The sequence below is a fragment of the Streptomyces sp. NPDC021096 genome (assembly GCF_040641275.1).
Classification (GTDB): domain Bacteria; phylum Actinomycetota; class Actinomycetes; order Streptomycetales; family Streptomycetaceae; genus Streptomyces.
In genome coordinates, this window is record NZ_JBFADG010000020.1 from 1 (window position 1) to 111,568 (window position 111,568).

Annotated in this window: 107 protein-coding genes, 1 tRNA gene, 1 other RNA gene and 1 pseudogene (1 of these 110 cut by a window edge); 54 read left to right on the forward strand and 56 right to left on the reverse strand. The window is 72.4% G+C overall.

Annotated elements, in window-relative coordinates; translation table 11 throughout:
- Positions 1-76: 76 nt before the first annotated feature.
- From AB0G59_RS22210 to AB0G59_RS22230, 5 genes are all read right to left on the reverse strand, one after another.
- Complete coding sequence (locus tag AB0G59_RS22210; RefSeq protein WP_360914159.1) at positions 77-751, reverse strand: response regulator transcription factor; 675 nt, start codon at positions 749-751, stop codon at positions 77-79.
- A complete protein-coding gene (locus AB0G59_RS22215) occupies positions 748-2,067 on the reverse strand; it encodes a histidine kinase (RefSeq protein WP_360914162.1) in 1,320 nt (439 codons plus the stop codon). Before AB0G59_RS22215 ends, AB0G59_RS22210 begins: the two co-directional genes overlap by 4 nt.
- Positions 2,068-2,151: 84 nt before the next feature.
- A complete protein-coding gene (locus AB0G59_RS22220) occupies positions 2,152-3,024 on the reverse strand; it encodes a DUF4429 domain-containing protein (RefSeq protein ID WP_360914166.1) in 873 nt (290 codons plus the stop codon).
- Positions 3,025-3,080: 56 nt separating this feature from the next.
- A complete protein-coding gene (locus AB0G59_RS22225; RefSeq protein WP_360914169.1) occupies positions 3,081-4,328 on the reverse strand; it encodes an alpha/beta hydrolase in 1,248 nt (415 codons plus the stop codon).
- Between the two features lie 99 nt (positions 4,329-4,427).
- Complete coding sequence (locus AB0G59_RS22230; RefSeq protein WP_360914172.1) at positions 4,428-5,069, reverse strand: TetR family transcriptional regulator; 642 nt, start codon at positions 5,067-5,069, stop codon at positions 4,428-4,430.
- Between the two features lie 114 nt (positions 5,070-5,183).
- Here AB0G59_RS22230 and AB0G59_RS22235 point away from each other — a divergent pair, with 114 nt between their 5' ends.
- Together AB0G59_RS22235 and AB0G59_RS22240 are read left to right on the forward strand one after the other, a co-directional pair.
- Positions 5,184-6,773, forward strand: coding sequence for an MFS transporter (locus tag AB0G59_RS22235; protein WP_360914175.1), 1,590 nt, complete (start codon positions 5,184-5,186; stop codon positions 6,771-6,773).
- 155 nt (positions 6,774-6,928) lie between these two features.
- The gene (locus AB0G59_RS22240) at positions 6,929-7,288 is read left to right on the forward strand and encodes a peptidase inhibitor family I36 protein (protein ID WP_360914414.1); all 360 of its coding nucleotides are present in this window, start codon (positions 6,929-6,931) and stop codon (positions 7,286-7,288) included.
- 121 nt (positions 7,289-7,409) lie between these two features.
- On the opposite strand, the gene aceE is transcribed toward AB0G59_RS22240, so the two are convergent.
- Positions 7,410-10,151, reverse strand: coding sequence for a pyruvate dehydrogenase (acetyl-transferring), homodimeric type (gene aceE / locus AB0G59_RS22245; RefSeq protein WP_360914178.1), 2,742 nt, complete (start codon positions 10,149-10,151; stop codon positions 7,410-7,412).
- Positions 10,152-10,611: 460 nt separating this feature from the next.
- Between aceE and AB0G59_RS22250 the strand changes: the two genes are divergently transcribed.
- From AB0G59_RS22250 to AB0G59_RS22275, 6 genes are all read left to right on the forward strand, one after another.
- Positions 10,612-11,034 (forward strand): DUF3052 domain-containing protein, encoded by a 423-nt coding sequence (locus AB0G59_RS22250; protein WP_116211480.1) that lies wholly within the window; start codon positions 10,612-10,614, stop codon positions 11,032-11,034.
- Positions 11,035-11,221: 187 nt separating this feature from the next.
- The gene (locus tag AB0G59_RS22255) at positions 11,222-11,680 is read left to right on the forward strand and encodes a peroxiredoxin (RefSeq protein WP_071966651.1); all 459 of its coding nucleotides are present in this window, start codon (positions 11,222-11,224) and stop codon (positions 11,678-11,680) included.
- A gap of 168 nt (positions 11,681-11,848) precedes the next feature.
- Positions 11,849-12,424 carry a TerD family protein gene (locus tag AB0G59_RS22260; RefSeq protein ID WP_071966652.1) on the forward strand — a complete coding sequence of 192 codons (576 nt, stop codon included), beginning with the start codon at positions 11,849-11,851 and terminating at the stop codon, positions 12,422-12,424.
- Between the two features lie 105 nt (positions 12,425-12,529).
- Complete coding sequence (locus AB0G59_RS22265) at positions 12,530-13,105, forward strand: TerD family protein (RefSeq protein ID WP_071966653.1); 576 nt, start codon at positions 12,530-12,532, stop codon at positions 13,103-13,105.
- Between the two features lie 47 nt (positions 13,106-13,152).
- Positions 13,153-14,283 carry a DUF475 domain-containing protein gene (locus AB0G59_RS22270; RefSeq protein ID WP_360914183.1) on the forward strand — a complete coding sequence of 377 codons (1,131 nt, stop codon included), beginning with the start codon at positions 13,153-13,155 and terminating at the stop codon, positions 14,281-14,283.
- A 100-nt stretch (positions 14,284-14,383) separates the two neighbouring features.
- Positions 14,384-15,127, forward strand: a complete 744-nt coding sequence (locus AB0G59_RS22275; RefSeq protein WP_071966655.1) for a Tellurium resistance — start codon at positions 14,384-14,386, stop codon at positions 15,125-15,127.
- Positions 15,128-15,162: 35 nt separating this feature from the next.
- Here the strand turns inward: AB0G59_RS22275 and AB0G59_RS22280 are convergent, their stop codons facing one another.
- Entirely contained in the window at positions 15,163-16,161 is a 999-nt protein-coding gene (locus AB0G59_RS22280) for a TerD family protein (protein WP_360914186.1), read from the reverse strand.
- A gap of 231 nt (positions 16,162-16,392) precedes the next feature.
- Here AB0G59_RS22280 and AB0G59_RS22285 point away from each other — a divergent pair, with 231 nt between their 5' ends.
- From AB0G59_RS22285 to AB0G59_RS22300, 4 genes are read left to right on the forward strand one after another with little or no spacing between them, the layout of a single operon-like run.
- Complete coding sequence (locus AB0G59_RS22285; RefSeq protein WP_360914189.1) at positions 16,393-17,568, forward strand: HpcH/HpaI aldolase/citrate lyase family protein; 1,176 nt, start codon at positions 16,393-16,395, stop codon at positions 17,566-17,568.
- Positions 17,565-20,036, forward strand: coding sequence for a phosphoribosyltransferase (locus AB0G59_RS22290; RefSeq protein ID WP_360914192.1), 2,472 nt, complete (start codon positions 17,565-17,567; stop codon positions 20,034-20,036). Before AB0G59_RS22285 ends, AB0G59_RS22290 begins: the two co-directional genes overlap by 4 nt.
- Positions 20,033-20,830: an HAD family hydrolase gene (locus tag AB0G59_RS22295; protein WP_360914195.1), complete on the forward strand. Its 798-nt coding sequence runs from the start codon at positions 20,033-20,035 to the stop codon at positions 20,828-20,830. Before AB0G59_RS22290 ends, AB0G59_RS22295 begins: the two co-directional genes overlap by 4 nt.
- Before the next feature lie 53 nt (positions 20,831-20,883).
- A complete protein-coding gene (locus AB0G59_RS22300; RefSeq protein WP_071966658.1) occupies positions 20,884-21,549 on the forward strand; it encodes an O-methyltransferase in 666 nt (221 codons plus the stop codon).
- A 19-nt stretch (positions 21,550-21,568) separates the two neighbouring features.
- Here AB0G59_RS22300 and AB0G59_RS22305 read toward each other — a convergent pair whose 3' ends face one another.
- From AB0G59_RS22305 to AB0G59_RS22315, 3 genes are all read right to left on the reverse strand, one after another.
- Entirely contained in the window at positions 21,569-21,781 is a 213-nt protein-coding gene (locus tag AB0G59_RS22305; protein ID WP_360914198.1) for a zinc ribbon domain-containing protein, read from the reverse strand.
- Between the two features lie 58 nt (positions 21,782-21,839).
- Entirely contained in the window at positions 21,840-23,207 is a 1,368-nt protein-coding gene (locus AB0G59_RS22310; protein ID WP_360914201.1) for a hypothetical protein, read from the reverse strand.
- Between the two features lie 74 nt (positions 23,208-23,281).
- Complete coding sequence (locus AB0G59_RS22315; protein ID WP_360914204.1) at positions 23,282-24,055, reverse strand: DUF4097 family beta strand repeat-containing protein; 774 nt, start codon at positions 24,053-24,055, stop codon at positions 23,282-23,284.
- A gap of 187 nt (positions 24,056-24,242) precedes the next feature.
- On the opposite strand from AB0G59_RS22315, the gene AB0G59_RS22320 reads away from it, so the two are divergent.
- Positions 24,243-24,317, forward strand: a tRNA-Val gene (locus tag AB0G59_RS22320).
- 387 nt (positions 24,318-24,704) lie between these two features.
- On the opposite strand, the gene AB0G59_RS22325 is transcribed toward AB0G59_RS22320, so the two are convergent.
- The 3 genes from AB0G59_RS22325 to AB0G59_RS22335 all read right to left on the reverse strand — a co-directional run bounded on the left by AB0G59_RS22325 (position 24,705) and on the right by AB0G59_RS22335 (position 28,054).
- Entirely contained in the window at positions 24,705-25,700 is a 996-nt protein-coding gene (locus tag AB0G59_RS22325) for a methyltransferase domain-containing protein (protein ID WP_360914207.1), read from the reverse strand.
- A 148-nt stretch (positions 25,701-25,848) separates the two neighbouring features.
- Positions 25,849-26,796: a radical SAM/SPASM domain-containing protein gene (locus AB0G59_RS22330; protein WP_360914210.1), complete on the reverse strand. Its 948-nt coding sequence runs from the start codon at positions 26,794-26,796 to the stop codon at positions 25,849-25,851.
- Between the two features lie 286 nt (positions 26,797-27,082).
- Complete coding sequence (locus AB0G59_RS22335) at positions 27,083-28,054, reverse strand: LysR family transcriptional regulator (RefSeq protein ID WP_360914212.1); 972 nt, start codon at positions 28,052-28,054, stop codon at positions 27,083-27,085.
- Between the two features lie 232 nt (positions 28,055-28,286).
- On the opposite strand from AB0G59_RS22335, the gene snpA reads away from it, so the two are divergent.
- Positions 28,287-28,958, forward strand: coding sequence for a snapalysin (gene snpA / locus AB0G59_RS22340; RefSeq protein ID WP_360914215.1), 672 nt, complete (start codon positions 28,287-28,289; stop codon positions 28,956-28,958).
- Between the two features lie 74 nt (positions 28,959-29,032).
- Here snpA and AB0G59_RS22345 read toward each other — a convergent pair whose 3' ends face one another.
- The 3 genes from AB0G59_RS22345 to AB0G59_RS22355 form a co-directional block, all read right to left on the reverse strand.
- Positions 29,033-29,671 carry a VTT domain-containing protein gene (locus tag AB0G59_RS22345; protein ID WP_071966665.1) on the reverse strand — a complete coding sequence of 213 codons (639 nt, stop codon included), beginning with the start codon at positions 29,669-29,671 and terminating at the stop codon, positions 29,033-29,035.
- Between the two features lie 283 nt (positions 29,672-29,954).
- Positions 29,955-30,437, reverse strand: a complete 483-nt coding sequence (locus AB0G59_RS22350) for a DoxX family protein (protein WP_360914219.1) — start codon at positions 30,435-30,437, stop codon at positions 29,955-29,957.
- Between the two features lie 199 nt (positions 30,438-30,636).
- Complete coding sequence (locus AB0G59_RS22355) at positions 30,637-31,278, reverse strand: HNH endonuclease family protein (RefSeq protein WP_360914417.1); 642 nt, start codon at positions 31,276-31,278, stop codon at positions 30,637-30,639.
- A gap of 338 nt (positions 31,279-31,616) precedes the next feature.
- On the opposite strand from AB0G59_RS22355, the gene AB0G59_RS22360 reads away from it, so the two are divergent.
- Both AB0G59_RS22360 and AB0G59_RS22365 read left to right on the forward strand, forming a co-directional pair.
- Positions 31,617-32,351: an ABC transporter permease gene (locus AB0G59_RS22360; protein WP_360914420.1), complete on the forward strand. Its 735-nt coding sequence runs from the start codon at positions 31,617-31,619 to the stop codon at positions 32,349-32,351.
- A gap of 211 nt (positions 32,352-32,562) precedes the next feature.
- Positions 32,563-33,144 carry a TMEM165/GDT1 family protein gene (locus AB0G59_RS22365; RefSeq protein ID WP_071966667.1) on the forward strand — a complete coding sequence of 194 codons (582 nt, stop codon included), beginning with the start codon at positions 32,563-32,565 and terminating at the stop codon, positions 33,142-33,144.
- Here the strand turns inward: AB0G59_RS22365 and AB0G59_RS22370 are convergent.
- From AB0G59_RS22370 to AB0G59_RS22380, 3 genes are all read right to left on the reverse strand, one after another.
- Complete coding sequence (locus tag AB0G59_RS22370) at positions 33,116-33,793, reverse strand: hypothetical protein (RefSeq protein ID WP_360914223.1); 678 nt, start codon at positions 33,791-33,793, stop codon at positions 33,116-33,118. The two genes, AB0G59_RS22365 and AB0G59_RS22370, sit on opposite strands and share 29 nt — an antisense overlap.
- Before the next feature lie 159 nt (positions 33,794-33,952).
- Positions 33,953-34,237: a hypothetical protein gene (locus tag AB0G59_RS22375; protein WP_360914226.1), complete on the reverse strand. Its 285-nt coding sequence runs from the start codon at positions 34,235-34,237 to the stop codon at positions 33,953-33,955.
- Between the two features lie 342 nt (positions 34,238-34,579).
- Positions 34,580-35,359: a GntR family transcriptional regulator gene (locus AB0G59_RS22380; protein ID WP_360914229.1), complete on the reverse strand. Its 780-nt coding sequence runs from the start codon at positions 35,357-35,359 to the stop codon at positions 34,580-34,582.
- 18 nt (positions 35,360-35,377) lie between these two features.
- Between AB0G59_RS22380 and AB0G59_RS22385 the strand changes: the two genes are divergently transcribed.
- From AB0G59_RS22385 to AB0G59_RS22410, 6 genes are all read left to right on the forward strand, one after another.
- Positions 35,378-35,845: an NUDIX domain-containing protein gene (locus AB0G59_RS22385; protein ID WP_360914232.1), complete on the forward strand. Its 468-nt coding sequence runs from the start codon at positions 35,378-35,380 to the stop codon at positions 35,843-35,845.
- Between the two features lie 105 nt (positions 35,846-35,950).
- A complete protein-coding gene (locus tag AB0G59_RS22390) occupies positions 35,951-36,253 on the forward strand; it encodes a winged helix-turn-helix domain-containing protein (protein WP_360914235.1) in 303 nt (100 codons plus the stop codon).
- A complete protein-coding gene (locus AB0G59_RS22395; RefSeq protein ID WP_360914238.1) occupies positions 36,225-36,788 on the forward strand; it encodes a UTRA domain-containing protein in 564 nt (187 codons plus the stop codon). The genes AB0G59_RS22390 and AB0G59_RS22395 overlap by 29 nt, the downstream gene beginning before the upstream one ends.
- Before the next feature lie 253 nt (positions 36,789-37,041).
- Positions 37,042-37,575: a hypothetical protein gene (locus AB0G59_RS22400; RefSeq protein WP_360914241.1), complete on the forward strand. Its 534-nt coding sequence runs from the start codon at positions 37,042-37,044 to the stop codon at positions 37,573-37,575.
- Positions 37,572-37,943: a peptidase inhibitor family I36 protein gene (locus AB0G59_RS22405; protein ID WP_360914244.1), complete on the forward strand. Its 372-nt coding sequence runs from the start codon at positions 37,572-37,574 to the stop codon at positions 37,941-37,943. Before AB0G59_RS22400 ends, AB0G59_RS22405 begins: the two co-directional genes overlap by 4 nt.
- Positions 37,944-38,084: 141 nt before the next feature.
- Positions 38,085-38,450, forward strand: a complete 366-nt coding sequence (locus tag AB0G59_RS22410) for a hypothetical protein (RefSeq protein ID WP_360914247.1) — start codon at positions 38,085-38,087, stop codon at positions 38,448-38,450.
- Between the two features lie 15 nt (positions 38,451-38,465).
- On the opposite strand, the gene AB0G59_RS22415 is transcribed toward AB0G59_RS22410, so the two are convergent.
- Entirely contained in the window at positions 38,466-39,125 is a 660-nt protein-coding gene (locus AB0G59_RS22415; protein WP_360914250.1) for an HAD-IA family hydrolase, read from the reverse strand.
- A gap of 237 nt (positions 39,126-39,362) precedes the next feature.
- Between AB0G59_RS22415 and AB0G59_RS22420 the strand changes: the two genes are divergently transcribed.
- Entirely contained in the window at positions 39,363-41,453 is a 2,091-nt protein-coding gene (locus tag AB0G59_RS22420) for an MFS transporter (protein ID WP_360914253.1), read from the forward strand.
- Between the two features lie 107 nt (positions 41,454-41,560).
- Here AB0G59_RS22420 and AB0G59_RS22425 read toward each other — a convergent pair whose 3' ends face one another.
- Positions 41,561-41,887, reverse strand: coding sequence for an antibiotic biosynthesis monooxygenase (locus AB0G59_RS22425; RefSeq protein ID WP_360914257.1), 327 nt, complete (start codon positions 41,885-41,887; stop codon positions 41,561-41,563).
- A gap of 32 nt (positions 41,888-41,919) precedes the next feature.
- Positions 41,920-42,600 carry a TetR/AcrR family transcriptional regulator gene (locus AB0G59_RS22430; protein WP_071966678.1) on the reverse strand — a complete coding sequence of 227 codons (681 nt, stop codon included), beginning with the start codon at positions 42,598-42,600 and terminating at the stop codon, positions 41,920-41,922.
- A gap of 219 nt (positions 42,601-42,819) precedes the next feature.
- Between AB0G59_RS22430 and AB0G59_RS22435 the strand changes: the two genes are divergently transcribed.
- Entirely contained in the window at positions 42,820-44,802 is a 1,983-nt protein-coding gene (locus tag AB0G59_RS22435) for a bifunctional glycosyltransferase 87/phosphatase PAP2 family protein (protein ID WP_360914423.1), read from the forward strand.
- A gap of 53 nt (positions 44,803-44,855) precedes the next feature.
- Here AB0G59_RS22435 and AB0G59_RS22440 read toward each other — a convergent pair whose 3' ends face one another.
- The 4 genes from AB0G59_RS22440 to AB0G59_RS22455 all read right to left on the reverse strand — a co-directional run bounded on the left by AB0G59_RS22440 (position 44,856) and on the right by AB0G59_RS22455 (position 48,661).
- Positions 44,856-45,581, reverse strand: a complete 726-nt coding sequence (locus tag AB0G59_RS22440) for a hypothetical protein (protein WP_360914260.1) — start codon at positions 45,579-45,581, stop codon at positions 44,856-44,858.
- A gap of 486 nt (positions 45,582-46,067) precedes the next feature.
- Positions 46,068-46,592 (reverse strand): DUF6114 domain-containing protein, encoded by a 525-nt coding sequence (locus tag AB0G59_RS22445; protein ID WP_360914263.1) that lies wholly within the window; start codon positions 46,590-46,592, stop codon positions 46,068-46,070.
- Position 46,593: 1 nt separating this feature from the next.
- Positions 46,594-47,211 carry a DUF6230 family protein gene (locus AB0G59_RS22450; RefSeq protein WP_360914266.1) on the reverse strand — a complete coding sequence of 206 codons (618 nt, stop codon included), beginning with the start codon at positions 47,209-47,211 and terminating at the stop codon, positions 46,594-46,596.
- 214 nt (positions 47,212-47,425) lie between these two features.
- The gene (locus tag AB0G59_RS22455; protein WP_360914269.1) at positions 47,426-48,661 is read right to left on the reverse strand and encodes a cytochrome P450; all 1,236 of its coding nucleotides are present in this window, start codon (positions 48,659-48,661) and stop codon (positions 47,426-47,428) included.
- Positions 48,662-48,890: 229 nt separating this feature from the next.
- Between AB0G59_RS22455 and AB0G59_RS22460 the strand changes: the two genes are divergently transcribed.
- Entirely contained in the window at positions 48,891-50,060 is a 1,170-nt protein-coding gene (locus tag AB0G59_RS22460; RefSeq protein ID WP_360914272.1) for a steroid 3-ketoacyl-CoA thiolase, read from the forward strand.
- 108 nt (positions 50,061-50,168) lie between these two features.
- Here AB0G59_RS22460 and AB0G59_RS22465 read toward each other — a convergent pair whose 3' ends face one another.
- From AB0G59_RS22465 to AB0G59_RS22490, 6 genes are all read right to left on the reverse strand, one after another.
- Positions 50,169-50,585: a transglycosylase SLT domain-containing protein gene (locus tag AB0G59_RS22465; protein WP_071966685.1), complete on the reverse strand. Its 417-nt coding sequence runs from the start codon at positions 50,583-50,585 to the stop codon at positions 50,169-50,171.
- A 293-nt stretch (positions 50,586-50,878) separates the two neighbouring features.
- Positions 50,879-51,745 carry an ECF transporter S component gene (locus tag AB0G59_RS22470; RefSeq protein WP_360914275.1) on the reverse strand — a complete coding sequence of 289 codons (867 nt, stop codon included), beginning with the start codon at positions 51,743-51,745 and terminating at the stop codon, positions 50,879-50,881.
- The gene (locus AB0G59_RS22475) at positions 51,742-53,439 is read right to left on the reverse strand and encodes an ATP-binding cassette domain-containing protein (protein WP_360914278.1); all 1,698 of its coding nucleotides are present in this window, start codon (positions 53,437-53,439) and stop codon (positions 51,742-51,744) included. Before AB0G59_RS22475 ends, AB0G59_RS22470 begins: the two co-directional genes overlap by 4 nt.
- Positions 53,436-54,623, reverse strand: coding sequence for a CbiQ family ECF transporter T component (locus AB0G59_RS22480; RefSeq protein WP_360914426.1), 1,188 nt, complete (start codon positions 54,621-54,623; stop codon positions 53,436-53,438). The genes AB0G59_RS22475 and AB0G59_RS22480 overlap by 4 nt, the downstream gene beginning before the upstream one ends.
- Before the next feature lie 41 nt (positions 54,624-54,664).
- Complete coding sequence (locus AB0G59_RS22485; RefSeq protein WP_360914281.1) at positions 54,665-55,348, reverse strand: SCO2322 family protein; 684 nt, start codon at positions 55,346-55,348, stop codon at positions 54,665-54,667.
- Positions 55,345-56,619, reverse strand: coding sequence for a prenyltransferase/squalene oxidase repeat-containing protein (locus AB0G59_RS22490; RefSeq protein ID WP_360914284.1), 1,275 nt, complete (start codon positions 56,617-56,619; stop codon positions 55,345-55,347). Before AB0G59_RS22490 ends, AB0G59_RS22485 begins: the two co-directional genes overlap by 4 nt.
- Positions 56,620-56,868: 249 nt before the next feature.
- Between AB0G59_RS22490 and AB0G59_RS22495 the strand changes: the two genes are divergently transcribed.
- The 6 genes from AB0G59_RS22495 (at position 56,869) to AB0G59_RS22520 (ending at position 65,327) form a co-directional block, all read left to right on the forward strand.
- Positions 56,869-58,353: an aldehyde dehydrogenase gene (locus AB0G59_RS22495; RefSeq protein WP_360914287.1), complete on the forward strand. Its 1,485-nt coding sequence runs from the start codon at positions 56,869-56,871 to the stop codon at positions 58,351-58,353.
- Between the two features lie 56 nt (positions 58,354-58,409).
- Positions 58,410-58,589, forward strand: a complete 180-nt coding sequence (locus tag AB0G59_RS22500) for a ferredoxin (protein WP_360914429.1) — start codon at positions 58,410-58,412, stop codon at positions 58,587-58,589.
- A gap of 128 nt (positions 58,590-58,717) precedes the next feature.
- Positions 58,718-61,390 (forward strand): class III lanthionine synthetase LanKC, encoded by a 2,673-nt coding sequence (gene lanKC, locus AB0G59_RS22505; RefSeq protein WP_360914290.1) that lies wholly within the window; start codon positions 58,718-58,720, stop codon positions 61,388-61,390.
- A gap of 43 nt (positions 61,391-61,433) precedes the next feature.
- Positions 61,434-61,556 (forward strand): SapB/AmfS family lanthipeptide, encoded by a 123-nt coding sequence (locus tag AB0G59_RS22510; RefSeq protein WP_071966696.1) that lies wholly within the window; start codon positions 61,434-61,436, stop codon positions 61,554-61,556.
- A 100-nt stretch (positions 61,557-61,656) separates the two neighbouring features.
- On the forward strand, positions 61,657-63,384 hold the full coding sequence (locus AB0G59_RS22515) for an ABC transporter ATP-binding protein (protein WP_360914293.1): 1,728 nt from the start codon (positions 61,657-61,659) through the stop codon (positions 63,382-63,384).
- Positions 63,381-65,327: an ABC transporter ATP-binding protein gene (locus AB0G59_RS22520; protein ID WP_360914296.1), complete on the forward strand. Its 1,947-nt coding sequence runs from the start codon at positions 63,381-63,383 to the stop codon at positions 65,325-65,327. The genes AB0G59_RS22515 and AB0G59_RS22520 overlap by 4 nt, the downstream gene beginning before the upstream one ends.
- Here the strand turns inward: AB0G59_RS22520 and AB0G59_RS22525 are convergent.
- Both AB0G59_RS22525 and AB0G59_RS22530 read right to left on the reverse strand, forming a co-directional pair.
- Positions 65,253-65,810 (reverse strand): annotated as a pseudogene (locus AB0G59_RS22525) (response regulator transcription factor); the annotation flags it as partial. The gene AB0G59_RS22520 and the pseudogene AB0G59_RS22525 overlap by 75 nt on opposite strands.
- 136 nt (positions 65,811-65,946) lie before the next feature.
- Entirely contained in the window at positions 65,947-66,594 is a 648-nt protein-coding gene (locus AB0G59_RS22530; RefSeq protein ID WP_360914299.1) for a TetR family transcriptional regulator, read from the reverse strand.
- 325 nt (positions 66,595-66,919) lie between these two features.
- Here AB0G59_RS22530 and AB0G59_RS22535 point away from each other — a divergent pair, with 325 nt between their 5' ends.
- The 5 genes from AB0G59_RS22535 to AB0G59_RS22555 all read left to right on the forward strand — a co-directional run bounded on the left by AB0G59_RS22535 (position 66,920) and on the right by AB0G59_RS22555 (position 72,579).
- A complete protein-coding gene (locus tag AB0G59_RS22535; RefSeq protein ID WP_360914432.1) occupies positions 66,920-68,197 on the forward strand; it encodes a glycosyltransferase family 4 protein in 1,278 nt (425 codons plus the stop codon).
- 133 nt (positions 68,198-68,330) lie between these two features.
- A complete protein-coding gene (locus AB0G59_RS22540) occupies positions 68,331-69,065 on the forward strand; it encodes a class I SAM-dependent methyltransferase (protein WP_071966701.1) in 735 nt (244 codons plus the stop codon).
- Positions 69,062-70,159, forward strand: coding sequence for a prenyltransferase (locus AB0G59_RS22545; RefSeq protein WP_360914302.1), 1,098 nt, complete (start codon positions 69,062-69,064; stop codon positions 70,157-70,159). Before AB0G59_RS22540 ends, AB0G59_RS22545 begins: the two co-directional genes overlap by 4 nt.
- Positions 70,160-70,351: 192 nt before the next feature.
- Positions 70,352-71,143 carry a maleylpyruvate isomerase N-terminal domain-containing protein gene (locus tag AB0G59_RS22550; protein ID WP_360914305.1) on the forward strand — a complete coding sequence of 264 codons (792 nt, stop codon included), beginning with the start codon at positions 70,352-70,354 and terminating at the stop codon, positions 71,141-71,143.
- Positions 71,143-72,579 (forward strand): M1 family metallopeptidase, encoded by a 1,437-nt coding sequence (locus tag AB0G59_RS22555; protein WP_360914308.1) that lies wholly within the window; start codon positions 71,143-71,145, stop codon positions 72,577-72,579. Before AB0G59_RS22550 ends, AB0G59_RS22555 begins: the two co-directional genes overlap by 1 nt.
- Here the strand turns inward: AB0G59_RS22555 and AB0G59_RS22560 are convergent.
- From AB0G59_RS22560 to AB0G59_RS22585, 6 genes are all read right to left on the reverse strand, one after another.
- The gene (locus AB0G59_RS22560; protein ID WP_360914311.1) at positions 72,569-73,579 is read right to left on the reverse strand and encodes an LLM class F420-dependent oxidoreductase; all 1,011 of its coding nucleotides are present in this window, start codon (positions 73,577-73,579) and stop codon (positions 72,569-72,571) included. The two genes, AB0G59_RS22555 and AB0G59_RS22560, sit on opposite strands and share 11 nt — an antisense overlap.
- Positions 73,580-73,707: 128 nt before the next feature.
- A complete protein-coding gene (locus AB0G59_RS22565) occupies positions 73,708-74,577 on the reverse strand; it encodes a DUF5336 domain-containing protein (protein ID WP_071966704.1) in 870 nt (289 codons plus the stop codon).
- Positions 74,578-74,764: 187 nt separating this feature from the next.
- Positions 74,765-75,721 (reverse strand): N-acetylmuramoyl-L-alanine amidase, encoded by a 957-nt coding sequence (locus AB0G59_RS22570; RefSeq protein ID WP_360914315.1) that lies wholly within the window; start codon positions 75,719-75,721, stop codon positions 74,765-74,767.
- Between the two features lie 23 nt (positions 75,722-75,744).
- A complete protein-coding gene (locus AB0G59_RS22575; RefSeq protein ID WP_079274507.1) occupies positions 75,745-76,389 on the reverse strand; it encodes a class I SAM-dependent methyltransferase in 645 nt (214 codons plus the stop codon).
- Between the two features lie 92 nt (positions 76,390-76,481).
- Positions 76,482-77,087, reverse strand: a complete 606-nt coding sequence (locus AB0G59_RS22580) for a response regulator transcription factor (RefSeq protein WP_071966741.1) — start codon at positions 77,085-77,087, stop codon at positions 76,482-76,484.
- 8 nt (positions 77,088-77,095) lie between these two features.
- Positions 77,096-78,286 carry a histidine kinase gene (locus AB0G59_RS22585; protein WP_360914319.1) on the reverse strand — a complete coding sequence of 397 codons (1,191 nt, stop codon included), beginning with the start codon at positions 78,284-78,286 and terminating at the stop codon, positions 77,096-77,098.
- A 176-nt stretch (positions 78,287-78,462) separates the two neighbouring features.
- Between AB0G59_RS22585 and AB0G59_RS22590 the strand changes: the two genes are divergently transcribed.
- The 3 genes from AB0G59_RS22590 to AB0G59_RS22600 are packed head-to-tail and all read left to right on the forward strand — an operon-like array spanning position 78,463 to position 81,423.
- On the forward strand, positions 78,463-79,338 hold the full coding sequence (locus tag AB0G59_RS22590; protein WP_360914322.1) for a MaoC/PaaZ C-terminal domain-containing protein: 876 nt from the start codon (positions 78,463-78,465) through the stop codon (positions 79,336-79,338).
- A 46-nt stretch (positions 79,339-79,384) separates the two neighbouring features.
- Positions 79,385-80,461 carry a Zn-dependent alcohol dehydrogenase gene (locus AB0G59_RS22595; RefSeq protein WP_360914325.1) on the forward strand — a complete coding sequence of 359 codons (1,077 nt, stop codon included), beginning with the start codon at positions 79,385-79,387 and terminating at the stop codon, positions 80,459-80,461.
- A 23-nt stretch (positions 80,462-80,484) separates the two neighbouring features.
- Entirely contained in the window at positions 80,485-81,423 is a 939-nt protein-coding gene (locus tag AB0G59_RS22600; RefSeq protein ID WP_360914328.1) for a 3-oxoacyl-ACP reductase, read from the forward strand.
- A gap of 51 nt (positions 81,424-81,474) precedes the next feature.
- Here the strand turns inward: AB0G59_RS22600 and AB0G59_RS22605 are convergent, their stop codons facing one another.
- Both AB0G59_RS22605 and AB0G59_RS22610 read right to left on the reverse strand, forming a co-directional pair.
- Positions 81,475-81,630 (reverse strand): hypothetical protein, encoded by a 156-nt coding sequence (locus AB0G59_RS22605; RefSeq protein WP_360914331.1) that lies wholly within the window; start codon positions 81,628-81,630, stop codon positions 81,475-81,477.
- A 252-nt stretch (positions 81,631-81,882) separates the two neighbouring features.
- Positions 81,883-83,088, reverse strand: coding sequence for a hypothetical protein (locus AB0G59_RS22610; RefSeq protein ID WP_360914334.1), 1,206 nt, complete (start codon positions 83,086-83,088; stop codon positions 81,883-81,885).
- 204 nt (positions 83,089-83,292) lie between these two features.
- On the opposite strand from AB0G59_RS22610, the gene AB0G59_RS22615 reads away from it, so the two are divergent.
- The 4 genes from AB0G59_RS22615 (at position 83,293) to AB0G59_RS22630 (ending at position 87,153) form a co-directional block, all read left to right on the forward strand.
- Positions 83,293-84,330: an iron-siderophore ABC transporter substrate-binding protein gene (locus tag AB0G59_RS22615; RefSeq protein ID WP_360914337.1), complete on the forward strand. Its 1,038-nt coding sequence runs from the start codon at positions 83,293-83,295 to the stop codon at positions 84,328-84,330.
- Positions 84,331-84,405: 75 nt separating this feature from the next.
- Positions 84,406-85,245, forward strand: a complete 840-nt coding sequence (locus tag AB0G59_RS22620; protein ID WP_360914340.1) for a Nif3-like dinuclear metal center hexameric protein — start codon at positions 84,406-84,408, stop codon at positions 85,243-85,245.
- A gap of 13 nt (positions 85,246-85,258) precedes the next feature.
- Positions 85,259-86,002 carry a C4-type zinc ribbon domain-containing protein gene (locus tag AB0G59_RS22625; protein WP_360914436.1) on the forward strand — a complete coding sequence of 248 codons (744 nt, stop codon included), beginning with the start codon at positions 85,259-85,261 and terminating at the stop codon, positions 86,000-86,002.
- Positions 86,003-86,007: 5 nt separating this feature from the next.
- Entirely contained in the window at positions 86,008-87,153 is a 1,146-nt protein-coding gene (locus AB0G59_RS22630) for a bifunctional RNase H/acid phosphatase (protein ID WP_360914343.1), read from the forward strand.
- Positions 87,154-87,175: 22 nt separating this feature from the next.
- On the opposite strand, the gene AB0G59_RS22635 is transcribed toward AB0G59_RS22630, so the two are convergent.
- Both AB0G59_RS22635 and AB0G59_RS22640 read right to left on the reverse strand, forming a co-directional pair.
- Positions 87,176-87,544, reverse strand: coding sequence for a hypothetical protein (locus tag AB0G59_RS22635; protein WP_360914346.1), 369 nt, complete (start codon positions 87,542-87,544; stop codon positions 87,176-87,178).
- A 98-nt stretch (positions 87,545-87,642) separates the two neighbouring features.
- Positions 87,643-88,002, reverse strand: coding sequence for a hypothetical protein (locus AB0G59_RS22640; protein ID WP_360914349.1), 360 nt, complete (start codon positions 88,000-88,002; stop codon positions 87,643-87,645).
- Positions 88,003-88,136: 134 nt separating this feature from the next.
- On the opposite strand from AB0G59_RS22640, the gene AB0G59_RS22645 reads away from it, so the two are divergent.
- Both AB0G59_RS22645 and AB0G59_RS22650 read left to right on the forward strand, forming a co-directional pair.
- Positions 88,137-89,057, forward strand: a complete 921-nt coding sequence (locus AB0G59_RS22645; RefSeq protein ID WP_360914352.1) for a helix-turn-helix transcriptional regulator — start codon at positions 88,137-88,139, stop codon at positions 89,055-89,057.
- On the forward strand, positions 88,957-89,163 hold the full coding sequence (locus AB0G59_RS22650; RefSeq protein ID WP_360914355.1) for a DUF397 domain-containing protein: 207 nt from the start codon (positions 88,957-88,959) through the stop codon (positions 89,161-89,163). The genes AB0G59_RS22645 and AB0G59_RS22650 overlap by 101 nt, the downstream gene beginning before the upstream one ends.
- Here the strand turns inward: AB0G59_RS22650 and AB0G59_RS22655 are convergent.
- Positions 89,126-90,043: an alpha/beta hydrolase gene (locus AB0G59_RS22655; protein WP_360914439.1), complete on the reverse strand. Its 918-nt coding sequence runs from the start codon at positions 90,041-90,043 to the stop codon at positions 89,126-89,128. The genes AB0G59_RS22650 and AB0G59_RS22655 overlap by 38 nt on opposite strands.
- A gap of 251 nt (positions 90,044-90,294) precedes the next feature.
- On the opposite strand from AB0G59_RS22655, the gene AB0G59_RS22660 reads away from it, so the two are divergent.
- Positions 90,295-90,996, forward strand: coding sequence for a TetR/AcrR family transcriptional regulator (locus tag AB0G59_RS22660; RefSeq protein ID WP_360914358.1), 702 nt, complete (start codon positions 90,295-90,297; stop codon positions 90,994-90,996).
- A 19-nt stretch (positions 90,997-91,015) separates the two neighbouring features.
- On the opposite strand, the gene AB0G59_RS22665 is transcribed toward AB0G59_RS22660, so the two are convergent.
- From AB0G59_RS22665 to yaaA, 4 genes are read right to left on the reverse strand one after another with little or no spacing between them, the layout of a single operon-like run.
- Positions 91,016-91,414 (reverse strand): hypothetical protein, encoded by a 399-nt coding sequence (locus AB0G59_RS22665; protein ID WP_360914361.1) that lies wholly within the window; start codon positions 91,412-91,414, stop codon positions 91,016-91,018.
- Positions 91,411-91,695: a hypothetical protein gene (locus tag AB0G59_RS22670; protein ID WP_360914364.1), complete on the reverse strand. Its 285-nt coding sequence runs from the start codon at positions 91,693-91,695 to the stop codon at positions 91,411-91,413. Before AB0G59_RS22670 ends, AB0G59_RS22665 begins: the two co-directional genes overlap by 4 nt.
- Before the next feature lie 41 nt (positions 91,696-91,736).
- Entirely contained in the window at positions 91,737-92,372 is a 636-nt protein-coding gene (eda, locus tag AB0G59_RS22675; RefSeq protein ID WP_360914367.1) for a bifunctional 4-hydroxy-2-oxoglutarate aldolase/2-dehydro-3-deoxy-phosphogluconate aldolase, read from the reverse strand.
- Positions 92,373-92,425: 53 nt separating this feature from the next.
- Positions 92,426-93,223, reverse strand: coding sequence for a peroxide stress protein YaaA (yaaA, locus tag AB0G59_RS22680; RefSeq protein ID WP_360914369.1), 798 nt, complete (start codon positions 93,221-93,223; stop codon positions 92,426-92,428).
- A gap of 96 nt (positions 93,224-93,319) precedes the next feature.
- Here yaaA and AB0G59_RS22685 point away from each other — a divergent pair, with 96 nt between their 5' ends.
- From AB0G59_RS22685 to AB0G59_RS22695, 3 genes are all read left to right on the forward strand, one after another.
- Positions 93,320-94,783: an RNB domain-containing ribonuclease gene (locus AB0G59_RS22685; protein WP_360914372.1), complete on the forward strand. Its 1,464-nt coding sequence runs from the start codon at positions 93,320-93,322 to the stop codon at positions 94,781-94,783.
- Between the two features lie 29 nt (positions 94,784-94,812).
- Positions 94,813-95,222: RNase P RNA component class A (rnpB, locus tag AB0G59_RS22690), an RNA gene on the forward strand.
- Between the two features lie 208 nt (positions 95,223-95,430).
- Entirely contained in the window at positions 95,431-95,997 is a 567-nt protein-coding gene (locus AB0G59_RS22695) for a hypothetical protein (protein WP_360914375.1), read from the forward strand.
- Here AB0G59_RS22695 and AB0G59_RS22700 read toward each other — a convergent pair.
- Genes AB0G59_RS22700 through AB0G59_RS22710 form a run of 3 tightly spaced genes read right to left on the reverse strand, consistent with a single transcriptional unit; the run spans position 95,984 to position 97,587 of the window.
- The gene (locus AB0G59_RS22700) at positions 95,984-96,727 is read right to left on the reverse strand and encodes a TetR family transcriptional regulator (protein WP_360914378.1); all 744 of its coding nucleotides are present in this window, start codon (positions 96,725-96,727) and stop codon (positions 95,984-95,986) included. The two genes, AB0G59_RS22695 and AB0G59_RS22700, sit on opposite strands and share 14 nt — an antisense overlap.
- 9 nt (positions 96,728-96,736) lie before the next feature.
- Positions 96,737-97,180, reverse strand: a complete 444-nt coding sequence (locus tag AB0G59_RS22705; RefSeq protein WP_360914381.1) for a DCC1-like thiol-disulfide oxidoreductase family protein — start codon at positions 97,178-97,180, stop codon at positions 96,737-96,739.
- A complete protein-coding gene (locus AB0G59_RS22710; RefSeq protein ID WP_360914384.1) occupies positions 97,177-97,587 on the reverse strand; it encodes a hypothetical protein in 411 nt (136 codons plus the stop codon). The genes AB0G59_RS22705 and AB0G59_RS22710 overlap by 4 nt, the downstream gene beginning before the upstream one ends.
- A gap of 198 nt (positions 97,588-97,785) precedes the next feature.
- Between AB0G59_RS22710 and AB0G59_RS22715 the strand changes: the two genes are divergently transcribed.
- A complete protein-coding gene (locus tag AB0G59_RS22715) occupies positions 97,786-98,343 on the forward strand; it encodes a superoxide dismutase family protein (protein ID WP_360914387.1) in 558 nt (185 codons plus the stop codon).
- A 29-nt stretch (positions 98,344-98,372) separates the two neighbouring features.
- On the opposite strand, the gene AB0G59_RS22720 is transcribed toward AB0G59_RS22715, so the two are convergent.
- Entirely contained in the window at positions 98,373-100,289 is a 1,917-nt protein-coding gene (locus tag AB0G59_RS22720; protein WP_360914390.1) for a stealth family protein, read from the reverse strand.
- Between the two features lie 485 nt (positions 100,290-100,774).
- On the opposite strand from AB0G59_RS22720, the gene AB0G59_RS22725 reads away from it, so the two are divergent.
- The 3 genes from AB0G59_RS22725 (at position 100,775) to AB0G59_RS22735 (ending at position 107,011) form a co-directional block, all read left to right on the forward strand.
- Entirely contained in the window at positions 100,775-101,824 is a 1,050-nt protein-coding gene (locus AB0G59_RS22725; RefSeq protein WP_360914393.1) for a hypothetical protein, read from the forward strand.
- Positions 101,825-101,903: 79 nt separating this feature from the next.
- Complete coding sequence (locus AB0G59_RS22730) at positions 101,904-104,777, forward strand: stealth conserved region 3 domain-containing protein (protein ID WP_360914396.1); 2,874 nt, start codon at positions 101,904-101,906, stop codon at positions 104,775-104,777.
- Between the two features lie 5 nt (positions 104,778-104,782).
- The gene (locus tag AB0G59_RS22735; protein ID WP_360914399.1) at positions 104,783-107,011 is read left to right on the forward strand and encodes a PIG-L family deacetylase; all 2,229 of its coding nucleotides are present in this window, start codon (positions 104,783-104,785) and stop codon (positions 107,009-107,011) included.
- A gap of 72 nt (positions 107,012-107,083) precedes the next feature.
- On the opposite strand, the gene AB0G59_RS22740 is transcribed toward AB0G59_RS22735, so the two are convergent.
- From AB0G59_RS22740 to AB0G59_RS22750, 3 genes are read right to left on the reverse strand one after another with little or no spacing between them, the layout of a single operon-like run.
- Entirely contained in the window at positions 107,084-108,625 is a 1,542-nt protein-coding gene (locus AB0G59_RS22740; protein ID WP_360914402.1) for an FG-GAP-like repeat-containing protein, read from the reverse strand.
- A 38-nt stretch (positions 108,626-108,663) separates the two neighbouring features.
- A complete protein-coding gene (locus tag AB0G59_RS22745) occupies positions 108,664-110,262 on the reverse strand; it encodes a trypsin-like serine protease (protein WP_360914405.1) in 1,599 nt (532 codons plus the stop codon).
- A 54-nt stretch (positions 110,263-110,316) separates the two neighbouring features.
- Complete coding sequence (locus tag AB0G59_RS22750) at positions 110,317-110,817, reverse strand: hypothetical protein (protein WP_360914408.1); 501 nt, start codon at positions 110,815-110,817, stop codon at positions 110,317-110,319.
- A gap of 438 nt (positions 110,818-111,255) precedes the next feature.
- Here AB0G59_RS22750 and AB0G59_RS22755 point away from each other — a divergent pair.
- Positions 111,256-111,568 carry part of the coding region annotated (locus tag AB0G59_RS22755) for an ALF repeat-containing protein (protein ID WP_360914411.1) on the forward strand (this coding region is incomplete at its 3' end). Its footprint extends 773 nt past the window's final position, so 313 of the 1,086 annotated nt are shown.

Sequence of the window (111,568 nt, forward strand, 5' to 3'; positions counted from 1 at the left end):
AACGCCGGACGGGCTGAATATTCAGCCCGTCCGGCGTTTGAGGACAAGAAACGGTGAAAGGGCGGGGTAGGGGAAACTATCCCTCGCCCGGGGCCACCAGCCCCGATTCGTAGGCGAAGACCACCGCCTGCGCACGGTCCCGCAGGTTCAGTTTGGCGAGGACGCGGCCGATGTGGGTCTTCACCGTCTGCTCCGCCAGGACCAGCTTCGCCGCGATCTCCTGGTTCGACAGCCCCCGGGCGATCAGCTCCAGGACCTCCGTCTCACGCGGCGTCAGGCCGTTGAGCCGCAGCGACCGTTCCCGTCGGGGAGCGGGCCGCTTCGCGAAGTCGGCGATGAGGCGGCGGGTGACGGAGGGGGCGAGGAGGGCCTCGCCGGCTGCCACCACCCGTACGGCCGAGATCAGGTCGGCGGGAGGGGCGTCCTTGAGGAGGAAGCCGGACGCGCCGGCGCGCAGCGCCTCGTAGACGTAGTCGTCGACGTCGAAGGTCGTCAGCATCAGCACCTTCGGCAGGTGCGTGACCCCGCGCGGGGGGTCGAGGAGCCGGCGCGCGGCCTCCAGGCCGTCCATCTCCGGCATCCGGACGTCCATGAGCACCACGTCCGGGTGCGTGGACCGGCTCAGCTCCACGCCTTGGCGCCCGTCCGGCGCGTCGCCGACGACGTCGATGTCGGGCTGGGCGGCCAGCAGCGCGGCGAAGCCCGCCCGCACCATGGCCTGGTCGTCGACGATGATCACCCTGATGGTCATGCGGTGGGGGGTTCCTGTTCTGCTCGCGTCGCGTCGGAGAGGGGAAGGCGGGCCGCCACCCGGAAGCCGCCGTCCGGCAGGGGGCCGGTGTCGAGGGTGCCGCCGACCAGGCGGACCCGTTCGCGCATGCCCACCAGGCCGTGGCCGGTGCCGCTGGTCTCCAGGGGCCGCTGCGGTGCGTCGGAGGCGGCCGCGGCCGAGTTGACGACGAGCACGGTCAGGGCCGTACCGGCCGTACCGGTCCCGTTCACCGACACCGACACCCGGGTCGGCGCACCGGGCGCGTGCCGGACGACGTTGGACAGGGCCTCCTGGACGATCCGGTATGCCGACAGGTCCACCGTCTGCGGCAGCGCCGGCAGCACCGGCATCGTCAACTCCACCGGCAGCCCCGTGCGGACCGTGGCCTCGATCAGCTGCGGCAGGCGGTCGACGCCGGGCTGGGGTGTCCGTTCGGAGCCGTCGGCGCCCGGGGAGCCCTCGCTGCGCAGCACGCCCAGCAGCCGTCGCATCTCGGTCAGCGACTCCCGGGCGGTGGCGGCGATCGCGCCGAACTCCTCGCGGGCCGCGTCCGGCAGGCCGGCGACGCGGTACGGGGCGCTGTCGGCCTGGACGGTGATGACGGACATGTGGTGGGCGACGACGTCGTGCAGCTCGCGGGCGATGCGGGCGCGTTCTTCCAGCAGCGTGCGGCGGGCGCGTTCGGCCTCGCTGATCGTCTCCTGCTCGGCCAGCGCCCGGCGGGCGTCGCCCCGTTCGCGCAGGGCGCCGCCGACGAGGAGGATCACCCCGCCGATCGCGACCAGCGGCACCCAGGTGCCGGTGGCCTGCTCGGGGTCGAGGCTGCGGAAGACCAGGCTCGCCAGCGCCGTCAGCAGCCACACGGCCGTCAGCGTCAGCCGGCGCTCGCGCAGTGCGAGGGCGAGCATCAGCAGCAGCAGGCCGATGCTCTCCGTGGCCGGCCAGGGCCAGGGCCGGTCCGCCGGCATGTCCACCGTGAGCAGCAGGGCCGCGCCCACGACGTCGGCGACGAAGACGATGGCCCAGGCCAGCAGCGGCCGGCGGACCGCCATGAGCAGCGGTGCGTGCTGGGCGACCGCGAGCGCGAGGGCGACGTCGGAGTTCAGCCCGTAGTCGTGGGAGAGCACCATGGCCGTGGTCGGCAGCAGGATGATGGTGAACAGCCAGGCGACCAGGGTGGGCAGGCGCCGTACGAACGGGCGCCGGGCGTGCGCCAGGTACGGCGTCGGCGGCCCGGCGGGCGTGCAGATCTCGCGCAGGAACGCGCGGGGGAAGCGGGATGCGATCTTGGACATGGCCCGGTCAGCCTAGGCGGACCGGGCCGGCGGCGGCGTCACCCCCAGGTGCCGGACCGGATGTCATACCCCGGTATCAGTGCCCTACAGCTCGGCCAGCAGCTGTGCCTTCTTCACGGTGAACTCCTCGTCCGTCAGCAGGCCCGCGCCGTGCAGCTCGCCCAGGTGGCGGATGCGCTCCGCGATGCCGCCGGGGTCGGGGCGGGCGGCGGGGACGGTGTGGGAGCCGTGGGCCAGGTCCCCGGCCAGGGCGGGGGCCTTGGCCCGTACGGCCGCCAGGACCGCGGCCGCGAAGGGCAGCGACTCGTGGACCAGGCCGTAGCCCATGCCGAAGACGACGGCCGCCGGGTCCTGGTCGGCGGCGCCCGGGGCGGTCCCGCCGCGGCGCACGAGCCGCAGGTGTCCGCCGAGGGCCTCGGGGGAGCGCCAGTCCACGCCCGTCAGCTCCTCGACGCCGAAACGCTGGTCGCCCGCCTTCCACTTGGCGGAGGACGCTCCGGTCCAGAACCAGCGGAAGGAGACGGCCCGGCCGTCGAAGGACGCCTTGCCGTCGTAGGCCTTGAAGGACAGGGGCGGGACGGGCGCCGCCACCAGATGGCGCTCGGCCGGCTCCGTGGCATCGGGACCGAGCTCGGCCCGTATCCGCTCGGCGTAGTACTCGGCGAGCAGCTCGCGCTCCGCCGGCAGGACCAGCCGGTACGGGTCGCAGCCCTCCTTCAACTGCCCCTCCGCGGCGTCGATCAGCGGATCGGCGCCGGGTCTGGGCACGGCGCGCAGCACCACCGTCCCGTGCTTCCCCGGGGCCTGTTCGACGGCCGCGAGCGCCTCGTACGGGACGCGCCGCTCGCCGAGCACCTGGAGCAGCCTCGGTGTGCGGATCCCCCGTTCGAAGCGGATGAGCACGGAGTCGGTGTCGAACTCCCAGACGGCGTGGAAACCGGCCAGCACATCACCCATGCCGCTCATCGTATGCGGCGGCCGTCCGCCCGTCCCCCCTCGTGACGCTACGCGCGTCAAACGGCGGGTGCCACCGGATCCGGACGCAGATCGGCCGTGCAGTCACTGCCGTCCCTCGCGCAACGAACGGAGGTGGGGGCGCCGACTCCGATCCCGGCGAAGTTGGCGAGGCTGGTGGTGCCGGGGGCGAAGTAGCCGGCGTGGCCACGGGCGTCGGAGGCGGACAGCACCCGGGCGCCGAAGGCCGCGGAGACCGGGTCGGCGCCATGGCCGAGGCCGCCGACCTCCATGTGGGGCACGCCCTGAATCCAGTCGTCCGCATCCCGCATCGCCCATATCCGGGCGCTGCTGCGCAGGTCGGAGGCGCGGTCGGCGCGCATGCCGGGGCTGCCGGCGACCGCCACGTCCGTGACGCGCGGGGAGAGGTCGCGGGCGGCGACGCCGCAGACCACGGAGCCGTAGCTGTGGCAGAACAGCGAGATCTTCGACTCGCCGGGCAGCGTCCGCACCAGCTTCCGCAGCCGCAGCGCGCCCTCGGCCGCGAGCTTGCCGGTCGCCGCGTCCATGCCCACGCCGGCGGGCGAGGTGTAGTCGGCCCAGGCGATGACTGCCGTCCCGGTGGCGGGGCTCGCCTTCCGCTCGGCGTCGTAGAGGGAGCGGGCCATGCCGACGGGCGCGCTGTAGGCGCGCTGGCTCTTCTCGAAGGTCAGCACGTTGGTGTCGACGCCCGGGACCACGACGGAGACCCGCTCGGCGCGGTCGAGGTCGCCGAAGACCTCGGCCACCCGGCCGGCGCTGGTGGGGTCGAAGGCGAGGACCTGCCGGTCGGGGGCCAGCAGCGATTCGAAGCGGTGCATGCGCCGGGCCGCCTCGTAGCGGCCGGAGGGCGTGAGCGCGCTGTCGTGGCTGCGGCGCCGCTCGACCGTACGGGCCTGGGCGAGGGCGATCCGGTTGGCGCGGTAGCGCAGCGCGGTGGGGGCGCCGGCGAGGTTGCCGACGACCAGCGGATAGCGCTCGGCCAGCCGCTCGCGCTGACCGCCGGAGAGCGAGGCGAAGAAGCGGGCCAGGGTGGTGGGCTCCGAGCCGGGGGAGGGGAGCGGCACACCGCCGACGGAGCCGTGCAGCCACGCCGTCACCGAGGCCGTGCGGGGGTCGGCGGGCGCCTTGTGGCTTCTCACGGCCGTCCAGCCGGTCGTCGCGAGCATGACGAACACTACGGCGAGTGCGAGCAGGGCGCGCCACACCGTGGCCGCGTTCGTCCAAGGGATGGGGGAGTGGGAGCCGAGCTCCGGGAAGGAAGTCACCGCGGACCACCCTAGGAGAAACTCGCTTGCGTCCGGGAAGTCGGTGAGCTATCTCACGTTTGGATCATGGGTGATCGGGCGCACTCGTGGGGCTTCCGTTCAAGATCGCCAGTTTTCCGCCAGTGCCGGTCCGATCTGGTCCAAAAAGGCCGCGGCGGTGGACTTGAGCTCGCTCATGTCCCCGTCCGCGACCTCGGCCCACAGCTTGCCGTTCGCCCGCATCACCCCGCTGAACGCCGCGACCAGGATGCGCGGACGCGGGTCCTCCTGCGGCAGCCCCTCCCGGTCGGCGATCTCCTGGGTGAGCCGGTCCTCCAGCTCCGCGCTGCGGCGCAGATGGGCGGCCAGCAGCTGCGGCGTCGACTGGATCATCCGGTACGTGCGCACGTGCAGCTCCAGCGGGACGACCGACTGGATGGCCTCCTCGATGGTGTCCCACGAGGACAGCACAGCGGTGCGCAGCGCGGTCAGCGGCGGCTCCTCGGCGGGGCGCTCGCGCACGGCGGCGAAGAAGTGCGACTCCACCATCTCCTGGACGGAGAGGGCGACCTCCTCCTTGCCCGCGAAGTAGCGGAAGAAGGTGCGCTGCGAGACGTCCGCGGCGGCCGCGATCTCGTCGACGGTCGTGCCCTCGTAGCCCCGGTCCGCGAACAGCTCCAGGGCGCACCTGATGAGGGTGTCGCGGGTCCGGCGCTTCTTGCGCTCCCGCAGCCCCGCCGTCGCGCCGTCGACCCTGTGCATCGCCCCGCCTCTTCCGTTGTGTTTGCGCTGATCAGGATAGTCATGGGCCAAGTGTCAGCCAACGACGCTTGAACTTCGTTGTCAATTGTCAGCGACTGCCATAATCTCGGCTGTATGACACAGACCACCGTCGCCGACGCGACGCCCGGCCTGGGACCCCGGAAAGGACTGAGGGGCCATCCCTGGCTCACCCTGATCACCGTCGCGATAGGCGTGATGATGGTCGCGCTCGACGGCACGATCGTCGCCATAGCCAACCCCGCCATCCAGAAGGACCTCGGCGCCTCGCTCGCCGACGTGCAATGGATCACCAATGCCTACCTCCTGGCCCTCGCCGTCGCCCTGATCACCGCGGGCAAGCTCGGCGACCGCTTCGGCCATCGCCTGATCTTCCTTATCGGCACCACCGGCTTCGCCCTGTCCTCCGGACTCATCGCCCTGTCCGGCAGCGTGTCGACGGTCGTCGGCTTCCGGGTCCTGCAGGGCCTGTGCGGCGCGCTGCTGATGCCGGCCGCGCTCGGGCTGCTGCGCGCGACGTTCCCGGCCCACAAGCTCAACATGGCGATCGGCCTGTGGGGCATGGTCATCGGAGCCTCCACGGCCGGCGGCCCCATCGTCGGCGGGCTCCTCGTCGAGCACGTCAACTGGCAGTCCGTGTTCTTCATCAACGTCCCCGTGGGCGCCGCCGCGCTCGCGCTCGGCATGGTCATCCTCAAGGACCACCGCACCCCCAGTGCCCCCAAGTCCTTCGACGTCGCGGGCATCCTGCTGCTGTCCACCGCGATGTTCTGCCTCATCTGGGCGCTGATCAACGCGACGGACTGGCAGTGGGGGAGCGCCAGGACGCTGCTGTTCCTCGCCGCCTCGCTGCTGTGCTTCGTCCTCTTCGCCGTGTGGCAGGTCAAGGCGCGCGAACCGCTGCTGCCGCTGAGCCTCTTCCGGTCCCTGCCGCTGTCCGCCGGCACGGTCCTGATGGTGCTGATGGCCTTCGCCTTCATAGGCGGCCTGTTCTTCGTCACCTTCTATCTGCAGAACGTGCACGGGATGACGCCCGTCGACAGCGGTCTGCACCTGCTGCCCCTCACCGCCATGATGATCGTCGCCTCGCCGGCGGCCGGCGCGCTGATCAGCCGGATCGGCCCCCGCGTTCCCCTGATCGTGGGCATGCTCTGCGCGGCGGTGGGCTGCTTCGGCCTGTCCTCCCTCGAGCCCGGCACGGGCACGGCCCTGCTGTCGGTGTGGTTCGCGCTGCTCGGCCTCGGCTTCGCGCCGGTCATGGTCGGGGCGACCGAGGTCATCGTCGGCAACGCGCCGCTGGAGCACGCCGGCGTGGCCGGCGGCCTGCAGCAGGCCGCCATGCAGGTCGGCGGTTCGCTGGGCACGGCGGTGCTGGGCGCGGTCGTGGCCTCCCGGGTCGACCACCTGCTGCCGCGCGAGTGGGCGGCGGCCGGGCTGCCGCCGGTCACGCCGGAACAGGCGGCCCAGGGCGCCGACGCCGTCCAGGTCGGCGTCGCGCCCGTCGCGCCGAACACCCCGCCGGAGATCGCGGGGAAGATCACCACCGTCGCGCATGACACTTTCGTGTCAGCCATCAACACGGGCTTTACGGTCGCCGGCTGCGTCGCGCTGGTCGCGGCGCTCGTCGCCGTCTTCACCAAGCGCGGCCGGAACGCCGGGGCCGGGGCGGGTGCGGCCCACATCTGAACCCGGTGCGGCGGTGGGCCCGGTACCTCGGTACCGGGCCCACCGCCGACCGCCTTCCCCTATCAGGGCATGGCCGACCCGGCCCTCTTGGCAGTGGCGATCACGGGCCAGCAGACTCGGCGGTCCATCCGAGTGGGGGAGGAACCCTTATGCGTATGTACATCCGTTTGGTGGCCGTGACCGCCGTCGCCGCGGCGCTGGCGCTCGTGAGCGCGCCCGGCGCGAGCGCGAAGCCCGTCGGGGGCTGTGGCGCCGGGCAACTGTGCCTGTGGCCGAAGGCCGATTTCCGGGGGCAGCGGCAGGTCAGCGAGCTGGCGACGATCGATATCGAGAGCTGCATGGCGCTGCCCGCCGGGGTGACGGGGGCTTCGCTGGTCAATCGGACCGGGCGCCCTGTCACTACGTACCAGAGCGCCACCTGTGCCGAGACGGGGGAGTTCGTGACGTATCCGTCGGGGACGTGGGTGCCGGAGTCGCCGTATGTCGTGCGGGCGTACAAGGTGTGGGAGAGCTGAGGTCCGTCGACGTCTGCGGGCCGCGTTGTGCCCACCCGTTCCGCCCAGCGGAACGATTGCCCACAACGCGCGACAGCCCCGACCGGCATCGCCGGTCGGGGCTGTCTCTATGCGTTACTGCTTACGCTTCGCCGCCCGCGGAGCCCGGGTCGGCTGCTGCTACGTCCAGGAGCTGGTAGCGGTCGATCGCCTGCTTCAGGGCCGAGCGGTCGACCTTGCCCTCCTTGGCGAGCTCGGTGAGCACCGCCAGGACGATCGACTGGGCGTCGATGTGGAAGAAGCGACGGGCCGCGCCACGCGTGTCCGCGAAGCCGAAGCCGTCCGCACCCAGCGACTGGTACGTGCCGGGCACCCAGCGCGCGATCTGGTCCGGAACCGCCCGCATCCAGTCGGACACGGCCACCTTCGGGCCCTCGGCGCCGGCGAGCTTGCTCGTCACGTACGGGACGCGCTGCTCCTCCTCCGGGTGCAGGAGGTTGTGCTCCTCCACCTCGATGGCGTCACGGCGCAGCTCGTTCCAGGAGGTCGCCGACCAGACGTCCGCCTTGACGTTCCACTCCTCGGCGAGGATGCGCTGGGCCTCGATCGCCCACGGCACGGCCACACCGGAGGCCATGATCTGCGCCGGGATGGCGCCCGCCTCGCCCTGCTTGAAGCGGTACAGACCCTTGAGGATGCCCTCGGCGTCCACGTCCGCCGGCTCGGCCGGGTGCTGGATCGGCTCGTTGTAGACGGTGAGGTAGTAGAAGATGTCTTCGTTTTCCTCGGCGGTCCCGCCGTACATCCGGCGCAGACCGTCCTTGACGATGTGCGCCATCTCGAAGCCGAACGCCGGGTCGTAGGCCACGACACCCGGGTTCGTGGAGGCCAGCAGCTGCGAGTGGCCGTCCGCGTGCTGCAGACCCTCACCCGTCAGCGTGGTCCGGCCGGCGGTGGCGCCGAGGACGAAGCCGCGGGCCAGCTGGTCGGCCATCTGCCAGAACTGGTCACCCGTGCGCTGGAAACCGAACATCGAGTAGAAGACGTAGACCGGGATCAGCGGCTCGCCGTGCGTCGCGTAGGCCGAGCCCGCCGCGATCAGGGAGGCCGTGCAGCCCGCCTCGGAGATGCCGTCGTGCAGCATCTGGCCGGTCGGGGACTCCTTGTAGGCCAGGAGCAGCTCGCGGTCGACGGCCTCGTACTGCTGGCCGAGCGGGTTGTAGATCTTCGCGGACGGGAAGAACGCGTCCATGCCGAAGGTGCGGTACTCGTCGGGGGCGATCAGCACGAAGCGCTTGCCGATCTCCTTGTCCCGCATGAGGTCCTTCAGGATGCGGACGAACGCCATGGTGGTGGCGATCGACTGCTGCCCGGAGCCCTTCTTGGCGGTCGCGTAGGCCTTGTCGTCCGGCAGGGCCAGCGGCTTGGAGCGGTCCACACGGGTGGGCACATAGCCGCCGAGCGACTGGCGCCGGTCGTGCATGTACTGGATCTCCTCCGAGTCGCGACCCGGGTGGTAGTACGGCGGCAGGCCGGACTCCAGCTCCTTGTCGGCGATCGGGATGTGGAGACGGTCGCGGAAGCGCTTGAGGTCCTCGACCGTGAGCTTCTTCATCTGGTGGGTCGCGTTGCGGCCCTCGAAGTTCGGACCCAGGGTCCAGCCCTTGACGGTCTGCGCGAGGATCACGGTCGGCTGGCCCTTGTGGGCCTTGGCCGCCGCGTACGCCGCGAAGATCTTCTTGTGGTCGTGACCGCCACGGCCCAGGTGCAGGATCTGGTCGTCGGTCATGCCCTCGACCATCTTGCGGAGACGGTGGTCGTCGCCGAAGAAGTGCTCACGGATGTACGAACCGGTCTCGGTGGCGTACGTCTGGAACTGGCCGTCGGGGGTGCTGTTCAGCTTGTTGACCAGGATGCCGTCGCGGTCCTGGGCCAGCAGCGGGTCCCAGGAGCGGTCCCACACCAGCTTGATCACGTTCCAGCCGGCGCCGCGGAACTGCGACTCCAGCTCCTGCATGATCTTGCCGTTGCCGCGGACCGGGCCGTCGAGGCGCTGCAGGTTGCAGTTGACGACGAAGGTCAGGTTGTCCAGGCCCTCGCGAGCGGCCAGGGACAGCTGGCCGAGCGACTCCGGCTCGTCCATCTCGCCGTCGCCCAGGAACGCCCAAACGTGGGACTTGGAGGTGTCGGCGATGCCGCGCGCCTCCATGTAGCGGTTCATGCGGGCCTGGTAGATCGCGCCGAGGGGGCCGAGGCCCATCGAGACGGTCGGGAACTCCCAGAAGTCCGGCATCAGCCGCGGGTGCGGGTAGCTGGACAGGCCGTAGGGGGCCTTGGACTTCTCCTGGCGGAAGGCGTCCAGCTGCTGCTCGGACAGTCGGTCCAGCAGGAACGCACGGGCGTAGACGCCCGGCGAGGCGTGGCCCTGGAAGAAGATCTGGTCGCCGCCGTCGCCCTCGTCCTTGCCCCGGAAGAAGTGGTTGAAGCCCACGTCGTACAGGGAGGCGGAGGAGGCGAAGGTGGCGATGTGGCCGCCGACGCCGATGCCCGGGCGCTGGGCGCGCGAGACCATGACGGCCGCGTTCCACCGGGTCGCGTTGAGGATCTTGCGCTCGATCTCCTCGTTGCCGGGGAAGAACGGCTCATCCTTGGTCGCGATGGTGTTGACGTAGTCCGTGCTGCGCATCTCGGGCACGGCGACGCGCTTCTCGCGCGCCCGCTCGATCAGGCGAAGCATGAGGTAGCGGGCACGTTCCCGGCCTCGCTCATCGACGGCTGCGTCGAGCGAGTCGAGCCATTCCTGGGTCTCTTCGGGATCGAAGTCCGGGACCTGGCTGGGAAGGCCGCCAATGATGATCGGGTTGCGATCGGATCCGGAAGCCACGCTGTTCCTTCGCTGTTCGGGTCGTGCTCAGCACGCGGTCAAATACTGCTCTTGCTTTATGTCGCGCCGGCTCCCATCGTGGACCGCGGCGGCGGAAACGTCATCTCTACTGAGCGGTAACCACCACTCATGAGACGAAGCGTCGAAGGTTGGTCGCCCGGGGCGGCCAAATCGCAACCTTACGCCCCCAATGAGGGTCCTCCGCGTACGGCCGTTCGGACCCGATTGCCGCAATCGCACGGAGTAACTTCCGAAACCCGGCAGAATGCTGTGGTGTGAATCACTCGGGCCTGTTGCCTCATGGTTGGAGTTGCCATGAGACGTCCGCGTCCGTCAACGTTTCGGCGGTCCGGATGGTCGGGTACTTGCGCGATCCGTCCGGCACGTGTGGACTACGCCCAATGCCTCGCGTACGCGGGGAGCACAAGAGCATTTCTCGAAAGATGACAGGAGGCAATCCGTGAGCGCGACCGCGGACCACGCGGAGGAGCGGACCAACCCTGCCGCCAGGCTGGGTTTCCAGCCCGGACAGGTGGTCCAGGAGATCGGCTACGACGACGATGTCGATCAGGAGCTCCGCGAGGCCATTGAGGAGATCACCGGCCAGGATCTGGTCGACGAGGACTACGACGACGTGGCCGATGCCGTCGTCCTGTGGTTCCGCGACGAGGACGGCGACCTGACGGACGCGCTCGTGGACGCCATTGGCATGCTCGAGGACGGCGGGGACATCTGGCTGATGACCCCGAAGACCGGCCGCGACGGCTACATCGAGCCCAGCGACATCAACGAGGCGTCGCAGACCGCGGGGCTGAGCCAGACCAAGAGCATCAGCGTGGCCAAGGACTGGACCGGCACCCGCATGGTCGCCCCCAAGCGCTGAGCACCTCGCCGTGATCCGGCCACGGCCGGAGAACCCGCCGTCACCGCGCCCCCCTGCAGCACCGCTGCCGGGGGGCGCGGTGCATCGCGCGGGGGGCGCAGTGACACACTGTCCGCCTACCCGCGCCGGCGGCCGGGGTGCCCGCGCGCCCCTTAGCGCCGGTGCCGTCGAGAGAGGGATGCGAACCATGGCGATCGACGTCGGCACCAAGGCCCCTGACTTCGCGCTGAAGAACCAGCACGGCGAGACCGTCCGGCTCTCCGACTTCCGGGGCGAGAAGAACGTCGTCCTGCTCTTCTACCCCTTCGCCTTCACCGGCGTGTGCACCGGCGAGCTCTGCGCCCTGCGCGACGAGCTGCCGCAGTTCGCCAACGACGACGTCCAGCTGCTGGCCGTCTCCAGCGACTCGCCCTTCTCCCTGCGCGTCTTCGCCGAGCAGGAGGGCCTGGAGTACCCGCTGCTGTCGGACTTCTGGCCGCACGGCGAGGCCGGCCGCGCGTACGGCGTGTTCGACGAGGAGAAGGGCTGCTCGGTCCGCGGCACCTTCATCATCGACAAGGAGGGCGTCGTCCGCTGGACGATCGTCAACGGCCTGCCCGACGCGCGTGACCTGAACGAGTACACCAAGGCCCTCGCCGCGCTCTGAGTGAACTTCCGCGACGCCCGGGGCAACCCTGGCGGGCGAGCCGTGCGTCCTTGGCGCAAGACCCTGTAATCGGTGGGAACCGGTCACTAGGATCAAAACGTTGATCGGATGCCATCGCACAACCGGGGGCTCGGGACTCGCCTGGCCCCTCGAACCAATGGAGGACTCGTGGGAGTCAGTCTCAGCAAGGGCGGCAACGTCTCGCTGACCAAGGCGGCCCCGAACCTGACCGCGGTCGTCGTCGGTCTCGGCTGGGACGCCCGTACCACCACCGGTACGGACTTCGACCTGGACGCCAGCGCGCTGCTGACGAACGACCAGGGGAAGGTCGCCAACGACCAGAACTTCGTCTTCTTCAACAACCTCAAGAGCCCCGACGGCTCCGTCGAGCACCAGGGTGACAACCTCACCGGTGAGGGCGAGGGCGACGACGAGGTCATCAAGGTCAACCTGGCCGGCGTCCCGGCGGACGTTCACAAGATCGTCTTCCCGGTCTCCATCTACGAGGCCGAGACCCGCCAGCAGAGCTTCGGCCAGGTCCGCAACGCCTACATCCGCGTCGTCAACCAGGCCGACGGCGTCGAGCTCGCCCGCTACGACCTCAGCGAGGACGCCTCGACCGAGACCGCCATGGTCTTCGGCGAGCTGTACCGCAACGGCGCCGAGTGGAAGTTCCGCGCCATCGGACAGGGCTACGCCTCGGGCCTGCGCGGCATCGCGCAGGACTTCGGCGTCAACGTCTGACGGCCGACGCAGGCCGTCGACCACGTCCGGCGCCGCACTCCCTTCACCGGGGGTGCGGCGCCGGACGCGCACGGCGACTCAACACAACTCGGGGAGGACCAGATCATGGGTGTCACGCTCGCCAAGGGAGGCAACGTCTCCCTCTCCAAGGCCGCGCCGAACCTCACCAACGTCACCGTCGGCCTCGGCTGGGACGCGCGCTCCACCACGGGAGCGCCTTTCGATCTCGACGCCAGCGCCCTGTTGTGCGCCTCGGGCCGGGTGCTGGGGGACGAGTACTTCGTCTTCTACAACAACCTCACGAGCCCCGAGGGCTCCGTCGAACATACGGGCGACAATCTCACCGGTGAGGGGGACGGCGACGACGAGTCCATTCTGGTCGACCTCACCAAGGTGCCGGCCGCCTGCGACAAGATCGTATTTCCGGTCTCCATTCACGAGGCCGAGCTGCGCGGGCAGAGCTTCGGCCAGGTCAGCAACGCGTATATCCGGGTGCTCAACCAGGCCGACGGCAGTGAACTGGCCCGCTACGACCTCAGCGAGGACGCCTCCAGCGAGACGGCGATGATCTTCGGCGAGGTCTACCGCTACGGCGGCGAGTGGAAGTTCCGGGCCGTAGGACAGGGGTACGCGTCGGGCCTGCGCGGCATCGCCCTAGACTTCGGGGTCAACGTTTCGTAAAGCCGCGTCCGCGCGGACATCCCGAACAGCGAAGGATTGGGTAGCCAGTGCTCCTGAAAACCTTTGGTTGGTCGTTCGCCGTCACGGCGGCCGGCCTGGCCTTGGCCGGCTTTCTCTGGGGGTGGCAGGGGCTGGCGATCGTCGCGATCCTCTCCGTCCTGGAGATCTCGCTCTCGTTCGACAACGCGGTCATCAACGCCGGCATCCTGCGGAAGATGAACCCGTTCTGGCAGCGGATCTTCCTGACCGTCGGCATCCTCATCGCCGTCTTCGGCATGAGGCTCGTCTTCCCGGTGCTCATCGTGGCCATCACGGCCAAGCTGGGGCCGATCGAGGCGGTCAAGGTCGCGATCCAGGACCCGGACCGCTACGAGGCGCTGGTCACCAGCGCACACCCGGCGATCGCGGCCTTCGGCGGCATGTTCCTGCTCATGATCTTCCTGGACTTCATCTTCGAGGACCGGGACATCAAGTGGCTGGAGTGGCTGGAGAAGCCGCTGGCCCGGCTGGGCAAGCTGGAGACGCTCTCCACGGTCGTCGCCCTCGTCGTTCTGATCGTCTGCGCCACCACCCTCGCCACGGCCGTCCCGGTCCACGACGGTGAGGGCACGATCGACAAGGCCGCGACCGTGCTGCTGTCGGGCATCGGCGGTCTGGTGACCTACCTCATCGTCGGCGGCATCTCCGGCTTCTTCGAGGACAAGCTGGAGCACGAGGAGGAAGAGGCCGAGGAGGAGGCCGAGAAGGCCCCCGCGAAGAGCGGCAACGCCGCCGTGGTCGGGCTGGCCGGCAAGGCCGCCTTCTCGCTGTTCCTCTACCTCGAGGTCATCGACGCCTCGTTCTCCTTCGACGGTGTCATCGGCGCCTTCGCCATCACCAACGACATCTTCGTCATGGCGCTGGGCCTGGGCATCGGCGCGATGTACATCCGGTCGCTGACGGTCTTCCTGGTCCGCAAGGGCACCCTGGACGACTACGTGTACCTGGAGCACGGCGCGCACTACGCCATCGGCGCGCTCGCCGTCATCCTGCTGATCACCATCAAGCACGAGATCCCCGAGGTCGTCACCGGCGCGATCGGCATCGTGCTGATCGCCCTGTCGTTCATGTCCTCCGTCATGCGCAACCGCAGGGAGGCCGGCCCCGGCGCGAAGGCCGAGGTCTCCTCCGGGGTGTGACTCCGGCACATTTGAGGAACGCTCTCACCGGGGCGGTCGCGAGGATCATCCTCGCGGCCGCCCCGTGGCATGTGTGCTCGAAATGGTGGGGGTTACGGCAATGGCGATATGGGAGAAGCTCTTCGGGAATTGGGGGGGCGCCGCCGCGCGCCAATTCGACGGCAGCGGCACCAACGGCGCGGTCGAACTGACCAAGCGCCGTCCCACGTTTTCGCTGACCAAACAGGGTGCGGTGACCGGCAACCTGCGCGTCAACCTGTCCTGGCGGATGCGGACCTCGGACTTCGACGAACGCCCCTCGTTCGCCGCCGGGCTGCGGCACCCGCTGCGCAAGTTCACGCCGCAGGTGGTGCAGGCGCAGGGGCCCGCCATGGTCAACGTCGACCTCGACCTCGCCTGTATGTACGAGCTGCAGGACGGTTCCAAGGGCGTAGTCCAGCCACTCGGGAACATACTGGGCAGCGTCAACTCGCCGCCGTATGTTCAGCTCAGCGGTGACGACCGCTTCGGGTCGGGGTCGGGCGAGACGATCTACATCAACATGGACCACCGCGACGAGATCAAGCGGCTGCTGGTCTTCGTCTACATCTACGACGGCACTCCCGCGTTCGACCGTACGCACGCCCTGGTGACGCTCTACCCCGGCAACGGACCCCGCCTGGAGGTCGCGCTCGACGAGCGCGCGCCGGAGGCGCGGTCGTGCGCCGTGGTGCTGATCGAGAACGTCAAGGGCGAGATCGTCGTGCGGCGCGAGATGAAGTACGTGTACGGCTTCCAGTCGGAGCTGGACCGGCTGTACGGGTGGGGGCTGCAGTGGGGGCGGGGGTACAAGAGCAAGGTGTGAGCGGCCGGTGCCGGCGCCGGGGCGCCGGCACCGGGTCAGCGACCGGGCTGGAACTGCGGCTGGAACTGCGGACCCTGCGGGGGCAGCCGGAAGGCCGGGTCGGGCGCCGGCTGCTGCGGAGGGTAGCCATAGGACGGCTGGGGCGTCTGCGGCGTCTGGTGCTGCTGCGGGTAGCCGTAGGAGGGCTGGGCGGCGGGGGCCGGCGGGTACGGCGGATAGCCATAGGACGGCTGGGGCGCCTGGGGAGCGGCTCCGGGCAGCGGTACGGACTGCGAGGGCGGCGGGACGACGGGCGGCGCGGAGGGCGGCGGCGGATAGCCGTACCCGCCCGCCGGTGCGGGGGCCGGCGCGGGTGCGGGTGGCTGCGCCGGTGGTGCGGTCGTGGCGGGCCCGGGCGCCGGGTCCGTGGCGGCGACCGGCTCGGGGCCGCCCGTGGCGTCCGCGCGGTCCGGGCGGCCGGAGCCGTCCGCCTCCTCCGGTTCCTCGACCGAGATCCCGAACTCCGTTGCCAGCCCGACCAGGCCCGAGGCGTACCCCTGGCCGAGCGCGCGGAACTTCCAGCCGTCCCCGCGCCGGTAGAGCTCGCCGCAGAGCATCGCGGTCTCGTCGCCCGTCTCGGCCCGTACGTCGAAGCGCGCGACCGGCGCCGTCTCGGTCGTCGCGGACCCGCCGCGCGCCGTGTCGTACAGCAGCACGCACAGGTCCCTGACGAGGCCGAAGGGCCCGCCGTCGGCCGAGGCGGCGAGCACCACGCGCGTCACGGAGGGGTCCAGCGCCGACAGGTCGGCCTCGACCGAGTCCGTCGCGCCTTCGACCAGCCGCTTCTTGGGCAGGTGCCGGACGAGCCCGGAGGGGTGCCGGGGCTGGTTGTAGAAGACGAAGTCCTCGTCCGAGCGCACGCGGCCCTCGTCGCCCAGCAGGAGGGCGGAGGCGTCCACGTCCGGGACGCCCGGGCCGGGCGTCCAGCGCAGTACGGCCCGCACGGTCGGGGCCTCGAGCGGGATGTTCGACCCCTTCAGCATCGCGTGCGTCATGCCCGCAATCCTGCCCTCCCGTGCGGCCCGCGGACAACGCAGGGGGGCGTGGGCGGGGTGGCGCGCCCTTCGGGGTACGCGATCCATTACCGGATGGATCCATGCTGGTCATGAGCTTTTAACGGACTTGGGGAACTCTTGACCCACCCCCGGACGTACGATAATCGGCCACACTTCCGTGCCGGCCCGGCCGGAGGGAAGGCGCCCAGGCCGTGGCATTCGGGGAGAGCAATGAGGCATTTCGGATACCTTGCGCCTGCGGTGCGGAGCGCGTTGTTCCATAAGGAGCCGGGCGAATTCACCGCCGGTTCCCCCGCCCGTACGCTCGCCGCCGCCCTCGGCGCCACCCTCTACAGCCCCGCCACGCGGACCACGCTCGCCCACGACGTCGCCAAGCAGGCGGCGCGCGGGGTGGTGTCCATGGTCCTGTGCCTGGAGGACTCCATCGGCGACGCGGACGTGGTGGGCGCCGAGGAGAACCTCGTGCGGCAGTTCACCGAGCTGGCCGCGCGCGAGGAGGCCGCAGGCGACGGGCTGCCCCTGCTGTTCATCCGGGTCCGCGAGCCCGCGCAGATCACCGACCTCGTGCGCAGGCTCGGCCCCGCCGGGCGGCTGCTGTCCGGATTCGTCCTGCCCAAGTTCACCGAGGAGCGGGGGCTGCCCTTCCTGGAGGCCCTCGCCGACGCGGAAGCGGTCTGCGGGCGGCGGCTCTTCGCCATGCCCGTGCTCGAATCGCCGGAACTGCTGCACCTGGAGACCCGGACCGAGACCCTCACCGGCATCGCCCGGGCCGTCGACAAGTACCGCGACCGCGTGCTGGCGCTCCGGCTCGGCGTGACCGACTTCTGCTCCGCCTACGGGCTGCGCCGGGCGCCCGACATGACCGCCTACGACGTCCAGATCGTCGCCTCCGTCATCGCCGACGTCGTCAACGTCCTGGGCCGCGCCGACGGCAGCGGCTTCACCGTCACCGGCCCGGTCTGGGAGTACTTCCCCCAGCCCGAGCGGATGTTCAAGCCCCAGCTGCGCCGCAGCCCCTTCGCCGGACCCGCCGAGGCGCTGCGCACGGCCCTCATCGAGCACGACATGGACGGCCTCCTGCGCGAGATCCAGCTGGACCGCGCCAACGGCCTGCAGGGCAAGACCTGCATCCATCCCTCGCACGTCGCCCCCGTGCACGCGCTGTCCGTCGTCAGCCACGAGGAGTTCAGCGACGCCGAGGACATCCTGCGGCCGGAACGCGACGGTGGTGGAGTACTGCGCTCCGCCTATACGAACAAGATGAACGAAGTGAAGCCGCACCGCGCCTGGGCCGAGCGGACCATGCTGCGCGCCGAGGTCTTCGGCGTCGCCCGGGAGGACGTGAGCTTCGTGGAGCTGCTGGCCGCGGGAGTGCGGGACGTATGAGCAAGGAGAGTTCGCACGTGGAGTGGTCGGGACAGTGGGTCGCACAGCGGCTGGGCGTCGGCCTGGAAGGCGACGCCCGGCTGCCGGAGCTGCTGGGCCTGGCGCTGCGGCGCAACCCCAAGCGGGCCCATCTGCTCGTGTCGAACGTGCTGGGCAAGCACGTCCCGCAGCTCGCCTCGGTCGTGTACGAGGCCGGTGCCGGCCTCGGCCGCCGGGTGCGCGGGCTGCTGGGCGAGGCGGACGCCGCGCGCGCCGTCGTGCTGGGCTACGCGGAGACCGCCACGGGGCTGGGGCACGCGGTGGCGGACGGCATCGGCCTGGCGCCCTACCTGCACTCCACGCGCCGCGAGGTGCCGGGCGTGGCCCCCGTGGGCGGCTTCGAGGAGGAGCACAGCCACGCCACGTCGCACCTGCTGCTGCCGCGGGACCCGCGCTTCTTCGAGGGCGACGGCCCGCTCGTCCTCGTCGACGACGAGTTCTCCACCGGCCGCACGGTCCTGAACACCATCGCGGCCCTGCACGCCCGCTTCCCGCGCCCGCGGTACGTGGTCGTGGCGCTGGTCGACATGCGCGGCGAGCACGACCGCGCCCGGCTGGCGGAGTTCGCCGCCGAACTGGGCGCCCGCGTGGACCTGGTCGCGGCGGCGTCCGGCACGGTCGTCCTTCCGGACGGGGTGCTGGAGCTCGGGCAGAAGCTGGTGGCCGAGTACGAGGCCGGTTCGGCACCGTCCGTGGCGGCTGCGCGCCGTGGGGGTGCCTCGGCGCTGCCGGCTGCGGGTGCGCTTGTGCCCACCCGTGCCGCCCTGCGGCACGACTGCCCACAAGCGCGGCGTGTCGACCTCGCCTGGCCTGCCGGCCTGCCCGATGGCGGTCGGCACGGGTTCACGCCCGCGCACCGGGCGCGTCTGGAAGCCGCGCTGCCCGGCATGGCGGACCGCATTCGCGGTGCCCTCCCGGCCGGGGCCGAGCGCGTGCTCGTGCTCGGCAACGAAGAGCTGATGTACGCGCCGCTGCGCATCGCGCAGGCCCTGGAGGCCGGGCTCCCCGGTGTGCGGTTCTCCACCACCACCCGCTCGCCCGTCCTCGCCGTCGACGACCCGGGCTACGCCATCCGTAGCCGCATCGCCTTCCCGGCCCACGACGACCCGGCCGACGGCCCGGGCGAGCGATACGCCTACAACGTCGCCGACCAGGGCTTCGACGCCGTCGTCGCCGTCGTCGACTCCACCGGCGACACCCCCGAACTGCACGTCCCCGGCGGCCTGCTGGACCAGCTGGCCGCGCACACCCGAAAGGTGTTGCTCGCCGTGATCCCCTCCCACCGCGCCGGAGGCGAGCCGCTCCGCGGCCCCGCCTTCTCCTCGTACGACCCGGAGGACGTCGGCTGGCTGCTCCAGGACCTCTCCGCCGTGGACCTCGAGGCACCCACCGAGGAGCGCGAGGAGGCCATCCAGAGCGGCGGTGCCCACTACGCGGAGTCGCTGCCGGTCGAGTACCAGCCCAGCGAGCGCTACCAGGCGCTCTACCGCTCCGCCCTCGACGCCTCCGCGGCCCGCATCGCGCGGGCCGTCGGCGCGGTCACCGAGACCGTGCTCGCCGAGCGGACGCCCCGCCCGGTCCTGGTGTCCCTGGCCCGCGCCGGCACGCCCGTGGGAGTGCTGATGCGCCACTGGGCGCGCCACGCGCACGGCCTGGACCTGCCGCACTACGCCGTCTCCATCGTGCGCGGCCGGGGCATCGACCCCAACGCCCTGCGCTGGCTGGCCGCCCACCACGACCCGGCCGACGTCGTCTTCGTCGACGGCTGGACGGGCAAGGGCGCCATCACCCGCGAACTGGCCGACGCCCTGAACGACTTCCCGGGCTTCGACCCGCGCATCGCCGTGCTCGCCGACCCTGGCCACTGCGTGGAGACCTACGGCACGCGCGACGACTTCCTCATCCCCTCCGCCTGCCTCAACTCCACCGTCTCCGGCCTGATCTCCCGCACCGTGCTGCGCGCCGACCTCGTCGGGCCGCACGACTTCCACGGCGCGAAGTACTACCGCGAGCTGGCGGCCGCCGACGTCTCCCGCTCCTTCCTGGACACCGTCCGCGCCCGCTTCGCCGAGGTCGAGCAGGACGTCGCCCTCGACGTGAAGGAGATGGCGGCCGCGGACCGCACCCCCACCTGGGCCGGCTGGGCGGCGGTCGAGCGCATCAGCGAGGAGCACGGCATCCACGACGTCAACCTCGTCAAGCCGGGCGTCGGCGAGACCACCCGCGTCCTGCTGCGCCGCGTCCCCTGGAAGATCCTCGCCAAGCGCGGCGCGGGAGCCGACCTGGACCACGTGCGGCTGCTGGCCGAACAGCGCGGCGTACCGGTCGAGGAGGTCGACGGCCTGCCCTACAGCTGCGTGGGCCTGATCCACCCCCGCTACACCCGCGGCGCCACCGGCGCCGACGGCAAGGCGGTGGCCGCGCAGTGACCCTCCTCGTCGCCAGCGACCTCGACCGCACCCTCATCTACTCCACGGCCGCGCTCGCCCTGTCCATGCCGGACGCCGAGGCGCCCCGGCTGCTCTGCGTCGAGACGTACGAGCACAAGCCGCTCTCCTACATGACGGAGGCCGCGGCCGCCCTGCTGGAGGAGCTCGCCCGCACCGTCGCCTTCGTGCCCACCACGACCCGTACGCCCGAGCAGTACGGCCGCATCCGGCTGCCCGGGCCCGCGCCGGAGTTCGCGATCTGCGCCAACGGCGGGGAGCTGCTCGTGCACGGCGAGCCCGACCTTCAGTGGCGGGCGCGGGTGCGCAGGACGCTGGACGCCGAGTGCGCCTCGCTGGAGGAGGTCCGTGAGCGCCTGGTGCGGACCGCCGACCCGGCCTGGCTGCTCAAGGCCCGTACGGCGGCTGACCTGTTCGCCTACCTTGTCGTCGAACGGTCGCTGCTGCCCGACGCCTGGGTGAAGGAGCTGACGGTGTGGGCCGGGGAGCGCGGCTGGACCGTCTCCCTGCAGGGCCGCAAGGTCTACGCCGTGCCGAAGCCGCTCACCAAGAGCGCGGCCGTGGCGGAGGTGGCGCGGCGCACGGGCGCGACCGAGGTGCTGGCCGCCGGCGACTCCCTGCTGGACGCCGACCTGCTGCTCGCCGCCGACCGGGCCTGGCGCCCGGGCCACGGCGAGCTGGCCGACGTGGGCTGGACCGCGCCGCACGTCACCGCCCTGCGGACGCGGGGCGTGGCAGCCGGCGAGGAGATCCTGCGGGCGTTCGCCGGGGGCTAGGCTCGGGGGAGCGCCATGTCGTTCAACTCCGTTGCCGCCAACGAGGAGATCACGTGCCCGAGCCCAAGAGCGCTCCGCTCACCGCCGAGCTGTACACGTACGTACTCGCCCACAACCCTCCGCTCGATCCCGTGCAGGAGGCCCTGGTCGACTCCACCCGCGCCCTCTTCCCCGCCGAGGCGATCAAGCAGGTGGCGCGGGAGCAGGCTCCGCTGCTGGCCTTCCTCGTACGGCTCACCGGCGCCCGCACGGTGGTGGAGGTCGGCACGTTCACGGGGCTGTCCGCGCTGTCCATGGCCCAGGCGCTGCCGGACGGCGGCCGGCTGATCACCCTGGACATCTCCGAGGAGTGGACGGCCCACGCCCGGCAGGCGTGGGCCAAGGCGGGCGTGGCCGACCGGATCGACCTGCGCATCGCGCCCGCCCTGGACTCGCTGCGCGCCCTGCCCGCCGAGCCGCACATCGACCTCGCCTTCATCGACGCCAACAAGGACGGCTACGTCGACTACTGGGAGGAGATCGTGCCCAGACTCCGCCCGGGCGGCCTGATCGTCGTCGACAACGTCCTGTTCATGGGGCAGGTCGTCGACCCGTCCGTCACGAGCGGTTCGGGTGCGGACGTCAGGGCGTTCAACGAGCACGTGGCCGCGGACCGGCGGATGGAGTCGATCATGCTGGCGGTCGCGGACGGCCTGACGCTGGCCCGCCGGGCCGGCTGACGGGCGGGCCGCCCGGCCGTCAGCCGCAGCAGCCGCCTCCGCAGCATCCGCCGCCGCCCGCGCGAGGGGCCGCGGCGGGGGCGGCCGCACCGGTCACCGCGACGGTCGACAGCAGCTTCACGGTGTCCTCGTGCCCCTCGGGGCAGGTGGCCGGGGCCGAGGACTGGGCCATCGGCCGGTTGAGCTCGAAGGTGTCACCACAGGCTTTGCAGCGGTATTCGTAACGAGGCATGCCAGGCAGCATAGCCAGCGCCCCCCGGCGGGGCAGGGGCCCGGCGCGGGCGCGGGGGTCAGCGCCCGTTCCCGGCCCCGCGCTCCTCGCGGATCTCCTGCACCACCCGGGCCACGGACTGCCGCACGGCCTCCATCTCGGTCAGGAAGTGCCACCAGTCCGGGTGCCGGCCCTCCAGATCGCCCGTCGCCCGCTCCAGGCGGGCCACCGCGTCGTCGAGGGGGCGGGCGTGGCGCGGGTCGGGCGTGCTGCGCCCGGTCATCGCCAGCCGCTGGGCGTCGCGGACGGCGAAGCGGGTCCGCTCGACCTCCCGCTGGTGGTCGAACGCCACCTCGTCCAGCCGCCGCAGTCTCTCGCCGGCGGCCGAGACGCCCTCGTCCGTGGTGTTGAGCAGCGCCCGGACCGTGGTCAGGAGCGAGGTCGCGTCCGCCCAGCGCTGTTCGTCCCGGGCGGTGCGGGCCTCGCCGAGGCGCTGCTCGGCCTGGGCGACCGCGCGCTCCGCCTCCTCCGGCACCTGCTGCAGGTCCTGCCAGCACGCCGCGCTGTAGCGGCGCCGCAGCTCGCTGAGGACGGGGGCGACGCCGGCCGCGCGGGTGGTCAGCGCCTGGGCGCGGGTGCGCAGCGAGACGAGCCGCTTGTCGATCTCCGCCGCGCGCTGCGGCAGCTGCTCGGCGTCGCTGCGGATCGCCTCCGCCTCCCGCTGCACGCGCTCGGCCCGTACGACGGTCTCCTGCACGCCGTGCTGCCCCGCGCCCTGGTTGAGCTTGGTCAGCTCGGGGGAGAGCGCGGCGAGCCGGGCGGCCAGGTCGTCGGCCTTCAGGCCCGTCGCCCGCGTGGCGTCCAGGGCGTTGCTGGCGGCGAGCAGTCCCTGCCGGGCCCGCTCCACGGCGGGTACGACCTGGGCCAGCTGGTTCTCGGCCCGCGTCAGCAGGGGGCCCAGGCTTTCGCCGAACCGCTCCAGGTCGGCCTTGGCCCGTACGAGCGCGTCCTTGGCCTTCGCCAGGTCCGCGCGGGCCCGGCCGGCGGCCGGGGCGTCCAGGTCGTCGCGGTCGAGGTCGTGCGCGTCGACGGCGCTGATGTACGTGGCGGAGACCTCGTCTATGCGGCGTCCGAACGCCTCGAAGTCGGCGGCCGCCTTGCGGGCGGCGGGCGAGGCGTCGACGGCCGTGATCGTCTCGATGGAGATCCGCAGCTCGCGCTGCGCGGTGTCCAGCTCGTAGAAGGCGGCGGCCGCGGCGTCCTTGGCGGCCTGGGCCTCGGCGCGCTGGTTCTCGCCGCGCCCCCAGCCCCAGCGGCGCGTGCCGCCCCCGGAGAAGGCGGCGGGCGCGCCGGCCACGACGGCGGCGAGCAGCGGGAGGGGCAGCAGGACGAGCGCGAGGGTCTCGCGGGCCGCAGCCGTCACCGTACGTGCGAAGGTCGCCGTCACTTGCCCTCTCCCGATGGATCGCCCCAGGCCCGGGTGTCATTCTCCCACCCGGCGGCGGCGAACACACAGGGCGGTCAGCCGGCGGTGCGCACCTCGATGGCGCCGTTGCCGCTGTGCGCGCTCACGGTGTGCGGGGCGGCGTCGTCGCGGGGGACGTTCACCTTGACGCCGCCGTTGTCGGATCCGGTGGTGACCTTGTAGGGGGCGCGGGGCACGGTGATGCGGGTGGCGCCGTTGGTGGTGCGGGTCGTGACGGCGTCGGGCACGGCGGTCAGGCCCAGCCGGATCTCCCCGTTGGAGGTGGTGGCACTCACGTTCCGGGAGGCGATCCCCTCGGCGGCGATCCGTCCGTTCGAACTCTTAAGCTCCAGCGGGCCCTTGGCGTCGCGGACCTCGATCGCGCCGTTGCTGGAGCGGACCTTCAGCCGGGTCTCGAAACCGCGCGCCGTGACGGCGCCGTTGCTGTCCTTGACGGTGACGTCGACGCCGCGCGGCACCTCGATCCGGTGCTTCGCCTCGCACCCCACGCTCACGCCCTTGCACTTCATCCGCAGCTTCAGCGTCCCGCCGTCCTCCATCTCCCACGTCACCCCGGTCGACCCGCCCAGCGACCAGCCGTCGAACCACCGGGTGACCTTGACGTCCTTGCCCTCCCCGCCGGGGACGAGCTCGATGGCCGAGTTGTCCGTGTCCACGGTGAGCTCCCGCGCGCCGAGCGAGAACGCCCTGGTCTCGGGCGTCGCGTCGTCGGCGTCGGCGGTCCCGCACCCGGTCAGCAGGCTCCCGGCGAGCAGGGCTCCGCCCACGAGGGCGGGGACGCGGACGGCGCGGCGGGCGCGGGCAACCATGATGATCTCCATCTCGGGCGTGCGGCGAGCGGGCCCATGCCCCCCGGCCGGTCGGTGAGTGCTGCACGACGAGCCTAGGCACGCCAAGATCATGCGGCCATCCCCCCTGCTACCGGGTCCGTGGTGGGGTTAACCCCCGGGTTTGCGGGGACCCGGGTCGGGCAATGTAGGCTGTCCTTTCGTGCCAGGGCGCATAGCTCAGCGGTAGAGCGCCGCTCTTACAAAGCGGATGTCGGCGGTTCAAATCCGTCTGTGCCCACCAGCGATACCAGCGGAAACGACACGAAGACCCAGGTCGGAGCACTCTCCGCCCTGGGTCTTCTCCGTTCAGCCCCGTTCTGCGTACGGTCTCCCACGCCCTCGAAACGGTCTGCACTCACTGCGTCGTCTCCCAAAATGCCTCCCAGATGATCATGGTTCCGTCGTAGGTCAGGGCCTTGAAACGCGTGAGCCCTCTCCCGGCGAGGAAGAGGGCCCACTGTGTGCCGGGGCATCGAAGGTGCCGCCTTCCGTGCGCCCGGCACGCCTGATGATCGACGGACGGCAATCGCAGGAGAATCTGCACGCCCGTCCCAAATGCCGCACGGGCTACGCGAGTAGCAGCTCGCCCACCTCCTGCCAAGAGTGCGCGCGCGAGGCACGAGAAGGGTTACTCGATCACGGCGGACCACTTTCCCCGGGAGAGGCGGATCACGCCGTTCGGCGCGACTTCGGCGCGGCTGCCATACACAGGGAGGCTGCCCTCGGCGTTCTGCCGATGCCTGATCCGCTCGAGGATGTCCCAGAGACGGCGGGGGCCGCTCTGGTGGACGAGGGGTGGGTTGATGAAGGTGGCCGTCGCCCGCGCCCACGAGCCGTCCTGGTGGAGGATCCACGCCGTCCGCTGCTGCTTCTCCTGGTGGTAGTGCGTCTCCACCCCCGGGACGGCGAGTTCGAGCATCGACCGTAGTTCCCACGCTTCGCTGAGGTTCAGCACGGGATACCTGCCTTGGGTGACGTGCTCCCCTTCCGCGTCAGTGAGGGCTTCGAGCCGGTCGCGGAGCCCGGCGGGGTAGTCGTCGCCGTGCCGGGTGCGCATGAAGCCGGCCCAGTCCCGCTCGATCCTCCCGACTGCCCGGCCGTCCTCCGTCTTCCAGGCAGTCAGGATGGCCGACGTGTTGGCGATCGCGGTGATGAGGCGGCCGCCCGGCCGGAGCGCGGCCAGCCATGAGGCCGGCACGGGCCACACAGACACCATCGAGACGATCCGGTCGTACGTCCCGGGAAGGGCTTCCGTCGCGTCACACGTGACGAGCTCGGGGTGAAGACCCATGTTGTCGAGCCGTTCCCTCGCAGCCCCCTCCAAGTAGGGGTCTACGTCGATCGCCGTGACGTGCTTGTCGCCGAGCAGGCGGGCAGCGAGCGCAGTGCCGTACCCCGATCCCGTTCCGACGTCGAGCAGGTCCAGGCCCCTCACCAACCGCCCATGGCGGTACATCTGCAGGACGAGGGCAGGGTGCGTCGAAGATGAGGTGGCCTGGCCTGTAATGGTCTGCCCCTCCTCGGCGTGGTCGGCGTGCAGAGGGCCGATGCGGGTGACCAGCGTCCTGTCCGAGTAGGCGGTGCTCAGCCACTGCTCGGGGTCGGCGAGCCCGTCGCGCAGCACCCAGCCCCCGCCCGGCGCGCGCTCCCACCATCGGGGCACCAGGGCGTGACGTTGTGTCTGTGCGACCAGCGGGCGCCACCGTGAGACGGGATCGGCGATCTCGCCGGCTAGTCGTTCGGCATGCGGTTTCCAGTCCACGGGCGCCGCCTCAATTCTGCTCGGGCTGGTCGGGGATGTCCGCGTACGCGGGATCGCATGCTTCCTGCTCCGCGGGAGCGCAGTCCGAACCATCCAGGCCGGGATTGCAGTCGGGATCGCACGGATCTTGCGCGCGCGCCGGGACACGTTCCACCGTGTTCCACCATGCCGGGCTGTTGAGGATCGCGGTCAGCGTTCCGTCCTTCACGGAGCCGGCCGGCATGAAGCGGCTCATCACACACGGCGCGACGCTGCCGTCGGGCAGCACGGCCAGTTGTCCCCGGCCGCACCGTCCGCACAGTTCGGAAACGTCGGGCTCCCCGGCGGTCGCGGCGCGCCCGATCGCCCGGCTGCGGTCGATTCGAACCCTGGTGATGCCCATGGCGACGAGGTCGTCGCGGGCCTGGGTGACGCGCTGGCCGGGCAACACTTCGACGATGCCAGCGCGCAGGGGGATGCCCCGGCGGACAGCCTCCTGGATGTTCGCTCGTGTTCGCGCGTGGCTGCCCGGCTTGCCGGTGATTCGGTCGTGCTCGTCGGGGTCGTCGCTGTGGTAGCTGGTAGCGAGAGAGACGTTTTTGTGGGCGAGGACGTCCCACCAGCGCTCATGGATCTTGTGCAGAGTGGTGTACACCTCGACGCGACGGCCCAAGGCAAGGGCGTGGTCCATCAGCTCGATCCAGTGCGGGTGAAGCGTCGGCTCACCGCCCAGCAGCTGCACCATGGGGATGTCGAGCTCGGCGGCTTCGCTGATCACCGCGAGCCATTCGGCAAGGGTCATGGTCCCGTGCGTGCCCTGCGGGCTCGCGGCGACGAAGCACATTCCGCACCTGGACGGGCACTTCGTTGCGAGCTCGAGTTGTACTGACTGCGGCTGTACCGGAAGGTGCGGCTGTTCCGTGACTGTCGTCATGGTCGGTTTGCCTTCCTGATGCCCACGTGCTGGCGCGGGGGCCATCCCCGCGCCGTCGTTCAGTGGTGCAGGCCGATCGGCCGTGTGAGGGGTGCCCGGTCGGCTCGGCGACGAGAACGACCGGGCGACCCTCTACCTGCCTCCGTGAGGGTGCAGGGGGTTGAGGGTAGGTGCCACCGTGTCGCGGAGGTGTGCGTTCCTGCAGGTGCAGATAACGGGCGCGTAGTAGGCACTGACTGCGGCCGTCTGTGCCCACAGAGAAATAGCAGGTCAGAGGCCCCTTCACGGTTGTGCGTGGAGGGGTCTTCGCCGTATGCGGGCCGGTTTCGGGTCAGTGGCTCCCCACCGACGGCAGCAAGGGGCTGCCGTTGCGGTCCAGCCAGGCGCGGTACGTGGGGTTGTCGGCGGCGACCGTCACGTAGGCGGACATCAAGTCGGTGAAGAGGGCGTCCAGTTCGCGCAGGGGCAGGGAGCCGGACCGGGTGGCGAGGGAGAGCTGGGTGGAGAGGGGGTCGCCCAGGAGGGGGCGGATGACCGTGCCGGGCGGGGGGTCGGCCGTGGGCTGGGTGGGGCGGACGGCCTCGCCCGAGGCGACGAGCTCGGCGGCGGTGGTGTTGTCGCGGACGTGGATCAGGCGGGGGTCCAGGCCGGCGGTCATGAAGACACGGCGCAGCGCGGTGGCCTCGTCGTCGGCGGTCGGATCGACGATCCAGGCGTCGGCCGCCAGCTCGGTCAGGCACAGCGCGGAGCGCGCCGCGGCCGGGTGGGTGGCGGCGAGGGCGACGAAGCGGGGCTCGCACGCGATGAGGACGCGGCGCTCCACGCCCTCGGGGACGTGCAGGGGGAAGCCCGCCGTCTCGTGGACGAAGGCGACGTCGAGCTGGTTGGTGGCCAGCAGCTGCAGGAGCGTGTTCGAGGAGACCTCTATGTGGATGGTGGTGTCCGTGTCCGGCAGCCGCTGATGGATGCGGCGCAGCCAGCCGGTCACCGCGCGGCTGCCGATGCTGCCGATGCGCAGCCGCAGGCCGCCGACGCCGACTGCCGCGTCCCGGGCGGCCGTTACGAGCGCCGCCATCTCGGCGATGATCGGCCGCGCGCGCGAGAGCACGGAGTGGCCGAGCGGCGTGGGGCGGCTGCCGGTCTGGCCGCGCGTGAACAGCAGGCCGCCGACGGTGGATTCGATGCGGCGGAGCTGAGTGGTCAAGGAGGGCTGGGTCATGCCCAGCTGCACTGCGGCCTTCCGCACGCTGCCAGTGTCCGCGATGGCGCAAAGTGCACGGAGGTGCCTGACCTCAAGCTCCACGGGGGGAGCATATCCGCGCCTCGTACGTCACACCAGACACATGCCGGACGCATGTGGGCAGTTGAATGGCGCAGGATAGGCGATTGGATGGCGCTATGGCCAACTGGCATCATCCGCACCATTGATAACTCGTCAGAGACTCAAGGGGAACAGGAGTTCACCCGTGAGCCCCGGCCGTGCGTCCCACCGCGCACTACCGAAGAGGCTCCCGGCACGAATTGGAGTCCCCCACATGACACGCTCCACGATGGTGCTCTCGGCCGCCCTCGGCCTCGGGCTGACGGCCGCCCTGACCGCGGTCCCCGCATCGGCGGTCGCTCTCGACCACAGCGGCCCCGCGCAGGCGACGGCCACCTCCTCGTACGTCGGCTCCGCGACGGAGGAAGCGAACAACAAGGCCTTCTTCGAGGCCGTCATGAAGTCCGCGAAGGCCAAGCTGGCCGCCAAGCCGGGCCTCGCCGCCGCGACCGTCACCGTCACCTACGACGCCAGCCGGGCGCCGAGCTTCGCGACGGAGATAGCGAGAAGCGCGCAGATATGGAACAGCTCGGTGCGCAACATCCAGCTGCGCTCCGGCTCCAACGCCGACTTCAAGTACTACGAGGGCAACGACTCCCGCGGCTCGTACGCCAGCACCGACGGCCACGGCCGGGGCTACATCTTCCTCGACTACCGGCAGAACGAGCAGTACGACTCCACCCGCGTCACCGCGCACGAGACCGGTCACGTCCTCGGTCTGCCGGACCACTACTCCGGCCCGTGCAGCGAGCTGATGTCCGGTGGCGGCCCCGGCCCGTCCTGCACCAACCCGAACCCGAACGCCGCCGAGCGCAACCGGGTCAACCAGCTGTGGGCCAACGGCGTGAAGGCCTTCGACAAGGCACCCTTCACCAAGGTCCACTGATCCTCGCCCGCTGAACGCGTACGGCCCGGTCCCCTCCAGGGGCCGGGCCGTACGTGCGTCGTGTGGCGGTGCGCCTAGTGCGGCTGGGCCTCCGGCTCCTCCGGGCGGCGCATCAGGAAGACCGCGCCCGATCCCGCCGCGAACAGCGCCAGCACCGAGACGGCCGTGCTGAGCCAACTCGCGCCCAGCCACTGGCCGCCGAAGTAGCCGAGGCTGACGCTGTACGCCGCCCACGTCAGGCCGGCCAGCGCGGACCAGGGGAGGAACTCGGCCACCCGGCGGTGCATCACGCCGGCGCCGAGGCTGACCACCGAGCGTCCGGCGGGCGCGAAGCGGGCCAGGACGACGAGCGGTCCGCCGCCGCGCAGCAGCGCCGTGCCGAGCTTGGCCTGTGCGGCGGTCAGGCGGCGGGAGCGGGCGATGGCGCGGTCGAAGCGGTCACCGCCGCGCCAGGCGAGGCGGTAGGCGACCATGTCGCCGAGCACCGAGGCGGTGGCGGCGCACATCACGAGTGCGAACATGTCGGAGAAGCCCGCGTGGCCGTGCGCGGCATCGCCCACGGCGTCGGCGGCGGAGCCCGCGGCGGCGGTGGCGGCGGCGATCACCAGGACGCCGCTCGGCAGCACCGGCAGGAAGACGTCCAGGAGTACCGAGAGTCCGACGATCACGTATATCCATGGGGTCTCGGCCAACGACCCCAACTGCTCCAGCACGTCCTGATCTCCCGGTACGGTCCCCCGCCGCGACGTCGCAGGGGAGCGGCAGGGGCGGCCTTCACAACCGTACAGCGTACGCCTGGGGCGACCGGGGGATGGGCGTGGGGCCCGCGATGTTGTTCGAATCACGCGCCGGGCGTGAGGCGGGTCACGCATCGGAGGGTGAGTCAGCTCACGCGCGGGGCACGCGCACAGGGGCCCGGTGGTGTCCGGGCCCCTGTCGCGTGCGTAGCCGTCGTGCGCGGCGTGAAGGGCGGTCGGGCCCCGGCCGCCGCGGCCGTCAGTCCCGCTTGGCGCGGCCGAAGAGGCGGTCGAGCGACAGCGCGCCCGGGCCGGTGAAGACCAGCAGCAGGAACGCCCAGCAGAACAGGGCGGACGCCTCGCCGTGGTTCTGGATCGGCATCAGCGCCTCGCTCTGGTGCACGTCGAAGTACGCGTACGCCATCGAGCCGGAGGAGATGAAGGCCGCGGAGCGCGAGCCGAGGCCGATCATCACCAGGACGCCGCCCACGAGCTGGATGACGGCCGCGTACCAGCCGGGCCAGGTGCCCGCGGGGACGGTGCCGCCGCCGACGGCTCCGCCGAGCACGCCGAAGAGGGAAGCGGCGCCGTGGCAGGCGAAGAGCAGGCCGATGACGATGCGGAACAGGGACAGCACGTACGGGCGGGCCGCGTCGAGGCGCTCGGGGAGCGTCGGGGAGGACGTGGCCGAGGCGGACTGCCCGGTGGCCGGGGACGTGGCCGCCGTGGGCGTCGGGGACATGGGTGTCGAGCTCCTCGTGTCGGGGACAGGAAACAACGAGAGCTCAAGGTTAGGCACGCCTAAGGAGTACTTGCAAGTTCAAGTTTCTTGATTTCTTGTTCCGCAACACGCTTGTAACGAGGCCCCTGGGATCCCGTGCGGGGCCGCACAAGGGCCTCCCTGCGAGGTGGGGAGGCCCTTGTGTGCCGATGTATGCCGATCAGCAGCCGTTGAGGATGCCGGTCAGGGCGGTCTTCTCGGCGGAGTCCACGGTCAGCTTGTAGTCGTACTTCACCGCGACCCACATCTGTGCGTACGTACACGCGTACGACTTCAGGGGCGGCATCCACTGCGCCGGGTCCTTGTCGCCCTTCGCCTGGTTGACGCGGTCGGTGACCGCGATCAGCTGCGGGCGGGTGAGGTCGTTGGCGAACGCCTTGCGCTGCTCGGTCGTCCAGGTGTTGGCGCCCGAGCGCCACGCCTGCGCCAGCGGCACGACGTGGTCGATGTCGATGTCCTGGGCGTCGTGCCAGGTGGCCCCGTCGTAGGGGGAGACCCAGGTGCCCGAGACGGCCGCGCACTTGCTGTCCTGCTCCACGTCCTGCCCGTCCCGCTTCAGCACGACCTCGCGGGTGTTGCACTGGCCGGACTGGGTGGCCCAGTGCGGGAACTTCGACCGGCTGTAGCCGTCCATCGAGCCCTCGGACGCGACCGTCAGCTTGCCCAGGTAGGCGCGGGCCGTGGCGGCGTCCGGCGGGGTGGGCGGCGCGGCCTGGGCCGCCGGGCCGTTCAGTACGAGCGTGCCTACGAGGGCGGTGAGTCCCAGGGTGACGGCCGTACGACGCGCGTAGACGCCGCGCAGGGCCGAGGGAACACGCAGTCCGGGCATGAGAACTCCCTTGAGGGTGAGGGGTTGCGGGCCGCTGAAGCGCGGCCAGGATCGCGGCGCCGGGTATCAGGGGGGTGGTCGCCAGGTGACAGGATGGCGACGCGCTCATGCCAAAACAAGGGGTTGCGGGCGTGAGATGTACCCACTCTGCGGGGCGAGTTGGCGGACTATCAGAATCCGGTTACCGGCGGGCTGACACGCCGCCGGCCGCGCGCCCGGCCGACGCCGTGCGCCGCCCGTAGGGTGACCGCGTGCTCGCCGCCGACGTCCTGCTGCCCGCCAACGGCACCCTCGCAGTGGTCCTCGCCGTCATGCTGGCCGTCGCCGTGACCGTCGCGGCCCTCGCCCGCCTCGCCGACGGCAAGGAGCGCGGCTACGCCCGCGCGATCGCCCTCGCCGGGCTGCGCGCCGCCGTCCAGCTGGCCGCCGTCTCGGCGCTCATCGGCTGGGTGGTACGGGCGGCCCCGCTGCTCCTGGCCTTCCTCGCGCTGATGTTCGCCGTCGCCGTACGCACCGCCGGCCGCCGCGTCACGGACAACCGCACCTGGTGGTGGGCGGCCCTGCCGATCGCCGCCGGCGTCGTGCCGGCCGTCCTCACGCTGCTGCTCACCGGACTCGTCCCGGTCAGCGGCATCGCCCTCGTCCCCGTCACCGGCATCCTCATCGGCGGCGCCCTGACCGCGACGGTGCTCGCCGGCCGCCGCGCCCTGGACGAGCTGCGCCTGCGCCACGGCGAGGTCGAGGCGGGCATGGCACTGGGCCTGCTGCCCCGCGAGGCCCGGCTGGAGATCGCCCGCCCCGCCGCCTCCGACGCCCTGCTGCCGGGCCTGGACCAGACGCGGACGGTGGGCCTGGTCACCCTGCCGGGGGCGTTCGTGGGCATGCTGCTGGGCGGCGCGTCCCCGGTCCAGGCGGGCGTGGTGCAGCTGTTCGTGCTGGTCGCGCTGATGACGGTGCAGGCGGTGGCGGTGGCGGTCGCGCTGGAACTGGTCGCGCGCGGGCTGCTGAACCGATCCCTTACCCTGGGGGGAGCAGAAGGGGAGTAGCTCTTCGCCGGACCGTCGACATACTGCTGGGCCTCGCGCCCGGCCGGCGCCCGGAGGCCCGTCCGTCACGGAGGGGCCAGCGAGACCTTCGGCCGCAGTGTCCATGACGCTGCCGTGCCGAAGCGACCCCTGATCTCGATTGATCTCGATGTGCAGGTCACTGTTTCGGCGGGGCTGGCGTCACCACCCACCGACAGAGGAAACCACCCCTGTGTTCAGCTTCACCGTCGCCGCCCTCGTCTTCGGCGTGATCTTCCTGGCCGAGCTGCCGGACAAGACCGCCCTCGCCGGCCTGATGCTCGGCGCCCGCTACCGCGCCTCGTACGTCTTCGCGGGCGTCGCCGCGGCCTTCCTCGTCCACGTCGCCCTGGCCATCGCCGCCGGCAGCGTCCTGACCCTGCTCCCGCACCGCCTGGTCCAGGCGGTGGTCGGCGTCCTGTTCCTGGCCGGCGCGGCGATGCTGCTGCTGAAGAAGGACGACGGGGACGAGGAGATCGCGAAGCCCGCCGACCAGTCCTTCTGGAAGGTCTCCGGGGCGGGCTTCATGCTCATCCTGGTCGCGGAGTTCGGCGACCTCACCCAGATCATGACCGCCAACCTCGCCGCCCGCTACGACGACCCCGTCTCCGTCGGAATCGGCGCGGTCCTCGCCCTGTGGGCGGTGGCCGGCCTCGGCATCCTGGGCGGCAAGACCCTGATGCGCTACGTGCCGCTGAAGCTGATCACGAAGGTGGCGGCGCTGGTGATGCTGGCGCTGGCGGGCTTCAGCCTGTACGAGGCGGCGGTGGGCTGACCGGCCCGTCCATCAGGTTGGTGATCAGCTTCCGCAGCCGCCCCTCGCGCACCGTCTCGACGCCGTGCACGAGCTGTGCCCCGTAGACGACGGCGGTCCCGGCGGGCGGCGCGCTGGTCCAGCGGGTGCGGGGGATGCCGCTCAGCGCGGCGACCGCCTGCGGCCCGGCGTGATGCGATATCTCCCGGACGAACCGCGTCCCGGGAGCGAACCCGCTCCCGGGCCCGGCGGTCCGCCCCGTCCACAGCGCGTCGGACGCACACGTGTCGACGTAGAACTCCCCGCCCCGCTCCGCCTCCTGCAGGTGGAACGCCACCCGCGCCACCCGCTGCGGCCGGCCGTCCGGATCGCTCACGCCGTGCACGTGCGGCGGGATCCGGTCACCGGGCCGGAGGTCGTGGTAATCCCACGGCGTCGCCGCGGCCGCGGACGGGAACACCCGCCGGATCGTGGGCAGCGCCCGCGCGACGGCACCCGCCAGGATCTCCTGCACGGCGTCGGGCGCCACGATGCCGTCACTGGGCCGTACGGGAACCCAGCGGGTCGCCTCGAGGTGATCGTCGAGCAGCTTGACGACCTCGGCGGTCTCGTCGGGCATCAGAAAGCCCTCGACGGTGTGGACGGCGAGGGTCTCGGTCATATGGATCACGCGGTCACCCACTCCTCTCGCGGTGCGGTGCGGAGCGCTCTTCCGTCAGCGCATTCCACTGCGCGACGGGGCGGTTGCCAACCGCCGGGGCCTCTGCCATGGAGGCACCGGGGCGCACGCGCGGGCGCATTGAGGGGCGCGCGTATGCGGTGGATCCGCTTACGGCTTGCCCCTGCTGCTGCGACGGTTCGCTTCACGCACCTTGGCACGCAGCTCCTCGCGCCGCCGGGCCCCGCCCTCCCCTATGAGGCCGAATCCGGTGACGGTCGGCCCGTAGAGCGCACCGCGCTCCGGCAGCTCCATGGCCAGGCCCAGTGCCCGGTAGTCGGCCGCCGCCCACGCGCCCTCGGGGTGAGGGCACCGAGTGCTGGTGCCCTTGTCCTGAACGGCCGGGTGACCGTGTTGCTTACGCGGCACCGTGGCCGCGTGCAGAGCCGCCGTCATGAGTGTGCCGCCCGCTGATGGCGTCCCATGGCCGTGGCCATCGCTTCGGCCAGGCGCTTGTCGCCTTGGCGGACGGCGTCGTAGCGCTTGGTCTTGATCTCTCTGCACTGAGCGCAGGGCTGAAGCTGAGTCGCGTGCCCCTCGCTCTGAAGATCCATGGCGGGAGCGGCGTCGCTGGTAAGGCCGTGCATGGAAACCACCAGGTGTACGGGCCCGGGCAGGGCGAGCCGGCCCCGGGTAGCGGGGCTCATGTACTCATGTACATGAGTTGAGAGTGGCCTAAGTCCTGACGCGAGTCAACCTCCCAGGTGCAGAGCGGTGTTGGGCCTCAGCGGCGGCGAGTCAGTCGCTAGCGGCAATCCGGTACTCGAGGACGAATCGGTCTGCGGCCATGACGGTGTCGCAGACCTCGATCACTCTGCCGTCGTCGGTCACTGCATCTCGCACCAGGTGGATAACCGGAGAGCCTGGACTGAGCCGTAGGGCCGATGCCTCTTGCTTCGTGGCAAGGCGCGCCCGCACGGTTTCGACGAACTCGCTGAGACGGTGTCCGTGCTCTTCGAGACGGGCGTAGATGCCACCGTCGCCAGGGTTCTCGCTCAGCAGTTCCGGGATCGCCTCCGCCATCGCCCAGGGCAAGTACGAGGTGGCTTCCTCGGTGGGCGTGCCGTCACTGAAGTACTGCCGACGCCGGGCGAGAACTTTCTCTCCTGCGGGTACGCCCATACGCCCCGCAACCTCAGCGGGTACGTCCACCGGCCCTACGAAGAGAACATGAACGCTTGGCGTATGGCCTGCTTGTTCCGCCTCGGCCAGGTAGGCCGCCTTCCCGCTTCTGCGGTGGGAGCGGCGGAACCGGTCCGAGGACTTCCTGCGCACGGGAGGCAATCTCTTCACATAGGAGCCACGCCCGTGGTGGGTGTCCACCAGTCCGGCTGTCCGCAGCTCGGCGATCGCCCTGCGCACTGTCCCCTGCGAGACGCCGTAGCGTTCCATCACTTCGGACTCGCTGGGCATCTGGGCGCCCGGAGCCAAGGCCCCCACGCGGATCTGCTCGGCCAGGTCGTCCGCGATGCGCAGATAGCGCGGCCTGCCTGTGTCTCGTGAGAACTCGTTCCCCATGAGCCCGCCCGCCCTCCTATGCTCATTCGCATGAGTACAGCGGCCCAGTCTCCCAGGTCCACGCCACTCCACTCGGTCTCGGTGGCTGGAGCTGTCGTGCGTCATGACGGGCGCGTTCTCGCCATTCGGCGGGCTGACAACGGTCACTGGGAGCTTCCGGGCGGGGTGCTGGAGATCGAGGAGTCCCCGGAGGACGGGGCTCGCCGGGAGGTGTTCGAGGAGACCGGCATAGAGGTCGATGTGGACCGGCTGACCGGCGTCTACAAGAACATGAGGCGCGGCATCGTCGCCCTGGTCTTCCGTTGCCGCCCGGTCGGTGGCACCGAACGCACTTCGGAGGAATCGGCCGCTGTGGCCTGGCTGACTCCCGAGGAAGTGACTGCCGCGATGGCGGAGGCGTACGCGGTGCGCGTGTCGGACGCGCTGAGCGATGGCACGCCGCATGTGCGCATCCATGACGGCCGGCGGCTCATGAGCGCCGCCTGAGCAGCACACGGTGCGGTGGGACGGGTCCTGGCCGTGGCTTTCCCTCTACGGCTGGCGGTCGGCCGGCAGAGGGGGCAACCTGCGTAGTGCTCTATGTTGACCGGCATGGCAGATGTGCAGGGCACTCCGCCCGTTGATCCGACGCGGGCGGCCTACGTCTACATGCAGGTGGCAGATCACATCGCTGCCCGCATAACCGCGGGTGAACTGCGACTGGGGGCACGCCTGTCGGGGGAGCGTGATCTGGCCGAAGAGTACGGCGTGGCCATCGGTACGGTCCGCCGCGCCGTCCAGGAGCTACGGGACCGTGGCCTGCTGATTACCCTGCCCGCCAAGGGAACCTTCGTCGCCGAGCAGCGGCCGAAGGACCTGAGCCCGGATGTCGATGGAGTCCAACGCGATGTCTGAGCAGCAACGGCCGCTCAGGAGGCGGAGTGTTCAGCGCCTCTCCCAACACGTTTGGGGCTCCGGTCGGTCGGTCTGGTCGGGCGATATCGAGGGCCGCAGCCTGACGGTCGACCAGGTCGAGGTCGGGGAGCGAACAGCCCCCGAGCGAGTGGCTGACGTTCTGGGCCTGCCGCCGACCGCGACTGTTTGCGTGCGGAGCCGACGGTTCGTTCTTGACGACAAACCCGTTCAGCTCTCCACCTCGTACCTGCCCGCCGACGTCGTGAGCGGGTCCGCGATCACGCAGGAAGACACGGGGCCGGGCGGTACCTACGCACGCCTTGCGGAACTTGGTTACCGGCCTGTCCGCTTCCGTGAGGAGATCCGCTACCGGATGCCCTCCAGCGAGGAAGCCGAGCGGCTGGCCCTTGCTCTTGGCGCGCCGGTCATCCACATCTGCCGTACAGCACTCACCGAGGGCGGTCGGGCTGTTGAGGTTAACGAGATGATTCTTGACTCGGCGTCGTATGTGCTGGAGTACGAGTTCGACGCCTAGCGCAAGGAGTCAACGACTCGTTGTCGCCGGCAAGCCGGTCCGACCGGGGTGGGCGTTCGGTGCACGCGTAGCGGAACTGCGTTCCCGCTTGGACCGCCCGCATCACCTGTACGGGTGGTATGGCACATCCGCAGGCTGGGGAGGGTGATCGTGCCCAGACCGATCACCGCTCCCCGGGGGCCCCGCATGCGCCAACTCCCCACCATCGCCACCGTTTTCGTCCGTACGGCGTGCGAGCCGGGCTGATCCGTAGATGCGCCTCCGTACGCGCGCCGGGCTGCTGCTTCTGGCCGGCTGGCTGCTGGCCGGGTGTTCGGGCCCGGCCCAGGACCCGGTGCCCCGTCCCACGCCCGACGAGGTGGTCAAGGCCGCCACCCAGGGCCTCACCGACGCCTGTCTCGCCCGCCAGGGCCTGGCCGCGCCCCGGCCCGGGCGGAGTCCGGCGCCGGACTCCGAGCAACAACGCGTCAACGCCGCGCTCTTCGGCACGGGTCCGGCGGAGCTCTCCGTCGACCTGCCCACCGGCTACGTCGTACGCGCCCACACCGACGGCTGCCTGGCCGCCGCGCAGCGCCGGCTCTACGGCGACCAGCGGCGATGGTTCCGGGCGTCGGTGATCGTCAACAACCTCGAGCCCGAAGCCGCCCACACCCACCGCAGCCTCGCCGAGGTCCGTGCCCGGCACCGGGCCGAGATCGCGGACTGGCGGCAGCTGCGCGCGCATGCCCTCACCGAAGCCACCGCCCTGCTCGACAATCCACCACCGACGGGAGACCCACGACCATGAAGCGCCTCACCGCCCTCCTCGCGGCCACCTTGATCTCCACCGGCGCCGTCCTCGCCACTTCGGCCACCGCCCACGCGGTGCCCTGCCGGAGCGGCTACTTCTGCGTCTGGACGAACGCCAACTTCGACGGCATGAAGATCGAGCACAGCGGCGACGACCGCTGGTGGGAGGGGGACATGTTCAAGCACGACTCCTCGTGGGCGAACCACGGCGTCTCCGGGCCGGGCGTCAAGGACCACGTGAAGGTGTACGAGGGCCGCAAGCTGCTGGGGCGCGTGACCCTTTGCCTGGCGCCCGGCCAGGAGGTCGGCTACAACGGGGGCGCGAACGACAAGGGTGGCTCCCACACCTGGACCACGGGCTGCTGAAGCCCGTCCGCAGGGGCGTACGGGGAGTGCGCGGCCTATCGTGAGAGGTGGGGCAGCCACTCGTTCGTACGCGGGGGGCGGGCGGCGCGTCCGGGGCGGACCGCGACGCGCCACCGCCCGGCCTGCCCGAGAGGAGCAGCCATGACGTCGACGACGCGTGAGGAAGTGCCGGTCGCGCTCTCGGACGAGGGCATCGACGTGCGCACACAGGAGATCGGCGGGGGCATGAGCGTGATGTTCATGCGCCTGAGCAAGGGGACGGACCTCGGGCCGGTCCTCAAGGGCATGCCCGACGACCTGTGCCAGTGCCCGCACTGGGGGTTCCTGGCCAAGGGCCGGGTCAGGCTGCGCACGAAGCAGGGCGAGGAGACGTACGAGGCGGGGCAGGCGTTCTACTGGGCGCCCGGGCACGCTCCCGAGGCCCTCGAGGACAGCGAGTTCATGGAGTTCTCGCCGACGAAGGAGCTCGGCGAGGTGCTCGCGCACGCCAAGGCGCAGCTGGGCTGAGCCCCCGGCCGGGCCTCAGCCCGCCGTCGCGATCCGCAGCGTGATCGCGCCGTCCTCGCCCGCCTCGACGCGCACCTGCGTCAGGTCCGCCACCGCCACGTCCGGTGCGTGCGCGGCGGCCCGCGGTCCCACGCCCACCACGCGCATGCCCGCGGCGCGGCCCGCGGCGATGCCGGCTTCCGAGTCCTCGAAGACGATGCAGTCCTCCGGCGCGAAGCCCAGCTCCGCCGCGCCCTTGAGGAAGCCCTCCGGGTCCGGCTTGCTGGCGCCGACCGACTCCGCCGTCACGCGCACGGCGGGCATCGGCAGGCCGGCCGCGCCCATGCGGGCCCGGGCCAGGCCGAGGTCGGCGGAGGTCACCAGGGCGTGCGGCAGGCCGGCCAGGGCGGCCATGAAGGCGGGGGCGCCGGGGACCGGGACGACGCCGTCGACGTCGGCCGTCTCGGCCTCCAGCATGCGGCGGTTGTCCTCGTAGTTGAGCTCCATGGGGCGGTCCGGGAGCAGGACGGCCATCGTGGCGTAGCCCTGGCGACCGTGGACGATCTTCATGGCCTCGTCGGCGTCCAGACCGTGCTCCTCGGCCCAGCGGCGCCAGCAGCGCTCGACGACCGCGTCGGAGTTGACGATCGTCCCGTCCATGTCGAGGAGCAGGGCACGTGCCGTGAGCGTGGTCATCGAAGGACTCCAGTGCGCGCGGAAGAAGACAAGCGGCTCCACCCGCCGGTCAGGGAGTGCGGGCGGAGCCACTTTGTTTATCAAAGATACAAAACGGATCGGGACAAACGCCAACGGCCCTGGTCGTAGCGGTGCCGGCACCCCGTGAGGGCAGCCAATGGCCTACCCCAGCGGGCCGGGAACGGCCGTCCGGATCACGATGGGAGCAGCGGAACCGACACCCGAGGAGAGCTCCCCATGGCCCAGGACACCCCGGGCCCCGCGGTGGCCGCGGAGCCCGCGCACGTGCCCGGCGAGGGGCAGTCCCGCAGCGGCGTGCGCGTCGCCATCGGCGCGCTGCTGCTCGGCATGCTGCTGGCCGCCCTCGACCAGACCATCGTCTCCACCGCCCTGCCGACGATCGTCAGCGACCTCGGCGGCCTCGAGCACCTGTCCTGGGTCGTCACGGCCTACATGCTCGCCTCCACCGCGGCCACCCCCCTGTGGGGCAAGCTCGGCGACCAGTACGGGCGCAAGAAGCTCTTCCAGACGGCCATCGTCATCTTCCTCGTCGGCTCCGCGCTGTGCGGCCTCGCCCGCAACATGCCCGAGCTGATCGGCTTCCGCGCCCTGCAGGGCCTGGGCGGCGGCGGCCTGATGGTGCTGTCGATGGCGATCGTCGGCGACATCGTGCCGCCCCGGGACCGCGGCCGCTACCAGGGGCTCTTCGGCGCCGTCTTCGGCGGTACGAGCGTGCTGGGGCCGCTGCTCGGCGGACTGTTCGTGGACCAGCTCAGCTGGCGCTGGGTGTTCTACGTCAACCTGCCCATCGGCGTCGTCGCGCTGCTCGTCATCGCCGCCGTGCTGCACATCCCCGCCGACCGGACCCCGCACCGCATCGACTACCTCGGCACCTTCCTCATCGCCGCCGTCGCCACCTGCCTGGTGCTGATGACCTCGCTCGGCGGCACCACCTACCCCTGGTCCTCCTGGCAGATCATCGGCCTCGGCGTGCTGGGCATGGCGCTGCTGGCGCCCTTCGTGCTCGTCGAGCGGCACGCGGCCGAGCCCGTCCTGCCCCTGGGGCTCTTCCGCGTCCACACCTTCGCGCTCTGCTCGGTGATCGGCTTCGTCGTCGGCTTCGCGATGTTCGGATCCATGACCTACCTGCCGACCTTCCTGCAGGTCGTCCAGGGAGTCTCACCGACGATGTCCGGCGTGCACATGCTGCCGATGGTGGCCGGCATCCTCATCGCCTCGACCGGCTCCGGCCAGATCGTCAGCCGCACCGGCCACTACAAGGCCTTCCCCATCGCCGGCACCGGCGTGATGGCCATCGGCCTGCTCCTGCTCCACCAGCTCAGCCCGACCGTCAGCACGACCGAGATGAGCCTGTACTTCTTCGTCTTCGGCTTCGGGCTCGGCCTGGTCATGCAGGTGCTCGTACTGATCGTGCAGAACTCCGTCGGCTACGAGAACCTCGGCGTCGCCACCTCCGGCGCGACCTTCTTCCGCTCCATCGGCGCCTCGTTCGGCGTCTCCATCTTCGGCACGATCTTCGCCAACAACCTCGGGCCGCGCATCGCCGACGCCCTCGCCGGGATCCCCCTGCCGCCCGGCGTCACGCCCGCCGCCCTGCAGGCGGACCCGCGGGCCGTCGACCGGCTCCCGCCGGCCCAGCGGAGCGGCGTCCTCGCCGCCTACTCGCAGTCCATCACCGACGTCTTCCTCTACGCCGTGCCGCCCGCGCTCCTGGCGTTCGCCCTGGCCTGGCTGCTCAGGGAGGAGCCCCTGCGGGCCAGCGTCACCGCCCCCGACACCAGCGAGGTCATCTCCAGCAACCCTGTCGAGCGCTCCTCGCGCGACGAGTGCGCCCGCGCCCTGTCCGTGCTGGGCAACCGGGAGGGGCGCCGGCGGGTCTACGAGAAGATCACCGAACGGGCCGGGCTCGACCTCAGACCCGCCGCGAGCTGGATGCTGCTGCGCATCAAGCGCGACGGGCACGTGGAGCCCTCCCTGCTCGCCGAGCGCGTGGACGTACCGCTGCGGGTGGTCACGGAGGGGGCCCGGCAGCTGGAGGCGCGGGGCCTGGCCGTACGGGAAGGGCTGCCGCTCGTCCTGACGGAGGAGGGACGGCGGGAGGCGGACCTGCTGTTCCGGGTGCGCGAGCAGATGCTCGCGGAGATGCTGGGGGACTGGTGGACCGCCAAGGACCGCCCCCACGACCTGCAGGCCCTCGTCCATGAACTCAACCGCGAGCTGTGCGGCTCCGACGCCGAACAGCCCCGCGAGAACGGCGCGCGCACCGGCCACCCCCACGACGACCACCGCCTCGACCGCGGCCACTGAGCGGCTCCGCCGGAATGTGCGGCCGGTCGGCTGCGGGCCGTCCGTGGCCGGTCGCGCGGTTCCCCGCGCCCCTTACGGGGCCCGCTCAGCGGCGGGCCCCGCGGTGATCAGCTGCTCTTCGGCGCCGCCTGCTGGACGACCTCGAAGGACCACACCGTGGACCCCGAGGCGGCGGGCCGCTGCTTGGGGGCGCCCTTGCCGCCGCCCTGGTGCGCGGCCTTCATCGGGCCCTCCATCCACGCCCGGAAGTCCTCCTCGCTGCGCCAGCGGGTGTAGACGAGGTAGTCGTCGGTGCCCTCGACGGGGCGCAGCAGCTCGAACCACTCGAAGCCGTCGGAGCTCTCCACGGTGCCGGCGCGGGAGGCGAAGCGCTTCTCGAGGACCTCGCGCTGCTCGGCGGGGACGGTCAGGACGTTGATCTTCACGATGCTCATGCGCCCATCCTGCCGCAGACGCCGGGCCCCGTTCAGCCCCGCTCGCCCGGCCGGCGGCCGCGGCCCGCGTCGGCCAGGGTGGCGTCGAGCTGATCCAGGGTCAGGGGCGGGGCCGGCAGGGCGCCGGTGACCTCGGTGCGCAGGCCGTCGAAGAGCAGGGCGAGGTAGCGGCGCCAGGAGCCGGGGGCCGCCGCGGCGGCGGAGGGGACGAAGCGGCCCAGGGCGGCGAGCGTGAAGAGCAGGTCCTCCGCCACCACGTCGGGGCGCATCGTGCCCTGCTCCTGGGCGCGGCGCACCAGCAGGGCGACCGTCTCGTGGTTGTGCTCGCGCAGCGCGGCCAGCGTCGGGCCCGCGGGGACCGTCGTCGTCATCAGCTCGATGGCCCCCCGGTCGGCGGCCAGCCCCTCGAAGATCCGTTCCATGTAGGCGAGCAGGGACGCGAAGGCGTCCTCGCCCCGGCGGGCCGCCTCGCCCGATTCCATGCTCAGGCCCAGGTGTTCGCCGAAGACCGCCTCGATCAGCGCCTCGCGCGTGGGGAAGCGGCGGTAGAGCGTGGCGTTGCCCACCCCCGCCCGGCGGGCGATGTCGTCCAGAGGGCACTCCAGGCCCTGCTCGGCGAAGAGCTCCCGGGCCGCCGCGATCAGCAGCTCCCGGTTGCGCCGCGCGTCCGCCCGCAGGGCCGCGGGTTCCTCTCCCCTGCTACTGGTGCTCATGACCGCACCCTAATGGCCTCAAGAGCGTTGGAATCAGGCCACCTGTGGGAGGTTGTCAGGTGACCTGGGGGTGACCTGCGTCTGTTCCACAGGACTCAGTAAGGTCTCAAACAGCACGACGGGGATGACCGAACAGGTCGACTGGAGGTGCGGCAGAGCGTGGCGGATGCAGAGCGCGGCGGGCTGGGGAGTCCACCGAGAGCCGGCTCGCGGACCGGCATGGTCCTGGGAGCGCTGTGGCTCCTCGCCGGGCTGCTGGCCCTGCGCCAGGCGGCGGCGGTGCTACGGCTCCCCCCGGAGCGCCGGTTCACCGACCTCGAGACCTGGGTGGGCGAGAACGGCGTCCTGCACGTGGGGGGTTCCCTCTACGAGACGGACAAGTTCTCCGGAACTCCCTTCTCCGGGCTCGTCCTGAAGCCGCTCACCAAGGCGGCCGAACAGAGCCTCGGCATCGTCTGGACCCTCGGCACGCTGCTGCTCGTCGTCGCCCTCGCGCTCGTCGCCGCCCGTGCCGTGCCCGGCCCCCTCAGCCGCCGCACCGCCCTCCTGGCCGCGCCCGTCGCGGTGATCCTGACGGTGCTTTCGCTGCCCGTGCGCAACACCTTCACCCTCGGGCAGACCAGCATCATTCCGGTGCTGCTCGTGCTCCTCGGCTGCTGTCCACCCCGGCTCGCCCGTGGTGACGGCCGCACCGGCGGCATCCTCATCGGCCTCGCGGCCGCCCTGCAGCCCACGGTGCTGCTCTTCGCCCCGCTGCTCCGGCTGACCGGGCGCCGCCGCGCGGCCGTCACCACGGGCGTCACCTTCGCGGCGTGCACGGCACTGGCATGGGTGACCATGCCGGACGACTCGTGGACGTACTGGGTGCACCACCTCGCCGGCGCCGGCCTCGGCGAGCGGCCCGACGGCCTCGCCAACCAGTCCCTGCACGGCCTGCTGCTGCGCACCGGCCTGCACGGCCCGGCCGAACTCGCGCTGTACGCGCCGCTGGCCGCCGCCGTCGTCGTGCTCGGCCTGCGCCGGGCGGTGCACTACGCCAAGGACGGGCAGCCGCTGCTCGCCACGGCCGTCACCGGCTGCGTCGCGGTCGCCGTCGCGCCCACCACCTGGCAGCACCAGCAGCTGTGGATCCTCCTGGCCGTCGTCGGCCGCGTCGGCAGGCGCCGCGCCGACCGGCCGGTGTGGCCCGTGCTCGTGGTGCTCGTGATGACGCTCACCAGCACCGTCCTCGTACCGCCCAACCCCGTCCTGGGGCCCCTGGGCGAGAACGCCCCGCTGCTGGCGGCCCTCGCCGCGGCGTGCGCGGTGCCGTTCCTCTCCCGCTCCTCCGCGCTGTGGGACCGGCCCCTGCCCACCCCGGTCGCCGAGCCGCAGCGCGGCCGCTTCGCGTGGGTGCCGCTGCTGGGCTTCTTCAAGCGCGCCCTGAACCGCCCGAACCTGTTGCTGGAGTTGATGCTGATACGAGTGGGCTACTGGGTCTACTCGTACGTCCGTGCCAGCGCGCCGGACTCGCGCAGTCTCGCGGAATCCCACGGCCGTCAGATCATCGGCATCGAGGAGTTCCTGCACATGGACGTCGAGTACGGCTTCAACCACTTCGTGGCGGGCGTGGGCTGGCTCAAGGATGGCATGAACTACTACTACGGCACCTTCCACTTCCTGGTGCCGCTGTCCGTGCTGGGCTATCTGTACCTGCGCCGCCCGGCCACCTACCGCTGGGCGCGCACCGCGCTGGGCTTCGCGACGCTGATGGCGCTCGTCGGCTTCTGGCTCTACCCGCTGGCCCCGCCGCGGCTGATGCCGGGCCGCGGCTTCATCGACACCGCCAACGGCCCGCAGGACCTGTCCAACCCCGACTTCGGGGCGCTGACGGAGCTGTCCAACCAGTACGCGGCGATGCCCTCGCTGCACATCGGCTGGTCGCTGTGGTGCGGGGTCGTGGTCGCGGTGGTGGCGCCCAGGCTGTGGATGAAGTGGCTGGGCATGCTGTACCCGTTGCTGACCTTCTCGGTCATCGTCGGCACGGCCAACCACTACGTCCTGGACGCGGCCGGCGGCGCGCTCGTGGTCGCCTCCGGCTTCGCCATCCAGTACGCCCTGACCGGCCCCGGCCGGGTGGCCCTGGCCGTGATCCCCGGTGCCCGGGGCGAGCGCGACAGCGACGGCGCCCGCAAGCCGGAGCCGGTGCGGGCCGGGGGCTGACCCGGCCCGCACCGGCGGGGTTTCCGCGGGGCCGTGCGCCCGTGCGCGCGGCCTCAGCCGCCGCTCACGGTGATCTGCGCCGACGGGTCGGTGACGTCCGTGACGTCGTACGTGGCGTTGAGCAACGCCGTCGTCGCGGTGGTCGGACACCCGAAGCCGCCCTCGATCTTCACCGGCAGCGCGTAGTCGGTGACGGCGATCTGCGAGGGCGTGCCGTTGGTGAACGTCGCGGGGATGGTCGCCGGCCCGTCGGGCGAGGCGGTCACGGTGCAGTTGGCGAGCCCGCTGCTCTTGAGCACCATGCCCGCGGCGGGCGCGGAGAGGGCGGCCGTGCTCGGCTCACCGTGCTGCATCGAGACGCCCCAGGCGCCGGACGTGGTGATGGTGATGGTCACCCCGGGCAGGCTGCCGCGGCAGTTGGAGTAGACGGGCGCGCTGATGCCGCTGGCGACGGGGCCGGCGGGGTTGGAGTTGCCGGGCGCCTCCGGTATGCGGTTGTTGGTGCTGCCGTCGACGGGCTTGGAGCTCGAGGCCGTGCACGTGATGGTGATGGAGCCCGCCTTGAAGGTGGCCGTGCCGTTGAGGGTGGCCGCGAAGGCATGACCGGCCGGCTCCACGGTGGTCGGTCCCGCCTCGGCCGCGGGGGCGGCGGTCGCCGCGGTGCCCCCGGTCAGCGCCAGCGAGGCGGTGACGGCGAGCCCCGCGCCCGCGACGAGCAGGGCACGGCGACGGGCGCGGGTGGGGTTGCCGGAGGGGCTGCGTGTGGCGTGGGAGGTCACGATCGCTCCTTGGGTGGGAGTCGGATGGGGGGTGCTCTGTGCCCTGGTGCGGTGCGGTGCGGTGCGCTTGTGGCGCGGGAGGGGTGGGGTACGCGCGTGGTCCGGGGCGCGTGGCCGTGCTGAGCGCGCGGGTGGCGCGGACGTGCGGATGCGGCTGTCCGGCCGCGGGCCGTCCCGGCGGTGCCGTGTGGTGCCGGGTGGTGCCGATCGGGTCGCGCCGGTCCCGGCGGTGCCGTCCCCGGGTGCCGGGGTGGCGCCTGTTCATGTGGCCCGGCGGTGCGGTGGTGGCCCGGCGGGTGGGCCTGTGGGCCGTGCCTGCGGTGCTGAGCCCGCCGTTCGGCGTGGTGCCTGTCGTGCCGGCGCGCCGGTCGGCCGTGGTGCGTGGGGTGCCGCTTTCGCCGTGCGAGGCCTGCCGTGTGCCGGTCCGTGCTCTCGCGTGTCGCCGTCAGATGTCGTGCCGGGTCGCCGGGGTCCGGCCGTCGTCGCTCACGACGGGCCGTCCGTGGGCCTCGGCGGGGCCTTCCGCAGGTCGGTGCGCCGGTCCGCCGGTCCGTTCGCCGCGACGGTGTCCGTGTCCGCGTCCGCTTCGGCGCCGGGGGCGGGGTCCGGTTCCGGCGCCGCCCCGGCGGCGACCGGCTGCCAGGCGAAGATCATGCCGCCGCCGATGATGCCGGTGATCGTGCCGAAGAGGAAGCCGCCCAGGTTGGACATCACCAGCGCCGCCGTGGCGATCATGACGGTGAGCACCCCGGCGAGCCCCCGGTACTGCGGCGCGAACCACGCGGTCAGACCCATCACGATCATGACCAGGCCCATCAGGACCGACGGGATGCCCGCGATCCCCTGTTCCAGCATGATCTTCAGCGGCGCCAGCGGAAGGGCGCAGATCTCCGCGCCCGCGACGACGGTGGCCAGGCCGCCCCAGAACGGGCGTCCCTTGCGCCACCGCCGCCATGCGGCCCTCGGCCGGGCGCGCGGCCGCACCCGTACGGGCTCGATGCCGCCCGCCACGTCAGAAGCACTCCTGCTTGCCGAAGCCGATCTTCATGCTGAGGCCGGAGAGCTTGAACGAGCCGGCGTTGGTCGCCCAGGCGACCTGCCGCATATTGGTCATCTGGACCCTGTCGGCCTGCTGCCCGAAGGCGTCCTGCAGCCCCTGCGCGGAGGCCGGGCCCTTGTCGAGGGTCGAGGCGTCGCGCCCGATCTCGATGTTCTTGAAGGTGGCGTCACCGCCGAGCTGGGTGGCGTCGAGGAAGAGGTTCTCCGCCTCGACCGGCTTGTCGCCCGTACCTGCCGAGAGCTTCAGCGAGATGTCGCCGAGCCCCGGCAGCGAGGTCACCACCGACTGGCAGAGGTCGTTGATCTTGGCTTTCCTGATGGCGGTGACGGCCACGGGCAGCAGCTTGCCGCGGACGTTCTGGTCCACGCTGCCGTACTGGGCGAAGCCCTCGCCCTCCAGGCTCTTCGCGGAGACCTTGAACTCCTGCCCGGACACCGCGAACGACGCGGCCAGCGCGCCCTGGGCGAGCGCGACGGCCAGTGCGGCGGTGGCCGCGAAACCGGGCACGGCCAGCACGGCGAACTTCCGCCACCTGACTCGTCCGGTGACCTGTCTTTCCTGAGCGTCCATGCGGTGTCCCCTCGAAGAGCTGTGGACAGCGCTGCCCGCGCTGTCGCGGTGCGTGGGGGAGGCGCGCGCGGCTCTGCGGTGCGCGGCATGGCGCACAAGCGCCGTCCCAGAAGGTGTACCCGAGAGTAAGTCCGTCCACGAGAGCTGACAAGGGTTCAGGTACGGACCGATTCCCCCGAGTCCCTTGATTACAAAGGGAGTTGGAGAGCCGATCTCATGTGTAGTCGACCCGCAGCTCCTTGATCCCGTTCAGCCAGGCCGACCGCAGCCGGCGCGGCCGCCCCGCGAGGCGGATGCCGGGGAGGGTGTCCGCGATGGCGCCGAAGACGAGGTCGATCTCCAGGGCCGCGAGGGACCGGCCCAGACAGAAGTGCGGGCCGCCGCCCCCGAAGCCGAGGTGGGGGTTGGGGTCGCGGGTGATGTCGAAGGCGCCGGGGGCGTCGAAGACCTCGGGGTCGTGGTTGGCGGACGCGTAGAACAGGCCGACGCGCTGGCCCGCCGCGATCGGTACGCCGCCCAGCTCGGTGTCCCGCGTGGCCGTGCGCTGGAAGGAGACGACGGGCGTCGCCCAGCGCACGATCTCCTCCGCCGTGGTGGCCGGGCGCTCGCGCTTGTAGAGCTCCCACTGCTCGGGGTGGGTGAGGAAGGCGTGCATGCCGTGGCTGATGGCGTTGCGGGTGGTCTCGTTGCCGGCCACGGCCAGCATCAGGACGAAGAAGCCGAACTCGTCGGAGGCGAGGTGGCCCTCGTCGCCGGCGGCCACGAGCCGGCTGACGATGTCCTCGGCCGGGCACGCGGTGCGGGCGGCGGCCAGGTTCATCGCGTAGGAGATGAGCTCCATGGCGGAGAGGGTGCCGATCTCCTCGGTGACGGCCAGCTCGGGGTCGTCGTAGGAGATCATCTTGTTGGACCAGTCGAAGATCTTCGCCCGGTCGTCCTGGGGGATGCCGATGAGCTCGGCGATGGCCTGCAGGGGCAGCTCGCAGGCGATGTCGGTGACGAAGTCGCCGCTGCCGCGCTCGCGGGCCGCCGCCACGATGGCGGTGGCGCGCTCGCGCAGGGCGGACTCCAGGGCCCGTATCGCGCGCGGGGTGAAGCCGCGCTGGACGATCTGGCGGACGCGGGTGTGCTCCGGCGGGTCCATGTTGAGCATCATCAGCCGCTGGGCGTCGATCTGTTCGCGCCGGATGCTCGGGTGGAAGCGGATGACCGAGGTGTTGACGGAGGAGGAGAAGACCTCCGGCCGGGTGGAGACCTCCCTGACGTCCGCGTGCCGGGTCACCACCCAGTAGCCGTCGTCGTCGAACCCGGCGAGGCCGTGCGGCTGGGGGTTCCAGGACACCGGTGCCGTTTGTCTCAGGGCCGCGAACTCCGGCAGCGGCACCCGCTCCTGGTAGAGGTCGGGATCGGTGAAGTCGAAGCCGTCGGGCAGTGCCGGACAGGGCGACATGGCCACCACTCCAGTTCTGACGAGGCATCAGAAACCTGTCGGTCGACGGTAGTGAGGGGCCTGTGCACCGGCAAGGGAAGTGACGCCATCTGTTGCGGAGGCGGGGTGTGCGCGACCCTTGTGTACCGGGGGTAGCGGTCGTAAGACTGCGGGCGGAACTAGAACGCGTACTAGTTCCGCCCGGGGGCGCCGGGACGCCCTGCGGACGCGAGGAGAGGACGAGTCAGTCATGGCCGCGGAACCCGTCATCGTCGAAGCCGTACGCACTCCCATCGGCAGGCGCGCAGGCGCGCTCGCCAATCTCCACCCCGCCTATCTGCTCGGTGAGACCTACCGGGAGGTCCTGGCCCGCACCGGCATCCAGCCCGACTGCGTGGAGCAGATCGTCGGCGGCACGGTCACCCACGCCGGCGAGCAGTCGATGAACCCCGCCCGCACCGCCTGGCTCACCATGGGGCTGCCCTACGAGACCGCGGCCACGACCGTGGACTGCCAGTGCGGCTCGTCCCAGCAGGCCAACCACCTGCTCGCCAACATGATCGCGACCGGTGTCATCGACGTCGGCATCGCCTGCGGCGTCGAGGCCATGTCCCGGGTGCCGCTGGGCAGCGGCTCCAAGCACGGGCCGGGCAAGCCCTTCCCCGACGAGTGGAACGTGGACCTGCCCAACCAGTTCGAGGCCGCCGAGCGCATCGCCCGCAGGCGCGGCCTGACCCGCGAGCGGGTCGACGCGCTCGGCCTGCTCTCCCAGGAGCGGGCGGCCCGCGCCTGGGCGGAGGAACGTTTCAAGCGGGAGACCTTCGCCGTGCAGGTGCCCACGACCGAGGAGGAGCAGCTCGCCGGCCAGGGCATGTGGCGGCTGGTCGACCGCGACGAGGGACTGCGCGACACGAGCACGGAGGCGCTGGCGGGCCTCAAGCCCGTCATGCCGACCGCCGTCCACACCGCCGGCAACTCCTCCCAGATCTCCGACGGCGCCGCGGCCCTGATGTGGGCCTCCAAACGCATGGCCCGGGCCCTGCGGCTGCGCCCGAGGGCCCGCATCGTCGCCCAGGCGCTCGTCGGCGCCGATCCGCACTTCCATCTGGACGGCCCCATCGACGCCACCCGGGCCGTGCTGGGCAAGGCGGGCATGTCCCTGCGGGACATCGACCTGGTGGAGGTCAACGAGGCCTTCGCCTCGGTGGTGCTCTCCTGGGCCCAGGTCTTCGAGCAGGACCTGGAGAAGGTCAACGTCAACGGCGGCGCGATAGCGCTCGGCCACCCGGTCGGGGCCACCGGCGCCCGGCTGATCACGACCGCGCTGCACGAGCTGGAACGCCGCGACGCGGAGTTGGCGCTGATCACGATGTGTGCGGGCGGGGCGCAGGCGACGGCGACGATCATCCAGCGGCTCTAGGGCCGGCGGCTCCAGGAGGGCCGCGGGCACGCCGCGGGCACACGGAAGCGGCCGGCACCCCGGGAAGGGGTGCCGGCCGCTCGCGCGTCAGTGGGCCGATCGGTTCGATCAGTACCAGTTGTGGGCCTGCCAGAAGGCCCAGGCGCCACAGGGGCTGCCGTAGCGGTCCTTCATATAGTCCATGCCCCACTTGATCTGGGTGGCGGGGTTGGTCTGCCAGTCGGCGCCGGCCGAGGCCATCTTCGAGCCGGGCAGGGCCTGGACCAGGCCGTACGCACCGCTGGAGGCGTTGGTGGCGGTGTGCTTCCAGCCGCTCTCATGCTCGACGATCTTGCTGAAGCACTGGAACTGCGCCTCGTTCGAGATCATCTTCCGTGCGATCTCCTGCGTGGCGCTCGTCGAGGGAGCGGCGGCCTGCGCCGGAACGGCGGTCAGGACGGCACCCGCGGTACCGAGGGCCAGGGCGGCGCCGGCGACGGCGACGAGCTTGCGGGAGGCGATACGGCTGATGGTCGAGAACGTCACGAAGGAGGACCTTCCGTCGGGGGCAGTAGCGCGCCGCCGGGGAGTCGTGCTCCCTGGCGGCTCAACCAACCTGACCGACGCGGGAAGCGATGGCAACGACCCCTGTGCACGAAGGACCTTCGCACCGGGGCCGTGGCGGCCGGGCCTTCCGGGGCGGGCATGGGGTGCGCGGCTACGGCCCGCGATCGTATGTGACGGGGGCCATGTGCCCCGCCTCACCGGATGTGTAAGGGGCTGCTGTTTGTTGATCTCTTACGGAGGGGGCGGGGTGTGGAGCGGGTCACGCGTCCGGGTCACGCGTCCTTGAAGGCCACCGGCGCGTCGAAGGCCGCCCGCCGTGTGGCCCGGCGCAGCGCCTTGAGCACGGTGGGCCCCACGGTGAGGGTGGCGACGACCGTGACCAGGGCCCGGGGCAGGTCCCAGCCCAGGGAGGTGGCCAGGCAGTACGCGATGAACCGGGCGAGGTTCTCGGGCACGGGGTCGCCGGGCACGAAGGCGACGCCGGAGACGAGGGTGCCGATGTAGGGCCAGCCCTGGAGGTTCATGACCGTCCCGTAGAGGACGGAGGCCGCGGCCCCGTACCCCGCGAGCATCGCCAGCTCGCGCCGCCCCCGCAGCCGGTCCGGGCCCGGCAGCAGGCCCGCGCCCATGGAGACCCACCCCATGGCCAGCATCTGGAACGGCATCCACGGCCCGACCCCGCCGGTCAGCAGCGCGGACGCGAACATCGACACCGCCCCGAGCACGAACCCGAACCCGGGGCCGAGCACCCGCCCGGACAGCACCATCAGGAAGAACATCGGCTCGATGCCGGCCGTCCCCGCGCCGAGGGGCCGCAGGGCGGCCCCGGCCGCCGCGAGGACGCCGAGCATGGCGATGGCCTTGGCGTCCAGGCCCGCGTCCGCGATCGTCGCGACGACGACGGCGAGCAGCAGGGGCAGCAGGGCTGCGAACAGGTACGGGGCGTCCTGGGAGTGGGCGAGGCCGGATGCGGAGTCTGCGAGCAGGGGCCAGCCGAAGGCGGCTACGCCTATGGCGGTGACGAGGGTGAGGGCGACGACGGATCGGGGGCCTAGGCGGATCGCACGCGTGCCGCCGTCGTGGGGTTGTGCCCACCCGTCCCGCCCTGCGGGACGATTGCCCACAACCGGGCGCCTCATGACTCCTCCCGCAGGGACGCGCGGACCTGGGGGACCGTGAGCCAGGGGAGGGGGGAGAGCACCTTCGCCACCTGGGGGGCGAAGGCCGGGGAGGAGACCACGACCTCCGCCGTCGGGCCGTCGGCCACCACCTCGCCCTCGGCGATGATCACCACCCGGTGGGCCAGCTCGGCGGCCAGCTCCACGTCGTGCGTGGCCAGGACGATCGCATGGCCCCGGCCCGCCAGGTCGCGCAGGATCTCGACGAGGCGGGCCTTCGCCGCGTAGTCGAGGCCGCGCGTCGGCTCGTCCAGGAGGATCAGCGGCGGGCGGGCCGTGAGGACGATCGCGAGCGCGAGCGCCAGACGCTGGCCCTCGGAAAGGTCGCGCGGGTGCGTCGCGTCCGCCACGCCCGGGAGCAGCTCGCCGACCAGGGTGCGGCAGGTGCCGGCATCGGCGCCCGCGTCGTGGTCGGCCGCCGCGCACTCGGCGGCGACGGTGTCGGCGTACAGCAGGTCGCGCGGCTCCTGTGGGACGAGGCCCACGTGCCGCAGCAGCTCGCGCGGGCCCGCGCGGTGCGGGACCGCGCCGCCCACGTGCACCGAGCCGCGGGCCGGCCGGTGCATGCCGACGAGGGTGCGCAGCAGCGTGGACTTTCCGGCGCCGTTGCGGCCCATGAGGGCGACGGTCTCCCCGCCCCGTACGGACAGCGTGACCTCGCGCAGTGCGTCGACGCGGCCGTGCCGGACGGCCAGGCCGTCCACGGCCGCGGCGGCGGGCGCGGCCCCGGCGGGCGCGGCGGGCCGGCCGGCTCCGCGCAGCAGCCGGGCCCCGCGGGGGCGCGGAGCGGGCTCCGGGGCGCCGGCGGCGGCCGGGGTTCCGTCCGGCGGGGTCAGCGGTGCCAGCCGCTCCCGCAGGGAGGCGGCCTTGCGGCGGGCGTCCCGCACGGACAGCGGCAGCGGCGACCAGCCGGCGAGCCGGCCGAGGTCGACGACCGGCGGGTGCACGGGCGAGACCGCCATGACCTCGGCCGGCTCCCCGACGACGGGGGCGGCGCCGGGAGCGGGCAGCAGGATCACCTGGTCCGCGTACTGCACCACGCGCTCCAGCCGGTGCTCGGCGAGCAGCACGGTGGTGCCCAGGTCGTGGACCAGGCGCTGCAGCACGGCCAGGACCTCCTCGGCCGCCGCCGGGTCCAGTGCCGACGTCGGTTCGTCCAGGACCAGCACCTTCGGGTGCGTGGTCAGCACGGACCCGATGGCGACGCGCTGCTGCTGGCCGCCGGAGAGGGTGGCCAGGGGGCGGTCGCGCAGGGCGGCCAGGCCCAGCAGGTCCAGGGTCTCCTCGACGCGGCGGCGCATGGTGGCGGGCGCGATGCCGAGGGACTCCATGCCGTAGGCGAGCTCGTCCTCGACGGTGTCGGTGACGAAGTGGGCCAGCGGGTCCTGCCCGACCGTCCCGACGACGTCGGCCAGCTCGCGCGGCTTGTGCGTGCGGGTGTCGCGGCCGGCGACGGTGACCCTGCCGTGGAGGGTGCCGCCCGTGAAGTGGGGGACGAGGCCGCTGACGGTGCCCAGCAGGGTGGACTTGCCGACGCCTGAGGGGCCGACCAGGAGGCACAGTTCGCCTTCGGGGACGGTGAGGTCTACGTCGGTGATGGCTGGGTGCCCGGCGTCGTCGTCGTAGGTGACGGAGACCTGTTCGAAGCGGATCACCGGAGGGTCTCCTTGACGTCCGTGGTGGGCTGGGGGGTGGGCTGGGCGCCGCGTTCCGGTTGTGCCCACCCGTTCCGCCCTGCGGAACGATTGCCCACAACCAGCGCCGGTAGCAGGCCGATCAAGATCGAGGCCGCCGGCCATAGGGGGAGGGTCGGGGCGGTCAGCGGGACTGCCGGGGGGTGGAGGGCCGCCGGGGCGTAGGTGCCGGCCCAGATCATCAGGGCCGCCACCGCCGCGCCCGAGGCCGAGACCAGCCAGGCCCGGGCGCCCCAGCGGTCCGGGCGGTAGCGCGTACGGACCGAGCGGCGGCCGCCCAGCCGGAGGCCGGCCAGCGCGGCGGCCAGGCCCGCGACCAGCAGCGGCATCCCGTACCCGGCCCCGGTGTCGCCGAGCAGGCCGTACGTGCCCGCGCACACGCCCAGCAGCCCGCCCAGCGTCAGCGCGCTCGTCGTGTGCCGCACGGCGCGCGGGACCTCGGCGGTGCGGCCGTAGCCGCGGGCGTCCATGGCCGCCGCCAGGGCCACGGAGCGCTCCAGCGCGCCCTCCAGCACCGGCAGCCCCACCTGGAGCAGGGCCTTCAGGCCCCGGTCCGGGCGGCCGCGCAGCCGCCGCGCCGCGCGCAGCCGCTGGACGTCCGCGACGAGGTTCGGGGCGAACGTCATCGCGACGACGACCGCCACGCCCGCCTCGTACAGCGCGCCCGGCAGCGACTTCAGCAGCCGGGCCGGGTTGGCGAGGGCGTTGGCCGCGCCGACGCAGCCCAGCAGCGTGGCCAGCTTCAGGCCGTCGTACAGCGCGAAGACCAGCCCCTCGGCGGTCACGCGGCCGCCGACGCGCACCCCGCGCGCCCACTCCGGCAGCGGAACCTCCGGGAGGGTGACCAGGACGTGCGTGCCGGGGATGGGCGAGCCGAGGACGACCGCGAAGACGAGCCGGATGCCGATGACCGCCAGCCCGAGCTTGAGGAACGCCCCGTATGAGCGCGCCCACGGCGCGTCCGTGCGGCAGACGGCGACGACGTACCCGGCGACGCCGACCAGCAGCGCCAGCAGCAGCGGGTTGGTGGTGCGCGAGGCGGCGGTGGCCAGGCCCAGGGCCCACACCCACCACGCCCCGGCGTGCAGCGCGCCGGCGCGTACGGCCGCCGGCGCGGCCGCCCCGGCCCCGCTCACCCCACCCATACCGCTCACTTCACTCGCCCTGCTCGTCCCGGTCGCGCGGCTCATCCGCGCCGGCGTCGCCGTGTCTGCCACACCGCCGCGGCGCCGAGCGCGGCCACGACCGCGATGCCGCCGATCAGGCCGGCGGACGGGCCGCCGTCGCCCTCGTCGTCCGCCTCCGGCCCGTCCTTCTTCTCCGCGGGCTGCTGCGTGGACGTACCGCTTGCGCCGTCGACCTTCTCCCCGCACCCGGTCCTCGGATACCCCGCGATGGCGCACAGCAGGGCGTCGGAGTTGTAGCGCAGCGGCTTCGCGACCGCCGCGAGCGCCTCGGCGGCGCTCGCGTCCGGGGCGACCTGGGCGCACGCCGTACGGGCCGCGGGCGGGCTCTCGCCGCCCGGGGCGTCGGACGGGGTGCCGAAGTCGAGGACGACGGCGACGCGCTTGGCGCCCTCCTTGGCGGGCGTGCGGTCGCATACCGCGCCGAAGTCGGCCGCCGCGCGCGGCTTGGCGGCTTCGGCGGAGTCCTTGCTCACCGCGAAGCGGAAGCCGACGACCTTGCCGTCGCCGGGCCGCAGCGTGGCCGGGCCCTGCGTGGCGTACGCCCAGTCCTGGCCGGAGCCGGCGGCCTGCTGCCAGAAAGACCAGTAGCGGTAGCCGTCCGCGTGCGCGGGCGCCGCGCCGAGCACGGCCAGCAGGCCGGCGAGCAGGACGGCGACCGAGGCGCGGGTGCCCGTACGGGTCACAGCTGGGTCTTCTTCTTGCGGCCGCTGATCAGGAAGCCGACGCCGACGCTCGCGACGAAGAAGACGGCGACGAACCACCAGACGCCGAAGCCGTCGTCGCTGTCCTTCTTCTTCTCGTCGTCCTTCTCGGCGGAGTCCGACGCGGCGGCCTCCGGCTTGGGGCCGGTCTCGTTCAGCTGCGCCACCAGGTCGGTGCCGGCGAAGTCGCGCGGGTCGTCCCCGGCGGCGCGGGTGGCCAGGATCAGCTTGGCGAGCTTGCCGGGGTTGCCCTTGGCCCACTCGGCGGTGCCGCTCTCCTTGGAGCGCAGCCACGTCAGCGGCTTCTCCGCCGCCTCGCGGTGGCCGCCCGCGGCGAGGGCGAGCGCGGCGTCGGCGGTGTTGCCGTGGTCGGGCTTGGCCGGGGCGCCGGGCATGGAGGGCAGGAGGTAGCCGCCGTTCTTGGCGAGGGTCGCCGAGAGGTAGCCGTCCACGGCCTCGGCGGCGGCCGCGGCGTTCTGCGGGCGGGCCTTGTCGTCCCCGGCGCAGTCCAGCGGCTTCAGGGCCACGTCGGAGCCCTTCTTCAGCGGCTCGACCTGGTAGCCCTTGCCGCGCGTGGCGAGGCCGGCGGCGGCGCTGGCGAGGTTGTCGGCGCGCAGGTTGTCCTTGTCCTTCAGGTACGAGAAGGCGCCGCGCTCACCCTCCTTCGCGTCGCAGCCGAGCTGGAAGGCGAGCAGCGCCTCCATGGGGTTCTTGCCGTTCTTGACGGCCGCCTTCGCCGGGTCCTGGCCCGCCGCCGCGAACGCGCCGAGGGCGATGGAGGTGGAGTTGGCGTCGGTGGGGCTGCCGGCCTGGTAGCCCCAGCCGCCGTCGTCGTTCTGGTGGGCCTTGAGCCAGTCGAGGCCCTTGGTCACCGCCTCGCCGCGGCCGCCGACGGCCGCCAGGCCCTGCACGGCGGCGGCGGTCGCGTCGGTGAACTCGTCCTTCTTCGGGTCGCACGCCTTGGAGGTGTCGGCCCGGTAGCCGGGGAAGCCGCCGTCCGCGCACTGCTGCCCGGTGAGCCAGTCCACGGCGGAGTTCGCCGGGCGCACGTCCATGGCGTCCTGCGCGAGGAAGGCGAGGGACTGCCGGAACACACCGTCGAACTTCGGGTCGCCCGCGCCGTAGAGGCCCGTGGCGGCCGGGGACGGCGAGCCGTCGGCGAAGGCGGCGGGTGCCACGGCCGTGCCCAGGACGGCGGCGGTGGCCAGGGCGGCGGCGCCGCGGCGCGCGTGGACGGCGAAGGAGGGGGCCATGTGAGTGGTGCCTCTCGGTGGGTTCCCGGCGGGGTGCCGAGGGTCGCTTTGGCGGGGGCTGAACACTTTATCCGGCCCATTTCCGGCGGCTCATACCGCCGGGTACATGCCCGCGCACCGCCGGTGATGCGGACATGCGCATGACCATCCTGCCGCGCCGCCCGCCTTCCGGTGCCCGTGCTCGCGCACTACAACGGAATCCGGAGCATTTCTGATGCAGCGTCAGAATCGGGCGGGGAGGCCACCGCGATGAGCGAACTCGTCGAGTACGGACACCTTTTCATCGGCGGCAGGCACGCCGACCCGGCCGCCGGCCCCGGCGGGGGCGTCATCGAGGTCGTCTCGCCGCACACCGAGGCCGTCATCGGGCGCGTCCCGCACGCCTCGCGCGCGGACGTCGACCGGGCCGTGGCCGCGGCCCGCGCGTCGTTCGAGTCGGAGGTGTGGGCGGGGCTGCCCCTGGCGGAGCGGATCGAGGTCGTCACCCGCATCAAGGACGGCATCGCCGCCCGGTACGAGGAGATCGCCCGGCTCGTCTCCGCCCAGAACGGCTCCCCCTACTCCTGGAGCGTCCTGGCCCAGGCTCTGGGCGCCGTGATGGTGTGGGACTCCGCCATCGCCGTCGCGCGCGGCTTCCCCCATGAGGAGCGGCGCGCCGGCGTCCTCGGCCCCCTGCTCGTACGGCGCGAGCCGGTGGGCGTCGTGGCGGCCGTCGTGCCCTGGAACGTGCCCCAGTTCGTCGCGGCCGCGAAGCTGGCGCCCGCGCTGCTGGCCGGCTGCTCGGTGGTGCTCAAGCCGTCGCCGGAGACGCCGCTGGACTCCTACCTCCTCGCCGAGATCGTCACGGCCGCGGGCCTGCCCGAAGGCGTGCTGTCGATCCTGCCCGCCGACCGCGAGGTCAGCGAGTACCTGGTCGGCCACCCCGGCCTCGACAAGGTCTCCTTCACCGGCTCGGTCGCGGCCGGCCGGCGCGTCATGGAGGTCGCCGCCCGGAACCTGACCCGGGTCACCCTCGAACTGGGCGGCAAGTCCGCCGCCATCGTCCTGCCGGACGCCGACCTCGACGCCGCCGTCGCCGGCATCGTCCCCAGCGCCTGGATGAACAACGGCCAGGCGTGCGTGGCCCAGACCCGCGTCCTCGCCCCGCGCTCGCACTACGACGAGCTCGCCGACCGCCTGGCCGCCGCCGCCTCCGCGCTGGTCGTCGGCGACCCGCTCGATGCGGCCACCCAGGTCGGCCCGCTCGTCGCACGCCGCCAGCGCGAGCGCTCGCTGGAGTACATCGCCCTCGGACAGCGCGAGGGGGCCAAGGTCCTGGCGGGCGGCGGCCGCCCGGCCGGGAGGGACACCGGCTGGTACGTCGAGCCGACGCTGTTCGGCGACGTCGCCAACACCATGCGGATCGCCCGCGAGGAGATCTTCGGCCCCGTCGTCTGCCTCCTGCCGTACGAGGACGAGGAGGAGGCGGTCCGGATCGCCGACGACTCCGACTACGGGCTCTCCGGCAGCGTCTGGACGGGAGACGTCGAGCGCGGCATCGCCGTCGCCCGCCGGGTGCGCACCGGCACGTACTGCGTGAACACCTTCAGCCTCGACATGTTCGGCCCGTTCGGCGGCTACAAGGACTCGGGCCTGGGCCGGGAGGGCGGGCCGGAGGGCTACGCCGAGTACCTCGAGCAGAAGACGATCCACCTGCCCGCCGGGTACGGCCAGCAGCCCGGGGCCGGCCGGTGAGCGGGGAGCGGCGCTGGCGGGTGGCGGTCGACCGGAGCGTGTGCGTCGGCTCGGGCATGTGCGCCGCCGCCGCGCCCGGCGCGTTCCGGCTCGACACCGCCCGCCGCGCGCGCCCGGTGGCGGAGGAGACGGAGGCCTGCCCGGAGGTGCTGGAGGCGGCCGAGAACTGCCCCACCGAGGCCGTCTCCATCCATCTGGCCAAAACGGGCGAGGCGGTGTTCCCACCCGAGGAGTAACGTCCTTTCGAACAACTGGTCCGTACATTTGTTTACTCATGCGTTCCGCACGGACTGTTCATGACACATGTGACTGTCCCGGCCCCCGGCGGCGTGGAAATCTCTTCCCGTCGCCGAGGGGGGTTTCGATGGAGAAGCGGTACGAGGTCTACTGCCTGGCAGACAGGCACTTCTACGAGATCCCCGAGCGGCTGTCCGCCCCGGCCGGGGCCCACGGCGGCAGCGCCCTGTTCGAGACGGCGCGCCGCCCCGTGCCCGAGGGCTGGAAGAGCTCCCGCAGCGGGGACTGGCTCAGCCTCACACCCGTGGACGCCACCGGCGCCCCGCGCCCCGGGCAGCCGCCGCAGGGCTGGAAGATCCATGTGTCCGCCACCGCGGAGACCGCGGACCGGACCGCCGCCGCCGTCTGGGACTACTGCGTACCGCGGGCCGTGCCGTTCAAGTTCGTCCCCGCGCCGCACCAGCTGCACCTGCGCAACAGCAAGTACGCCGCCCGCGACGGCAGCGGAAAGTTCGTCACCATCTACCCGGCGGACGAGGACGGTCTGCACACCGTCCTCACCGACCTGCACGCCGTCCTCGGCGGCGGCCCGGGCCCCTACATCCTCACCGACCTGCGCTGGCACGAAGGCCCGCTCTACGTACGCTACGGCGCCTTCGCCCGCCGCTACTGCGCCGACGCCAGGGGCACGCTCGTCCCCGCGGTCGAGGACCCCACCGGCACCCTTGTGCCGGACCTGCGCAACCCCGCCTTCCAGACGCCCGAGTGGGTGACCCTGCCCGCCTTCCTCGAGCCCCACCTCGCCGCCCGCAACGCCACCACCGTCGGCGAACTGCCCTACCGCATCGAGAAGGCCCTGCACTTCTCCAACGGCGGCGGCGTCTACCGCGGCACCGACAGCCGCGACGGCGGCGCGGTCGTCCTCAAGGAAGGCAGGCCGCACGCCGGGCTGGCGGCCGACGGCGCCGACGCCATCGCCCGGCTGGAGCGGGAGAAGGACGCGCTGGAGAAGCTCGCCGGCCTCGGCGTCGCCCCCGGCGTCCGCGACTGGTTCGGCGTCGGCGACCACCGCTTCCTCGTCATGGACTTCGTCGAGGGCCGCCCCCTGAACTCCTTCTTCGCCGAGCGCCACCCGCTGCTCACCGCCGACCCCGACCCCGGCGCCCTCGCCGACTACACCACGTGGGCGCTGCGCATCCACCGGGCCGTCGAGGAAGCGGTCGAGGCGGTGCACGCCAGGGGAGTGGTCTTCAACGACCTGCACATGTTCAACATCCTGGTCGCACCGGACGAACAGTCCGTCACCCTCATCGACTTCGAGGCCGCCGCCCCCGCCTCCGAGCGCGGCCGGCAGATCGTCGCCCACCCCGGCTTCGTCGCCCCGCCCGACCGCACGGGCACCGACGTCGACCGGTACGCGCTGGCCTGCCTGCGGCTCGCCCTGTTCCTGCCCGTCACCACGCTCCTGGCCATCGACCGGGCCAAGGCCGCGCACCTGGCCGACGTCATCGCCGAGTACTTCCCCGTGCCGGGCGAGTTCCTCGACGAGGCCGTCGCCGAGATCACCCGCGGCACGGACCGGCGGGGCGAGCCGGCGGACCGCAGCGCGCGGGCGGCGGCGAGCCGTCCCCGAGGCCTTCCCGGAGGCGTGCCCGAGCCGGCCGACTGGCCGCGCAGCCGGGACTCCATGGTCCGGGCCCTGCTCGCCTCCGCCACACCCGGGCGCGACGACCGGCTCTTCCCGGGCGACATCGCCCAGTTCACCGACGGCGGCGGACTGGGCCTGGCGCACGGCGCCGCCGGAGTGCTCTACGCCCTCGCGGAAACCGGCGCCGAGCCCTACGAAGAGGGCGAGAAGTGGCTGCTGGAGCGCACCGACCCGGTGCAGCCCGGCACCCCCCTCGGCCTCTACGACGGCCTCGCCGGCATCGCCTACGGCCTCCACCGCCTGGGCCACACCCGGCGCGCCCTCGACATCACCGGCTCGCTGCTCGCGGAGAAGTGGCAGCGCCTGGCCCCCGGCCTGCACGGCGGCCTGGCCGGCGTCGGCCTCGTCCTCGACCACCTCGGCGACGCCACCGGCGACCGCGCCCTGCACGAACGGGCCGTCGAGGCCGCCCAGGTCCTCGCCGACCGGCTCGCCGCCGACCGCGCCGCCCCCGCCGCCCACCGGCGCGCCGGGCTGATGCACGGAGCCACCGGCCCCGCGCTGCTCTTCCTCAGGCTGTACGAACGCACCGGCGCGCCCGACCTCCTCGACCTGGCCGGCACGGCCCTGCGCGCGGACCTCGAGCGCTGCGTGCGCACCCCGTCCGGCTCCCTCGACGTCGACGAGGGCTGGCGGACCATGCCGTACCTCGGCGACGGCAGCGTCGGGATCGGCGCGGTGCTCGACGATTACCTCGCCCACCGCGGCGGCGCCACAGGCGACGAGGACCTCACCGAGGCGCGCGAGGCGATCCTGCTGACCGCCCGGTCCCGGTTCTACGCCCAGCCCGGCCTTCTCCAGGGCCGCGCCGGAATGATCTGGCACCTGAGCCGCACCACCGCCGCGGACGACACCGGCGCGTGGACGGCCGACCAGATCGCCGCCCTGTCCTGGCACGCCATGCCCTACCAAGGGCACCTCGCCTTCCCCGGACACCAGATGATGCGGCTGTCCATGGACCTCGCCACCGGAACGGCAGGCTGCCTGCTCGCGCTCGGCGCCGCCCTCGGCGGCGACCGGCCCGCACAGCTGCCCTTCCTGCCGCCCTTGCGGGCGCCCCAGAGCCGGTTCCACCGCGTCGTGGAGCCGTGACCCAACCAATCACCTCAGTTCCGTCCCCATGAAAGGAAGAACCATGGCGCTTCTCGACCTGCAGAGCATGGAGTCCGACGAGCTGTCCCACGGCGGAGGCGGTGGCGGCAGCAACGTGAGCCTGCTCCTGTGCTGGAGCACGGCCAGCGTCGCGCTGTGTCTGTGATCCACCCCCGCGGGTAACCGCTCCTGGTGGGCCCTCCTCGCGGGGAGGGCCCACCGGTTCGGCCACGGAAGCCGGCCCGACTTCACGAGGTCCCTCACCCATGGCAGTTACGGCCCCGCCCCGCGAGCCGAGCCCGGACACCGCCGCCCCCACCGGCCGCGGGATCCTGTCCGGCGCCGTCCGGCACAGCGCCGCCCGCACCGTCGCCCTCGCCCTCGTCGCCACCGCGAGCACCGCCGCCGCGCTGCTGCTGCCGGCCGTTCTCGGCCACACCCTCGACCTGCTGCTCGCCCGCCGCGGCGCCGACGCGACGCGGTGGGTCCTGCTGTGCACGGGCCTGGTCTGCGCCCCCGTCGTCCTGGACGCCTGCGACGAACTCCTCACCGCCACCACCGCCGCGCGCACCACGGCATGGCTGCGCCACCGCGCGCTGCGGCACGTCCTCGCGACGGGCCCGCGGGCCACCGCCCGCATCCCCCAGGGCGACCTCGTCACCCGCCTCGTCGGCAACGCCGCCCACGCGGGCACCGCCCCCGGCTCCCTCGCGGGGACCGTCGCCGCCGTCGCCGGACCGCTCGGCGGCATCGCCGCCCTCGCCCTGATCGACCCCTGGCTCGCCGCGGCCTTCCTCGCCGGCGCCCCCGTACTCGCCCTGCTGCTGCGGTCCTTCACCCGCGCCTCCACCGACAGCCTCACCGGCTACCAGCGGCTCCAGGGCGAGATCGCCGGGCGCCTGGTCGAGGCCCTGGCCGGCGCCCGCACCATCGCCGCGGCCGGCACCGCCGGCCGCGAACGGGCCCGCATCCTCGAACCCTTGGCCTCCCTCGCGCGCCACGGGCACCGCATGTGGAAGGTGCAGGGCCGGGCCACCGCCCAGGCCGCCACGCTCGTACCGCTGCTGCAGATCGCCGTCCTCGCCGTCGCCGGGCTCGAACTGTCCCGCGGCCGGCTCAGCGTCGGCGACCTGCTCGCCGCCTCCCGCTACGCGGTGCTGGCGGCCGGCGTCGGCATGCTGGTCGGCCACCTCAACGCCCTCGTGCACGGCCGCACCGCCGTCCGCCGCCTGGCGGAGGTCCACGCCCTCGCCCCGACCCGCCACGGCACCCGGCGGCTGCCGCCCGGCGACGGCACGCTGCGGCTGCGCGGCGTGTGCGCCCGGCGGGGCGGGCGACAGGTCCTGCACGACGTGGACCTGACCGTGCCCGGCGGCACGACCCTGGCCCTCGTGGGCCGCTCCGGCACCGGCAAGTCCGTCCTGGCCGCCGTCGCCGGGCGCCTGGCCGACCCGGACGCCGGCGACGTCACGCTCGACGGCGTCGCCCTGCGCGACCTCACCCACGAGGAGCTGCGCCGCGAGGTGGGGTACGCCTTCGAACGCCCCGCGCTGCTCGGCGGCACCATCGGCGGCACCGTCGCCTTCGGCTCCTTCACCCCGGCGCCGGGCGCCATGACGGCCGCGGCGCGCGCCGCCTGCGCCGACGACTTCGTACGCCGCCTGCCCGACGGCTACGACACACCCCTCACGGCCGCCCCCCTCTCCGGCGGCGAGACCCAACGCCTGGGCCTGGCCCGCGCCTTCGCCCACGCGGGACGGCTGCTCATCCTCGACGACGCCACCTCGAGCCTGGACTCGGCCACCGAACGCAAGGTCTCCCACGCCCTCCTCCACGACCTCACCCCCCACACCCGCCTCATCGTCGCCCACCGCCCCGCCACGGCATCCCGCGCCGACCACGTCGCCTGGCTCGACGGCGGCCGCATCCGCGCGGTGGGCAGCCACGAGATGCTGTGGCACCTGCCGGAGTACAGGGCGGTGTTCGAAGGATGAGGCCGGACACCGCGACGTCCGACCGCCCCGCCCCACCGGCGAACGCCCCCGCCGGCATCCGCCAAGGGCTCGCCTTCCTGCTGAGGCGGCGACGGGTGCTCGCGGGGCTCGTGGGGTGGTCGGCCGTCGAGGCGGTGCAGACGTTCGCCACCGGGTACGCGCTCGCGCGGGCGCTGGACGCCGGGTTCCTCGTGGGGCGGGCGGGCACGGGGCTTAGTTGGCTGGGTGTCGCCGCCGTCGCCGTGGTCGTCGGGGCCTATGGGACGGGGCGGACGTACGGGGGAGTGGCCGCGCTCGTGGAGCCGTTCCGGGACGCGCTCGTGCGGCGCGTGGTCGGGCGGGCGCTGAGCGACGGGGACGGCGCCGCCGTGTCCCGGCTCACCCACCAGGTGGAGATCGCCCGCGACGCGTTCGCCGGCCTCGTGATGGTGGCGCGCTCCTTCGTCTTCACCGCCGCCGGGGCCCTGGTGGGACTGTTCCTGCTGGCCCCCGTGCTGCTGGCGGTCGTCGTGCCGCCCCTCGTGCTGGGCCTGGCCCTGTTCCTGGCCACGCTGCGGCCGATGGCCCGCCGCCAGGAGGCGTTCCTGGCCGCCGACGAAGCCGTCGCCCAGTCGCTGGGCGACGTCTGCGCCGGGCTGCGTGACATCACCGCCGGCGGCGCCGAGCGGGCCGTGCGCGCCGATGCGGGCGCCCTCGTCGACGCCGAGCTGCGCGCCGCGAACGCCCTCGCCCGCTGGTCGGTCGTCCGCGTCGCGGCGCTCGCCGTCGCCGGCCGCTTCCCCGTCGTCCCGCTCCTGGTGGCCACGCCGTGGCTGCTCGACCACGGCGTCTCGGCGGGCGCGCTCGTCGGCGCCCTCGCCTATCTGACGCAGTCGCTGCTCCCCGCCCTGCAGGGCCTCATCCACGGCCTGGGCGCGAGCGGCGCCCGGCTGGCCGTGGTCGTACGCCGCCTCACCGCGCCCCCGGCCGCACCGCCACCGTCACCCCGCCCGGACCCGTGTCCCGTCCCGGCCACCGCCCCCGCCGTGGAGCTGCGCGGCGTCACCTTCGGGTACGGCGCACACGCCGAGCCCGTCGTGCGGGAGCTGGACCTGAGCCTCGCGCCCGGCACGCACCTGGCGGTCGTCGGGCCGAGCGGCGTGGGGAAGTCCACGCTCGCCGCTCTGATCGCGGGCCTGCTGGTGCCCTCGGCCGGCGAGGTGAGCGTGGGCGGGGCGGCGGCCCGGGCCGAGGACGCGGCGCGGCGCCGGGTGCTGATCCCGCAGGAGGCGTACGTCTTCTCCGGCACCCTCGGCGACAACTTCCGCTACCTGCGCGCCGATCCCGTCCCCGACCACGAGGTCATGGCCGCCGTCGAGGCGATCGGCGCCGGCGCACTCCTGCGCCGGACGGACGGCGGCCTGGACGCCCCCGTGGTGCCGGGCGAGCTGTCGGCGGGGGAGCGGCAGCTGATCGCGCTGGTCCGCGCGTACCTCTCGCCCGCCCCGGTGGCGCTGCTCGACGAGGCGGCCTGTCATCTCGACCCGGCCGCCGAAGCGCGCGCCGAGCGCGCCTTCGCGGCGCGGCCCGGCGGCACGCTCGTGGTCATCGCCCACCGCGCGGGCTCGGCCCGCCGCGCGGATCGCGTGCTGGTCATGGACGGCCCCGGCACGCTCGCCGGAACGCACCGGGACCTGCCGGCGCGCTCGGCGCTCTACCGCGACCTGGTGGGGGAGGCGTGCGCGACGGCGGAAGGACACCCGAGGCCGGCGGCCCGCCGTGAACGCCCCTCACCCGTCACCCCCTCACACCCATCCGGCCCCCTGCGAGATGCGGATCGCGTCGACGCGGTTGCGGGCCCCGGTCTTGCGGGTGATGGCGGCCATGTAATTGCGCACCGTCCCGTTGGACAGGTGCAGGCTCCGGGCGATCTCGCCGACGGAAGCGCCCTCGGCCGCGAGTGACAGCACGCTTAACTCCCGCCGCGTCAGCGGGATCTCGGCGGCCTGCAGAAAGCCGAACCCGAGCGACTCGTCGATGAAACGCTCCCCCTTCGCCACATGCCGTATGCCGTCGACGAGCCGGTCCGGCGAAGCGTTTTTGCTCAAGTAGCCCAAGGCCCCCACTTCATAGGCCCGACGCAGTGGGCCGGGCCGCCCGGCGGTCGCCAGCGCCAGCAGCGCACCGGGTTCGCCCCCCTCGCCCCCCTCACGACATCGCCTCCCCAACTCCCCGATCCCGCACTCCTCACCCGCCTGCGGGCTGTCCATGTCCACCACGCAGACATCGGGGCGCAGCGCCCGGGACGTGGCGACGGCTCCCGGCCAGGACGCCGAGGAGACCTCGAGGTCCGGCTCTCTGCCGATCAGTACCGCCAGAGCCATGCGCAGCAGATAGGTGTCGTGTATCAGCAGAACTCGGGTCACGTACGTCTCTCCCCGCTTCATGTAGCAAGCAACCTCGGGTACGTCGATAAATTCATACCGGCGCGACCCACTGTCACGGGGGCGGTTACCCCGTCCGCCGGGGGCGCAAGGACGCGGTCGGCTACCGTGGCCCGCCTCAACTCCGGAGGTCTTGCGCCTACCGAGGGCCCGCCACCGCCACCGGCGGCCGGCCGATGAGCCCGCAGACCGTCTCGATGTCGATCTTCACCTGGGCGATGGACGCCCGCCCCGACAGCCAGGTGATCAGTGCGGAGTGCCAGGTGTGCTCGATGACGCGTACGGCCGAGAGCTGCTCGGGGGTGGGCGGTCCCACCGGGCCCATGGCGTCCAGGATGATCGCGGTGGTGAGCCGGGAGACCGTGTCGACCTCGGCGCTCACCGAGCGGTCGGCGAAGGTGAGGGCGCGCACCATCGCGTCGGCCAGGTGCGGCTCGCGCTGCATCGCGCGGAACGCCCGCATCAGCGTCTGGGCGACGCGGGCCGAGGGGTTCTCGTCCGTCGGCGGGCGCTTGCGCAGCGTCTCGTGGAGGTGCTCCAGCTGGTCCTGCATGGTGGCGACCAGGAGATGGACCTTCGAGGGGAAGTAGCGGTAGAGCGTGCCGAGCGCGACGCTCGAGGACTCGGCCACCTCCCGCATCTGCACGGCGTCGAAGCCGCCGCGGCTCGCGAGCCGCGCGGTGGCGTGCAGGATCCGGCGGCGCCGCGCCTCTTGACGCGCCGTCAAGGGGGCGGCGGCCGTCATGGGGGCGACAGATGCCATGGCCGACTTGGGTTCCGTCGTCATATGTCCGTATGTCCCATTCCGTGGCAATCCATCCAGCGGTGCCTCTACGGCCCGGACGGCACAGCATGGCAGGGGTCGGGCCGTGGCGCGAATCACCCGGCACGGCTCTTTCGGCCCTCTGACATGCCGGTAGATTCAAGCCTCTGAACGACCCAGTCTGAAACTTGTTCTAGATTAGCGCGACCCGTTACGCTCCGGCGGAACAGCCAGCGAGAAGGAGGCCGGAGTGACCGCTGAGGCCACGGAGGCATCGCTCACGCGAGACCGCAGCAGCCTCCGGGACAGGGGCGACGGCGGGGACGGCGAACGACCGCTGCGCATCGCGATGCTCACCTACAAGGGCAACCCCTTCTGCGGCGGTCAGGGCGTCTACGTACGCCACCTCTCCCGCGAACTCGCCCGCCTCGGCCACACCGTCGAGGTCATCGGCGCCCAGCCGTACCCCGTGCTGGACGAGGACGAGGTCAAGGACGCGCCCGGCCGCGTGACGCTCACCGAGCTGCCCAGCCTCGACCTCTACCGCCAGCCCGACCCCTTCCGCACCCCGGGACGCGACGAGTACCGCGACTGGATCGACGCGCTGGAGGTCGGCACGATGTGGACCGGGGGCTTCCCCGAGCCGCTGACGTTCTCGCTGCGCGCCCGCCGCCACCTCGCCGCCCACCGGGGCCGGTTCGACGTCGTCCACGACAACCAGACCCTCGGCTACGGCCTCCTCGGCGGCCCCGGCGTCCTCGGCGCCCCCCTGGTCACCACCATCCACCACCCCATCACCGTCGACCGGCAGCTGGAGCTGGACGCCGCGCAGGACTGGAAGCGCCGCGCCTCCGTGCGCCGCTGGTACGGGTTCACGCGCATGCAGAAGCGCGTCGCCCGGCGGCTGCCGTCCGTGCTCACGGTCTCCGGCTCCTCCCGGCAGGAGATCGTCGACCACCTGGGGGTGGATCCCGGCCGAATTCACGTCGTCCACATCGGCGCCGACACCGGCCTGTTCTCGCCCGACCCCGCCGTCCCCGAGATACCCGGCCGCATCGTCACCACCTCCAGCGCCGACGTCCCCCTCAAGGGCCTGGTCCACCTCGTCGAGGCGCTGGCCCGCCTCCGTACGGACCACCCCGGCGCCCACCTCGTCGTCGTCGGCAAGCGCGCCGAGAACGGCCCCGTCGCCACCGCCATCGAGCGGCACGGGCTCGAGGGCGCCGTCGAGTTCGTCAAGGGCATCACGGACCGTGAACTCGTCGACCTGGTCCGCTCGGCCCAGATCGCCTGCGTCCCGTCCCTGTACGAGGGCTTCTCCCTGCCCGCCGCCGAGGCCATGGCCACGGGCACCCCGCTGGTGGCCACCACCGGCGGCGCCATCCCCGAGGTCGCCGGCCCCGACGGCGAGACCTGCCTCGCCGTCCCGCCGGGCGACGCGGGAGCGCTGGCCGCCGCGCTGTCCCGGCTGCTCGGCGACGAGGACCTGCGCCGCCACCTGGGCGCCGCCGGCCGCGAGCGCGTCCTCGCCCGGTTCACCTGGCGCCAGGCGGCGATCGGTACGGCCGAGCACTACCGCGAGGCGATGGCCCGGGCGGGTGCCGCCCGCCGGCTCGGTGGCGCGTAGTGGCCGCCCTGGTAGGTCCTGCCCCTGCCCCGCCCTTTCACCGTTTCTTGTCCTCGATCGCCGGACGGGCTGAATTTCGGCCCGCCCGGCGATCGAGTGTCACCACCCTGTCCCGCCGGACGAAAGCAAAAACGTGCTGACCGTCGATTTCTCCCGCTTCCCGCTCGCCGCAGGCGACCGCGTCCTCGATCTGGGGTGCGGCGCGGGCCGGCACGCCTTCGAGTGCTACCGGCGCGGCGCCCGGGTCGTCGCCCTCGACCGCAACGGCGAGGAGATCCGCGAGGTCGCCAAGTGGTTCGCCGCCATGAAGGAGGCCGGCGAGGCCCCCGAAGGCGCCACCGCCACCGCCATGGAGGGCGACGCCCTCGCGCTGCCCTTCCCCGACGACAGCTTCGACGTCGTCATCATCTCCGAGGTCATGGAGCACATCCCCGACGACAAGGGCGTCCTCGCCGAGATGGTGCGCGTCCTCAAGCCCGGCGGCCGCATAGCCGTCACCGTCCCCCGCTACGGGCCGGAGAAGGTCTGCTGGGCGCTCAGCGACGCCTACCACGAGGTTGAGGGCGGCCACATCCGCATCTACCGGGGCGACGAACTGCTCCGCAAGATGGAGGAGGCCGGCCTCAAGCCCTACGGCACCCACCACGCCCACGGCCTCCACAGCCCCTACTGGTGGCTCAAGTGCGCCTTCGGGGTCGACAACGACAAGGCCCTGCCCGTTCGCGCGTACCACAAGCTGCTCGTCTGGGACATCATGAAGAAGCCCAAGGCCACGCGCATCGCCGAGCAACTCCTCAACCCCGTCATCGGCAAGAGCTTCGTCGCCTACGCGACCAAGCCGCACCTGCCCGCGGGCGCCGCCGAGTGACCGCTTTCAGCCGGGGCCCCGGCCGCACCGAACGCCTCGTCCTGCCCGGAGTCCTCACCGCCGAACAGGCCGAGCGCACCGTGGCCGGCATCGCCGCCGCCCAGCGCCCCGACGGCGCCATACCGTGGTTCCGCGGCCACCACCTCGACCCCTGGGACCACGTCGAGGCCGCCATGGCCCTGGACGCGGCCGGCGAGCACGGGCGCGCCGCGGCCGCCTACCGCTGGCTCGCCGACCACCAGAACCCGGACGGCTCCTGGTACGCCGCCTACGCCGACGGCGACGCCGACGAGCCCACCGACCGCGCCCGCGAGACCAACTTCGTCGCCTACGTCGCCGTCGGCGTCTGGCACCACTACCTCTCCACCGGCGACGACGCCTTCCTCGACCGCATGTGGCCGACTGTCTTCGCCGCTGTGGAGTTCGTCCTCCAACTCCAGCAGCCCGGCGGCCAGATCGGCTGGAAGCGCGAGGCCGCCGAGGACGGCGGCGAGGACGTCACCGACGCCCTCCTCACCGGCTGCTCCTCCATCCACCAGGCGCTGCGCTGCGCCCTGGCCATCGCCGAGCACCGCGAGGAGCCCCAGCCCGACTGGGAGCTGGCCGTGGGCCAGCTGGCCCACGCCATCCGCCACCACCCCGAGCGGTTCCTGGACAAGAGCCGCTACTCCATGGACTGGTACTACCCCGTCCTCGGCGGCGCCGTCACCGGCACGGCCGCCAAGGAGCGCATCGAACGGCACTGGGACGACTTCGTCGTACCGGGCCTCGGGGTGCGCTGCGTCCTGCCCAACCCCTGGGTCACGGGCGGCGAGAGCTGCGAGCTGGCCCTCGCGCTGTGGGTGATGGGCGAGTCCGACCGCGCGGTGGAGATCCTCCAGTGGATCCAGCACCTGCGTGCCGAGAACGGCATGTACTGGACCGGCTACGTCTTCGACGACGAGGCGGTCTGGCCGGAGGAGCTCACCACCTGGACGGCGGGCTCCCTCCTCCTGGCCACGGCCGCCCTCGGCGGCGACGAGGCCACGACGGCGGTCTTCGGCGGCGAACGCCTGCCGCGGGGGCTGGAACCGGACTGCGACTGCCCGCTGTAACCGGGGGCTCCGCCCCCGAACCCCCGGTCCTCAAACGCCGGACGGGCTGATTTGTTGCCCGGAACCGGCGGAAATCAAGCCCGTCCGGCGATTGAGGACCGGGGTCCGGGGCGGAGCCCCGGGAAACGGTGAAAGGGCGGGGCGGGGCGAAATCCCTCGAACGGCACCCGTCGGCCAACCTAAAGTGGCGTCATGACGCGCCTCTCTTACGACCGTTACTGCGAAGAGATCCTCACCCAGACCGACCTCCTCCGCGAGGCCCTCCGCCACGGCGACCTCACCGCCAAGACCCCCACCTGCCCCGACTGGACCCTCGCCCAGCTCGCGCTGCACGTCTCCAGCGCCCAGCGCGGCGTCGAGGGGATCGTGCGCGACCGGGTCAAGGAATTCAGGGTTCCGACCGATGAGACCGCCGGTACCGGCGGGGCCGAGGCGTTCGACGCGGACTCGCTGGACGCCCACCTCGCGGAGGGCGCCCGGCAGCTGGTGGAGACGCTGCGCGAGGCGGGGCCCGAGACGGAGGTGTGGACCTTCGGGGCGGAGCAGACGGCGGCCTTCTGGGCCCGTCGCATGACGCTGGAGACGGTGATGCACCGCGCCGACGTCTTCGCGGCCGTCGGCGCCGAGTACACCGTCGACGCCGTCCTCGCCGCCGACTGCCTCGACGAGTGGCTGGAGATCGTCACGTCCCCGCAGGCGATCGCGTACCGTCCGGCGTACGGCGAGCTCGCCGGCCCGGGCCGCACGCTGCACCTGCACGCCACGGACACCGATCCCGAGCTGAACGCCGAGTGGTTCATCGACGCCCGCGAGGCGCCGGTCACCTGGCGCAACACCCATGAGAAGGCGGCCGTCGCCGTGCGCGGCCCGATGACGGCCGTCCTGCGGGTGATGTACCGGCGCTCGTCCGTCGACGACGGCGGCGTCGAGGTGCTCGGGGACCGCGAGGTGCTCGACTCCTGGCTGGAGCGGGCCAGCTTCTGATGGCGACCGGACGTCCGCTGCCCCGCCGCGCCGCGCTGCCCGCCGCCCTGCTGCTCCTCGCCGCGCTCGGCGGCTCGGGTTGCGGCACGGGCGGTGAGGGCGGCGCCCGCCCCGGGGCCGCGGGCGCCCACGACCCGCTCTTCCCCCGCCTGGGCAACGGCGGCTACGACGTCGCCCACTACGGCCTGACGCTCGACTACGAGCCGGAGGGCAACCGCCTCGGCGCCACCGCCGTCATCACCGCCCGGGCCACGCAGCACCTCAGCGCCTTCAACCTCGACCTCAAGGGCCTGACCGTCCGCAGTGTCCGCGTCGACGGCGAGCCGGCCCGCTTCCAGCGCAAGGGCACCGAGCTGACCGTCGAGCCGGCCGAGCCGGTGGCCAAGCACCGTACGTTCGAGACGACGGTCGTCTACGACGGGCAGCCGCAGCCCGTCAAGGATGCGGACGGCTCCACGGAGGGCTGGGTCGAGACCGACCACGGCGCGGTGGGCCTGGGCCAGCCGACGGGCTCGATGGCCTGGTTCCCCGGCAACCACCACCCCTCCGACAAGGCCGCCTACGACATCGCCGTCACCGTGCCCAAGGGCTTCACGGCCGTCGCCAACGGCGAGCTGAAGGACACGCGGGACAAGGGCCCGAAGGACGACCGGCGCACCACCTTCAGCTGGCACAGCGGCGAGCCGGTGGCCAGCCATGTGGCCAGCGTCGCGGTGGGGGAGTTCCGGGTGACGACCTCCAGGACCCGCGGCGGCCTGCCCGTGTACGTCGCCGCGCACCCGAAGGAGAGCGAGGCGGCGGCGAAGGTGGCCGCGCTGATCCCCGAGGTGCTGGAGTGGCAGAGTGGCCTGTTCGGCCCGTACCCCTTCTCGTCGACGGGCGCGGTCGTCGACCGCAATCCGTACGTCGGCTACGAACTGGAGACGCAGCCCAAGCCGTACTTCCACGGCGCCCCCACCGACAAGCTCGTGGTGCACGAGCTGACGCACCAGTGGTTCGGCAATGCGCTGACGCCGGCGACCTGGCGGGACATGTGGCTCAGCGAGGGCTTCGCGCAGTACTCCGAGTGGATGTGGGAGGAGAAGCGGGGCGGGCGGTCCGTGCGGCAGATCTTCGACGACTACTACGACGGCAAGGACCCCGAGAGCAGGGGCGAGGACGGGGAGAGCATCTGGGACTTCCCGCCGTCCGACCCTCAGGCGGAGACGGTCTCGGACCTGCCCGTGTACGGCCGGGGCGCCATGGTGCTGCACAAGCTCCGCGAGAAGGTCGGCGACCGTGCCTTCTTCGCCCTGGTGCGCAACTGGGCGGAGCGGTACCGCCATCAGAACGTCTCCACACAGCGGTTCGTGGAGTTCTGCAAGGACGCGGAGGATGTCGGCGACGTCTTCGACGTCTGGCTGTACGGCAAGGGCAAGCCCGCCGTCAGGCGTTGAGCTCCGCGAGGAGGCGCAGGGTCGCGGGGTCCGGCGCGGTGACGAGGAGGTCGGTGACCGGGCCCTCGCGCCACAGGGCCAGCCGCTCGGCGATGCGCTCGCGGGGGCCGACCAGGGAGATCTCGTCGGCGAAGGCGTCGGGCACGGCCGCGACGGCCTCGTCCCGCCGCCCGGCCAGGAACAGCCGCTGGATGCGGCGCGCCTCCTCCTCGTACCCCATGCGTGCCATGAGGTCGGCGTGGAAGTTGCGGGCGGCGTGGCCCATGCCGCCGATGTAGAGGGCCAGCATCGTCTTCACCGGCCGCAGCCCCTCGGCGAGGTCGTCGCACAGGCGCGCCTGGGCCATCGGGGCGACCATGAAGCCCTCGGGGACGCCGTCGAGGGCGGCGGCGTAGAGGCCGGCGCGCGCGGGCGACCAGTACAGGGGCAGCCAGCCGTCGGCGATGCGGGTGGTCTGGGCGACGTTGCGGGGCCCCTCGGCGCCGAGCAGGACGGGCAGTCCTGGGCGCAGGGGGTGGGTGATGGACTTGAGCGGCTTGCCGAGTCCGGTGGCGCCGGGCCCGGTGTAGGGCAGCGGGTGGAAGCGCCCGTCGAGGACCACGGGGGCCTCCCGGCGCAGCACCTGCCGGACCACGTCCACGTACTCCCGGGTCGCCGTCAGCGGGCTCTGGGGGAACGGGCGTCCGTACCAGCCCTCGACGACCTGAGGGCCCGACAGGCCCAGTCCGAGCAGGACGCGGCCGCCGGAGAGGTGGTCGAGGGTCAGCGCGTGCATGGCCGTGGCGGTGGGCGAACGGGCCGCCATCTGGGCCACGGCGGTGCCGAGCCGGATGCGGCTGGTGTGCGCGGCGATCCAGGCCAGCGGGGTGAAGGCGTCCGAGCCCCAGGACTCGGAGGTCCACACGGAGTGGTAGCCGAGCCGTTCGGCCTGCCGGGCGAGCGCCAGGTCGCGCGGGCCGGGCCGGCGGCCCCAGTAGCCGAGGGCGAGACCGAGCCGCATGGAGCCTCCCTCATCGATCTGACGGTGCGTCAGTTCGGTGAGGGTAGGCCCGCCGGGCGCGGGACGACAAGACGGCGGCCCGCCGGGAAGAACCCGGCGGGCCGCCGCAGAGGAAGAGCGCGGACGCGTCAGCCGCGCTGGATCCCCGAGGTGTCCTGCAGGAGACCGCGGCGGCCGTCCTGCGTCTGCGCGACGAGCGCGGGGCCGCGCTGGTCGACCGCGAGGTACCAGGTGCCGGGCGCGAGCTCGGCGATCTGGCCGGCGGAGCCGTCCTCCGCGAACAGCGGACGGCTGACCGGCACCGCGAACCAGAACGGGGCGAAGTCGCCACCGGCGGCCGGCGCCGGCTGACCCGCGGCGGCGGGCTGCGGCGCGGGAGCGGCACCGCCCTGCTGGGGCTGGGCCTGCGCCGGGCCCGGCTGGCCGCCGTACGGCTGCGGGGCCTGCGCACCGTAGGGCGCGCCGGCACCCGGCTGCACGCCGCCCGGACCGGGGTAGCCGTAGCCCTGGTTGGGGGCCATGCCGTAGGGCTGCGCGGCGGCCGGCTGCGGGGCGCCCATCAGCGGGGCCTTGAGCGCCGGGGTGCGCGGCGTGAGCGCGGCGACGACGGCGAGCACCAGGTTCGCGATCAGCCCGAGGATCTGGCCGACGCCGGGGGAGATCTGGTCCACGTCCGGACCACCGAAGATCGTCCACAGCGAGGACCACGCGGCGAACACGGCGAGCGCCATGCCCCACTGGTCGAGGCCCAGCCCGATGACCTTGCGGCCCTCGGGCTGGAAACGGGCGACGACGACCAGAGCGGCGGCGATGATTCCGGCGAGGAAGATCGAGGGCAGAACGGGGAAGAGTTCAGGCTTCCAGCCGATCGGCTCCTTGGGGCAGTTGATCGCCGACCCGCAGTCGTACGAGCGGAAGCTGAGGAACGAGGCGATGAACAGCAACACCGCTGCTCCGATCACCACGCCGTCGCCTCGAGTGAGGGAGCGGATGTTCACCTAAAATCCTTTGTCAGTGCTTGTCGGGGCTGTCGGTATTCGTCGCTGTCGCCGGTACGCGAGATGCGGGGGCGCGGGGGTGGCGGCCACCCATCGTACGGGGAACCTATCTCCTGGACGGCCCGGGCGTCCCCTTCGTATCACCCTCGTGACACGGCCGTGGCCTGCCGGTACTTACCCGCCGTACTTACCCGCGCAAGAAGTCCCTGATGCCGTCCGCGATTCCCTGCGCCGCCTTCTCGCGCCATGCCGCGTCGGTGAGCTGGGCCGCGTCCTGCGCGTTGCGCATATTGCCGCATTCGATGAAAACCTTGGGAATCGTCGACAGATTGAGCCCGCCGAGATCACCGCGCGTGTCGAGTCCGGTGCCCTTGCCGATGTAATTCGACGGGGCACTGCCGGTGGTGCGGACGAAGTTCCCCGCGATACGCGCCCCCAGTTCCTTCGACGGCCCGACGATGGCCGAGGTGTCGGCCCGTCCGCCGCGCACGGATGCGGGCAGGATCACATGGAAGCCCCGGTCCCCGGCGCCGGCGCCGTCGGCGTGGAGGGAGACCGCGGCGTCGCCGTGCGCCGTGTTGCCGATCTCGGCCCGCTCGGTCACGCACGGCCCGTACGGCCGGTCCCCGTCGTGGGTCAGCACGACCTTGGCGCCCTGCGCCTGCAGGACCGAGCGCAGCCGGTGCGCCACGTCGAGGGTGAAGGCGGCCTCGGAGTAACCCGAGTTGGTCTCGGTGCCGGTGGTGTCGCACTCCTTGTGGCCCGTGCCGATGTCGACCTGACGGTTGATCTCGGCGGTGTGCTGGGCGTTGCGGGTGTTGTGGCCCGGGTCGACCACGACGACCTTGCCCTTGAGGGGCCCGTCGGCGGCGGGCGCGGCGGCCTCCCGCGGCGACGCGGCCTGCGTCGGCTCCGCCCGCTCGGATGCCGAGGGAGTCGCCGAGGCTATCCGCTCCGGCGACTGCGAGGGCTGGGGCCGGGGCGCGGGGCGCGCCGTGGGGGACGACGCGGCCGCGGGCTGCCGGTCGTCGGCGCCCCCGTCGCCGGAGCCGTCGGAACAGCCCGCCAGCCCGGCCGCCAGGAACAGCACTGCCGCCCCGGCGACGAGACGCGGGGTCATCTGGGAACCGCTGGCGTTGGACACGCGGGCGATGCTAGCGCTGCCGCTCAGATTCCGAGACCCGTACGCCGCAGTACGCGCAGCGACCGCGTCACAGAGACCTCGGTGAACGCACCCGACTCCAGGGCCCTGCGGTACACGCGGTACGGGGCCTGGCCGCCGTCGGCCGGATCGGGGAAGACATCGTGGATGACGAGCAGCCCTTCGGGCGCGACGTGCGGGGCCCAGCCCTCGTAATCGGCGCTCGCGTGCTCGTCGGTGTGCCCGCCGTCGATGAACACCAGGCCCACGGGCCGGCCCCACACCCGCGCCACCTGCGGCGAGCGCCCGACCACGGCGACGACGTGCTCCTCGAGCCCGGCCCGGTACAGCGTCCGCCGGAACGTCGGCAGCGTGTCCATCAGCCCCACCCCCGGCGCGTCGTCGACCAGGGACGCGTCGTGGTACTCCCACCCGGGCTGCTGCTCCTCGCTGCCGCGGTGGTGATCGACGGTCACCACCACGCCGCCCGCGGCGCGGGCCGCCCCGGCGAGCAGGATCGTCGAGCGCCCGCAGTAGGTCCCCACCTCCACCAGCGGCAGCCCCAGCCGCCCGGCCTCCTCGGCCGCCGCGTAGAGGGCGAGCCCCTCGTCCACGGGCATGAACCCCTTCGCCGTCTCGAAGGCGGCGAGTATCTCGGGCGTGGGAGCCATGGCTGTCCTGTCCTCCGGCTGCGTGGGGGGTGCGTACGCCGCCCATGCTGCCGCACCGCGCCCGAGGAGGCGGGGGCGGGGCCGCCGCTCCCCTACAGCCAGCCGTTCTGACGGGCCGCCCGCACCGCCTCCATGCGGTTGCGGGTCTGGGTCTTGCCTATGGCCGCCGAGAGGTAGTTGCGGACGGTCGCGGGGGAGAGATGGACCCTGGCGGCTATGTCGGCGACCGTGGCGCCGTCGACCGCGGCGCTGAGGACGTCGCGCTCGCGCTGGGTGAGGGGGTTGGGGCCGGCGCTCAGGGCGGCGGCGGCCAGGGCGGGGTCGATGACGCGTTCGCCGGCCAGCACGCGGCGGATGGCGGCCGCGAGGTCCTCCACGGGGCCGTCCTTGACCAGGAAGCCGGTCGCGCCCGCCTCCATGGCGCGCCGCAGATAGCCGGGGCGGCCGAAGGTGGTGAGGATCAGCACCTTGCAGCCGGGCAGGCGGGAGCGCAGGTCGGCGGCGGCGTCGAGGCCGCTGCGGCCGGGGAGTTCGATGTCCAGCAGGGCCACGTCGGGGCCCGTCGCCAGGGCCTGGGGGAGGATGTCGTCGCCGTTGCCGACCTGGGCGACGATCTCGATGTCCTCCTCCAGGCCGAGCAGCAGCGCGAGCGCGCCCCGCATCATCCCCTGGTCCTCCGCCAGCAGTACCTTGATCAGTTCGCTGCTCACGCGGCCCGCTCCTCCTCGTCGTTCTCGTCCACCGGAAGTTCCGCCACGAGACGGAAACCACGCCGCCCGTCGGGGCCGGACATCAGGGAGCCACCGGCCGCGGCCAGGCGCTCGGTCAGGCCCTTCAGGCCGTTGCCGCCGGTGCCGGCCGCCGCACCGCAGGGCCCGTCCGACCCTACGCCGCACCCGTCGTCACTGATCTCCAGATGGACCCGGTCCTGCGCCCCCCGCACCTCTATCGCGCACCGCTCCGCGCCGCTGTGCCGTACGACGTTGGTGACGCCCTCGCGCACCACCCACCCGAGCAGGGCGGCCGTCTGGGGCGGCAGCGGGGGACCGGACTGACGGATGTCGGCGGTGATGCCCGAGGCGTCGAGCAGGGAACGGGCGCGCTCGAGCTCGGTGGTCAGGCTGCCCTCGCGGTAGCCGGTCACCGCCTCGCGTATCTCGGTGAGGGCCTGGCGGCCCACGGCCTCGATGTCCGCGGCCTGGCCCAGCGCCGCGTCCAGATCGCGGGGCGCCAGGCGCCGTACGGCCTCCGCCTTGACCACGACCACGGACATGGTGTGGCCCAGCAGGTCGTGCAGGTCGCGGGAGAAGCGCAGGCGCTCGCGCTCGACGGCGGCGTGGGCCAGCTGCTCGCGCGTGGCCCGCAGCTCGGCGACGGTCTCGGAGAGGTTGAGGATGGCGGAGGCGACGAGCCCGGACAGCGAGGTGCCCCAGGCGATGGCCAGGACGTTCTGTGTGCCGCTCTGGACGGAGAGGATGACCCCGACGGTGGTGCCGAAGAAGCCCATCGCCACCGACAGCCAGCGGCCCCTGTCGCGCAGGACGACCCCCGCCGCCAGCGACAGCAGCGGGAAGCACAGCAGCCAGTCGCCGCCGTAGCCGATGGACATCGCGTAGGTGACCACGGTCAGCCCGCCCAGCGTGAACAGCGGGGTGCGGCTCTCGCGGCGCTGCTTGTCGAGACCGGTGACGACCGTGACGAAATAGAGGACGAGGAAGGCCAGCACCCCCGCGCCCGCGAGCCACGGCAGGGCCACCTTTCCCCGGCAGAGGTCGACCACGTCCCCGGTCAGGATGAAGATCCAGGGACAGAACGTCCGCCAGGTCGGCGACTTCAGCCGCCCGGTCCCCGCGAGGCCGGGCCTGCCGCGCCCGGAACTCTCCACGCTGTGTTTCATGCTTCGACCCTAAGGAACGCGACCGGCGCGGGGCAGTCGCGTATGTCCCCGGTTGCTCATGACATTTGTCTTTCCCCCGCCTGACATTTGTCTTCCCCCGCCCCGTGCCATCGGCTATACATGGGCGATTGGGTAGAACGCGTTCTAGTCGTCGTCAGACGGGAGTACGGACCTCCATGCCCATCGACCCCGCCAAGGCCACCACCGCCGCCCCCCGCGTCGCCCCCCTCGCCTGGGGCCCGAAGGACATCCTGCTCTACCACCTCGGCATCGGCGCCGGCATCCCCGCCACCGACCCCGACGAGCTCCGCTACACCCTGGAGAGCCGGCTCCACGTCCTGCCCTCCTTCGCGACCGTGGCCGGCGGCGGCATGGCCGGCTCCGGCCTGAGCACCCCCGGCATCGACGTCGACCTCTCGGCCGTCCTGCACGGCGGACAGACCGTCACCCTCCACCGCCCCCTGCCCGTACGCGCCACCGCCGCCACCCAGACCTCACGCGTCGCCGCCGTCCACGACAAGGGCAAGGCCGCGGTCATCGTGCTGCGCGCGGACGTCACGGACGACGACGGGCAGCCGCTGTGGACCAGCGTCAGCGACATCTTCGTCAAGGGCGAGGGCGGCTTCGGCGGCGAGCGCGGCCCCTCCGCCCGGTCGCCGCGGCCCGAAACCCCCGCCACGGCACCCGACCTGACGGTCGAGCGGCATGTCCGCGAGGACCAGGCCCTCCTCTACCGCCTCTCCGGCGACTGGAACCCCCTCCACGCCGACCCGGAGTTCGCCAAGCTCGCCGGCTTCGAGAAGCCGATCCTGCACGGCCTGTGCTCGTACGGCATCGTCCTCAAGGCCGTCGTCGACACCGCGCTCGACGGCGACGTCGCCCGCGTGCGCTCGTACACCACCCGCTTCGCCGGCGTCGTCTACCCCGGCGAGACCCTGCGCGTGCGCATGTGGCGCGACGCACCCGGCCCCGGCCGCATCCAGGTGAGCGTCACCGCCGTCGAGCGGGCGGACGCACCGGTCCTCACCGACACCGTCGTCGAGCACAGCTGACAGCACCCCTGACGCAGCCCGCTTCGCCCGCGAAGGGAGCACCCCCATGCGCGCCGCCGTACAGCTCGAGACAGGACAGGACAAGCTCGAGGTACTCGACGACGTCGAAGCCGTGGGCTTCGGCCCCGGCAAGGTCAGACTGCGGATCCGGGCCGCCGGGCTGTGCCACTCCGACCTCTCCGCGATGTCCGGCGTCCTGCCCCAGCCCGCGCCCTTCGTCCCCGGCCACGAGGGCGCCGGCGACGTCGTCGAGGTCGGCGACGGCGTCACGCACGTCAGGCCCGGCGACCGGGTCCTGCTGTGCTGGCTGCCCGCCTGCGGCGGCTGCGCCTCCTGCCGGCGCGGCCAGGGCCGGCTCTGCCTCGCCGGCTTCATGAACTCCGGCACCCCCAACTTCCGCCGCCACGGCACCGACGTCTTCGGCTTCGCCGGCACCGGCGCCTTCGCCGAGGAGGTCGTCGTCGGCGCCGGATGCGCCGTGCCGATCCCCGACGACGTGCCGTACGAGATAGCCGCCCTCATCGGCTGCGGCGTCACCACCGGCCTCGGCGCCGCCCTCGACACCGCCCGCGTCGCCGCCGGTTCCTCGGTCGCCGTCATCGGCTGCGGCGGCGTCGGGATCTCCGCCGTCCAGGGCGCACGGGTCTCGGGCGCCGCCCGGATCGTCGCCGTCGACCCCGTCGCCTCCCGCCGCGAGGCCGCCCTGCGCTTCGGCGCCACCGAGGCCGTCGCGCCCGAGGGCCTCGCGGACACCCGGGCGCGCATCACCGGCGGCGAGGGCTTCGACTACGTCTTCGAGGCCGTCGGCAAGTCCGCCACCGCCCGCAGCGCCTACGAGGCCACACGGCGCGGCGGCACCCTGTGCGTCGTCGGCGCCGGGGCCATGGACGACCACTTCCAGGTCAACATGTTCGAGCTGTTCTTCGACGAGAAGAAGATCCTGCCGTCGCTGTACGGCGGCGGCGACGTGCTGCGCGCCTACGAACGCGCCATAGCCCTCTGGCGGGCCGGCCGCGTCGACCTCGAAGGGCTGATCACCCACCGCGTCCCGCTCGCCCACATCAACGACGCCGTCGACCAGATGCGCACCGGCGAGGCGCTCCGCACCTGGATCACGATGTGACCGGCCGCGAGACGGAAGGGGCCTTGCCGCTCCACGGCCGGACCGCCGTCGTCACCGGCGCCGGACGCGGCCTCGGCCGCGCCGAGGCCCTCGCCCTCGCCCGCCTCGGCGCCGCCGTCGTCGTCAACGACTACGGCCGGCCGGGCCGCGACGGCTCCGGCGAGGCGTCCGCCGCCCCCGCCGAGGCCGTCGTCGAGGAGATCCGCGCGGCGGGCGGCCGCGCCACGGCCCACGTCGGCGACGTGGCCGACTTCGACCGGGCCCGGGAGCTGATCCGGCTGGCCCTGGACACCTACGGCTCCCTGGACGTCCTCGTCAACAACGCCGGCATCCTGCGCGACCGCATGGTCTTCTCCATGACCGAGGACGAGTGGGACACGGTCGTCCGGGTGCACCTCAAGGGCCACTTCAACACCATCCGCTTCGCGGCCGCGCACTGGCGGGAACAGTCGAAGGCGGCGGGCGGCGCGCCGGTCTACGGACGGATCGTCAACACCTCCTCCGAGGCGTTCCTGGCCGGCTCGGCCGGCCAGCCGAACTACGCCGCGGCCAAGGGCGGCATCATCGGGCTCACCACCTCCACGGCCGAGGCGCTGCGCAAGTACGGCGTCACGGTGAACGCGATCTGCCCGCGGGCGCGGACGCGGATGACGCAGGACGTCTTCGCGGGCACCGCGGCCCCCGCGGACGGCGGAACCGATCCGCTCGCACCCGAGCACGTGTCACCGCTGGTGGCCTATCTCGCGGCACCGGGCGCGGCGGGCGTCAGCGGGCAGGTGTTCGTGGTGCACGGGGGGATGGTCGCCGTCATGGAGCGCCCCCGGGTGGCGGCGAGGTTCGACGCGAAGGGCGAGGTCTTCGAAGTGGCGGAGCTGGAAGCTGCTCTGACGCCTTATTACGCGGCGCGGCCGTCGCACGAGGGCTTCGCGGCGCCGGAGGTACTGGGCCTGAGACGGGGGTGACCTCAAACGCCGGAGGGGCCGCGATCGCAGCCCCTCCGGCGTTTGCAGGGATCAGCCGGCGTCGGCGCGGCGGTGCTTGCCGGGGGCGGGGGCGCGGTTCTCGTCCGGGGACGCCGGACCGCGGTGCCTGCCGGTGCCGGCGGCCGGGGCCTGGGCGGACGCCTCGAGGGGGCGCGCCTCGGTCGTGTCGGTTCGGGCATCGGGCATGGGGAAAGTCACTCCGTCGGATGGGGATGCGTGCACTGCGCGTCGGGGCCACAGCAGTGGCGCACGGCGGCGCGGGCAACACCGGAAACCCGGATGTCAACACGCCTTCCACGCATGACCGTTCCACTCACCTCGGTTCACCCGGGTGCCCGGACGGTACGGCTGTGCGGCCCCCGCCCAAGTCTAACGGGACCTTGATCACCGAGCCACCCGCACTCGCAGGTGTGTCCGCCCGTTACGGCGTACGGGTCGTCACGATGTACGGGCGCAGGGCGCCTGCTGCAGCGGCACGGGCCGCGGCGCCGGCACCGTACGGTCCCCCTCGGCCTCGCCGGGATCCGCGTCCGTCTCCGCCTCCGCGCCGGCGTCCGTGTCCGTCGCCGTCCGCCCCTCGGCCCCGGCCACCAGGACGTCGCCGTCCTCCGACAGCCGCAGCCGCGCCAGCCCGCACGGCACGCCCGGCGTGACGAACGGCAGCTTCAGCTCCCCCTCCGCCGTCCACAGCCCCGCCCCCGCCAGCCAGCCCGCCGGGCCCTGGAACTGCTGCAGCTGCTTCTTCGCCGGCCGCCACACCCCGAGCCAGCTGCTCACCGGCCCCCGGTCGATGCGGAACGCCACCGAGCTGGCCTCCGGCGCCAGCCCCTGTCCGGGCTGCGCCGCGAACGGCGTCAGCGTCGCGTCCGGCAGCAGCAGGCACTCGGGGAAGCGCACCGGCCGGGCCGAGCCGAGCACGCCCCAGCCCACCCGGTCGATGCCCGGCGCGTCGGAGCGTACGACCAGCAGGCCGCTGTCCGGCTCGGCCAGCAGCAGCCGGTCGTTGCTCTTCTCCGTGATCTGCAGCAGCGGGCTGGTCTCGCCGCCCCGGCCCAGGTCCACGACCACGGCCTTCGTCAGCCCCTCCAGCTCCCGGTCCAGCGCCAGCAGCCGCCCCGAGCGGTCCAGCCAGGCCCCGCCCTCGCACCGGCCCGGCACCGTGGCCAGCAGCTCGGGTCCGCCGACGCAGCCGTAGACCCGCCAGAGCGTGGTCTGCTGCTCGCCGTGCACGAGGGCGAAGGCCGAGGAGCCGTCGGGCGCGGGCGGCAGCAGCGACAGCCGGGGGCACTCGATCGCGCCCAGCGGCAGCTCGCCGGTGCCCGGCCCGGTGGGGTAGAGCAGCGAGAGGGCGTAGCGCTCGGCGACGCGGCGCCGGATCAGCACCCGGCCGTCGGACAGCGGCAGCACCTCGCTGTCGGGCTCCTCCGGCTGGGTGCCGGGCAGGGACACGGCGTAGGGCTCGGGCCCGTCGAGGGTCCAGCGCTCCGGGAACCAGCCGTCCGTGCCGTGCCCGAGGGCCAGCCAGGCCGCGTACGAGCCGTCCACGGTGACGGTGAACGCCGGGCGCCGCGCGTCCACCGGCGGGCCACTCCGCAGGGTGGTTTGAGCGGCGCTCTGGGCGCTGTGGGGAGCACAGACCGTCATGAGAAACGTCACCTCCGGCACAGAACGTAGTTATCGCGGCTCCGTCTCCACCCCGCCACCCCCGGCGCTTCACGCGTAAGGGTGTTGCTTGTCCGGTTTGCCTGAGGGGCGGGGGGTGGGTGTGCTGCATCCGTTCCGGCTGATTAAGGTAAGGCGAGCCTAAGTGGCCATCCCCCCACTCATGCACCACCCCAGGAGTCCCCGATGTCCCTGCGCCGCCGCGGCACCGCCGCCGTCGCCCTGTCCATAGCCGCCGCGCTCGCGCTCACCGCCTGCGGATCGTCGGGCGACGGGGAGGACAAGGCAGGCAAGGACGGCGGCGCGGGCTCCAAGAGCGTCGCGCAGGGCGGCAAGGACTTCGGCAAGGCCGCCGAGGAGACGGCGAAGATGGGCACGGACGCCCAGCCGGGCCGGTTCCCGCGCACCGTCACCCACGCGCTCGGCAAGACCGAGATCAAGGAGATGCCCAAGCGCGTCGTCGTCCTCGACGTCGGCGAGCTCGACAACGTCGTCTCCCTCGGCATCAAGCCCGTCGGCTGGGCCCCCAGCGAGGGCAGCAAGGACATCCCCGAGTACCTGAAGAAGGACATCGGCGAGCCCAAGAGCGTCGGCACCATCAACAACCTCAACCTCGAGGCCATCAACGAGCTCAAGCCCGACCTGATCCTCGGCAGCAAGCTGCGCGCGGAGAAGAGCTACAAGGACCTCTCCAAGATCGCCCCGACCGTCTTCTCCGTCCGCCCCGGCTTCACGTGGAAGGAGAACTACCTCCTCAACGCGGCCGCCCTCGACAAGACGGCCGACGCCAAGAAGCAGCTCGCCGCCTACGAGGCCAAGGCGAAGAAGCTGGGCGAGGACCTCGGCGGGAAGAAGCCGACCATCAGCATGGTCCGCTACCTCCCGCAGTTCACCCGTCTGTACGCCCAGCAGTCCTTCATCGGCACCGTCCTGAAGGACGCCGGCCTGCCCCGGCCCAAGATCCAGCAGGCCGACAAGCTCGCGGTCGAGATCAGCCCCGAGAACATCGACAAGGCCGACGGCGACTGGATCTTCACCGGCGTCTACGGCGACGTCGAGAAGACCAAGCGGAACTCCGCCGAGGAGAACCCGCTGTGGAAGAACCTCGAGGCGGTCAAGAAGAGCCAGGCCAAGGACGTCCCCGACGAGACCTGGTACCTGGGCCTGGGCGTCACGGCCGCGAACAGCGTCCTCGACGACCTGCGCGGCTTCCTCGTGAAGTAGGCCGCCGCGCCGGATCCCACGGATCCGGCGAACAGCGAGAGCCGTACGGGCACGGGAGCCAGGTAGCCTTTCCCCGTGCCCGTACTGTCTGAAGTCATCGCCGCCCTCGACGCCCTGTGGCCCCCGGAGCGGGCCGAGCAGTGGGACGCCGTCGGTACGGTCTGCGGCGACCCCGACGCCACCGTCGGCCGGGTCCTGTTCGCCGTCGACCCCGTCCAGGAGGTCGTCGACGAGGCCGTACGGCTCGGCGCCGACCTGCTCGTCACCCACCATCCGCTGTACCTGCGCGGTACGACGACGGTCTCGGCCGCCACGTTCAAGGGCCGCGCCGTGCACACCCTGATCAAGCACGACATCGCCCTGCACGTCGCGCACACCAACGCCGACCGCGCCGACCCCGGCGTCTCCGACGCCCTCGCCGGCGCCCTCGACCTGCGCGTCACCGGCCCCCTCGTGCCGGACGCGAGCGACCCCGCCGGGCGCCGCGGCCTCGGCCGGATCTGCGAGCTCGACCCGCCGATGAGCCTTTCCGAGTTCGCCGAGCGCGCCGCCAAGCGCCTGCCCGCCACCGCGCAGGGCATCCGCGTCGCCGGCGACCCCGAGCGCACCGTCCGCACCGTCGCCGTCTGCGGCGGCTCCGGCGACTCCCTCTTCGATGAGGTACGGGCCGCCGGCGTCGACGCCTACGTCACCGCCGACCTGCGCCACCACCCCGCCTCCGAGGCCCAGCAGCACAGCCCGCTCGCCCTGGTGGACGCCGCGCACTGGGCCACCGAATGGCCCTGGACCGAGCAGGCCGCGGCCCAGCTCGACGAGATTTCCGACCGCCACGGCTGGGGCCTGCGCACCCATGTCTCCCGTACGGTCACCGACCCCTGGACCGCCCACGCGGCGTCGTCCGCCCATCACCACTAAGAGGAGCCCCCAAATAAACGCCGCGCCCGCCGACCAGATCCGCCTTCTCGACCTCCAGGCCCTGGACGTCCGCCTCACCCAGCTCTCGCACAAGCGCACGAGCCTGCCCGAGCACGCCGAGATCACCACCCTCGAGGGCGATCTCGCCCAGCACCGCGACCTCCTCGTCGCCGCGCAGACCGAGGAGAGCGACTGCGCCCGCGAGCAGAAGAAGGCCGAGACGGACGTCGACCAGGTCCGCCAGCGCGCCGCCCGCGACCAGCAGCGCCTGGACTCCGGCGCCGGCATGTCCCCCAAGGACCTGGAGAACCTCCAGCACGAGGTCGTCTCCCTCGCCAAGCGCCAGGGCGACCTGGAGGACGTCGTCCTCGAGGTCATGGAGCGCCGCGAGGCCGCCCAGGAGCGGGTCAAGGAGCTGACCGGCCGGGTCGAGTCCGTCCAGGCCAAGGTCAACGACGCCGTCGCCCGCCGGGACGCCGCCACCGAGGTCATCGACACCGAGGTCGCCACCGTCACCAAGGAGCGCGAGGTCGTCGCCGCCTCCATCCCCGCCGACCTCATCAAGCTGTACGACAAGCTCCGCGCCCAGTCCGGCGGCGTCGGCGCGGCCCGCCTCTACCAGCGCCGCTGCGAGGGCTGCCGCCTGGAGCTGAACATCACCGAGGTCAACGAGGTCCGCGCGGCCGCCGCCGACGCCATCGTCCGGTGCGAGAACTGCCGCCGCATCCTGGTCCGTACGCCCGAGTCCGGCCTGTAAGCACCATGGCGAATCGCTTCATCGTCGAGGCGGACGGCGGTTCCCGGGGCAACCCGGGCCCCGCCGGCTACGGCGCGGTGGTGCTCGACCCCGCCACCGGCGAGGCGCTGGCCGAGGCGGCGGAGTACATCGGCACGGCGACGAACAACGTCGCCGAGTACAAGGGCCTGATCGCCGGCCTGGAGGCCGCGAAGGCGCTCGACCCGGACGCCGAGATCCAGGTCCGCATGGACTCCAAGCTCGTGGTCGAGCAGATGTCCGGCCGCTGGAAGATCAAGCACCCGGACATGAAGCCGCTCGCCGCCCGGGCCCAGCGGATCTTCCCCGCGGGCCGGGTCGCGTACCAGTGGATCCCGCGCGAGAAGAACAAGCACGCGGACCGGCTGGCCAACGAGGCCATGGACGCGGGCCAGGCCGGCCGGACGTGGGAGCCGGGCCGCTCGTCGGCCGCACTCGAGGTCCCCGTCGCCGAGCCGCTGGCGGAGCCCAAGGCCGCTCCGGTCGGCTGGGGCGCCGCGGCCGACCTCGGCACGCCCACGACCTTCGTCCTGCTCCGGCACGGCGAGACCGCCCTGACGCCGCAGAAGCGCTTCTCCGGCAGCGGCGGTACGGACCCGGAGCTGTCGGCCGCCGGCCGTCGGCAGGCCGAGGCGGCAGCGGCCGCGCTGGCCGCCCGGGGCACCATCCAGGCCGTCGTCACCTCGCCGATGCGGCGCTGCCGGGAGACCGCCGACGCGATCGCGAGCCGGCTCGGGCTGGAGGTCCGCGTCGAGGAGGGCCTGCGCGAGGCCGACTTCGGCGCGTGGGAGGGACTGACCTTCGCCGAGGTCAAGGAGCGCTTCCCCGAGGACCTCGACGCCTGGCTCGCCTCGTCGAAGGCCGCCCCCACCGGCGGCGGCGAGAGCTTCGCGACGGTGGCCCGGCGGGTCGCCGTGGCGCGGGACAAGATGCTCGCCCGCTACGCGGGCCGCACGGTCCTGCTCGTGACGCATGTGACGCCGGTCAAGACCTTGGTGCGGCTGGCACTGGGCGCACCGCCGGAGTCGCTGTTCCGCATGGAGCTCTCGGCGGCCTCCCTGTCGGCGGTGGCCTACTACGCGGACGGCAACGCCTCGCTGCGGCTGCTCAACGACACCTCGCACCTGCGGTAGCCGGCACGGGTGAGCCCCGCGATCACGCGGGGCGCACCCGTGCCGCCCCCAGCCGCTTGCGTTCCCGGTCCTCGATGTCCTGCGGGCGGTCCCCGGTGGCCGCGACCCTCGGACAGGTGGGGCACTCCCACAGGTCCGGCGTGCCGAGGGCCGGCGGCGTCATGGGCACCGCGCAGTGCGGGCACTCCACGGTGACCGGCTCCACGTGACCGCACGTCCCGCAGACCCACAGCGGGCCCTCGCAGTCGTGCTGGCGCCACGCGGTCCGCTGACACCGGGAGCAGCCACTGGTCACGATCCCGGCCCGGGGGCTTATGACGGGCGGTTCCGGGGTCGTGTCCGCGTACTCGATGAGCTGCGCCCTGAGGCGGTCATCGTTCGTATTGGCCATCCGGAGCAGATGTGCGACTCGCGAGCGTGCTTCGTCAACGAAATCGTTCATGGCGGCTGCAGGTTATCGCCCCGCCGGTCACCCGCGTTCACATGTGGTCAATGAGCCGCCCGTTGGTGTCGCCCCATGGCGGCGGCCATGGCGGCCGCGGTATGCAGATCCTTCTCCCCGACCGCTCTGGCCCGGCGCCTCTTGATGTCCGCGCACTCCGGGCACCGGCCCGTGAGCGTCCGCCGCAACCCGTCGATGATCTGCAGCGCCACGTCGACGCGCAGCGGCGGGAACTCCACGTATCCGTTGCCGCTCATGGGTTCCGCGGCGGTGATGTCCAGTGCCCAGCCGTGGTCGCGGCACACCGCCCGTAGATCGGCCGCCGTCTGGGCGGAGATGCGGCGCAGGTCGGCGTCGGAGGGCGAGAGGGGAGGGGTGGGGGTGGTGGGGTAGGGGATGGGCGCCATCGGTTTCCTCGTGCTTGACGTTGAAACACCCCATGTGGGTGACCAACTACCGGTTGTCGCTCCAGAGTTCCGCGCGGCGACCTAGGCTCACAACGTTTTGCACGTGCCATGGGCAAGCTGTCACAGGGGGAAGTGTGAAGCGACGCAACGGCGCCAATGGAGCGACGACGGCCGCGGTGTTCGGCGAGGTGCTGCGGCACCACCGGGAGGTCGCGGGGCTGACGCAGGAGGAACTGGCGGGGAAGATTCCGTGCGATCGGTCGCTGGTGGCGCGGGTGGAGTCCGGTACGCGGGTGCCCCAGCGCCACCTCGTCGTGGCCTGCGACCGATCGCTCGGTACGGGGGAGATGTTCCTCGGCCTGTGGGAGAAGATCGACTGGTACCCCTGCACTTCTCATCCCGACTGGTTCAAGCGGCGGGTGGAGATGGAGGCGAAGGCGGTGGTCCTTCGTGAGTACGAGGCAGACGTGGTTCCCGGGCTGTTGCAGACAGAGGAATATGCGCGAGCGCTGCTCTCGCAGATCTTCTCGGGCCGCGAACTGGACGAGCGGGTGGCGGCCCGAATGAGCCGGCAACAGTGTTTTCTGAAGGCCGACGGCCCGCTTCTGATCCTGGTCCTGGACGAGAGTGCCATCCGCAACGTCGTGGGGAACAGGGCGGTGATGCGCGACCAGTGCGAGCAACTGCTGCTCGCGGGCGAGCGGCCGAACATGCGGGTTCAAGTCGCGCCGTTCGACGTACCGCTGATCAAGCCGAAGGGCCCGATGTCGCTGATCAGCCTGCCTGGCGGGGAGGACTGGGTGTACTCGGAATCCTTGGAAACGGGCCACTTCATCAATGATCCGGCGATTATCGCGCGCTACACCAGGCTCTATGATGTGCTCAGGGCTGACTGCCCATCAAGCTCTGAATCCGCCGCCTTGATCAGCGATGCGATGGAAGGGTATGCGCGCGATGACGACATGGCGCAAGAGCAGTTACAGCGGGCACGATGCCGGGAACTGCATAGAAATAGCCCCCCATATCCCCGGCTTCGTCCCCGTAAGGGACAGTAAGCGCCCCCACGGCCCCGCCCTGGTCTTCTCCGCCCCCGCGTGGAACGCATTCGTCGCGGCGACGAGGTCTACAGCGACCGTACGAACCGGATCAGCGCATCCGTGACCTCCTCGGGCCGCTCCTGCTGGGCCCAGTGCCCGGCACCCTTCAGCAGGACCGCAGGTCGCAGGCGCGGAACGGACGCCGTGGGTCCGGCGAGCATGGCCTGGGCCTCGGGGGCGTGGAAGGCGCCGTCGCGGTCGCCGACGACGTACAGCGCCGGCACCTGGATGGGGGCGTCACGCCACCGCGCGGTCAGCTCCCAGTTGCGGTCGAAGTTGCGGTACCAGTTCAGGCCGCCGGTGAACCCTGAGCGCCGGTACTCCGCGACGTAGGTGTCGATGTCGCGCTCCGTCAGCCAGGCGGGCAGGCGGTCCGGCTGGGTGAGGGAGTCGACGATCCTGCCGCTGGCGGGGATGGTGGCGTTCCAGCCCGGCCCGTCGCCGGAGCCGGTGTAGAGGATTCCGCGCAGGAAGCCGCGCGGGTCGCGGGCGAAGTCGGCGTCGGAGAGGCCCGGCTGCTGGAAGTAGACGATGTAGAAGTGGTCCCCGTTCGCGGCCCGCAGGGACTCGACGGGGGTCGACGACCCCTTCGGTTCCGCCCAGCGGTGCGGAACGCTGAGCCCTGCCACGCCTCTCACCCGGCGCGGGCGCATCAGCGCGGTGTGCCAGGCGACGATGGCTCCCCAGTCGTGGCCCACGACCGTGGCGTGCTGCTCGCCCAGCGCGTCGATGAGGCCGGTGACGTCGTCGACCAGGTGGGCGATGTCGTAGTCCTCGACCCGGTCCGGGCGGCTCGTACTGCCGTAGCCGCGCTGGTCGGGTGCCACGACGCGGTAGCCGGCGGCGGCGAGGGCGGGGATCTGGTGGCGCCAGGAGTACCAGGACTCGGGCCAACCGTGCAGCAGCAGGACCAGCGGCCCCGAGCCGGCCTCGGCGATGTGCATGCGCAGGCCGTTGACGCGGATGTGGCGGTGCCGGATTTGGGGTGCGGGTGCGGCGTGGGCGGGGGAGAGCAGGGTGGAGGAGGCGAGCAGCGCGGCCAGTCCCGCGCCGCCCGCGCCACGGAGTAAGCCGCGGCGGGACAAGCTGTCTGAACTCATCGGAGAACTCCCCTTCGTGATGGTGCGTTGGAAAACTACACACCGTTCAGTTTTGCCACGCCGCACAGTAGCGCAACCCTGTAGAGTGTCAACCCATGGGAGCCCCGACGCAGACCCGCCGAGAACGCCTACGGGCGGAAACCACCGCGGAAATCAAGGCGGTTGCGCTCGCGCTCATGGCCGAGGGCGGTCCGGGGGCGATCTCGTTGCGCGCCATCGCCCGTGAGATGGGCATGACCGCGGGCGCGATCTACGGGTACTTCCCGACCCGGGACGACCTGGTCACCGCGCTGATCGACGACGTCTACACCTCGCTCGTCGACACGGTGGAGACCGCGCGCGACGCGCTGCCGACCGGGGACGTGGCGGGGCGGATCATGGCCTGGGGGCAGGCGTTCCGGGACTGGTCACTGGCCAACCCCGAAGGCTTCCGGCTGATTTACGGCGACCCGGTGCCGGGCTACCAGCCGCCCGGGGACGGACCGGCGGCCGGCCCGGAACACCGGGCGTGTGCGGGGCTCAGCGGGCTCGTCGCGGCGGCGTGGCCGCACGCGGAGGCGCTGCACGGCGGGGCGGGGTACGAGTGGTCGGACTTCGACCCCAAGCTCGCGGGATCGGTGCGTGAGGCGTTCCCGGGCCTTCCGCCGGACGCGGTCGCGCTGGCGCTGCGGGTGTGGGGCCGCATGCACGGGCTGGTGTCGCTGGACGTCTACGGCCGCTTGCGGTGGCAGGCGCGCGACGCGGAGCGGCTCTACCGCGAGGAGATGCGCGACCTGATCCGCTCTTTGGGGCTGTGAGTTCGCCCCGCCCCCACGGTCAGTAGAAGCCCAGCATGCCGGGTGAGTCGATGTCCACGGTGACCACACCGGGCGGGTACGCGTCTTCGTCGCCGGTCAGCAGGAGCGACATGCCGGTGAACTCAGGGCGCGGTAGCGCGCAGTACAGGGCGTGGCACGTGTCCGGTGCGCCGTAGCCGTCGCGAATCATCTTGCCGACGCTGACGGAGGCGACCATGTCGAGGCTGTCGACGACGACGGAAGCGAGGGCGAGTACGCGACGGGACACGTCAGCATCGTTCGCCTCGGCCTGCATGAGGCACAGGGAGGGGACGCTGAGGCGGTCGCCGGGGGTGCGCGCCATGTTGCCTGCGAGGAGGCTCAGCGTCTTGTGGCCCTGCGCGAGGGCTGTGACGGCGCTGGTGTCGAGGATGATCACGCGGCGCTGTCCCGGGCCGCCCTGGCCTTGTCCGCGGCGATCTTGTAGATGTTGCCGAGAATGTCGGGAGCTCGGTCGAACTCCTCGTCGCTGATATCGAGGCCGATGACCTGTCGCACGACCTCCCGGTCGGCGGCCAGCTGCTCTGCGCGCTGCGCGGCGGTCGGCTGTTCGGCGGCGAGGGCCTCGACCAGCTGGCCAATGCTCATGCCGCGTTCTTTCGCGAGTTCGGCCAGGTGGTCGCGGGTCTCCCGCGGTACCTGAATCGTCGTGGAGGCCATAGCGCCACTATAGGGTCCCCGTGGCCACCGGCGCAGCCCGTTCAGTCCCTGAGCCCGGCAGCCCGGCGGGCCAGGCGTTCCACCCGCCCCCAGTCGCGGCACCGCACCGCGTCGTCCGGCACCATCCACGTACCGCCCACGCATCCGACGTTCGGCAGCGAAAGGTAGGCGCGGGCCGACTCCGGGCCGATGCCGCCCGTCGGGCAGAAGCGGGCGGCCGGCAGGGGGCCGGCGAGGGCTCGTAGGTACGGGGCGCCGCCCGCGGCCTCGGCGGGGAAGAACTTCATCTCGCGCACCCCGCGCTCCAGCAGGCCCAGCACCTCCGATGCCGTGGAGACGCCCGGCAGGTAGGGCACTCCCGTGGCGCGCGCCGCGTCGAGCAGGGGTTCCGTGCAGCCGGGGCTGACCAGGAAGCGGGCCCCGGCCGTGACGGCGGCCTCCGCCTGTGCGGGGCGCAGAACCGTACCGGCGCCGACGACCGCCTCCGGCACGGCGTCCGCGACCGCCCGTAACGCGGTGAGCGCCGTGGGCGTCCGCAAGGTGATCTCGATCGCGGGGAGGCCGCCCGCGACGAGGGCCCGGGCGAGCGGGACGGCGTCGTCGGGGTCCGCGGCGTCGGGCAGGACGACGACGGGGATGACGGGCGCGAGATCCAGGAGACCGGGCACGCCGGTCATCCTGCCGACGCGCCGCGGTCACCGCAATGGGCGTTGCGCCCCGCGCAATCGCGCTAGAGCTCGGTCACCACGACGTCGAGCGCCCAGGGCTTGCCGCCCTTGGCCGGGGCGTCGCCCTCCACCGCGTACCCCAGCTCGCGCAGGGCCTCCGCCAGCTCGCGCGGGGAGGCGGGCTCGTGGCCGGCGGTGAGCAGGTCGCGGACGAGGCGCCCCTTGGTGGCCTTGTTGAAGTGGCTGACGACGGACCGCTTCTCGACGCCGCCCACGACCTTGGACTGCAGGACGCGGACCGTGGCGGTCCGCTCGGCCAGCTCGCCCTTCGGCTTCCAGGCGGTGGCGTACGCGGCCGAGCGCAGGTCCAGGACCAGCCCGTCGCCGGCGGCCTCGGGAAGGACATCGGCCATGGGGTCGCGCCAGTAGGCGCCGAGCGCGCCCAGGCCGGGCAGCTTGACGCCCATCGAGCAGCGGTAGGAGGGGATGGCGTCGCCGATGCGCACCGCGCCCCACAGGCCGGAGAAGACCAGCAGCGAGCGGTCGGCCGCCCGCCGGGCGGTCCCGCTCAGGGTGGCGATGCCCAGGGCGTCGTACAGGACGCCGGTGTAGATCTCGCCGGCCGGGCGGGTCGGCGCCGTGCGCAGCTCGGCGTTCTTCGCGATCTCGCCCCGCAGGCCGGGGCTCAGGCCCAGGACCTCGGCGGCCTTGTCCTCGTCGCCGCGGCTCAGCTCCACCAGCTCCGCCAGCACGGCCTGCCGGGCCCCGCTCAGCCCCGGCAGGGACAGCGCCCCGGCCGCCAGCGGCTTTCCGGCGCCACCGGTGGCCTTCCCCTCGGACGGCGGCAACAGCACGAGCACGGTTCGGTCTCCTTATGGCGTGGACAACTCCTGCACCCTAACGCCGTCCGCCGCGCTCGCCGTGCCGCGAGCCGGTGGCGCCCCTAGGCTCGGGGCATGCCCCGCCGCCCGATCCATGTGACGGACACGGAGCGCACCCCGCTTCTGGCGGCGCTGCGTGCGCTGCGCGAGCGGACGCATGTGCCGGAGCGGTTCCCGGAGCGCGTGCTCCAGGAGGCCGAAGAGGCTGTGCGGCGGCCGCGCATGCCCGCGTACGACGCGAGGGACGTGCCGTTCTTCACGATCGACCCGCCGGGGTCGAAGGATCTCGACCAGGCGATGTTCCTGGCCCGGCGGCGGGGCGGCTACCGCGTGCACTACGCGATCGCGGACGTGGGCGCCTTCGTCCTGCCCGGCGGTGCGCTGGACGAGGAGGCGCACAGCCGGGTGATGACCCTGTACTACCCGGACGTCCGCATTCCGCTGTATCCCGAGAGCCTGGGCGAGGGCGCCGCGAGCCTGCTGCCGGACTACGACCGGCCCGCCGTGCTGTGGCGGCTGGACCTGGACACGGACGGGCAGGTGGTGGCGACGGACGTGCGGCGCGCGGTCGTACGGAGCCGGGCGCGGCTGGAGTACGCCGGGGTGCAGCGGGTCATCGACGCGGGGACGGCCGAGGAGCCGCTGTCGCTGCTGCGGGAGATAGGCATGCGGCGGGAGGAACTGGAGCGGACGCGCGGGGGCATCTCCCTGAACGTGCCGGAGCAGGAGGTGGTGCGGCGGGGGGACGGCCACTACGCGCTGGCGTACCGGGTGCCGCTGCCGGCGGACGGCTGGAACGCGCAGATCTCGCTGATGACGGGGATGGCCGCGGCGCGGCTGATGCTCGGCGCGGGCACGGGCGTCCTGCGCACGCTGCCGGCCGCGCCCGAGGGCGCGGTGGAGAGGCTGCGGCGGGTGGCGAAGGCGCTGGGCGTGGCGTGGCCGGCGGAGATGCCGTACGCGGTGGTCGTGCGGGCCCTCGACCCGAAGAACCCGCAGCACGCCGCGTTCCTGCAGGAGTGCACGACCTTGCTGCGCGGCGCCGGCTACGCCGCCTTCGACCGCGACCGCCCCACCACCCTCCCCGCCCCCGCCGACCCCGGCCACGCCGCGCTCGCCGCCCCGTACGCCCACTGCACCGCCCCGCTGCGGCGCCTCGTCGACCGCTACACCAGCGAGCTGTGCGTCGCGGCGGAGGCGGGGCTCGCCGCCCCCGAGTGGGTACGGGCGGCGCTCGACGAGCTGCCCGGCGAGATGGAGCGCGGCGCCCGGCGGGCCGGCGAGGCGGAGCGGGAGTGCGTGGACCTGGTGGAGGCGGCGCTGATGCGCGACCGGATCGGGCAGGTCTTCGACGCGTACGTGGTCGACGTCCTGGAGTCCCGGCCGACGGCGGGCACGGTGCACCTGTACGACCCGGCGGTCGTCGGCCACGTCGAGGGCGACGGAGACGGGCCGCCGCTGCCGCTGGGCAAGCGCATGCGGGTGCGGGCGATCCAGGCGAATCCGGGGCGCGAGAAGGTGTGGTTCGCCCCCGCGTGAGCGGCCGGTAACATGGTCGTCACGGCGGACGAGCCGGCCGGGCGGCCGCGTGGGATCCTCACGGATCCCCCGAGGAACGTCCGGGCTCCATACGGCAGGGTGGTGGGTAACGCCCACCCGGGGTGACCCGCGGGACAGTGCCACAGAAAACAGACCGCCGGGGATCTTCGGATTCCCGGTAAGGGTGAAACGGTGGTGTAAGAGACCACCAGCGTCCGGGGTGACCCGGACGGCTAGGTAAACCCCACCCGGAGCAAGGTCAAGAGGGGCAGCCGCTTCACGGCGGCGGCCCTGCGCGGACGACCGAGGGCTGCCCGCCCGAGTCCGCGGGTAGACCGCACGAGCCTGTCGGCAACGGCAGGCCTAGATGGATGGCCGCCTCCCCGGGCCCCGCAAGGAACCCGGGAGACAGAACCCGGCGTACAGGCCGACTCGTCCGCCTCCAACCCCCTCTGACCTGCGAAAACAGGCTCGGTGGGGGCTTTCTTTTGGGCCCTGGGGAGATTCTGGGGGGAATGCGTGGCAGTGGCGGCCGCCATCGCCGTGGCCGGGCCTCGCGGGCCGAAAAACGGCTGGTGGCCTTCGGCCGGGGCCGGGAGCCTGTTCTGCGCCGTGTGATCAGTGCGGCTTCGAACGGGAGGAAGCTCATGGAGAACGCTGTGCGGGGCCTTCGGGCGGGTCGTCGGAGATCCGTCGTCGCCGGATGTCTGGCCCTGGCGGCCTTGTCCGCCCCGGCCGGGGCGGCGCGGGCGGCGGCACCGGCGGATCCCGTCGAGCCCGGGGTGCCCACCTATCTGGTCGCCACCGCCTTCGACCGCGGGCTCACGTCCGGAGCCAAGGGGGAGTACGGGGACCAGGCGCGGTTCACGGACCGGGCCGGGCAGTACGGGCAGGCCCTGACCTTCGAGAAGAAGACGGGCAGCGGGCCGTACGACAACGGCTATGTCATCAGGACGAACCGCCCGGGCAACGAGAACACCCTGTGCCACTACTACGGCCGCGCCGTCCTGACCACGGACGAGAACTGCCGGCGCAACCCCTGGGTCGTCGAGGCCAAGGGCGATGCGTTCCTGCTCAAGACGCGGTGGGACGGGGAGTACCTGTACCTGGCCGCGTCTGCGTCCATCGACGGCGACAGGCAGCTGTACGCGAAGTCCCGGTACGTCGACGACGGTCGCCGGTTCGCCGAGTTCAAGGCGGTCAGGGCCCGGTAGGGCCGCCGCCTTGTTCCGACGGCCTCTTGCGGGCCGTGACCGTCTGGGCCATGCCCGGCAGGAAGTCCGTGAACAGTTCGTGCACTTCGAGGACGAGCGGGCGCAGCACCCGGAAGCGGGCCAGGGAAACGCCGCGGGTGGTCAGGCGGGCGCCGCGGTCGGCCAGGCGGCGGCTGCGTTCGCGGTCGGGGGAGCGGTCGAAGACCCAGTACAGGACGAGGCCCATCTGGGACAGCCACAGCAGCTCCGGCAGTACGTCCGCGAGCTCGGCCGGCACCTTGGCCCGGGAGCCCGCCAGTACCTCGCGGTGGACGGCGATGGCCGCCTCGCGTGCGTGCTCGGACTCGGGGGAGAAGGGGCTGAGGGGGCTCTCCGGGTCGGCGGCGTTCTTGAAGAACTGTGCGGCGAACTCGTGGTACGGCGCGGCGATGTCCAGCCATGCCTGCAGCACCCCGGAGAGCCTCGCCTCCAGGTCGGTCTCCCGGTCCAGCACTTCACGGACCGCCGCCTGGTGCTCGGCGGCGATCCGGTCGTAGAAGCCCTGGATCAGGTGTTCCTTGCCGGCGAAGTAGTAGTACGCGTTGCCGACGGAGACCCCGGCCTCCTTGGCGATGACCCGCATCGTGGTCTTGTCGTAGCCACGCTCCTGGAAGAGCCTCATCGCGGTCTCCAGGATGAGGGTGCGCGTCTGCTCGCTCTTGGCCGGTCGGGGCTCGTTCTCTGCTGGCACGGTCAGAGCCTAATCGGGCACGGCGCAGCCGCTGTCGCAGGACGCCGGGCGTCGCTGCCACCGCGCCCCGCGGTACTTGGCCGCGGCCAGCACCGCGCCGCGCGCGAACCGCTGCCCGGAAGGGGTGCTGAACTTGTGCGCGAGCGGCCGGTAGTCGGCGAGCGCCCACAGGCAGACGATCCAGGCGCCGGCACCCCGGTACACCTGGCCGCCGTCGCCGACCACGGTGATCTCCTCGAGGGTGGCGCCGCGGTCGAGTCGCGGAAAGCGGTGCCGGGCCTCGGGCGACCCGGCCGGCACCAGGTCGAGCGGCACGAGGCGACGCTGGCGCACGAGCCAGTCGCGCAGGAAGACGCAGAGCCCGCACTGCGCGTCGTACAGGACGGTCAGCCGGCGGACCGGGACGCCCTGCGCGTCCCGGCCGGCGGTGGCGACGGTGGCCACGGGGCTCACTTCCCGGCCGGTGCGGCCCAGGTGTAGCCCTGCGGTGCGACCGGCGGGGTCTGCTCGCGCTCCATCATTCCGCGCCGGCGGAACTTGTTGAGGGCGTAGACGTTGCCGAGGTGCATCACGCCGAGCACGAGCAGGACGACGCCGAGCTTTCGCGACAGCGCCTCGAACACCCCGCGGGCGTCGGCGATCGTGGCGTCGTCCTGCAGGTAGAGCGCGATGAATCCCAGGTTGACCAGGTAGAAGCCGACCACCAGCAGGTGGTTGACGGCGTCCGCGAGCTTCTCGTTCCCGTGCAGTACGTCGGCGAGGAAGACCCGCCCGTTGCGGCTGAGCGTGCGCGCGACCCAGACCGTGAGTCCCAGACTGACCAGCAGGTAGATGACGTACGCGACGACTGTGAGGTCCACGTTCCGACCCTTTCTTGAACGTGTTCAAAACCCTGTTGGTCGTGACTGTAGACCTGTTTTTGAACGCGTTCAACCCGGCGGAGACGAAAGGCTCGCGCTCCCCGCCGCGCATCGTGTGGCCCGGCTGGCTACGGTGGATGGAGGGGCGCAACCACGGGGGAACGAGAGTGGGATCGTGCGCCGGAAGGGGGCAGGACGATGTCCTTGCTCATGTGTGTGCTCGCCGCCTCGATGGCCGTCGCGTCGCCCGCGGGCGGCATGGCGTGTCCGGGGGTGGTGGTGAACGCGGAGTTCAAGTCGGCCGCGGCCGGGGAGGATACGAAGCCCGCGGTGACGTTCGATACGAAGGTGATTCCGGTGGGCAGTCACGTCTCCGTGGTGGAGCGCACCGGCCAAGGCGGCACGCAGGTCGAGCTGCGCGTGCAAGGGGTGGAGGCGAACCGGACGTTCGGCGCCCATGTGCACACCCAGGCGTGCGGCACCGTGCCCGACGCCTCGGGGCCGCACTATCAGAACCTCAAGGACCCCAAGCAGCCTTCCACGGACCCGACGTACGCCAACGCCCGTAACGAGGTGTGGCTGGACCTGACCACAGACAAGGACGGCGACGGCGGTGCGGAGTCGACGGTGAAGTGGAACTTCCGCGCGGGTGAGGCCCGTTCGGTGGTCATCCACGAGCACGCCACCGAGACCGCACCCGGGCACGCCGGCATGGCGGGCGCCCGACTGGCCTGTGTCGACGTGCCGTTCAAGTAGCGGGGCGGTGGCGCCCCTGCCTCAGGGCCTCAGGGGCGCTTCTCGAACGGGCTCGGGACGGGGAAGTAGCCCTCCAGGAAGGGGGCGATGAGCGCGTTGGTGCGCTCCATGTCCTCGGCCGTCGAGACCGTGTCGTTGATGCAGAAGACGTCCATGTCCCGGTTCGCCAGCAGGCGGTTGAGCCTGCGCGAGGTGTTCGGGTGCGCCAGGTCCATGTAGACGTAGCGCATCTCGGACGGTATGGCGCGGGCCTGGTGGTACGCGTAGTAGTGGTGCAGCGAGGAGGCCACCGAGAGGTCCTCGGGGCTGCGGAAGCGGGCGCGCGAGGTGGCCTTGTGGGCGTCGGCGTACCGCTCCTCGATCTCCGTCAGCACACTGCGGCTCAGGGCGTGCGGCACGTGCCGCATCTTCTGCGTGAAGGTGGTGGAGAAGCCCTCCTCCACCAGCGCCCGGTTGTTCTTCGCGGCCGCCGCCACCGGCGGGTCGGCGGGGTCGTGGGCGCCCAGCGGTATCAGCGCGGGGGAGGGGAAGAACTTCGTCAGCCCGTTGGAGAGGAAGAAGGTGTGCGGCGTCAGCGGGCTGCCGAGGAAGACATCGTCGTTGAAGTAGAGGAAGTGCTCCGACAGTCCCTCGATGTGGTGCAGCTGGCTCTCGATGGCGTGCGAGTTGAACGTCGGCAGCGCGCTCGGGTCGGAGAAGATCTGCTTGTGGCTGACCACGCGGATGCCGGGGGCCGAGGTGTCCAGCCACTCGGGCGTCTGGTCGTCGGTGACCAGGTAGACCGTGCGCACCCAGGGCGCGAACTGGTGCAGCGAGCGCAGCGAGTACTTCAGCTCGTCGCGGCTGAGGTAGCGGGCGTCGTTCGCCGCCTCCTCGTGACGGGTCTCCGCGCCGCCCGCGTCGCGCTGGGCCTGGGCGCGGCGCTGCGCCCAGACGGGGTCGCTGCCGTCGACCCAGGTGTAGACCACGTCGATGGGGAAGGTGATGTCCTGCGGCAGCCGGAGGGTGAGCTCCGGGCGGGTGCGGACCGTGCGACGGGCCGGGCCGTCGGATTCGCGCGCCGCGTCCGCCGCGTCCGCCGTGTGCCCCAGCGGGCCCGTGAACAGCTCCATGGGCGCCTCGACGTCCGGCGCGAAGGCCGGCACCTCCTCGACGACGCCGTTGCGGCGCGGGGCGACGAGCACGGGGCCCCCGGGGCCCTCCTCGCGGGTCCAGAACTGGATGTCGCAGCCGTGCTCCTGGCCCAGGACCAGGGCGCCGTCGGCGGTGGTGCGGAACCACGTGACGCGGGTGACGTCGCTCTTCTCGACCTGGCGCCAGGTGTTCGCGACGAAGCCGGGCAGCGCCTGACCGGGGACGTTGTCCCGGTTCACGGGCGCCACATAGCCGGGTATGTGACCGCACAGGCGGGCGAGCTGCTGCAGGACCCGGCGGCGGTCGGCGGCGGCCACGGCGACGGCGGGAGTGGTGCCGGCGGTCGCGGTGCGCACGCAGAAGTGGGCGATGCCGGCGTCCTCGAGCGTGGAGCAGACCAGGGCGAGCGTGTCGGCACGGGTGCCGTGCGGGGTGAGGGCGGGGTCGACCAGGGCGATGTGCGCCTTGCCGTCCACGAGGACCACGCGCGGCAGGGCGTCGTCGAGGTGGCCCGCGTAGCGGCGCTTGAGCCGCCTGCCGCGGATCTTCTGGCGGCGCTGCTGGAGGTCGAGGGAGTTCGCCATGTGCTGCATGAGGGCGCCGCGGGTCTCCACGGACACGCGCTGGGCGATCGCCCGGCGGGCGCTCGCCGGCAGGACCCGGCGGTAGGCCTTGACCAGCCCGGACTTCTCGGGGTTGGCGCGCGGGGCAGGGGTGCGTGCGGCGGGTACGGCGGCCGGGGCGTCCGCGTTGCCTGCGGCGGCAGGAATGTGCACGCCGTGGGCGGCTGGGGTCGACGGCTCCCGTGACATGATCGATTCAACCCCTTGGTCGTCCTGGATGGGTGTCCATCCGCTCTCCCGGTGTAACTCCTACCCGGAACGCTCAGAACAGCACGTCACCAGCCCGACAGTGAAACCCGGCAGCGCCGGAAAACAGAGAGTTAAGTAACTACCAGAGATATTTATGCGGAAGCAATCTCTCGCATGCCCGCAAAGCGGGACAGGCCGAAAGCCGGTCGGCGCCCGCGTCACCGCTGGCCCCAAGGGACGGGCCGTTCCTCTCCAGTGTCCGCCCGGATCAGCGATTTCCGGCCGCCTGTGAAGAAATTCACCTGTCCGTAACCCGCCTGTAGAGGTCGAATGCCGCAGCGGTACGGTGCCGGTCTGCCGCACGCGCACCCGAGATCCGTTTACCCTGTTTGGGTGTACTTCCAGATCATGACTCCCGGGGACCGGCGAAGCCCGCACGACGATTCCGGCCGTGTGCCGGCGGCGGGCGGCCGAGGGGTGCGCCGGTGACCGCGCCCCGTCACGCCCTGCGCGTGATCAAAAAGTCCGCACGCATCGCACTGCGCCGCAGCCCCGTCATGAAGGTGGGCGCGACGGTACGCCGCCGTGCCGTCTCCGGCCTCGCCAGCGGCCGCACCACCTTCGTCGACTCCGTCCTCATGCCCGCCTCCCAGGGCACCGCGGCCCGCGTCCAGTACGCCGCCGTCCTCGACGGCCACACGCTGAACCTCCACGCCGCCCTGCCCGCGGGCACCGAGGCCGCCGAGGAGCCGGGCGCCCGCGCCCACCTGCTCCTCGTCAACGGCGACACGCGCCTGCGGACCGAGGCCCGCATCGAGCGCGACGCCGCCGGCCGCGCCTCCGTCGCCGCGACCGTCCTGCTCGGCGAGGAGATCGGCGGCCTGCCCGTCACCGCCGGCCGCTGGACCCTCGCCCTGGAGCTGCGCGACGAGCACCCCGCGCCCGTACGGCTGCGCCTGCTCGGCGACGGCCCGCCCGACTACTCCGGCCCCACCCGCCCGCTGGCCACCTGCCCGCGCACGGGCCGCCGGCACCGCCTCGGCCTCACGACCGCCGGCCAGCTGCGACTGACCGTCGCACCGCCCCAGCCCAGGGCCGAGATCCTGCGCATCGACCGTTCGTTCACCGGCGCCCGCCTGCTGTTCGCGGTCTACGGGCCGGCCACGGCCGGCGACGACGCCGCACCGCCCGTCGTCGAGCTGGTCGACCAGCACCGCCAGGTGCAGCGCCGCACCGCCGAGCCGCTGCCCGGCGACGACAGCGCCTGGCAGGTCACCCTGCCGATCGGCAAGCTGCTGACCGCCGGCTCCGGCCGGCAGACCTGGTCGTTCCGCTACGTCCCCGGCCACCGCGGCGCCAAGCCGCTGGAGCTCGGCCGCCATGAGAACGACCTGAGCGCGCCCCGCAAGGTCCTCACCCCGCCGGTGTTCACCGTGCGGACCGAGGACGGCACGTTCGTACAGGTCAAGCCCCAGTACACCCGCCGCGGCGCGCTCCAGCTCGTCTGCACTCCGAGGGCCCTCGGCGCCCCTTGAGGCAACCGAGCAGACCAGCAGCCCGTCTAGTCCACCGAGGCCACCGCATCCGGACCGCCGCACACTTCGAAGGCCGCACGTGAAAATCACCTTTCTGCTGACCTCCGCCGACACCATGGGCGGCACGGAACGCGCCACCATGACGCTCGCCGAGCTGCTCGCCCGGCAGCACGAGGTGGAGATCCTGAGCGTCTTCCGCACCCGTAGCGAGGCGTTCTTCGACAGCGGCACCGTGCGCGTCCGCAACCTCGTCGACAAGCGGGGCCCGCAGCGCCCCGTGCGCAGCGCCCCGGCCGGCGGCCCCGACCTGACGGCCGCCCACAAGCGCCTCGCGGCCACCCCCAGCGAGCTGATCCGCCCCGAGTGGGAGTCCGCCTTCAACCGGCTGACCGACCTCGAGCTCGCCGACGCCCTGCGCACCATCGACGCCGACGTGCTGATCTCCACCACCCCGGCACTGATGGCCTACATGGCGCAGTACGCCCCCGAGCACGTGCTCACCGTCCACCTGGACCACCGCGTCTCCGAGCTGCGCGGCACCTCCGGCGAGCCGCTGCGCATGTTCACCTCGGCCATCGACGGGCTGGTCTCGCTCACCGAGCGCACCCGCGAGTGGTTCGCCGACACCCTCGGCGACTGCGCCCCCCGCCTGGCCACCATCGGCAACGCCCTGCCCGACGGCTTCCGCCCCCGCTCCACCCTGGAGACGCGGACCGTGGTCCTGGGCGCCCGCCTGGCCGCCGAGAAGCAGATCGAGCACGCGATCCGCGCCTTCGCCTCCGTCGCCGGCGACCGCCCCCGCTGGAACCTGCGCATCCTGGGCGACGGCCCCCGCATGCGCGCCCTGAAGGGCATAGCCGGCCAGTACGGCGTCGCCGACCAGGTCCAGCTCGTCGGCAGCACCCCCAACATGGCCGAGGAGTGGGCCAAGGCGTCCATCGCCATGCTCACCTCGCGCGTCGAGGCCTTCGGCCTGGTGCTCGTCGAGGCCCAGGCCGCCGGCCTGCCCGTCATCGCCTACGACTGCCCCAACGGCCCGGCCGAGATCCTCACCGACGGCCAGGACGGCATCCTCGTCCCGCTCGGCGAGGAGACGGAGCTCGCGGCCGCCCTCGTCCGCCTCATGGACGACGACGCCCTGCGCCACGAGATGGGCGCCGCCGCCCTCGCCAACGTCGGCCGCTTCACCGACAGCACCGTCGGCCAGGAGTGGAACCGCCTCCTCGAGGAGCTCGCCGCCTACCGCGCCGGCGGCGACCGCGCGGCCGACAAGGCCCGCCGCCGCACCCTCCAGGCCGCCGCCGACGCCCAGGGCGGCATCCCCGCCGCCCCCGTCCCCAAGGGCGTCGACCGCCGGCAGTCCGACGTCGCCCACAAGGCCCAGGAAGTACGCATCGAGGCGGCCCGCCCCGACGTCAAGCGGGCCGGCGGCCAGATCTGCCTGGTACGCGAGGACACCACGCCCTTCGAGGTGATGCAGGACAACCTCGACCTCGCCGTCGACGTCCTGGAGTCCCTCGGCGTCCCCTACGCGCTGACCCCCACCACCCAGCTGCGGCACAGCATCGCCATCGACTCCGCCCGCCGCGACGCCTTCCTGACGGCGCTGGCCGAGCGCTACCGCGACGAGCCCGTCTACGTCGCCTTCCTCAACGCCCGCGGCGCCATCCTGAACACCGTCCTGGCCGGCTTCGTCAACCCGCACAGCGTCCCGCTCGCCTGCACCACGGTCCGCGTCTTCCAGCCGGTCCTCACCGGCGGCGGCCAGCTGCGCGTCAGCGGCGTCTACGGCTGCAACGTCGACTTCTGGAAGGACACCGAGGACGACGAGACCACGGTGACCTTCCCCGGCGGCAACCGCTACGGCGGCACCCTGCCCCGCGCCGAGCTCGCCAAGACGGCCTCCATCCGGCTCGGCGAGCGCGACTACGCCAGCTTCGAGGCGTACACCAAGACGTTCGTGGAGCAGGTCGACTTCCCGATCGACGTCGTCTACACCTGGGTCGACGGCACCGACCCCGCGTGGATGGCCCGCAAGGAGCGCACCCAGGCCGAGCACGGCATCCTCGCCGCCGAGTCCGCGGGCGCCTCCGCCCGCTTCCGCAGCCGCGACGAACTGCGCTACTCCCTGCGCTCGTTGGACCTGCACGCCCCCTGGGTGCGCAACATCTACCTGCTGACCGACGACCAGACGCCCGACTGGCTGGACACCGACCACCCCCGGGTGCGCGTGGTCAGCCACCGCGAGGCGTTCGGCGACACCGGCCGCCTGCCCTCGTTCAACTCGCACGCCATCGAGAGCCGCATCCACCGCATCGAGGGCCTCGCCGAGCACGTCCTGTACTTCAACGACGACGTCTTCCTCGGCCGCCCGATGCAGCCCGAGTCGTTCTTCCACGGCTCCGGCGCGGCCAAGTGCTTCATGTCGCCCACCGCCGTGCCGGCCGGCGACCCCTCGCTCGACTCCGACCTCGTCTTCGCCGCGGCCAAGAACAACCGCGCCCTGATCGAGAAGGAGTTCGGCAAGACCGTCTCCAACACCTTCCTCCACACCCCCCACCCGCTGCGCCGCAGCGTGCTGGCGGAGCTGGAGGAGCGCTTCCCCGAGCAGATGGCGCTGACCGCGGGCGCGCAGTTCCGCGCCCGCACCGACCTGGCCGTCGCCTCGTCGCTGCACCACTGGTACGGGCTCTTCACCGGGCGCAGCATGCCCGGCTCGGTCAGCTCCGCCTTCGTCAACGTCGGCCTGCGCGAGCACCACGTCCGGCTGCACCGCCTGCTGGCGGCCCGCTCCCACGACGTGTTCTGCATCAACGACTACCACGACGGCGACGTGCCGGAGGACGAGCAGGCGGACGCCCTCGCGGTGTTCCTGGCAAGCTACTTCCCGGTCGCCTCGCAGTACGAGAAGGGTTCGGTCCGCAACAGCCGCCTCGTCCACGGGGCACGGTGACCGGGGTGGCGGGCCTCAGCAGAAGGAGCGTGCTCGCGGCCATGCTCGCCCTCAGCGTCGCCGGCTGCTCGGCCTCCGGCAGTGACAAGCCCAAGCCCTCCGCCCCGGCCGGCGTGCCGCGGTCGGAGGTCTCCGCCCGCAAGGACGGCACCGCCGGCGCGGTCACCCTGCAGGTCGTCGCCCACCCCGACGACGACCTGTACTTCATGAACCCCGACGTCCATCAGTCGATCGACGCCAACCACCGTGTGGTCAGCGTCTATCTGACCAGTGGCGAGGCCGACGGGCGCAACAACGTGCCCGGGCAGAAGGTGAAGCCCAAGCCGGACTTCGGCGGGTACGCCGGCTCCCGCCAGCAGGGGCTGCGCCAGGCGTACTCCCTGATGGCGACCGGCAAGCCGCTGGCCGAGTGGAAGCGCACCACGCTGGAGCTGCCCGGCGGCTGGAAGGCCGAGACGGACAGCCTCGTCGACCACCCCGGCGTCACCCTGGTCTTCCTGGGCGTGGCCCAGCACACCGCGGACCAGCCCGGCTCCGACGTCCGCCTGCAGAAGCTGTGGGCGGACCCGAAGGCCGTCGGTCGTACCCGGGTGGCCACCGGTTCGACCGTGCGCGAGTCGACCCCCGTCACCGGCGCCGGGGTCGTCGACGCGCTGGCCGCCGTGCTGGAGCGGTTCAAGCCGACGCTGGTGCGCACCATGGACCCGGACCCGGACGCGCAGGTCCACGACGCCCGCAACCGCAAGCACCACGACCAGCCCGGCTTCTCCGACCACCCGGACCACACGGCCGCCGCGCAGTTCACCTACGCGGCGCTCGACCGCTACAAGGGCCCGGGCCGGGGCAAGCACTTCACCGTCGCCGCCTACCGCGGCTACTACAACGAGCGCTGGCCGTTCAATCTCACCCCGGCCGCGGTGCGCGGCAAGGGCGACGTGCTCAACGCCTACGGCGGCTCCCCGGACATGGGCTGCGGCTTCGCCGCGGGCTGCGGCGACTACGACGTCGGCCGCGACCGCAGCTACGGCACGGGCTGGCTGCAGAGCACGGTCCACCGCTACCCCGGCACCACGACGTGGCTGCAGCAGGGCCCCGACGGCCGTCTCACCGCGTTCGGCGTGCTCGACCGGCAGGCGGCGATGTGGACCGAGACCTCCGCCGGCAGCGGCCGCTTCGGCGACCCGAAGCTGCTGGGCGGCGGCCCGCTCATGCCGCACCTGGCGGTCTCGCGGACCAAGGACGGCCGCTGGCAGCTGTTCGGCGAGCGCGTCGCCGGGCTGGGCAACGGACCGGAGAGCAACCGCCGTGAGATCGTCACGGTGGAGCAGGAACGTTCCGGTGGTGCGTTCGGATCCTGGAACTCCCTCGGCACGCCCGACGCCGGCCCGGCGCGCGACCGCCTCACGGGCGCGCCGGTGGTGGCGCGCAACGCCGACGGCGGTGCCCAGGTGTTCGCGCGCAACGCGGCCAAGGGCGTGAGCACCAGGCGGCAGGAGGCCGACGGCAGCTGGAGCCAGTGGAAGGAGCTCGCCGACGCGGCGCCCGGCGGCGTGGGCGGCGAGACCGAGGACTCGGAGCAGACGCCCCGGCGCGACGCCTCCGGCAACGCCGGCCCCGGTGGCCTCGGTGGCCTCGCCGAGGGGCCCCGCAGCGGGGGACCCGGCGCGAAGTACGGCGCGGGCGGCGGCCCGGACGAGGTGCAGGAAGGCCTCAGTGCGGTCACCGACAAGGCCGGCCGCATCCATGTGGTCGGCTCCGGCCACGGCACCATCCTGCACTGGGCGCAGGAGAAGCCCGGCGGCGACCTCACCCCGTCCTACGACGGCCGCCTGCCCACCCCGGCCGACCCGCCGACGCTGCTCGCCCAGCCCGACGGTTCGCTGCTGCTGACCTACCGGGAGCCGAAGACGTCCAAGCCCCTGGCGTACCGCCTCCCGGACGCCGTCGGCAACCAGTGGCAGCCGCTCCACCTCGGCCTCTCGGGCCGCGGCTACGGCGTGATGGCCCTGGCCGGCGACCCGTCCGACCCCGCGCGCGCGGTCCTGGTGACCCGCAACAGCTCCGGCACCCTGAGCGCGAGCGGCATCGGGACGGGCGCCAAGCAGCGCTGGTCGACGTTCGGCACCCACGTGGTGGGCCCGCCGGCCGTCGCCGTGGACGCCAAGGGCCGGCTGATTGCCGCCTCGCTCACCCCGGAGGGGACGCTGCAGGCGGGGCGGCTGGAGTTCAAGTAGGCGATACGCGCGAAGGGGTTGGCCCCCACCACGTGAAGTGGTGGGGGCCAACCCCTTTTTCATGACGTCAGGTCAGGAGCTCACGGGCCAGACGGAGCGGCCGTCGGCCAGAGCGCCCTTGCCGTCACCCACGTACAGGTGGGGGAGGCCCTTGCCGGTCCAGCGGGAGAGGAGGTCGGCCTTGCCGTCGCCGGTGAAGTCGCCGCCCAGGACGGACTTCATGCTGCCCCAGCTGTCGTCGCGCCACATGCCGCGGGCGTCGTCGAAGGAGCCCTTGGCGTTGCCGGCGTACAGGTGCAGCGCTCCGGTGGCGGCGACGGCGGCGATGTCGTCCCGGCCGTCACCGTTGAAGTCGCCGGTGGCCAGGTACTTCTTCGTCCACGTCTTGTCGCGCCACACCTCCTTCTTCTGGCCGCTCAGCGTGCCGTCGGGGTTGGTGGTGTAGGCGAACAGCGACTTGTCGTCCCACTGGGCGATCAGACCGTCGCGGGTGGCGCCCGGCGCCTTGTAGCGGGCGATGACGTCGATCTGGCCCCAGGAGGTGTCCTTCCACGCCTTCACGGCGGTGGCGAGCCTCCCGGAGTCGGTGCCGGCGTACAGGTGCATGCTGCCGTCGCCGGCGACGGCGAGGACGTCGGCCTTGCCGTCGCCGTTGAAGTCACCACCGATGATCTTCTTCTTGCCGCTCCACGTCTTGTCGTACCACAGCTCGCGGCCGTACTCGAGCGTGCCGTCGGGGCCGGCGTAGAAGGCGTGCAGGGAGCCGTCCTTGAGGACCGCCGCGAGGTCGGTGCGGCCGTCGCCGTTGAAGTCGGCGGAGGTGACGACGTCGGTGAACTGCGCGAGCACGCCGGTCAGCCGCTGCTGCTGGATCCAGCCGGCGACGTCGTCGACACGGGTGGCGGTGGCGCCCTTGCGGGTCTCGGCCTCGTCGACGCCCCAGCAGCCGCCCTGCCAGGAGGCGGTGCTCAGGGCGGCGAGCTCGGCCTTGCCGTCCTTCTCGCGCAGCACGGGGCCGCCGGTGTCGCCCTTGCAGACGGAGGCGTCCGCGCTCTTGCCGGCGAGCTCCAGGGTGTCGCCGGCGACCGCGCCGACGCCGAAGGCGGCGGTGTGCAGGCGCTCGGGTGCCCACTCGTCCTTGGTACGGCCGTAGCCGGCGACCCGCAGCTCCTCGCCCTGCCGGGGCTCGGCGCTGCCCACGGTGACGGGGGTGACGCCGGTGACGGCGTTGGCGAGCCTGACCATGACGAGGTCGCGGTCGCCGCGCGGGACGAGCTCGACGGCCTCGACCGTGGTGCCGGCCGTCGTGGTGAGGTCGGTGCGGCCGACGGTGACGGTGGTCTTCTGCTTCGGCTTGCCGCCGGTGATGCGGAAGCCCTGCTCAGGGTTGTCCGCGAAGCAGCTGGCCGCGGTGAGGGCCCACTGCGCGTCGACCAGCGCGCCGGTGCAGGCGCGCTTGCCGCCGATGTCGAACTTCGCCGTGTACGTGTACTGGCCGTCCTTGGCCGCACTGCCGACGACGGCGTGGGCGGGGGCGGCGGTCAGCGCCGCGGTGCCGATGGCGGACGCGAGAAGCGCGGTCGCCCACCCGGCGCGTGAACGCTTGTCAAACATGGTTACTCCTGGGGGTGGTGCTGTGTGCGAGGGCCGCTTCAGCCGACGAGCTGGACTTCGCCGTGCAGGCCGTTCGCGTCGGCGCCCGGGTAGTAGCTGAGGTCGGTGGTGTTCCAGCGCACGAGGATGTCGTTGAGCCGCCCGTTGGACTTGGTGAAGGAGCCCACCGCGAGCTGCGAGGCGTTCGTCCAGTGCGACTTCTCCGCGGTCAGCTGGATCCGGCCGTGGTAGCCGGCGGTGTCGACGCCCGGGAAGATCTGCGTCTGGCCGTCGTTCCAGCGGATCAGGAGGTCCGCGGTCTTCTTGCCGGTGAACTCGCCCGCGGCGATCTGGACGGCGTTCTTCCAGCCGTCGTCGGCGTTGGTGAGCTGGGTTTCCTTCTTGATGCCGTTGGCGCCGGTGTCGGAGTACAGCGACGTGGAGCCGTTGTCCCAGAGGACGAGAAGGTCGTCGCGCAGGGCGTTGGCGGTGTAGCGGCCGGCGGTGATGAGGCGGGCGTGCTCCCACCAGCTGCCCCGCTCGGCGAGGGTCTTCTCGTCGTGGAAGCCCTTCTCGTCGACGTGGGTGTACGTCGAGAGCTTGCCGCTGGCCCAGCGCACGGTCAGGCCCTCGGAGCCGGACTCGGTGAACTTGCCGCCGGTGACGGCGCGCGCGTCCTTCCAGTAGCTGCCGGCGCCTTCGAGCTTGTACTCGGCCGAGAAGGGGAACGCCGGGTCGTTGTGCTCGGCGCCCTGGAAGAGGCTGGCCGAGCCGTCCTTCCAGACGACGAAGAGGTCCATGCGCCGCTTGCTGTCCGCCGTCACACCGCCGCCGGTGAAGTAGCCGGACGCCAGGTGTACGGCGTTGCCCCAGTCGGCCCGGGGCAGGAGCGTACGGGCCAGGGTCTCCTGGACCCAGCCGGAGATGTCGTCCACGCGGGTGCTCGAGGCGCCCTTGCGGGTCTCGGCCTGGTCCGTGCCCCAGCAGCCGCCCTGCCAGGATGCGGAGTTGACGCCGACCAGCTCGGCCTTGCCGTCCGCCTCACGGAAGGCCGGGCCGCCGATGTCGCCCTTGCAGAGCGAGGCGTCGGCGCTCTTGCCGGCGAGGTCGAACGTGGGTCCCGAGACCGCGCCCACGCCGAAGGCGGCGGTGTGCAGGCGCTCGGGAGCCCACTCGTCCTTGGTGCGGCCGTAGCCGGTGACCCGCAGCTCCTCGCCCTGGCGGGGCGCCGACATGGCCAGGGTGGCGGGCGTGATGCCGGCGACCGGCTTGGCGAGCTTGACCATGACGAGGTCGCGGTCGCCGCGCGGGACGAGCTCGACGGCATCGACGGTGGTCCCGGTCTGCGTCGAGAGGTCGGTGCGGCCGACGGTGACGGTGGTCTTCGTCTTCGGCGCACCGCCGGTGATGCGGAAGCCCTGCTCGGGGTTGTCCGCGAAGCAGCTGGCCGCGGTGAGCACCCACTGGCTCTCCACGAGCGTGCCGGTGCAGCTGCGCTTGCCGCCCCCGAGGTCGAGCTTCGCGGTGAAGCGGTAGGCGCCGTCCTTGGCCTCGTCGCCGACGACGGCGTGGGCCTGGGTGCCGGTCAGGACGCCGGCGGCGACGGAGGTGGTGAGAAGTCCTGCTATCCACGCTGCGCGCGGACCTCTGCCAGACATGTCGTTCCTTTTGGATCAGGTCGTGCTGGGTGAGCGGGAAAGGGGGAGCGGTCGCTACTTCTTGGCGACGATCTCCAGCAGGGTGAACTCGCGCCCCTTCGGGTCGGCGCTCTCGCCCACCGAGGTCCACTTGTTCTTGTCCAGGTCGAAGGACTTCTCCTCGTTGGCCGTGACCATGTTGACCTTCACGGCGTAGTCGTTGCCCTTGGCGCCGTAGACAGCCGGCAGCTCCAGGCTGAGGTAGCCGGACGCGCCCGTGACGCGGAAGCAGAACTTGCCCTGGCCGACCTTGTCGATGTCCTGCATGCCGCGGGCCTGGACCTCGATCAGGCCGGGCTGGCTGCCGCAGGTGGCGAGCACGATGTGCCCGTCGCCGCGCTTGAGCTTGATCCCGCGCTCCTTGAAGATCTTCTCGGCCTGCGGGTACTCGAAGTCCTCCACCGCGGGCGGCGGGGTGTCGGCGGCGGCCGCGGCCGCGGCGACGGCGGTGGCGGAGCCGGTCAGCGCGAAGGCGCCCACGACGCCGGCGGTCAGGACTCGGGAGATCAGCTTCATCGGATTACTCGCCCCTCGTGGTCTGTGTCACCCCGTCACCCGTGCCGTCGGCGTGTGCACATGAGGCACCCGTGCCGTCGACGTCGACGGGATGGGAAGAACGCGCATGCGGAAGCGCACACGCATGCCTGTCCGGCTTGATCAGGGCACGACAAAGACCGGATGGTCGGTCTGGAACCCCCGCTCCCCCTTGCCTGGCCTGATGGCGCTTCCACTGCCCCCTGCGGCTCGGACCGGCGAACTATTGATATCACCTGCGGCCTTGGAGACGAAAGTGCAGCCCGGTCCCTATCGCAACCTTGATATCGAAGGTCCGGTTAGCCCTTGAAATCCGACAGGGTGTCCTGTTTGGCTGGACGGTCGCGAACGCGTTCGTGCCGGTGGCCTATGCCGCCGGGGTGTGACGGGTCCTCAGGACCCGGACAGTTTTGAGGGGATATGACCAAGAAGAGACCAACATCGAGCCTGCGGCACGCCCAGCGGACGGGCACGCGGCTCACCGCCCTCACGGCCCTGACCATGGCCGCGACGGTGCTCGGTACGACGGTGGCGGGGGCCGCCCCCGCCGATCCGGCGGGACCGGGACTGCCCGAGAACGCCCGGGCGCAGGTCGTCAACGCGTGGCGCTTCGGGGGCTCCACGACGAAGAACGCGGCCGAGCGTGCGCTGGCCGGCTCGGACGGGGACATCGGCACGTTCCTGCAGAAGGGCCTGGACCGGGCGACGGCCGAGGACGAGCGGTTCGCCGTCC

Excerpts from the sequence above, each read along its gene's own strand:
- AB0G59_RS22455 (WP_360914269.1), bottom strand. The coding sequence starts at position 48,661 with ATGTCGCCCTGTCCGGCACTGCCCGACGGCTTCGACTTCACCGATCCC.
- AB0G59_RS22595 (WP_360914325.1), top strand. The coding sequence starts at position 79,385 with ATGCGCGCCGCCGTACAGCTCGAGACAGGACAGGACAAGCTCGAGGTA.
- AB0G59_RS22230 (WP_360914172.1), bottom strand. The coding sequence starts at position 5,069 with ATGCACAGGGTCGACGGCGCGACGGCGGGGCTGCGGGAGCGCAAGAAG.
- AB0G59_RS22330 (WP_360914210.1), bottom strand. The coding sequence starts at position 26,796 with ATGGCCCCCGCGCCAGCACGTGGGCATCAGGAAGGCAAACCGACCATG.
- AB0G59_RS22550 (WP_360914305.1), top strand. The coding sequence starts at position 70,352 with ATGACGCGCCTCTCTTACGACCGTTACTGCGAAGAGATCCTCACCCAG.
- AB0G59_RS22280 (WP_360914186.1), bottom strand. The coding sequence starts at position 16,161 with ATGACGCACGCGATGCTGAAGGGGTCGAACATCCCGCTCGAGGCCCCG.
- AB0G59_RS22350 (WP_360914219.1), bottom strand. The coding sequence starts at position 30,437 with ATGTCCCCGACGCCCACGGCGGCCACGTCCCCGGCCACCGGGCAGTCC.
- AB0G59_RS22490 (WP_360914284.1), bottom strand. The coding sequence starts at position 56,619 with ATGGCCCCCTCCTTCGCCGTCCACGCGCGCCGCGGCGCCGCCGCCCTG.
- AB0G59_RS22360 (WP_360914420.1), top strand. The coding sequence starts at position 31,617 with ATGCTGGCCGTCGCCGTGACCGTCGCGGCCCTCGCCCGCCTCGCCGAC.
- AB0G59_RS22535 (WP_360914432.1), top strand. The coding sequence starts at position 66,920 with ATGCTCACCTACAAGGGCAACCCCTTCTGCGGCGGTCAGGGCGTCTAC.
- AB0G59_RS22375 (WP_360914226.1), bottom strand. The coding sequence starts at position 34,237 with ATGACGGCGGCTCTGCACGCGGCCACGGTGCCGCGTAAGCAACACGGT.
- AB0G59_RS22215 (WP_360914162.1), bottom strand. The coding sequence starts at position 2,067 with ATGTCCAAGATCGCATCCCGCTTCCCCCGCGCGTTCCTGCGCGAGATC.
- AB0G59_RS22635 (WP_360914346.1), bottom strand. The coding sequence starts at position 87,544 with ATGGCCAATACGAACGATGACCGCCTCAGGGCGCAGCTCATCGAGTAC.
- AB0G59_RS22395 (WP_360914238.1), top strand. The coding sequence starts at position 36,225 with ATGTCGATGGAGTCCAACGCGATGTCTGAGCAGCAACGGCCGCTCAGG.
- AB0G59_RS22745 (WP_360914405.1), bottom strand. The coding sequence starts at position 110,262 with ATGTCTGGCAGAGGTCCGCGCGCAGCGTGGATAGCAGGACTTCTCACC.
- AB0G59_RS22255 (WP_071966651.1), top strand. The coding sequence starts at position 11,222 with ATGGCGATCGACGTCGGCACCAAGGCCCCTGACTTCGCGCTGAAGAAC.
- AB0G59_RS22480 (WP_360914426.1), bottom strand. The coding sequence starts at position 54,623 with ATGGGTGGGGTGAGCGGGGCCGGGGCGGCCGCGCCGGCGGCCGTACGC.
- AB0G59_RS22425 (WP_360914257.1), bottom strand. The coding sequence starts at position 41,887 with ATGAGCATCGTGAAGATCAACGTCCTGACCGTCCCCGCCGAGCAGCGC.
- snpA (WP_360914215.1), top strand. The coding sequence starts at position 28,287 with ATGACACGCTCCACGATGGTGCTCTCGGCCGCCCTCGGCCTCGGGCTG.
- AB0G59_RS22555 (WP_360914308.1), top strand. The coding sequence starts at position 71,143 with ATGGCGACCGGACGTCCGCTGCCCCGCCGCGCCGCGCTGCCCGCCGCC.
- AB0G59_RS22660 (WP_360914358.1), top strand. The coding sequence starts at position 90,295 with ATGGGAGCCCCGACGCAGACCCGCCGAGAACGCCTACGGGCGGAAACC.
- AB0G59_RS22695 (WP_360914375.1), top strand. The coding sequence starts at position 95,431 with ATGGAGAACGCTGTGCGGGGCCTTCGGGCGGGTCGTCGGAGATCCGTC.
- AB0G59_RS22305 (WP_360914198.1), bottom strand. The coding sequence starts at position 21,781 with ATGCCTCGTTACGAATACCGCTGCAAAGCCTGTGGTGACACCTTCGAG.
- AB0G59_RS22740 (WP_360914402.1), bottom strand. The coding sequence starts at position 108,625 with ATGTTTGACAAGCGTTCACGCGCCGGGTGGGCGACCGCGCTTCTCGCG.
- AB0G59_RS22610 (WP_360914334.1), bottom strand. The coding sequence starts at position 83,088 with ATGACGGTCTGTGCTCCCCACAGCGCCCAGAGCGCCGCTCAAACCACC.
- AB0G59_RS22615 (WP_360914337.1), top strand. The coding sequence starts at position 83,293 with ATGTCCCTGCGCCGCCGCGGCACCGCCGCCGTCGCCCTGTCCATAGCC.
- AB0G59_RS22605 (WP_360914331.1), bottom strand. The coding sequence starts at position 81,630 with ATGCCCGATGCCCGAACCGACACGACCGAGGCGCGCCCCCTCGAGGCG.
- AB0G59_RS22220 (WP_360914166.1), bottom strand. The coding sequence starts at position 3,024 with ATGGGTGATGTGCTGGCCGGTTTCCACGCCGTCTGGGAGTTCGACACC.
- AB0G59_RS22520 (WP_360914296.1), top strand. The coding sequence starts at position 63,381 with ATGAGGCCGGACACCGCGACGTCCGACCGCCCCGCCCCACCGGCGAAC.
- AB0G59_RS22400 (WP_360914241.1), top strand. The coding sequence starts at position 37,042 with ATGCGCCTCCGTACGCGCGCCGGGCTGCTGCTTCTGGCCGGCTGGCTG.
- AB0G59_RS22385 (WP_360914232.1), top strand. The coding sequence starts at position 35,378 with ATGCTCATTCGCATGAGTACAGCGGCCCAGTCTCCCAGGTCCACGCCA.
- AB0G59_RS22560 (WP_360914311.1), bottom strand. The coding sequence starts at position 73,579 with ATGCGGCTCGGTCTCGCCCTCGGCTACTGGGGCCGCCGGCCCGGCCCG.
- AB0G59_RS22290 (WP_360914192.1), top strand. The coding sequence starts at position 17,565 with ATGAGCAAGGAGAGTTCGCACGTGGAGTGGTCGGGACAGTGGGTCGCA.
- AB0G59_RS22510 (WP_071966696.1), top strand. The coding sequence starts at position 61,434 with ATGGCGCTTCTCGACCTGCAGAGCATGGAGTCCGACGAGCTGTCCCAC.
- eda (WP_360914367.1), bottom strand. The coding sequence starts at position 92,372 with ATGACCGGCGTGCCCGGTCTCCTGGATCTCGCGCCCGTCATCCCCGTC.
- AB0G59_RS22405 (WP_360914244.1), top strand. The coding sequence starts at position 37,572 with ATGAAGCGCCTCACCGCCCTCCTCGCGGCCACCTTGATCTCCACCGGC.
- lanKC (WP_360914290.1), top strand. The coding sequence starts at position 58,718 with ATGGAGAAGCGGTACGAGGTCTACTGCCTGGCAGACAGGCACTTCTAC.
- AB0G59_RS22450 (WP_360914266.1), bottom strand. The coding sequence starts at position 47,211 with ATGGACGCTCAGGAAAGACAGGTCACCGGACGAGTCAGGTGGCGGAAG.
- AB0G59_RS22210 (WP_360914159.1), bottom strand. The coding sequence starts at position 751 with ATGACCATCAGGGTGATCATCGTCGACGACCAGGCCATGGTGCGGGCG.
- AB0G59_RS22240 (WP_360914414.1), top strand. The coding sequence starts at position 6,929 with ATGTACATCCGTTTGGTGGCCGTGACCGCCGTCGCCGCGGCGCTGGCG.
- AB0G59_RS22500 (WP_360914429.1), top strand. The coding sequence starts at position 58,410 with ATGTGCGCCGCCGCCGCGCCCGGCGCGTTCCGGCTCGACACCGCCCGC.
- AB0G59_RS22650 (WP_360914355.1), top strand. The coding sequence starts at position 88,957 with ATGACGACATGGCGCAAGAGCAGTTACAGCGGGCACGATGCCGGGAAC.
- AB0G59_RS22585 (WP_360914319.1), bottom strand. The coding sequence starts at position 78,286 with ATGAAACACAGCGTGGAGAGTTCCGGGCGCGGCAGGCCCGGCCTCGCG.
- AB0G59_RS22410 (WP_360914247.1), top strand. The coding sequence starts at position 38,085 with ATGACGTCGACGACGCGTGAGGAAGTGCCGGTCGCGCTCTCGGACGAG.
- AB0G59_RS22630 (WP_360914343.1), top strand. The coding sequence starts at position 86,008 with ATGGCGAATCGCTTCATCGTCGAGGCGGACGGCGGTTCCCGGGGCAAC.
- AB0G59_RS22315 (WP_360914204.1), bottom strand. The coding sequence starts at position 24,055 with ATGGTTGCCCGCGCCCGCCGCGCCGTCCGCGTCCCCGCCCTCGTGGGC.
- AB0G59_RS22235 (WP_360914175.1), top strand. The coding sequence starts at position 5,184 with ATGACACAGACCACCGTCGCCGACGCGACGCCCGGCCTGGGACCCCGG.
- AB0G59_RS22390 (WP_360914235.1), top strand. The coding sequence starts at position 35,951 with ATGGCAGATGTGCAGGGCACTCCGCCCGTTGATCCGACGCGGGCGGCC.
- AB0G59_RS22670 (WP_360914364.1), bottom strand. The coding sequence starts at position 91,695 with ATGGCCTCCACGACGATTCAGGTACCGCGGGAGACCCGCGACCACCTG.
- AB0G59_RS22470 (WP_360914275.1), bottom strand. The coding sequence starts at position 51,745 with ATGAGGCGCCCGGTTGTGGGCAATCGTCCCGCAGGGCGGGACGGGTGG.
- AB0G59_RS22575 (WP_079274507.1), bottom strand. The coding sequence starts at position 76,389 with ATGGCTCCCACGCCCGAGATACTCGCCGCCTTCGAGACGGCGAAGGGG.
- AB0G59_RS22515 (WP_360914293.1), top strand. The coding sequence starts at position 61,657 with ATGGCAGTTACGGCCCCGCCCCGCGAGCCGAGCCCGGACACCGCCGCC.
- AB0G59_RS22275 (WP_071966655.1), top strand. The coding sequence starts at position 14,384 with ATGGCGATATGGGAGAAGCTCTTCGGGAATTGGGGGGGCGCCGCCGCG.
- AB0G59_RS22430 (WP_071966678.1), bottom strand. The coding sequence starts at position 42,600 with ATGAGCACCAGTAGCAGGGGAGAGGAACCCGCGGCCCTGCGGGCGGAC.
- AB0G59_RS22590 (WP_360914322.1), top strand. The coding sequence starts at position 78,463 with ATGCCCATCGACCCCGCCAAGGCCACCACCGCCGCCCCCCGCGTCGCC.
- AB0G59_RS22415 (WP_360914250.1), bottom strand. The coding sequence starts at position 39,125 with ATGACCACGCTCACGGCACGTGCCCTGCTCCTCGACATGGACGGGACG.
- AB0G59_RS22715 (WP_360914387.1), top strand. The coding sequence starts at position 97,786 with ATGTCCTTGCTCATGTGTGTGCTCGCCGCCTCGATGGCCGTCGCGTCG.
- AB0G59_RS22285 (WP_360914189.1), top strand. The coding sequence starts at position 16,393 with ATGAGGCATTTCGGATACCTTGCGCCTGCGGTGCGGAGCGCGTTGTTC.
- AB0G59_RS22655 (WP_360914439.1), bottom strand. The coding sequence starts at position 90,043 with ATGCACATCGCCGAGGCCGGCTCGGGGCCGCTGGTCCTGCTGCTGCAC.
- AB0G59_RS22750 (WP_360914408.1), bottom strand. The coding sequence starts at position 110,817 with ATGAAGCTGATCTCCCGAGTCCTGACCGCCGGCGTCGTGGGCGCCTTC.
- AB0G59_RS22685 (WP_360914372.1), top strand. The coding sequence starts at position 93,320 with ATGCCCCGCCGCCCGATCCATGTGACGGACACGGAGCGCACCCCGCTT.
- AB0G59_RS22420 (WP_360914253.1), top strand. The coding sequence starts at position 39,363 with ATGGCCCAGGACACCCCGGGCCCCGCGGTGGCCGCGGAGCCCGCGCAC.
- AB0G59_RS22435 (WP_360914423.1), top strand. The coding sequence starts at position 42,820 with ATGGTCCTGGGAGCGCTGTGGCTCCTCGCCGGGCTGCTGGCCCTGCGC.
- AB0G59_RS22530 (WP_360914299.1), bottom strand. The coding sequence starts at position 66,594 with ATGACGACGGAACCCAAGTCGGCCATGGCATCTGTCGCCCCCATGACG.
- AB0G59_RS22640 (WP_360914349.1), bottom strand. The coding sequence starts at position 88,002 with ATGGCGCCCATCCCCTACCCCACCACCCCCACCCCTCCCCTCTCGCCC.
- AB0G59_RS22460 (WP_360914272.1), top strand. The coding sequence starts at position 48,891 with ATGGCCGCGGAACCCGTCATCGTCGAAGCCGTACGCACTCCCATCGGC.
- AB0G59_RS22495 (WP_360914287.1), top strand. The coding sequence starts at position 56,869 with ATGAGCGAACTCGTCGAGTACGGACACCTTTTCATCGGCGGCAGGCAC.
- AB0G59_RS22720 (WP_360914390.1), bottom strand. The coding sequence starts at position 100,289 with ATGTCACGGGAGCCGTCGACCCCAGCCGCCCACGGCGTGCACATTCCT.
- AB0G59_RS22265 (WP_071966653.1), top strand. The coding sequence starts at position 12,530 with ATGGGTGTCACGCTCGCCAAGGGAGGCAACGTCTCCCTCTCCAAGGCC.
- AB0G59_RS22380 (WP_360914229.1), bottom strand. The coding sequence starts at position 35,359 with ATGGGGAACGAGTTCTCACGAGACACAGGCAGGCCGCGCTATCTGCGC.